We start from the raw sequence: 114,088 nt of genomic DNA, 5'->3' as shown, positions 1-114,088 counted from the left end.
TTGGCTTCCAATCGGTTTGACGGCAAGGGTGAAGCCATTCAATTCGTTAAAAACCTGTACGATTTAGGCGCAACAAACATTTATGTGGCTGGGGCTTATAAAAATATGGGCATCATCATCGCTGATTCATTGAATTTCGAACTGCCAACAAAGGAGCAGAATCGGAAAAAGATACTGGAACTTGTGGAAACTGAAATGAGAAATGAGGGAATCCCTGAAGAGGATTTGGCAAAGTTGAAAGATTACCAAGAAAGCACCATGGGGTTTTGGTGGGATTAAAGTTATTGCGCTGGTCTAGCCACGGCGAGGTGGCAACCGCAACCAAGTACGTCCGGGTTTCCGGTCAAACAATAAATTATTCGGATAATTCGTGCAAATTCGTGTAATTCGTGGCAAAAACTTAAATGAAAAAAGCCGCTCGGTGAGCAGCTTCGTTTCTTTTTGATGGAAAAATAGTTTTGATTATCCACCAGCGACCAATTTAGCCCCTAGTAATGCTGCTTCGCGGGTGATGGCAAACCAGGCACCGGGGAAAAAGCCAAGAATGATAGTGGCAACGGCCGTAATCGCCACAACCAGCCGCACACCGGGCATCGCCACAACCTCGCCATCTCCGTCGTGCATGTACATCAGGTAAACCACCCGCAAGTAATAGTAGCCAGACACCACACTAGTAATCACGCCGATAATCGCCAACCATATCAAATCCGCTTCAATAGCTGCTCGGAAGACAAAGAATTTGCCAGAAAAGCCACCTGTCGGCGGTACACCAGTGAGCGACAACATGAAGTAAGCCATCGCCAGTGCCAGCCACGGGCTGCGCTTGGCCAATCCCTTGTAATCATCTAACATCGTCCCTTCGTTTTGTTTACGCTCCAGAGCAATCACCACGGCAAACGCACCGAGGTTGGTGAACAAATAGGCAAACATATAAAACAGCGCCGAGCTAACGCCATCGCTGCTGTCTATGCCCGCCGCCACCGCAATCATAATGTAACCCGCATGGGCGATGCTGGAATAGGCCAACATCCGCTTAATGTTTGCCTGTGAGATAGCCACAACATTGCCCAAGATGAGGGTCAACGCAGCCACTATGGCAGCAGCCCCCACCCAGGTATCTCCCAAATCTGGCAAGGCAGTTACAAAAATACGCAACATGGCAGCAAATCCGCCCACTTTTGCCCCTACAGACATAAACGCGGTAACGGCCGTTGGCGCACCTTCATACACATCTGGCGTCCACATATGGAAGGGAACGGCCGCAACCTTAAAGGCAAACCCCACTAGCAAAAACGCCGCTCCAGCCAAGCCAAGTGCACCGCCACTACCAATTGTCGCCAATACCTCTGGCAGCGCGGTAGAACCTGTGGCCCCATAAACCAGGGCAATGCCAAACACCAAAATACTGGAGGAAAACGCACCCAGCAAGAAATATTTCATGGCCGACTCTTCAGAATCAGAGCGGGGCCAGGCCATGCCAGACATGATGTATAGGGGGATGGACAGCACTTCCAACGCCAGGAAAATGAGAATAAGATCATTGGCCATGCCCATCAGCATCATGCCGCTGATGGAAAAGAGCATCAGCATATAAAACTCTGGCCGATCTAGCTTATGCTTCCGCAAATAGCCTGCCGAGATGAGGATAGAAAGGAGACCCGTGAGGATGAAGGTGATGTTCAGGAAGGTGGCAAAATTATCCACCACCAGCATCGGATGGCCACCTTCTGGCGTGAACGTGCCGTAGCTATCTCCCCACAACACCCAAGATTGCACCAGCGCAATCACAAGGCCAACTGCCGCCAGCCAGGGTGCCCAACTACGTCTATCTTCCGGGATGAAGAGGTCCAGAATCATCAGCAAGACGCCCCAACCCGCCACAATGAGCACCGGGGCAGCAATTGGAAAATAAATTGTTGGAATTTGAAACTCCATAGCGTGTGAAGACCCTTCCTAAAATATCTGTAATAATTTTCACGATCATACCACATTTACTTGATAAAACTACTGAATCGCAGGCGATCAAATGGCGTTATTTATGGGTGTCTGCTTTTCTGCAAATATCGTTTACAATTCATGAAATTGCCAAATCTACTGAACTTTTGGAGGTCGAAATGGATACATTGTTGGTGAAGAATACGGCCGTTCTCGTAACCATGGACGATGAGCGACGCGAAATTGTTAACGGGGGGCTGTTTGTGCGCGGCAACGTCATAAAACAAGTTGGCCCCACCAGCGAATTGCCAAAAACGGCCGATACTGTCCTCGATTTAAGCGGCCACATTCTGCTGCCCGGCCTCGTCAATACCCATCACCATCTGTACCAAAGCCTCACCCGCGTGCTGGCCCAAGACAATAATTTGTTCGATTGGCTAACGACCCTTTACCCCATTTGGGCCAACCTGACAGACGAAGCAATTTACATCAGCACCATCACTGGACTGGCCGAGCTAGCCCTCTCTGGCTGCACCACCAGCAGCGACCACCTGTACATTTTCCCCAACGACTGCACCTTGGACAGCCAAATTCGTGCCGCGCAGGAGATTGGCGTTCGTTTTCATGCGGCACGCGGCTCCATGTCACTTGGTGAAAGTGATGGTGGTCTCCCCCCGGATCGCGTCACGGAAGATGAAGCATTCATTCTCAAAGACAGCCAACGCCTCATCGAAGCGTATCACGATGCCAGCCGCCACGCTATGATGCGCGTAGTGCTGGCTCCTTGCTCCCCCTTCTCTGTGACGCCTGATCTCATGCGAGAATCAGCCAACATGGCCCGCGCCTACGGTGTGCGTCTGCACACACATCTGGCAGAAACATTGGAAGAAGAAGCGTTTTGTTTGGAGACATTTGGGCAGCGACCCGTCCCTTACGTGGAATCGTTGGGCTGGACGGGGGATGATGTGTGGCACGCCCATTGTGTACACATGAGCCAGCCGGAGATTGATCTGTTTGGCAAGACGCAAACGGGCGTGGCTCACTGCCCCAGCAGCAACATGCGGCTGGCCAGCGGCATCGCGCCAGTTTTGGCCTGGCGGGACGCTGGCGTGCCGGTTGGCCTAGGGGTAGACGGCTCGGCGTCGAACGATGGTGGCCATTTGCTCACTGAGGCGCGGCAAGCGATGCTGCTACAGCGCGTCACCCCAGACCGCTATTTGAGTGAAGTCCCAGGCGGGCGTGGCGGCTTTGGCGGGCGACCGGATGCGATGTCTGCCAGACAGGCGTTGGAAATTGGTACGCGGGGTGGTGCGGCCGTTTTAGGGCGTGATGACATTGGCTATCTGGCACCGGGCATGTCTGCCGATTTCATCGCCCTGAATCTGAACCAGGTGGCTTTTGCTGGCGCATTGCATGATCCGGTAGCGGCCGTTTTGCTATGCCAGCCGCCCACAGTTGATTACTCAGTCATCAATGGGAATGTTGTGGTGAAGGAAGGGCAGCTTACCACCGTGGATCTAATGCCCCACTTGGAAAAGCATAACGCCATCGCTGCCAAAATGATTCGAGATGAGTGAAAATTACGGCTGACGGCTACTATCCTTTACAAACAACGTTGGCGTGTTGGCACATATTTGAGGTGGCTTGACAGATGTACGGCCGTTGCTAGCATCAACCCGTCAAGCACCTCATTCAGTTATTCACCACGATTTGCAAACTGGTCGTGTTATTTTGCTCATCTGTTTCCACAACGTTGTTGTTCGTGTCTACCACCACATACAGTTCATACGATCCTGCCGACACGCCAGGCCACACAACGGAAACGGCCGTATTGTGTCCACACCCTGCCAACGAGACAGGCTGATCTGCCCCAATCTGGGTTCCTCCAGCCTGCGGATCGCCGTCATAAAAACGAACCACAAAATCTTTGGCAAATACATTCGTACCGCTGTTGGCAACCTGAGCCGTCAGAGTAATGGTGGCTGGCGCTGTCAAACTAGCTGGCGCAGATGAAAAATCAGAGGCGTACAAATCAATTTGTGGTACGAGTACTTTAGCATAGTCGGCATAATTTTGGCCCATCGCCGACAACTTCCAGGGATATTGATTTTCTACACCCTCAAACAGATAGCCATTGTACTCATCCCCAACGGCACCTGTACTAAACCAGGACCACGTTTGCACCAGGCGATAATTATCATTTGGATCACCCAGCACAGGGTCGGTTGCCGTCAGCATGTAATCAAACGTCGCATTCATAAAGGTATTTACGCGATCATCGTCAAAACCGAGGAAATCTGGCATCAGAACGCCATACTCCGAAACAGTAAGGGGCAAACCTGCATACCCCCTATCTGCCATCCACTGCCTAAAGTTTTCAATTCTCTGCGTAAACAGCGTCATATTGTCGTTATCGTCAATCGTTAAAATTTCGCCAAAATCGGCGTCAATCCCTGGAGGAATTTCTGCACCCCAACAGTTGCCAGGATCATAATCACAGCTCACTTCGTTAAGAATAAAGTTGTGAATGCTCCACCCGTCCACGGGCATTGCAGCGCCACTGTTTTGTGCAGCATAGCTGTCCAACACAAGATCCAGATACTCTAAACGAAGTGGGGTTGGTTGAACGATGGTTCCAGCAAAAATACGGGCAGTGGGATCGGCCGTTTTGATAATGTCATACAGTTCTGCGTAGGCAGCTGCATACACATGCGGCTCCATATCATCCTGAAACTCGGCCCGATCTGGCTCATTGCCAATAAGCCAATCAGCCCCTGGGTTTTCCGCAATGGCATCCAGCAAGGCCGTTCCACTAGGCGTGTAGCTAAAATCTTCTGCATTTGGTCCGGTTTGGCTCAACCGGATCACCGGAACAAATTGTGTGAAATTTGCTAAAATTGGGCTGCTGTTCGTTCTATAATTTAAATACCAGCCTGCATTTAGCTTCTCAAATTCTACATTGGCTGGGTCTTGAATAACATTCACCCCAAAACGACACTGAGCAGGCACGCCACTACTCACCAATGGCAAAAATGTTGTTTGCGTACTACCAGCAGCAACATAGTTCATCCTGGAGGCATTTACAAAGATGACAATCGCAAAAAACGCAACCAGTAAACTACCTATAAAAACAAACTTTTTTTGCAAGCATACCGACACAACTTTTTTTAACATCGTTATTTTTCTACCTCAATAAAGAGCGGATCTGCTCCCACAGTAATGGTAACATGACCGTCTATCACGCCATCGTTCCCATCACTAACAACAAATTCGTTACCTGTAATACTATTTTTTACATTTGCAGAAGAAGCGGCTATTCGCAAAGAGGATGTCGCCGTTGTATCTACTCGATTAAGCCAGGCAACATAAAGCGTTCGTTGCAGCACATTGTCATTAAACTGATGCACTTCCATTAAGCTGTTCCCCGTTTCGGCCGTTGTCCATGTTCGCGCAAAGTGAGCTGTCAAGAGTTCTGCTACAACATCCTGATACACCTGAAACGCCAGCTTCTCTACAGGTGTGTCGTCATTTGTTACTAAACCAGCATCATAAGGATAACTACCGCCAATATCGTAAAGCAGCCACCAAATGACAACGTCTAGCTCTGCTGCCATCCCCTGGGTCAACAACGCTACAACGTACCTTGCTTGTATTTGTGGAGAGCCAGGGATGATGGGCCCAGGCGCATTGTTGTCATGCCATCCCGTTTCGGTGACTATGAATGGCTTGTCTAATTCATATGATGCCAGAATATCGCGAAGAGCGTTGGCTTTTTCCAGCAGCCCAGGCCCCTGGTTTGTTGTCCATCTAGGGTAAAAAGCCGGATAGGAATGGAAGTTCATCACATCAAAGTAGTCGCCCCCACCTTCCTCTAAAACATCCGTTAAGAAGGAATCAACAAACTTGCCACCGTTTGATTTAAAATAATCATAAGCAATGCCACCAAAGACAACCTGTGCATGTGGATTAGCAGCTTTAACGGCGGGGTAAATTTCTTCTAGCATAAAAGCGTACTCATCACCATGATCTCCCCAGCTAACAGGTGGCAAAAAGTTAGGATCGCTGGTGTCAGAATTGCTGTCTGGCTCGTTATACATTTCCCAATAAAGCACCACTGGTGAACCAGGGGCATCGTCAATGCCATCACCATCGTATCTTTCAACCAGTGCACCCATGAAATTGGCAAAATCTTCATAATTATCTGGGGTTATAGGCCCTGTAGCTTCGGCCGCAGCCCAGGCAGGGGCTCCATTGACGGTGGCAATCACATTTAGCCCGCCCATATCTGGTCGTGCAGCAGATAGGTTGTTATCCAGATTTCCCCATTGATAAACGGGCGGGGTTTCTTGAGTTGGTTCAACAGTGGCCCAAGAAATCTCTACGCGAACCCACGACGCATCGGATTCCAGCAAATAGCTGTGATATTTACTGCTATCTGAGGTGTTGCCGTACATTTGTAAACCGAAAATTGGTATGCCCAATGAGCTGTCGAATTGATTTAGCAGCATGGGCAAATAGGTAGTGTTCGTTTCAGTACCATTTATTTCTGTATTTGGCTGGCTTTGAACCGGTAGCGATTTGGCTAGGAGAAAACTAGTCATGACAACGCAAAACAGGAGCGGCAGGCCGATAATTGGGCGGTTATTTTTTATGTGGTGCATTTTGTGCTCCTCATTATGGCTTTTGAATAAGTGGCAGGTTTACATAAGTGGCATATGGCGGCACCCATTGGCCAATGACGTTGCTGCCTTTGCCGGTTATCCAGGCGATGCCGTTTTCATCTACGGCGATGTCGGTTGGCCGGCTATCTGTACCAGCCAGGGCATGTGCGCTTAACGTCAGCAGGTCATTATCGGAAGAGTTCAGAGTCATACGGCCAACTCGCCCTAAATCTGTCTGCACAAACCAGAGGTATTTGAAGGTGCTGGCAGATGTATAGGCGATGGCTCCCGCGCCAGAATTTTCTGGTAAAATTTCATACCAACGCCAAAAAGTAAGCGTGCCTTCGGCATAGCGCCCGACGCGGTTCATGCTGTTGGCAGTAATCCAGGGGGCCGAACCGTCCAGGGTGAGGCCTGATGGCGGGTACGGGGGGATACCAAAATCCTGAACCGGAATTTTTATGAAGTTGGAACCGGTAGATGGCTTGATTTCGGCCACATGATTGGTAGCAGGGGAAGTGATCCAAATGCTATTGTTGCCTAAAATATCAATGTGAGTGGGATTGCCTCCGGTGGCATCGTAGGGGTAAAGCGTGAAGTTGGTGCTGCCAGGATCGTAACTGAGCAGGTGGTTGGTGGTAGGCGACGTCATGTAGAGAAGGCCATTTGGCGCAATATCCAAGTTTAAAGGAACGTGATTGTCTGGCAAGGGAATTTCTGTGATGTTGCCGTTGGTAGTATCTAGCCGTCCCAGGCTGGCATTGCCTGGTTCTGTAAACCAGATGAGGCTGTTGGCGGCGGCGTACACCAAATCGTGCGGAGCGCTGCTGGTGGTGATGCCGTCCATTGTGCCAAAGGTGGTGAAGGTGAAGTTGAGGGTGTCGGTAACCACCAATCGTCCGATGGCATCAGCATCGGGCATGGTAAACCAGACGGTTGCGGGTGGGCCGCTGGTTTCTACAACGATACTTTGTGGGGCACTGTTGGCAATGGGGATGGGGTATTCGGTGATGAAGCCGCTGGTTGTACTGGGTGCGCCTTGTTCTTCTGCCAGCAGCCAAACGGCCGTTGCCATCATCATCGCCGTAACAATCAGTATTAGGAATATGCGTGTTTTCTTGATCATTACACTTGGTCCCTTATGTAAAATACATTTTATGATTCTGGCTGGAAAGTTCTTTGCTGCCAACGCGCAGGTAGCTGAAGAAGGCCATCCAGCTCATCTGCCGTGCCAGCTTCTACGCGAAAGCTGTACGCTTTTTTATGGTAATCATAACATTGGTGTGTGCGGCTGTCGTGAACGGCCGTTGTTACCAAATAGGTGGCAGGCAACAAGGGCAACTGCTCAATCTCGTACCGCACTACCCCTTCGCCAATCAGCGTACCGAGGTCTACACCGGCCAGCGTACTGTTCGGGCCATTAAGCTGCACACCATCTTGCCGAAAAATGGCCAGCCCAAATTCGGGATTGTCAATTGGTTTGTGCGCCAGATAGCGAATTTCAATGGTCATTGGCTCCCCGGTGGCATAAATCTCTCGCGGCTCATTATGTAAATCTAAAAAGTTGGTGCTGATTATCTCGATTTCGCCAGAACCCGTGCGGGCAAAATCGGTCGCAGCCAACTCACCTGGTTTTTGATACGCATGAGCCACATATTCGGCGGCGATTTCATCTACTGGGCCATATGCTTGGGGGATGCCTTTGTCTATCCACAAAATGTGGGTGCAGAGCGTACGTACCAGGTTGATGTTGTGGCTGACGATAATGATGGTCACGCCACGCTCTTTCATCTGCATGATGGCATCAATACATTTGGATTGGAACGCCTGATCGCCAACGGCCAATATCTCATCCACGATGAGAATGTCTGGCTGCATGTGGATAGCGACGCTAAAGCCGAGGCGCATGTACATGCCAGAGGAGTAATGTTTTACGGGCATATCAATGAACTCTTCCAGCTCGGAAAATTCGACGATGCGGTCGTAGTAGGCGTGGGTGCTAGCCTCCTCGAAGCCAAGCAGCGCGGCGTTGAGGAAAATGTTCTCTCGCCCGGTGAGGTCTGGGTGGAAGCCGGCTCCCAGCTCCAACAAGGCACTGACACGGCCGTTTATGAGGATACGGCCGTTGTTCGGGCGCAAAATCCGGGCAATCAGCTTCAGGATGGTGCTTTTGCCGCTACCATTGCGCCCCACAATGCCAAAACATTGCCCCGGCAGCACGTCGAAGCTCACGCCGCGTACTGCCCAAAGCGATTCGGCAGGCGGCTTGGGCGGCTTGCGCCGCGAGAAGAAGTTTATGAATGTTTCCATCACCGACTGTGGTTTTTCTTTGGTAAAGGCAAACCGCTTGTCTACATTTTGGAAACTGATAACTGGCTCTAAACCCATAAAACGTTACGTATCTCACAAGTGCCTGGCACAGGCCACCCAATCTTAGCCATTGGCACCTTCCTGACCCGTGCCAGGCACTCCTCCACAATCAAATAATCAATTGAGCATTGTAGCGCAATCAGAGAGAGCAACCAAACACGCTTAATCAACGTTTAGCCAACGATAATTTGGGTAGGGGCGAGGCGGTTGGCCTCGATTAAATGCAAACCGGCAAACCATGCTCTCCAACCGCCTCGCCCTTTTACATGGCAAACCATCAGGTCGTTGCAGCATTTTGGCAAGGCAGGTGGAGAGATTATGACGACGCAATTTGGCAGAGCGTCCACCCCCTACGATCCTTCCTGGTAAACAGGTAGGGTAATCGAGAGGCTGTAGGTTGAATTGCTGCCTAACTCAGCATAAACTGCCCCACCATATTTCTCTACTAAATCAATTACAAGGCAGAAAGGTTGTGACCACTGAAAGGCTTCATTGCAGGATATACGGTTTGTTTCGTCGCCCAAATAATCATCCAGCCAAATAGGGCGATGCCTAATGTTTATAAAGTTGAACCTAATCCAATCTCCTTCGTCATAAATTGAGATTTTCAGTTCTTCCTGATAATGAATGTTCAACTCAAAACCAAGTAGATCAAACAACGCTGTGATGACCCCTTCATCTGCAAAAACAGGAGATATCCTGGCTAAATTTGAGAGGCCAAAATCAGTCCAAACTTCCAAGCCTTTAAGCTCTGCAAGAACTACTTTAGTTTTGGACGGTGGCGACTGAACATATTGGTATGCCCGAACTTTGCTGCTCATCAAACGAACCATCTCATGAATACGATCTCCAGCAGATTTCATGGACTCGATGCTTTTTGACTGCTTCTCTGTTAACTTGGGGAAAAATCCACTCTCTTCTTGTAAGATGAGATTAGCATAAGCCTGTATGACTGTTGCAGGCGTTCTAAATTCAAATGAGATTGTCACAAACAAATCATGTAGGAATCTTGATTTGGCTCGTTCAATTTTGAGTAACTGAATTAGTTCATCTTTGGATAGTTCTTTAGGTGACAAGGGGTTTGGGTTTGTCATTTGAGATTTGTCCACCTTTTACGAGGAGTGGCAGTCCTTAATTGCGTTTGTGGGTCAACTTTGTGTGAGGACTGCCAGTTCTGATTACATTTGCAAACTACAGATTCCACGCGCTGCGAACAGTATGCAAAATTTGGATTGCTTTGGCAATAAGGACTTTGTTGGCGGGCTTGTTGGGCCACAGGCTGGCTCCGGAGGGGTGCGGCAGGGGAACGACGAGGCGACCTCTGGTCGGTAATCCGTTTTCAGTAATCGGTACAAGGTCATTGGTTTTCGGTAAACCGATTACGGATAACCGATTACCGTTCACAACCACAGGCAGCGGATCATCAAAATTGAAGTTCACTGGGTCGGTAAGCGTTTCGAGTGGGAAGTAAACGGCCGTTCCCACCACCTCATTCAGCTTCATCTTAGCCGGGTACAGGAGCTTAATCGCCAAACCGCCAACCAGAATCATTAGCTTGGGGCGCACCAGGGCAATTTCACGCTCCAAAAAGGGGCGGCAGAGGGCCTGCTCTGCCTTGCTTGGCACGCGGTCTCCCTTGCCATTTTTGCCTTTGCCGGGATAGCATTTGGTAACGGCCGTCATGTAATGCCGCGCCCTGAATTGAGTCTCATCCCAGCCAGCCTCCCCCAACCATTGAAACAAGCGCGTACCTGAGGTGGCATTGAACGGCCGTTTCGCCTCCACCTCCGTCACCCCAGGGGCTTGTCCAATCAGCAATACCTCCGCCCCTACACTGCCCCGAAACACGGCTCCCGGCACAATTTCATGCCCCGCTGCCAAGCACAGGCGGCAAGCACGCATTTCATGGTGAAGTTGGGTCAAAGAATCCATCTGGGATAATGTAGCAGATTGCTCAGATGAATCAAACAAAAAAGGACAAAGAACTTATTTTCTTTGTCCCTTTTCAATCTTCGTTCCTGCTTATTCAAAATGGCAATTAAGCCCCCGGCATTTCATCTGCCTTCACCAAAAGCTGGCGCAAAGATTCAAGCTCCCGCTTTTTAGGCAGGTACCAATTATTAACCTCCCAGCGTCCTCCAAAATAAGCGACTGGCGCAGCCAGCAAAATCAACCCCAAGCTCCACACAAACCCCGCATTTAACAATACGGTCACAAACACCACCATCAATATTGGCAACAGGTACCAAATCATCATTTCCCGATTTTGCTTGATTAAATAATTGACCTGCCAAAGCGCTTTATCTAAATCACCCAAAATGGTAGGGGCAAATTGGCGTACCTCTTGCTTGTGAGCGTACCGCCGATAGATGCTGTAGGCAAAAAAGAGAAGATATATTGTCGGCAAGACATATTCAAACGCTGCCCCATCATCTGCAAAAACATCCGCCATTAACACAATGCCAACCACCAGATTCATGCCGATCATAAACAGCTCAAATTTGTTCAATGAACTAGCTACGGCCTTTCCTTTATCCTGAATGCGATTGTGCAGGGCTTCCTGGTCAATGGCAAACAAAGGTTCATTATTTTGACTATCCCAAATTAGTTTCATTTCTTCAAACTCCATTTTTTACACCCTCCTGTGATTTTCTGGTCAGGTGTTTCTTGATACGGTTAATTTTGACACCCACATTGCTCACAGAAATCCCCAAAATGGACGCCATCTCTTTGTAGCTGTACCCATCTAACAGCAGCAGCGTCAACGACCGATCGATTTCGTTGAGTTGGGCAATTTGATCGTACAGCCAGATCAAGCGCTCATCCTGCTGGGCTGGAGTGGCAATGAGGGTGTGATCTATGGTGGTTAACGGCCGTTTCCCATCCTCATGCTTTTTTTCCTGCCGTGTCCACGACATCGCCGTGTATAGAGCGACCCGGTAAATCCAGGTGGCCACGCTAGATTCACCACGAAAGCCAGGGACTGAATCCCACACCTGAATGGCAATCTCCTGGAACAAATCTTCTTGATCCTGCGGCGTGAAGGCGTAGGCACGCACGATCTTGAAGAACAGTCCTTTGTGCTCATCCAGCCACGTATCAAAAATTTGCTTTTGCTCACGCTCTTGCATTATTTGCTCAAGATTCCATTCAGTTTGTTTTTGAACCGATTCAATATAAATAGTAGCCAAAACCATCCAATTTATTACAAACCGGCTCAAATTCATCTAAATTGTCTTTTTTGGGGGGATATTTTTTTAGAGGAAGGAAGTAGGAGGAAAGCAAAGATTACGCAGATTAACCAGATTTTTGAATCCTTTTAATCTGCATAATCTTCGATCAAAATCGTGCAATTATTCAGTCGCATCTACCAATGCCGCAAACTTCTCAATGTCCGCCCGCAGCACATCCAGGCTGGCTTCCCAAAAATCTGCGCTGCGGATGTCAATGCCAAAGCGGGCAGCCAAATCAGCCGCGTTGCCCATGCCGGTCATGGAAAGCAGCTCATCGTAGCCTGCCTTAAACGGTTCTGGCTCTGTTTGGTATTGGGCGTATAGCCCCAGGCCAAACAGCAAGCCAAAGGTGTAGGGAAAGTTGTAATAGGTAGAGCCATAGTAATGCGGCACGTATGCCCAGCGGTAGGGATGCAGTGAGCCTTCTTCCAGAGCGTCTCCTAATGAGGCTTTCTGGGTTTCTTCATCGAGGGCGCACAGTTCTTCAACCGATAGCTCCCGCTCTTTGCGCTTTTCGAACAGCTTCTCCTCAAACAAGAAGTTGCTGCTGGCACCCAAAACCACGCGGGCAGCGTATTCCAGCAGGCCATCTAAAATGATGAGTTGATCTTGGGGAACGGCCGTTTGCAAAGCCGCATTCTCCACAATTTTTTGGCAAAACGTGCTGGCTGTCTCTGCTAGCGTCATTGGGGTGTCACGCAGAAGCGGGGTGCGCTCAGCCAGGCACAAATTATGGTAAGCGTGGCCTAGTTCATGCGCCAACGTGCTTACGCCAGAGAAGCCGGGCTCAAAGTTCGTCAGGATGCGGCTCTCGTCGTCGCGTAGCCCCATACAAAACGCGCCACCCCGCTTGCCGTCACGCGGCTCCGCATCAATCCAATTTTCGCTAAAGGCTCGTTCTGCCAAACGACGCATCTTATCTGAATAGGTGCCAAATTGCGTCATCACAAAGTTGGTCGCATCCTGATACGCCCAGCTTTGTTCCCCTTGTCCCAGCGGCACCAGGCGATCGTACCAGGCCATTTTTGGCAACCCCAACGCTTTAGCACGCGCTTTCAAGTACCGTTGGAAATCAGGGAAAGCGTTGCGCGTGGCGGTCATCATGGCGTCCAGCGTGGGCCGATCAATGGCGTTTTGGAAGAGAACCATGTCTAGTGGGTCATCCCAGCCGCGCCGTCGCGTCAGCGCCAATGTTTCACCTTTCAGGCTGTTGAGGCAAGCGGCAATGGGAACGGCCGCTTCTGCCAACGCATCCAACACCGCCTGGTGCGCCTGCGCCCGCACGTCTCTGTCTGGATCAAACGCCAAATTTTGGGCGGCCGTTAGAGGCATTGTTTCTGTTTGGCCATCTCGCTCGATGCTTACCGTAATCTGCGAAGTGTAATTATTAAACAACCGATTCCAACTGCTCGTACCGGTTAAGGCTAGCTCGGCCGCCAAATCTTCTTGCTCTGGCGACATGAGGTGCTGCGCCTGCTGGCGCGCTCTTTGCAGCATGTACTCATGTTCGCGGGCAACGGCCGATTGATCGAGCAACTCCTCCACATCCAGCGAACCAATCCAGGCGGTAAGCCGCGTACCCAGCAGCGAGAGGCGGGAAAGATGAGGCAGCAATTGGCTGTGGCGTGCCTGCGCCTCGGTGTTGCGTGAATCGGTGGTCAGATAACCATACAGATAAACCTGTAAAATATGAATTTGTTCATCAATGGCATTAAAACGATTGATGATGGTATCGAACAGGGATACCAGTTGATCGTCAACAGGAACGGCCGTTTCCAGCCGATTGATCCCATTGTCGTCAAAAAGCTGCACCATGCTGGCAATGGCTTCAATAACTTCCTGAAAGCCTGCTTCAAACTCAGATGATTCTAGCCCAGGAAAAACCGTGCTGAAATCCCAGTGGGGTAGGTCTGATTTAACTTGACTCATGCTGAACGCTCCAATCAATAATTTTTGGTAACTGTGTGGGTTCTTGAAGAGAGATGCGATTTCTCAACTATTCTTGAGTTTGTTTGCTTGTCTGTAAGAATTTACATCTCTGTAGCCAAGCCTTTTTCTGCTTTGGCTGTTTGATTTTATAACATTGAACTGAGAATGAGCAACAATTTATTAGATAATCATCTAGCAACAGTGGCAACGGCCGTTTCTATAAAGGGTGCATGATGCCCTACCCAACAAAATTGTCGGCCGCTCTTCTACAAAAGTCCTAGATTCAAGGCATCCAGAGTTTGATACAATCAGTTTGGGTCAAATTTCTGAGTGCACGGATTAGGTTCGAGCAAAAAGATGAGAGATTCTCAACCAGAAGCTGGCAAGACATCCTTAAGCAGCTTAACAACAACAGAAATGCCGCGTAAGCTGTTAAGGCAAATGTTGGTCACAACGGCCGTTTGCCTGCTACTGGCTAATCTGCTCTTCTTGCTGCGTGGTGATTCTGTTGGCTCAGATTTGCTCGTAACGATTTTGTATACTTTTTTGCTACTGGTTGGCGGATGGCTATGGTATGCAAACAAAATCAAATGGCTGGCACAGGGGCTCATATTCGTTTTCTGGCTCTCGATCACCCTCACGTTAACCATCTATGGCAGCTTCCAGATACCCAGCCCCGGTGCCTACGGCATTTTCATACTCATTACCCTGCTGCTATTGCGTGGGCGTGCCACCATTATCTACTCACTTCTTTCGCTGATCACAACCGTTTTATTGATTATGGGCACCCATCAAGGCCAAATCCCCCTGGCAAACTTCCCAATTCAAGATGCCAACATTCTGATGAAGGGAATGCCGCAAGCGTTTGTAACCTTTGTCTTGCTTGGTGCGTCATATATTTCCCTCCGGATCACGCTAGAAACGCTCCGATTTAATGAAGAGGCGATTCAACAAATTTGGCAAACGCTGGGGCAGCGCACCGAGGCGTTAACCGCCACCAATAAGCAGCTGCGCCGCGAAGTCCAGGAGCGGGAGCAAGCCGAGGCCAGCCTGAAGCAGCAACGTGCGTTTTTGCGTGAAGTTATAGATACCATTCCCAATCTGGTGTCGGTTAAGAATGAAGACGGCCGTTACGTCACCGTCAACAAGGCATTTGCCAGCATCTATCACACCACCCCCGCAGAAATCGAAGATCGTACCCTGGCGGAATTGAATCCACACGAAAGCATGGTTGCCAAATTTGAAGATGGCGATCGTCAAGTGCTAACCACGCAACAAGAAATCTTTTGGCAAGAAATACCCTTTGTTGATGCAAATGGGCATAAAAGGTGGTTGCAAGTTGTAAAACGGCCGTTGTTCGACCCCACCACTGGCATCACCAACGTTCTGGCCATCACCACAGACATCACGCTGGAAAAGACGGCAACAGAAGCTCTCCGGGAAAAAGAAGAAAATTTCCGCGCCCTGGTTCAAGCCTCTTTCGATGGCATCATCATCTGTGTTAATCAAATCATCCAGGAAGCGAATGCTAATTTTGCTACCATGTTTGGGTTTACGACAGTCGCCCAGGTTCTCGGCAAAAAATCGTCAGACTTTCTAACTTACGATGCCGCAGCGCTACAGGCAAAATTGGCACACACCTCCCAACTCACCATGGAAGACATCGGTGTGCGACAAGACGGTAGCACCTTCCCTGTAGAAATTGTTACTCACAACATCATCTATCAGGGACAAGCCGCCCAAATTACCGGCTACCGAGATATTTCTAACCGCAAGCAAGCTGAAGAAGCAGAACAACATGCCACCAAGCTAGAAAGCCTCAGCCTAATGGCCGGTGGGCTGGCACACGACTTCAACAATTTACTCGTCGCCATGATGAGCCAAATTGCCATTGCCAAAGCCAAAATTGAGCCAGACCATGCTAGCCAATCCAACTTAGACAAAGCAGTTCAGGCCACAGAAACGGCCGCACTGCTCACGCGGCAACTCCTGGCTTACACAGGGCAAGGTCATTTTGAAATCACGCCTGTGCATCTCAATCAGCTCATTAAGCAAAATCTGCATCTGTTTCAGGATGCGTTGCCTGCAAACATCATCTTTCACACCGAGCTGCACGATCCCTTGCCCCATATTCAGGCAGACAGCGCACAAATTCAACAAATCATTATGAACCTGCTGCTTAATGCTGCCGAATCGTTGGGAACAAATCTCGGCACTATCACCATCAAAACAAGCCCTTACTATCTATCCAATTCCCAACTTTCACAATGGCAACAGCACAACGACGCAATTACTATTGGCGAGTATGTGATGTTGGAAGTAAGCGATACAGGTCGGGGCATGGATGAAGCGACCCTCAACCGGATTTTTGATCCGTTCTTTTCTACCAAAGGCACGGGGCGGGGATTGGGATTGGCCGCGGTCATGGGCATTGTGCGCGGGCATCAGGGCAGCATTCGTGCCGCTAGCCAAGTTGGCAAAGGCACCACCTTCCAATTTCTGTTCCCCTCTGAAGATGTAATGGTAGATGAGGCAGAAACAACGGCCGTTCCCTCACCACTAGCCCAGCAAAACACCGTCCTCATCATTGATGATGAACGGCAAGTGCGCGAAGCAATTGGCGACATCTTGGACCTGGAGAAAATACCCACCCTGGCGGCCGCTAGTGGCGAAGAGGGGATTGATCAATTCACTACCCACCAAGACGAAATCGGCTTGGTAATTTTGGATTTATCCATGCCTGGCATGAGCGGCATCGAAGCGTTCGATGCCCTGCGCCAGATTGACCCCAACGCTAAAATCATCCTCTCGTCTGGCTACACAGAAGCAGAAATATTGGAAAAAATGGCAGGCACACGCCCTACAGGCTTTTTGCAAAAACCATACCGCCTGGAAACCGTACTACAAGTGACCAAAAAGCACCTCTCCTGACGCGTAGACATGACAGGTTTGGCAAACCTGTCATGTCTTAACCGTATCATCCAATCCCGCCAAATGCTGACTCACACTGCCCCCCTCGGCTCGAATTTGCTGCTGATACTGCGACACCAGCTCCCGCCGCAGCACCTTGCCAATAAAACTACGCGGGAAATCCTTCACAAAAATGACCAGCTTCGGCACCTGGCTAGGTGGCAGACGCCGCTGGCAAAATTGGATGATTGTTTTGGCCGGAATGCGCGTCTTCTCTTTTAGGCTCACAAAGGCCACTGGCTGGTTGGCAATGCCCACCACCACCACCTCGCGCACCTCTGGCAGCTCGTAAATCACCTCTTCCACATCGCGGGGGAAAGCCAGCAATTTATCTTCCCCTTGCCAACTATCCTGGCGGCGGCTGATGATTTGGAAGTAACCATCTTCCGTCATGCGAGCCACGTCGTTGGTGTGTAGCCAGCCATCTTTGTCAATCACGTCCTGCGTGGCGGCTTCGTCTTGCCAGTAGCCGCGCATCACCTGTGGCCCCCGGACGACTAGCTCACCAATTTGCCCGGCAGCCAACGGCCGTCCCGTCTTCAAGTCCACAATTCGCGCTTCTGTGCTGGGGAGAGGTAGACCAATCGAGCCCGCTTTGTGACGGCCGTTTATGGGATTGGCGTGGGTGACTGGGCTGGCTTCGCTCAGGCCGTACCCTTCCACCAGCTTGCCTTTGGTGAGCTTCTCGAACGTCTCTTTTACCTCAATGGGCAGCGGCGCTGCTCCGCTAATGCAGGCACGGATCGAATCAATGCCAAATTTACGCACGCCGGGAAAGTTGTTTAGCGCTACGTACAGCGAAGGCACGCCGGGGAAAAGCGTTGGCTTGGTGCGCCGAATAGCGTGCAGCACCTCCTCCGTGTCGAAGCGAGGCAGCAACACCATGCTCGCGCCCACGCTCACCGCCAGATTCATAGCGGATGTCATGCCGTAGACGTGACTAAAGGGCACCACACACATCATCACCTCGTGGCCATCCCGCACGTCTGTGAGCCAGAGGCGCACCTGCATGGTGTTGGCCACTAAATTGAAATGCGTCAGCATGATCCCTTTGGGTGTGCCCGTCGTGCCGCTGGTGAACTGTAGAACGGCCGTATCCTCTGGCCGCACCGTCACTTTGGGCGGCTCTGGGCGGAAGCGGCGCAGCCAGCGGCTCCAAGCAAAATCTGACTCTACGGCTGGGCTGGGCGCATCAGCGCGGCGTTGGGCGGGCAACAGGCTGGCGGCCAGCTTCTTGGTCAGCGGCAAATAATCGGTAACGCGCGCGTAAATGACGTGGCGCACGCTGCTTTGGGCTTTGATTTGTACGGCCGTTTTGCTAAATCGCCCCAGCGTTACCAACACCTCTGCCCCAGACGCATTTGCCTGACGCACCAGCTCCTCCGGTGAATCCAGCGGATTAGACATGACGGCAATGCCGCCAACCCGCAGCATGCCGTAAAAAGCAATGACCAAGTGGGGCAGATTGGGCAGCAGCAGCATCACCCTTGCCCCCTTTTTCACGCCCAGCGACAGCAGCCCGTTGGCAAAGCGACCCGCCTGGGCGCTCAGCGAGCGGTAGCTGAGGGTACGCCCCATAAAACGAACGGCAGGCCGATTTGGGAACCGCCGCCAGGCGCGGTCCAGCAGCCGCGTCAAGGGCAAGCGGGGGATGTCAATGGTAGGCGGCACGGCCGTTTCATAATTTGCCAGCCAGGGACGTTCTGCCAGCAAGCTGCCACGCCCTGCTGTTTCGGCGTCGCTGCGCCAGCGGGAGTGGGTGGGTACGGCCGTTTCCCCCTCCAAAAAGCGTTCAATCGTCCGGTTCACCGCATCCCGCCGCTCCAACATCACCATGTGCGCCGACACGCCTACGTTGATCACCTCGGAACCTTCCGGCACTAGCTCCCCCACCCGCTCAAAGGCAGATTGGGGCAACACCCGATCTTTGTTGCCCAAAATCACCATCGTTTTGGGCTTTAGCTCCGGGAATTTGTCCCAGCCGCGCCACTGGCGCAGGTTGTGCAGGTACATCTCTTGCAAGGCATACAGCGAGGCGTCCATGATGCGGTTGGCGATGGGCTGGAACAGCCGCAGCAAAGCCTCCGGCAAGCGGAACATTACTTTGTAAGCGGGCAAAATGTTGTACTCACCCGCCCCGGCAATGAGAATAAGATGGCTCACGCGCTCTGGGTAACGCCAGGCAAACTCGGTGGCGATGGCCACGCCGTAGGAATGCCCTGCCAGGACAATAGGCCGGTTCACGTCGCAATGGCGCAGCACAGCCAAAATATCGGCCAAAATGCGATCCATATCGTAGCCGTGCCCTGGCCGTGAAGAACGGCCGTGTCCTCGCAAATCAAGCGCGATTACCTCATTATGGACGGCAAACTGCTCAATCTGGTACCGCCACTGCCGCGCCCGGCCACCGAAGCCATGCACAAAAAGGACAGTGTGCAACGGCCGTTCCGGGGCAATGCGAATGTAGCTAATGCGGACATTGGCCTCAACTTGGGCTTCTTCACGGTACAGTTCCAGGTCAAGCTGCATCATTTACTCCTGGGGGAATAGTGCGTATTGCATAAAAAACGGAATACGCAACACGAAATACGTTTTCCATTTGTGGTACTGAACTTTCGCTCATGCCGTCTCTTGTGTCCATGATTCTGGCAGCAGGTTGTGGTGCAAAATTTCGGTTTGCGGGTGCAGGCTTAACAGCCAGGTAGCCAACTGGCCGATGGCTAGCTGCACACCCCGCGTGGCGCGAGGGAAGCCCAGCTCGTGCAGGTTAATCACATAATTCCCCGGCTGCCGCTGCCGAATAACCAGCCCCAGCCGCTGCGCCACTGGGGCTTCTTTAATGTACGCTTCCACAAAAAGCACATCTTCATCTCGGGCACGGTACAGTTCCATAAAGTTGATGTGGCAGGCATGGTGGGAATGTTGCCAACGGCCGTATCTCACCTCAATCTCATCTAAACTTAGCGGGGATTGCAGCACAGCATGGGGCATAGGAAACTCCTTAGGGATGGGGTAGCTTTGGGGAACGGCCGTATCGCAACGGACAAATTTATAATAATGGCAAATGCGCCCCTCATCCAGGCCAATTTGCTCATATTTAGTACGCAGCCGCTCGGTATCTTCCGTCACAAAAGTCGTGGTCAGGCGGCTCCGAAAGTACGGTGTACTTTCCAGCGCATCGGTGATGGCCAGCGCATAATCGGCGTGATCGGTGGCCACGTCCAGCAGGCCACTCGGCACCATCCGCGTTGCCAGCAGGTGCAAAAAGTCTACGTTAATCAGCCGCCGGTGTAGCTGTTTTGCCTTCGGCCACGGGTCTGGGAAGTTAATATAAACTTCGCTTATGGATTCTGGTTGGCAGAGTGCTTGCAACAGATAGCGGGCATCGCTTTGCAGCAGGCGCACGTTTTGCAAACCGAGGTTTTGCACCTTGCGCTGCGCCTTTTCCAAAGAGGGCAGCGAAATTTCCACGCCGATGACGTTGGTGGACGGCCGTTTCTGAGCCAAATCCACCAAAAAATGGCCGCTGCCAAAGCCAATCTCAATAATCAGCGGAGCCTCGCGGCCAAAAACCTCTGCCCAATTCGCAGGCCAGCGTAACTGATGATTTTGCAACAGCGAAGTTGTCATGGCCAGATTATACCGTAAACAGTTATCAGTAAGCAGCAGTTATCAGTAATCGGTGACCCGTTGTCACGTCCTGAATACTGGCCACTGATTACTGAATACCGTTTACCGACAAGTTGCCCCAACCATTTGGATGAGTAACAATACGCTCACCACTACTTTGCATGAAAGAGAGGCGCACATTGCACAAAAAGAATATTCGCATCATTGGCGTACCTATGGATTTAGGCCAGAGCAGGCGCGGCGTAGACATGGGGCCCAGCGCGGCGCGTTATGCGGGTCTGCAAGCCCGACTGGCGCGGCTGGGGCACACGATTCACGATGAAGGTAATATCCCCGTCCCCAACCCAGAAGAAGACGTGGCGCAATCTGGGGCGCGGCGATTGAAAACGGTAACGGCCGTTTGCCAAAACATCTACGACATTGCCCGAAAATGCGTGCTGGCCGATGAATTTGCTATCTTTCTGGGTGGCGACCACAGCATCAGCATCGGCTCCATTGCGGCCCAATCCCAGGATGAACCGCTGGGCGTCATCTGGATTGATGCTCACGGTGATTTCAACACGCCAGAAAGCTCACCCACCGGCAACATTCACGGGATGCCCGTAGCCGCGTTAATTGGCGAAGGGCCAGAACCATTAGTGAATGTGGGGAAGTCTGGCGCCAAGCTGAAGCCGCGCCAGATTGTGCAAATTGGCATCCGCGACCTGGATGAAATGGAGCGCGTGCGGCTGGCTCGCAGCGGCATCAGCGTCTTTACCATGCGGCATGTGGATGAGATGGGCATGGCCAGCGTGGCTCGGCAGGCAATTGACCGGCTACGCCACTTTCCGCGCATTCACATTAGTTTGGATATGGATAGTCTTGATCCGGATGAAGCACCTGGCGTGGGAACGGCCGTTCCTGGCGGTCTCAGCTATCGGGAAGCACATCTACTCATGGAAATTCTGGGCGACAGTGGCCGCGTACAATCTATGGACATTGTGGAAATAAACCCAATCCTTGATACCATGAACCGAACGGCCGAATTGGCTGTCGAGCTGGTAGCATCCCTGCTGGGTCAACGCATTTTGTAGAGAAATAGGACACAGATAAACACTGATTTTCACTGATTTTTGGCCTCTTATCTGTGTAAATCAGTGTCCAATCTATAAAGGTAAATTATGGCAGCCGTCATGCGCGGTTTGGATGCGGAAGCGTACGACCGCCAATACAGCGACAAAGAACTGGTGCAGCGCATTTTGCACTACTTTCGCCCCCACAAGCGCAAAGTGATCATCATCACTATTTGCATCTTTCTGATGGCACTGGCGGGGGCGGCTCTACCCCTCATCGTCTCCAACGCTGTGGGCGTCATGGCCGATGGTGGCAGTGAGCGGCTTATTCCGCTGCTGATTGGCATTGTCTTTTTTACAGGCATTGGCAACTGGGCGCTCAACTGGATTCGCCGCCAGCTTACCACTGAAATGATTGCCGACGTGATTTTGGCCATGCGGCAAGATGCTTTTGCCGCCGCTGCTCGGCAAGACCTCTCCTTTTTCGACGAGTACAGTTCCGGACGCATTGTGAGCCGCATTACCAGCGACACGCAGGAATTTGGCGAGGTGATTATTCTTAGCACCGATGTCATCAACCAGTTGGCCGTTGCCCTGATTTTGCTGGTTACGCTATTCACCATTGAGTGGCGGCTTACTCTACTTGTTTTGATGATGGCTCCCTTCGTGATGCTGGCCGCGCTGTCATTCCGCAATTTGGCTCGGCGCGTTACCCGGCAAGGGTCACGGGCGCTGGGTGAGGTCAACAAATCAATTCAGGAGGCAGTGACGGGTGTTCGTGTGGCCAAGAATTTCCGCCAAGAGCAGGCGATTTACGATGAATTTTTGGGTGTCAACCAGCAGGCGTATGGCATCAACGTGCGGCGTGGCTTTGTGCTGGCCAATATTTTCCCGGTTCTAAATATTCTGGGTGGCATTGGCACGGCCGTTCTCATCTATTTCGGTGGTCGCAGTGCAATTGCCGGAGCCATTTCTATAGCCGCCTGGTATCTTTTTGTGGCCACTGTTGACCGATTCTGGTTCCCTGTCACCAATCTGTCGGCTTTTTGGAGCCAGTTCCAGGCGGGCTTGTCGGCGTCTGAGCGGGTGTTTGCCTTGATGGATGTGGAAACGGCTGTTAAGCAAACCGGCGGCATCATACCCCAAAATTTACAAGGTGAAATTGTTTTTGAGCACGTCTCCTTCCGCTACTCAGCACAAGAGCAAGTGCTGGATGATTTTTCGCTCCGCATTGCGCCAGGAGAAAATATCGCCCTGGTGGGGCATACCGGCGCGGGCAAGTCAAGCATCATCAAGCTCATCGTCCGCTACTACGAATTTCAGGAAGGTGAAATTCAGGTGGATGGGCACGATTTACGCAACTATGACCTAACCGCCTTCCGGCGGCAAATTGGCATTGTGTCGCAAGTGCCGTTTTTATTTGCGGGCACAGTGGCAGAGAATATACGGTACGGCCGTCCCGAAGCCACCAACGCCGAAATTGAGACAATGGCCCGGCGCATTGGTGAAGGGGAGTGGCTGGAAACCCTGCCCAACGGCCTAGATAGCGAAGTGGGAGAACGTGGCAGTCGCCTCTCGATGGGGCAGCGGCAGCTTGTGGCGCTCACCCGCGTACTGGTGCAATCCCCCCGCATCTTCATTTTGGATGAGGCCACCGCCAGCGTAGATCCCTTCACCGAAAGCCAGATTCAGCAGGCGCTTAACCTCATTATGGCCAACAGCACCGCCATCATCATTGCCCATCGTCTTTCTACGGTGCGCGCCGCAGACCGTATCATCGTCCTGCAAAAAGGGCGCATCATCGAACAGGGTGACCACGATGCGCTCATGCAACAGAGCGGCCATTATGCCGAATTGTATGACACCTACTTCCGGCATCAATCCCCCAAATACAGCAAAACTGTTTCTACCTGGCGACAAGCAGCCACAAAAGCTACATGACAGACAGCTATGGTTCTATGCGAAGTGCGCGCTTGAAGATATGTTGATCTTCCTGTTGCAAAATATCTAAACTATCTGTCATTATAAAACGGCTATTTCCGTTCGTCACCATTCGGTCAACGTGTGCTTGTCCCCAGCCGCACAACATATCTATGATGGGCATCACGGTTTGGCCATAAGCAGTCAAACTATATTCAACGCGTGGCGGCACTTCGGGGAATATCTCACGAGAGACAATCCCATCTTCAACCAACTCTTTTAGGTCTTTCGTCAGCATCCGCTGACTGATACCAGGCAATCTCTGCTTGAGCACACTAGGTCTTGTGGCACCTTCACGCAGCTGCGCCACAATAAACAGCTTCCACTTCCCCCCAAACACATCTTGGAAAATATCGAGCGTTGTTTTGTACTCTACTGTATTCATAAAAGTTACCTTTCTGTCCCTATGTTCTCTTTGCGACCCTACTTGAAAGTGCTGAACGGAAATATTTATACTAGCTTAAATTAAGTGGAGAAGCGAACTTATGGATATCAAAACATTTTTGGGTAATCGGGGGTTTCAACAAATTCAGCTAGAAAAAAATGCTGTAGGTCATTTGATGCTGACAATCAACTACGACAGTAAGGCGTTCAAAGTAATCGTAGATACGGGTGCATCAACGACTGTGTTGGACATTGATCTGGTGCGTTCGTTAGGATTTACGGCCGAAAAGTTAGATTTCTCTGGCGGCGGGTTAGGAACTGCTCAAGCAGATGTCTATCAATTACCGCAACGGCCGTTCCTCATTCAAGACTTACCGCTCGGCGAGAGGCAAGTAATTGCCATGGACATCCAATACGTTAATCAGGCTTTAGAAGGTAGAGATGCAGAAAAAGTGGACGGTGTATTGGGATCTGATATTTTGGTTAGCCACCACGCAATTATTGACTGCAAAGACAACCACCTCTACTTAAAGCTAAAGTAAGCAATGCTACCTGGCAGCTTAGCTTGCAGAAGGGCTTTGTTTACATAACTTATTCGGAGACTAAAATGAAGTCGGCTGCTACCCAACCAATCACGCCCGTCTGAGTTTGTACCTGTTGCCAAAGTAGTCCATCGGCCGTTTCCTGACCGTCTAGCAAAGTGAGAACGGTGCCATCTAGCAGCCACTCCAGTTGCTCCCCAGTGGTGCTAGGGGTAGCCCGCAACCAAACACCAACACCGCTGCTGACGACGGCCGTATCCACTACAGGCTCCGAGGTGACCGTCGGCACTGCTGTTGGTTGATTTGTGGGTGGCGAGGTTGGAACGGCCGTTTCCTCCACCAATTCCACCGTCGGGGTAACCTGCTCTGGCGCTGGTAAATCGGTCGGAGCCATTGTCGCGGCTGGCGTATCGGTAGCTTCCAGCAAAACCGGTTCTGTTGGGGAGATGAGCGGCTCAACTGGGCGGGGCGTGAGGCCAAAGGCTCCCAAAAAGATAAGCGCTATCACAATCGCCACCAATGCCCGAACAAGGTCAACCTGTACTGAACGACGGGCTTCCAATCGCCCCACGTTGTAAGCAGATTCTGTAGACTGCCCACGACGAATGACGGCGCGTCCCCCGTAATACAGCGCACCCAAAATTGCCACACCAGCAATGGCGGCAAAGACAATGTTTAATACGGCCGTCACACTGCCTCCTTCCTGTACAAAATCATCACGACTATCATTTAGCCGAGACTACTTTAACCAACCCAGTACCATTTGGCAAGCTGGCCTATTCTTTTAGCTGCACCTTCACCTCTTGCCAAAGTGCTTCCAAATCATCCAGCTTCATGTCAGAAAGCTGCAAATTGCGCTCTTTAGCTAACGTCTCCAAAGCACGAAAACGGCGGCTAAATTTTAAATTCGCCTCCCGCAAGGCAGATTCGGCATCAATATCTAGCCATTTAGCCAAATTGACGATGACAAAAAGCAAATCCCCCAATTCCTCGGCGCGATGCTCAGGCGTGACGGCTTCGCGCAATTCGGCAATCTCCTCCTCAACCTTTTCATACACACCTTCAATACCCGTCCAATCGAAACCTACTTTTTTCACGCGAGATTGCAGCTTTTGCGACCGTGCCAGCGCGGGCAGCGACTCTGGAATATTATCCACCAGCGAATCAGACCGTCCCACTTTTTCTTTCGCCTTCAGCATCTCCCAATTCTGGATAACCTCTGCGCTATCGCTCACCTGCCAATCTCCCCATACGTGCGGATGGCGATACTTCAGCTTGGCTTCGATCCCGGCAATCACATCCGTCAGGCGGAATTCCTCACTCTCGCTGGCGATCTGCGTTTGCATCACCAGGTGGTACAGCACGTCACCCAGTTCCTCCCGCAGTTCACCCACGTCATTTGCATCCAGGGCAGCCAACACCTCATTTGTTTCTTCCAGGAAGCCGCTGCGAAGGCTTTGCGGCGTCTGCTCCTGATCCCAGGGGCAACCATCCGGGCTACGCAAGATAGCTACGGTCTCGGCTAGCGCATTCAGCGATGAGAGCTGAGGCAATGGCGGCACAAACAGGCTGGTGAGATGGCTCACCGCATCACTGCGGTCAATGGCGTACAGGGGAAGTTGTTCAATCAGTTGCTCATCGTCGCCGGCGTGATGGATGAGGGTGACGGGGTGTTCGTCGGGGTAAACGGCCGTTAATACCAACTTCAACTCACTGGCCAACATCCGGCTGTAAACCTGCCCCAGCAGCAACGGGAAATCAGGGTTCACCGGCGGGTACAGGTATTGGCTCAGCTCAATTGCATCAAAGATTTGCACACCGTCCATGCCGTCTTGGGATACGGCCGTTAAACAAGGCTCTACAAAGCTCAACCCAGCAACGACGTCTACCGTCACCCCCAATTCTTTCGCTTTTGCCACCAGCCGGGTCACGGTAGACTCTCCCACAAACGGATGGCCAGGCACTGCATAAATCACATTGCTCTGCTGCGCCAGCTTTAGCAGTTCAGACACAATTGTTTCATACACAGTCTCAAAGCTGTCGGCACTATCGTAAATGTGGTCAAAGCTGTGCCGCGTCACGCTGGCAGGCAGATCGGCTACAGCGGGATGACGCTCAGTTCGCAAATACAGATCCTGTGCTCGGCTCAATATTTCCCAAGCGGCTTTGGTAAGGAAACGGCCGTTTCCCGGCCCCAAACCAACAATTGTAATACCCATCTGTTCAACCTCTCCAGTAGCCGCGGATTCTTTCCGCGTTTCTGGGACGCAGAAAGAACTTGCGGCTACCCAAAGCAAAAAGGCGAGTACAAGACTCGCCTTAAAAAATTAAATTTGAACTAGCCAACCAAATTTATCGCTTGGTGTAAGTTGGAGCCTTACGAGCGCGCTTCAAACCTGGCTTTTTGCGTTCCTTAATACGTGCATCACGGGTCAAATGCCCACCGGCACGCAGCGCACCGCGCAGATTCTCATCATATTTAACCAATGCCCGTGCCAAGCCTAAACGAACCGCACCGGTTTGACCTGTAATGCCGCCACCGTTGATATGCACATTCACATCTACCTTGCCCATCAAATCGGTGTCATTCAAAGGCCCAGTCAGCGTCAGGTAATCGCCAAAACGCGGAAAAAATTCCTTAACGTCCTTGCCGTTCACCATAAAATTGCCTGTAGCTTCTTCATCCAAAATGATGCGCACCCGTGCGGAAGCACGTTTACGGCGGCCAATCCCTTCGTAATACCGTCTCGATTCTTCTGCCATCTCAATCAATCTCCTACAGTTCCATTGGAACAGGCTGCTGCGCCTGGTGTGGGTGTTCTTCACCCACATAAACTTTCAATTTCTTCAGCATTCTGCGTCCCAATTTATTTTTGGGCAGCATACCCTTTACAGCCAGCTCCACTGGACGTGTTGGGAATTTATCTAACTGCTCGCGCAGTGTAATTTCCGTAAGACCACCAGGATAACCAGAGTGGCGATAATATACCTTCTGATCCAACCGACGGCCCGTTACATGAATTTTTTCCGCATTGATCACGATGACGTAATCGCCGCAGTCTACCGATGGTGAAAACCCTGGTTTATGTTTTCCACGCAAAACTGTTGCAATGCGCGATGCCAAACGACCCAGAGTTTGACCCTGTGCATCCACGATATGCCAATTGCGTTCAACCTCGGCCGGTTTTGTGATGAACGTTTTCATGCCGCTTTCTCCTACATCTGAACCAATCAATCAAACCAGTTCAGGTTTTTATACGTTATAGAAACAAGACAAAGACCTTGCGGGGGCGCAACCGTACCGCATTCATGACGGTTTTCGGCCTTCAAAGCCCGCACAAACTCTTCAACAGTCCAGGTACCTTCGCCAACTAATTTTAAACTGCCCACAATGCTACGAACCATTCGGTATAAAAACGCATTGGCTTCAATCCGAAAGAGCAAATCTGGCCCGTTTCGCTTCCACTCTGCCGCAAAAAGTTCACGCACGAAGTTGTTTCCCTGTGGTGGTTGGCCAAAGGTGGCAAAATTGTGAAGACCCAACAACGCTTTGGCGGCCTGATTCATTTTTTCTTCATCCAGTGTGTGGCGTACGTGCCAGCAAAACGCTCGCTTTAGCGGATGCCGCAACGGGGCATTATAAATCGTATACTCATACGCCCGTCGCTGTGCATCAAACCTGGGATGAAAGGATGATGGTACCTGTTTCAATTGTAAAATTGCAATATCTTCTGGTAAATGGGCATTGAGCGCACGATGTAAATCTTGGCTCTGATGCTGCCACGCCAGAGAAAAAGAAATAACCTGCCCAACTGCATGTACGCCGCTGTCTGTTCTGCCTGAGCCAAGCACCGTAACGGGTTGGCGGGCTAGCCGACTCAGGGCACCTTCAACAGTGCTTTGTACGGTTGGTTGAGATTCAACCTGCCGCTGGAAGCCATGATACTCTGTGCCATCATAAGCAATCAGAGCAGCATAAGTCCGCAAGCATTACTCCTCGTCAACGAGCATAATCATGGCCATGTCGGCATTGTCACCAGAGCGCTTGCCGATTTTTACCATGCGTGTATACCCACCGGGCCGGTCCGCATAGCGAGGGGCAATGTCATCAAACAATTTTTGGATAACGTCTACCTCTCCTACGCTGCCGTCTTCATCTTCTGCCAGACGGAAACGGGCAACGCGAGCGGCTGCCAAACGGCGGGCGTGAACAGCCTGCGCGGGATCATTTTTAGCGAGTCCACGTTTTGCCAGGGTAATTACTTTTTCTGCTGCTGGACGCAGCATTCTTGCTTTTGCTTCTGTAGTCAATATTTCTTCATGGACGAGCAGTTCCGCAATCATATTTTTGCGTAATGCTTTGCGGTGGGCACTGTCTCGACCCAATCTACGACCACTTACTCTGTGTCGCATGTTGTTTACCTCGTTTTTTATTATTCAAGAGACCTGTCAAGTTTAGCCAAATCTAGACAGCGGCCGTTTCGCCTTCTTCATCTTTCAAAAAGCCCTTGGCACGCAATTGATCTTTCAATTCATCCAACGATTTCTCGCCAAAGTTGCGGATGGCCAGCATGGTTTCTTCGCCACGCTCTAGCATATCCAACATTTCGCCAACTTTGGTAATGCCCGTGCGCTTCAAGGAGTTGAAAACACGCACGCTGAGATCAAGCTGCTCAATCGGCGTGTCGTAAATTTCGTTGGGGATGGCCCCTTCTTCCTCTTCTTCCTCTTCAACAGGCAAGAAGGTTTCTTCACTGACACCAGCAATTGGCCGCAAATATTGCATCATAATTTGGGCAGACTGTGCCAGTGATTCTTCGGGTTTAATGGTGCCATCTGTCCAAATTTGCATGACAACGCGGTCATAATCTGCAGCTTGACCTACTCGTGTTTTTTGAACTTCATACCCCACACGCCGGATAGGACTGAAAATGGCGTCTACAGGCAGTTCGCCAATGGGTAAACGGCCGCGCTCTTCTGCTGGAGAGTAACCGCGCCCTGTTTCGGCGGTCATCTCAATTTCCAAAAAGGCATCATCTGAATCAACCGTGAATAAATACAAATCAGGGTTGATAATTTCTACCTCTGGCGGCGTTTGAATATCTGCGGCCGTTACGGTACCTGCACCGTGCACTTCCAGGCGCAAACGTGATGTATCGGTGCCGTGCAATTTCAAGCGCAGTTGTTTGATGTGCAGAATCAACTGCATCATATCTTCGCGCACATGCTCAATAGCTGAAAACTCATGGGGCACATCGGTTACACGAATAGATGTAACGGCAGCCCCTGGTAATGATGCAAGCAAAACGCGGCGTAGAGCGTTGCCCAAGGTTGTGCCGTACCCTCTTTCTAACGGGCCAAGAATGAAACGGCCGTATTCACGCGACATCGCGGTGCTTTCAATTTTGGGCAATATAAGATTACTAATAGCCAACGTACATACCTCCCTATGCTAGTTACAGAAGCAGGTTCGCTCCTGTTTTGCTGTTCCGAACTTTTTCTCTTCCCGGCATTTCATATGCAATGGAACAGCCGGTTTGGGACGGTCAATTACCGCCGGGAGTAATATTCAACAACAAGCTGCTCATTGATGGAAACATCAATATCATCACGAGCAGGTAAGTTCAAAATATTTGCGGATACGTTTCGGGTATCCAAAGATAACCAGCGCGGAACCTGGCGGTCATCTAAATCCTCACGCAAAATCTTGAAGTAATTATTCTTCATGCTTTCATTGCGGACTCCGATTGAGTCACCAGCGGATACCAATGCAGACGGCACGCTTGTTTTACGGCCGTTTAATGTAATATGCCCGTGCTGCACCAACTGTCGTGCCTGAGCACGAGAATCGGCCCAACCAAGACGGTAAACAACGTTGTCCAGGCGCGTTTCCAACAAAACCAACAAGTTTGTACCTGTTAGACCCACACGCTGGGTTGCCCGCCGAAAATAGCGACTGAACTGACGTTCCATAACGCCATAAATACGGCGCGCCTTTTGCTTTTCTCGCAACTGCAGCAAATAGTCAGATGCGCGTCCGCGCCGGAATTGATTGTCACGACCGTGCTCCCCTGGGGGATAAGAACGACGCTCAAAAGAGCATTTGGGCGTCAAACAACGAGACCCCTTCAAAAACAGCTTTTCACCTTCACGGCGACAAAGCTTACATACTGGACCAGTATACCTTGCCAACTTAACCTCCGTAATCAAGCTAAAATGAGAGGTTTACAGGTGTGGCACACCCCTTCATCCCTCTCAGAAAACCAATAAACTGTAAATGTCAATAAATTGACGTCGGAAAAACGACTGCCCATTGACAATAAAGCCAATTGAGCAGAAAAACTTACAAAAATTAAACGCGACGCTTCTTTTTAGGACGACACCCATTATGCGGTACCGGTGTAATGTCACGAATACTCTTTACCTGAATGCCTGAAGCTTGCAAAGAGCGAATAGCTTGCTCGCGGCCTGGGCCAGGCCCCTTCACAATAATATCCATCTCTTGCATACCGCTTTCTTGTGCAGTACGAGCGGCACTTTGCGCTGCCAATCGTGCAGCATAAGGCGTACTTTTGCGCGACCCTTTGAAACCAGAATTACCAGCACTTGACCAAGCAATTGTGTTGCCAGCCATATCGGTAATGGTCACGATGGTGTTGTTAAAAGTGGCAAAAATATGCGCCTGCCCCTGGGGCACCATTCGCTTTGCTTTTTTACGTGTCTGTGACTGCCTTCTACGTCCCATTCCGTCTCCTAAAACCTAACTAGTGAGTTGTAGCCGTTAAGACACGGCCGTATCCAAACCAACTCACCAAAATCAAACTCAATTAACTATTTGCCCTTACGACGACCACGTCCGGCAACCGTCTTCTTGGGACCCTTGCGAGAACGCGCATTCGTTTTTGTACGCTGTCCACGCACGGGCAAATGACGACGATGCCGCAAACCACGATAGCAACCAATTTCTGTCAGTCGCTTGATGTTCATGGCAACCTCACGCCGCAGATCACCTTCAACAACCAAATCATTGTCAATAATCTGGCGCAGCTGCGTTACTTCGCTCTCAGACAAATCCTGAACGCGTGTGTCGGGATCAACCCCCGCTCTTGCCAGAATTTGTCGGCTGGTGGTTTTACCAATGCCATAAATATATGTGAGACTAATTTCTACCCGTTTGTTACGGGGGATGTCCACACCAGCAATACGTGCCATAATTCCTCCAAAAAATCCTTACGAGATCATCTTGCGCCGACTTTAGCCAACGCAACAAATTGTTAGCCTTGGCGCTGTTTGTGATTTGGATCAACACAAATTACGCGCACGACACCTTTACGCTTAATAATTTTGCACTTTGGGCAACGACGTTTTACAGACGCTGATACTTTCATCTTTAGCTCCTCAAACAGCCTCATTTATATTGGACCGTTCAGCATATTCCATTTAAAATTTCTGGTAAAATCTTGAGAAAATGGTTGTCTCAGCTTGCATCCAAAGCAATCTACTATTTTGCCATCAAACTACATTTCTGTCCAGAAATTGCTTACTTACATCACCTTCCGCACAACTTGCGTAAGATCGGCTGTGACTTCGTCAATGGCTTGTTCGCCATTTATCTTGACTAGCAATCCTTTTTCATCATAGTAATCGAGCAGGGGAGCTGTTTCAGAATGATAAACTTGCATCCTCACCCGAATTGTCTCTACATTATCGTCCGCTCGACCTTCAATCTCAGCTCGTTTAACCAAGCGCTCAACCAACACATCTTGGTTTACATCAATAAAGGGCACGACGGCAATTTTGGCCGAAAAGTCGCTTAGAAGCGCATCCAATGCGGCTGCCTGAGCCGTTGTTCGGGGAAATCCATCCAAAATGGCCCCTTGTTCACAATCTGGTTGCGACAAACGATCGCGCACCATAGCCACAGTTACCTCATCGGGTACAAGTTCACCCTTGTCCATGTAGGTGCGTGCCAATTGGCCAAGCTCTGTGTTATTTTTCAAGTTTGCACGGAAGAGATCACCTGTAGCTACCTGAGGCAAATTAAGCGCGGCTTCCAACTTTTTAGCTTGCGTACCCTTGCCTGCGCCGGGCGCTCCCATTAAAACAACAAAGGTTTTCATTAGATGAAGCCCTCATATTGGCGCATGAGCAGTTGAGATTCGAGCTGCCGCATTGTGTCAATGACAACGCCAACAACAATTATAAGACCCGAACCACTAACAACTAACGTACTTTGTTCAATGCCTGGGATGTTCAAGATAACCCCAACCACGCTCATAATGCCAGGCAAGATGGCGATGATTCCAAGAAAGACAGCGCCGGCAAAGGTGATGCGGCGCACAACTTTGGTAATGTAATCTTCCGTTCGTTTGCCTGGGCGAATACCGGGAATGAATCCACCCTGGCGCTGCAACGTTTGCGGAATGTTTTGTTGGCGAACCATTACATCTGTGTAGAAGAATGTGAAGCCAACGACCAAGATAAAGAAGGATAGCCAATAAATGGTAAACCCGACTGGCGCGACAGTGGGGTCTGCGTTGCCAAATTGGCTAACGGCCGTTGCCACCCTATCCACAAACCCACCATTGCCAGTAATAAAAATACCGGCCAGAACGGATGGGAAGATGAGAATGGACTGGGCAAAGATAATCGGGATCATCCCCGCCGTATTCACCTTTAGCGGCACATAGCTACTTTGTCCCTGGTATACTTTTCGGCCACGCACACGACGGCCGTATTGCACAGGTATTCGCCTCTGTCCCTCTTGTACAATAACAATCACAAAAATAGTAAGTACGGTAATGACTAGGAAGGCCGTAATTGTGAAGATACGTGCAGTTGTGTCATCTAACTGGAACAAACCCGCTACACCAGGCAAAATTTGGGCCACAATGCCACCAAAGATGATGAGTGAGATCCCTTGACCAATACCGTCCTCAGTGATGAGCTCGCCCATCCAAATGGCGAACATGGTACCACCCAACATAGCTAGCAAGGTTGTGAATGTCGGCAGCAGTTGTTCCGGAGCAAAACCAAAATTGGGCATGATTTGCGCCAAACCATCGGCTCCGCCTACACCAATGCTAAACCCGATTAGCCGAATTTGACCAATGGCCTGCAATAACGAAAGCGGTACAGTTATGTAGTATGTAATTCGATTCTTGCGATTTCTGCCTGACTCACCCTCTGAATCCATTTCTTGCAATTGCGGAATAATTGGCGTAAGTAGTTGGATGATAATTGAGGCTGTAATATACGGGTACACTCCCATTGCCATGACAGAAAAATTCCGTACAGCACCACCAGACAGTAAGTCTAAAAAGTTAACTAGCTGATTACTAGTAGCGGTAAAATTCAACCACGCAGCTAAATTAACGCCTGGAACGGGGATATTGGCTACCAAACGGTAGATTACCAAAATAAGCACCGTAAATAGAATACGACGGCGTAAATCTGGTAGGGAAAAGGCTGCTCTGACTGATTCGATCATGATTTTCCTCCGAAAAATGGCGTCATGAGAGGGTTGAATACCCTCTTACCAGACGTTATGCCAGGGGGAGCACCTCGATCGTACCTCCAGCTGCCTCAATTTTCTCTTTAGCAGTAGCGGAAAAACGATGGGCCTTTACCGTTAAAGCAACATTCAAATCGCCATCACCTAAAATAACAACTGGATCTGTTGGCTTTTTGATGAGGCCAATAGCGGATATGATTTCCGGGGTTACCTCCACACCATCAAAATCAAACTCTGCCAAGCTTTTCAAGTTAACTGGCTTGTAGTAAACCTTGTTGATGTTGGTAAAACCACGTTTGTAAGGCAAACGGCGAGCTAAAGGAAGCTGACCACCTTCAAAGTAGATGCCTTTTCCACCACCGCTGCGAGCGCCTTGACCCTTGGTACCACGACCGGCTGTTTTACCTTGTCCGGCGGAGATACCACGACCCACTCGCTTGCGCTTTTTCTTTTTGCCTTCATTCGGGCGCAGATCGTGTAATTTCATTTTATTCTACCTCTTCCACAGTCACTAGATGACTGACTTTGTTGACCATACCGCGAATAACGGCCGTATCTTCATGTTCAACCGTTTGATTCAACTTAGTAAACCCAAGTGCGCGGATGGTACCCTTTTGATCTTTTTTATAACCAATTGAACTCTTCGAATACGTAATGCGTAATTTAGCCATTAGTCTCGACTCCAAAACGGGGTAACCTCAGACACCTCTTTACCACGATCTGAAGCAACCTCATGAACGCTTTTTAGGTTACGCAAACCATTCATAGTTGCTTGCAAAACATTCAAAGCATTCGCACTGCCCAATGATTTAGACAAAATATCCTTGTATCCGGCAGCTTCAATAACGGCACGTACCCCACCACCAGCAATAACCCCAGTACCTGGGGAAGCTGGCTTAAGCAAAACGCGAGCTGCACCGTGCACACCAATGATCTCATGCGGAACAGTACTGCCTACAATCGGCACCTCAGTGAGCGATTTACGCGCCGCATCCAATGCTTTGCGAATAGCATCCGGCACGGAACGCGCCTTACCAACGCCCACGCTGACGCGCCCTTTGTTATCACCAACGACAACAGTCACGCGAAAAGCAAACCGACGACCACCCTTCACAACTTTGGCAACGCGGGTAATATCAATAATGCGCTCATCATATTCTTGTTCAAAATTTTGTCGTCTTTGACCCATCTCCGTCTCCATCCTGCCACGTTACAAATAATATGCTTCACCGCAGCAACTACAGTTCAACAGACCAGCAACGGTCTGAGCTTTCTTTAGAAATCGAGGCCACCTTCACGGGCGCCATCAGCCAATGCTTTAATACGGCCGTGATACAGATAACCACCTCGGTCAAACAAAACCGTGGAAATACCAGCGGCTTTGGCACGTTCAGCAACTGCCTTGCCAACCACCGTTGCTTGGTCTTTCTTTGGCTTACCAGCCAAATCGCTACGCAACTCCTTGTCCACGGTTGATGCAGAAACAAGGGTTTCACCCGCAACATCATCAATTACCTGTGCATAAATATGATCCAGGCTGCGAAAAACATTTAAACGCGGCCGTTCAGCAGTGCCTGAAATTCTGTTCCGAATACGGCGATGACGCCGTTTACGTGCAATTTTTGATTTAATAGCCATTGCAACAACCTCTTAATTAGACCTTACCAGCTTTACCAGCTTTGCGGCGAACATATTCACCTCTATAACGAATCCCTTTGCCCTTATAAGGTTCCGGGGGACGCTGCTTGCGAATAACTGCAGAAATTTCACCAACAACCTGCTTGTCAATACCAGAAATGGTGATCGTTTTGCCCCGGTTTTCAACAGCAAAGGACACATCCTGAGGGGGATCGAAACGAACTGGGTGAGAATAACCCACATTCAAAACCAATGTTTTCCCATCCATCTCGGCACGATAGCCAACGCCTTCGATGTCCAGAATTTTGGAAAAGCCATTGCTCACGCCCAACACCATGTTGTTAATGAGTGCACGCGTTAGACCATGCAAAGAACGATGTTGACGGGAGTCAGACGGCCGTTTCACCGTAAATACCCCATCTTCCTGCTCAAATTGCATATCCGGATGCACAATCTGGGTCAACTTGCCTTTCGGCCCCTTCACATTTACAGAGCCGCCTTTCACTTCAATTTGTACCCCACCTGGAATAGTAATGGGGGCTTTGCCAATTCGAGACATAATAATCCCTCCACCTACCAGACCTTGCAGAGCACTTCGCCGCCAACACCCTGACGACGGGCCTGCTGCCCAGTCATAATTCCACGGGAGGTGGTAACAATAGAAATACCCATACCACTCAACACCCACGGAATATCACTTTTACCTACATAAACGCGACGACCAGGACGGCTAACACGCTCCAGCCCGGTAATAACCGAGCGACGGGTGCGCCGGTCGCCAACGTACTTCAAGGTTAATTGCAAAACCGCCTGCGGCTTTTCTGGCAATACCTTGAATTCTTGAATATAACCTTCTTTTACCAATACATCTGCAATCGCTGCCTTCACATTAGAATGCGGCATGGAGACAGTTTTGTGCTCCCGCATCTGGGCATTGCGAATGCGTGTCAACATATCAGCAATAGGATCACTCATTGACATGATTAACCACCTTTACCAGCTAGATTTGACTACGCCAGGGATGTTGCCCTGCAACGCCTGCTCACGAAAACAAATACGGCACAGCCCAAAACGACGAATGTACCCGCGCGGCCGTCCACATAACCTACACCGATTACGAACCCGCACCTTGTATTTCCGGTTAGATTCCCGTGCAACCATAGATTTTTTAGCCATACTAATTCTCCCAGAAGGGCATGCCCATCATTGATAATAAACGCCGCCCTTCTTCATCTTGCTGGGCAGTAGTCACAATGCTTACTTCCATTCCGCGAATCTTGTCGATTCGATCATAATCAATTTCAGGAAAAATCAACTGTTCCCGCAGGCCCAGGGTGTAGTTGCCACGTCCGTCAAAGGAGTCTGGCGAAATTCCCTGGAAGTCCCGTGTACGGGGAAGTGCAATGTGAATCAGGCGTGTCAAAAATGCCCACATCCGTTCACCGCGTAAGGTCACTTTTAACCCAATGACACGGCCTTCTCGCAATTTAAAGCTGGCAATTGAATTTTTCGCTTTGGTCAATACAGGTTTTTGGCCAGTGATTGCAGTGATGTCATTCACAGCAAATTCGATTGCTTTGGCATTATCCAATGCTTCACCTAGACCTACGTTAACCACAACTTTTGTGATTCGTGGTACCTGCATCACGCTTCGATAATTAAATTCCTTCATCAAAGTCGGTACCACTTCGTCTTTATACTGCTCTTTAAGTGGTGTAAACACAATTTACCTCCGAGTTGAGTGGCAGGTCAGCCTACGCATCTTTTTCAAATCGCGTATTTGGGCCACCTGGCTCACCGAACGGTATCGAGTAAATCACAAAAAGAATGTTGATGAAAATTGAGCCATCAAATTGTGATTTACTTAAGTAAAAGCGGGAGAAACGGTTCTATTTATTTCAAATTACTTTCCCGCTTTTACACAATAAAACTTTAGCTAATCGGGTTCCCGCTTTTCTTGGAAAAACGAACCCGGTTTCCATCTTCGTCACGGCGAATACCAACGCGGGTTGGCTCGCCAGTCTCTGGGCAAACCAGCATCACATTAGAAGCACTGATAGGGGCTTCAAACTCAATAATGCCACCCTGTGCCTGGGTACGGCCACCAGTTGGCCGAGGCCGCTGGTGCTTTTTCACCATGTTGACGCCAGCAACCACAACGCGATTTTCTTTAGGCAAAACACGTTGCACGGTGCCTCGTGTGCCTTTGTAGTTGCCAGAAACAACTTCTACTTCATCTCCAACTTTAATACGCATGGCTACCTACCTCTCTATAAGACCTCTGGTGCAAGCGACATGATACGGCCGTAACCGGCCGGGCGAAGTTCACGCGCTACCGGACCAAAAATGCGCGTACCCACCGGATTTCTGCTATCCGGGTCAACAATGACGGCCGCATTGTCATCAAAGCGAATATAGCTGCCATCATCACGCTTGTACTCTTTTTTGGTTCGCACAATCACGGCTTTCACAATGGTTCCTTTTTTTACATTGGAATTAGGAACAGCTTTTTTAACGGTGGCAGTTACCAAGTCACCTACACTGCCATAACGGCGAATGGAACCGCCCATAACCTGAATAACCAGAAGTTCCCGAGCGCCAGAATTGTCTGCGACATTCAAACGACTTTCTTTTTGAATCATGATGCAGTCCTCTTTATTTTGCTCGCTCCAACACGGAGACAACTGACCATCGCTTATGACGGCTGATGGGCTGGGATTCAATAATTTCTACGCGATCTCCCATTCGGCAATCATTTGCCTCATCATGAGCCTTATATTTTTTTACCAGCCGCATGACTTTGCCGTAAATTGGGTGGCGCTTGGTTGTGGTTACAGCAACAACAACGGTTTTGTCCATCTTGTCACTGGTCACAATGCCTTTTAATCGTTTGCGTTGTTCTCTCATGATTCACCTACCCTGCTACCTCAGCGGAAATGACGCGCTGGGGCTGTGCTTTCTTTTTGGCCTGGCGGCGGCTCTTCGGCCGTTTCTTGTTCAGATTCACCAGGGCAGTTGCCAACTCTTTACCACTATCGTCAGCAAAGGTTACCTGCCAGCCGCTATCTTCATAGCTGTAACGCGCAGTGCCTTCCCACTCTTTGCCAGCTAGGGTGGCAGCGATGGCTTCGTCGGCAACGGCCGTTTCTATTGCCAACTGACGCATATTCAACACCGTCTCTAGTTGGGCAATCTCACGGCGCACCGTTCTGATGCGAGAATAATCTTCCAACTGAGCCGACGCCTGCTGAAACCGCAAGTTAAACATCTCCTCACGGCCGTTTTCCAGCAGCTCTTCCAGCTTAGCATCACTCATTTCACGTAATTCAACAATATTTGCCATTACAACCGATCCTCCCGAGAGACAATCTGCGTTTTAATTGGCAGCTTGTAGCTCGCCAGGCGCAATGCTTCTCGTGCCGACTCTTCTGGCACACCAGCAACTTCAAAAATAATCCGTCCCGGTTTCACAACCGCCACGTAATGGTCAACCGACCCCTTACCTTTACCCATGCGGGTTTCGGCCGGTTTCGCAGTTACGGGTTTATCTGGAAAAATCCGAATCCAGTATTTACCGCGCCGCTTGTTGTGCCGCACAACCACACGACGAATAGCTTCGATCTGCCGACTGGTAATCCAACCCGGCTCCAACGCCTGAATACCGAATTCGCCATTCTGCAATTCAGTGCCGCCCTTCGCCATTCCGCGCATACGGCCACGGAATTGCTTGCGGTATTTTGCTCGTTTAGGCATTAACATAGCTCAAACTCCGTCCAAACTCTGGAAAGATATATCTCTCTCCAGATGTTATTTACTCACTAATATAAACATCCGTGGCTTCAAATTCGGTCTTCTGCGGCAGGATTTCCCCTTTGTAGACCCAAACCTTCACGCCAATACGGCCGAATGTGGTCAACGCCTCAGCAAACCCATATTGCAAATCTGCCCGAATGGTGTTGCGCGGCACACGACCGTCCCACAGTTTTTCTTTACGCGCCATTTCAGAACCACCCAAACGGCCGCTCACCTCAATGCGAATACCTTCCACACCTTGGCGCATCGCCTGCTGAATAGCTCGCTTCATTGCACGACTATGAGAAATACGGCGCTCCAGCTGCCCAGCAACATTCTCAGCAATTAACTGAGCATCTGTATCTGGTTGCGAAATCTCTTCCACCTCAACCCGAACAGATTTGTCAGTTAGCTTCCGCAGCTTGCTTCGCAGATCTTTAACCGAAGCACCTTTCCGGCCAATCACAATACCCGGACGTGCTGTATGAATTGTTACCTGAACCTGATTTGGGAACCGTTCAATCTCTAGAAGAGAAATACCGGCCGAAGGCAGCTCCTTCATAATGAGTTTGCGAATAGCAAAATCCTCATGCAGCCGCTCTTCATACTGTTTACCTTCAGCAAACCAGCGCGTGTTCCAATCACGAATAGCTTTTAAACGGAATCCTACAGGATGTACTTTGCGTCCCAAGATTAATCCTCCATACCACTAGCAGCCTTCAAACTGCCAGATATAACAGCAAACTTAATCACCGTACTCAACCACATCCCGTTCAGCAAGAACCACTGTTACATGGGATGACCGCTTAATAATTGGCCGAAAACGGCCGCGTCCAGCAAACCGCCCACCATAAGGAGCCTTACGGTGACGCGGACCATCATCTGCAAAAATCTGGCTAATATAAAGCTCATCAGCTTCCAAACCAAAATTCTGCTCTGCATTGGCCACGGCGGAGGCAACCAACTTATAAACGGGGTCAGCAGCACGTTGGGGCATAAAGCTCAAAATATCCAGAGCCTCTTGCGCCCCCTTGCCCCGTACCGCATCAACCACCAGCCGAACCTTCTGTGGCGTAATCTGCAAATACCGCAACTTTGCCTTAATCTCAAATGCTTCAGCCATAATCGCTAACGCCCCCTCTTCTCAGCCTTGCTGATATGACCACGGAACGTCCGCGTTGGAGCAAACTCACCCAACTTATGCCCCACCATATTTTCCGTAATATAAATTGGAATATGGCGACGGCCGTCATAAACAGCAATCGTATGGCCTACCATCTGCGGGAAAACCGTGCTAGACCGAGACCAGGTACGAATAACCTCACGCTTTCTAGAATCATTAAGCGCTTCAACCTTCTTCAACAACTTCGGACTAATGTACGGACCCTTCTTAAGTGAACGAGACATATCCTAATCTACCTCCTACCGACGTTTCTTGCTGCGACGACGGAAAATGAACTTATCCGTAGCCTTATTACGACGGGTGCGTTTACCTTGCGCCGGTTGCCCCCATGGGGTCTTCGGTGCTGCCATACCAATGGGAGAACGTCCTTCACCACCGCCATGAGGATGGTCATTCGGATTCATTGCCGAACCACGTACACCAGGGCGAATACCCATATGGCGCTTACGCCCAGCTTTACCCAGCTTCACATTGCCATGCTCCACATTCCCAACCTGGCCAATTGTTGCCAGACATTCCTGCGGCACGTAACGCTCTTCACCAGACGGCAAACGCAGCGTAACGTAACGCGGATGGTCTTTTGCCAAAAGCTGGGCAGAAGTACCCGCTGAACGAACCATCTGTCCGCCGCGCCCAACTTGCAGTTCAATATTGTGAACCTGGGTACCAAGTGGAATATTCTGTAAAGGAAGTGCATTCCCTGGCCGAATCTCAGCCCCTGGGCCGCTCATAATCTCATCACCAACACGCAATCCAAGCGGTGCAATGATGTATCGCTTCTCGCCGTCTGCATAAACCAACAAGGCAATACGAGCAGAACGGTTCGGATCATACTCAATTGAACTTACACGTGCCGGGATTCCAAACTTGTCACGCCGTTTAAAATCGATCTGACGATAACGACGCTTATGCCCACCACCCCGATGACGGATGGTGATCTTCCCTCGAAAGTTACGGCCGCCTTGCTTTCTCAAACCTTTGGTTAAGCTACGTTCCGGGCCAATCCGGGTAACCTCTTCAAAAGTTTGCCCACTCATGTCGCGGCGACCCGGCGACGTAGGCTTAAATACTTTAATTGGCATATTTCCTCCAGAGACGGGCTACAGGCATTTTGACCTTCTAGGAACAAACCCTGATAGGCAAATGCCCTCATCCCTGCTCAAAACTTAAACGCTACACGCCCTCAAACAGCGGAATCGTATCCCCAGGGGCAAGCGTAACAACTGCTTTTTTCCAGCCAGATTTGCGCGTTGTTACACGACGAAAGCGGCGTGCCCGCTTGGCCGGCATATTGGCTACCCGAACCTTCTCCACAGAAACTTCGGGGTATGCTAATTCAACAGCCTGCTTAATCTGCATTTTATTAGCCCGCGAGTGCACCACAAACGTATACTGGTTGTTAAAGTCAACCATGTAACTACTTTTCTCGGTCACCACCGGGCGACGAATAATTTCACGCCAATGAATCTGCATGATTATGCTTCCTCCCCAGTTTCTTCAACTTCTTCAAACGGTTCTTCATCGCCAAGATAATTGACAATAACATCCAACGCAGCTACGGGCATCACGATTTTGTCGTGACCCAGCAAATCACGAATGTTCAGGTAATTTGCATTCAACGTCTTTACCTCAGCCAAGTTCCGGGATGACTTTTCTACGTTCTCATTCCGACCTGGCAACAAAACCAATGCTGTTCCCTCATCAACCAATGTGTCTACAATGGCTTTCAGTTCTCGGGTTTTAGGTGCATCCAGCACCAGGTCTTCAATCAAAACAATCTCTTCATTTAAGGCTTTTGCACTCAGTGCGGACCGCAACGCAGCCCGTCGCATTTTCCGAGGCATTTGCTTGGTATATTTTCGTGGCAAAGGGCCATGCGCTACGCCGCCACCTACAAAGATAGGCGCACGTTTACTGCCATGGCGGGCATTACCCGTTCCTTTTTGCCGATACGCCTTGGCACCAGTGCGGCTTACTTCTGAACGCCCTTGCACTTTGTGCGTTCCCAGACGGCCGTTAGCCAACTGGCGCACCAGCGCCTGGTGCATTAAATCACGATTGATGTTTGCTTCAAATATGCTAGCCGGAAGCTCCACGCTGTTGACTTCCTTGCCAGCCATGTTGAAAACTGAAATTTTCATCACAACGCCTCCGCTAGCCTTTCGCAGCTTTCCGAATAACAACGAGCGCACCTTTGGCACCAGGGACAGACCCTTTAATAGCCAACAAATTCCGCTCTGAATCAATACGCATTACTTCTAGATTTTGGGCAGTGAGCATATCGTTACCCATCCGACCTGGCATCTTCTTGCCTTTGAATACGCGAGAATTACCAGAGGTGGCGCCTATGGAGCCGGGGGCACGCCAGCGGTCAGATTGGCCATGTGTTTTGATGCCACCGCCAAAACCATGACGTTTCACAACACCGGCAAACCCTTTACCTTTGGTTTTGCCTGTTACGTCAACACGTTCGCCAATTTCAAATTGCTCTACTGTTAATGGTTGGCCCACGTTATATTCCGAAACATCTTTGGTTCGGAATTCACGCAGATAACGCAAGGCGGGAATGTCTTGGCCTTTTTTGCGACCCCTTCCCTTTTTCAGGCGACCCAAGTGCCCCTGCTGCCCCTTGCTTAACCGTTTGTCTGATATTTCTTCAAAACCAAGCTGAACGGCCGTATACCCATCCGTCTCCTCGGTTTTAATTTGCGTCACAAAGCACGGCCCTGCTTCAACAATGGTAACTGGTGTAACAACACCATTCTCATCAAAAACCTGAGCCATACCTACTTTTCTGCCTAGTAATCCTTTCACCTCAACCTCCCAGGACTGTCAGCAACCAGGCTCGTGCTGCATCATCCTTTATGTAAAAGCGGGAAAGTTCTTTAAACTTAGTTGAACCATTTCTCCCGCTTTTACTTGAGCAAACCACAGAGAAATCACGCTATGGTTTTTAAAAAACTTTCTGTGGTTTGCTAAATCAGAGATCCGTTTTAACTAAATTGAAATCTCAATATCAACCCCGGCGGGCAAATTAAGCCGCATCAAGGTATCAATTGTCTTTGAGTCCGGGTTGATCACATCAATCAGCCGCTTGTGCGTCCGAATCTCAAAATGTTCGTGTGAATCCTTATCAATAAAAGTGCTACGGCGCACGGTAAAACGCTCAATGCGCGTTGGCAACGGCACGGGGCCGACCACACGAGCACCGGTACGTTCGGCCGTACCTACAATGCGCCGCGCAGATTGATCCAACACGCGATGGTCATATGCTTTTAACCGGATACGAATTCTCTGCTTTGCCATACGTTTCCTCGAAAGTAGAGGCGTTGGATTTCATAATTAAATGAATCTCAACGCCTCTGTATCAATCCTTCCTAACTCAGGATTTTGGTAATGACACCAGAACCAACGGTCAAGCCACCTTCACGAATGGCAAACCGACCACCTTCTTCCAACGCCACCGGCTTGCTCAACTTCACATGCAGGTTCACATTGTCCCCCGGCATTACCATCTCCACACCATCCGGCAACGCTATCTCGCCCGTCACGTCCAGCGTGTGGATGTAAAACTGTGGCCGATAGCCTGGGAAGAATGCCTTGTGACGCCCACCTTCATCCTTGCGGAGTACGTACACCTCGCTCATGAACTCAGTGTGGGGGGTGATGCTGCCCGGCTTGGCCAATACCTGACCCCGCTCTATCTCGTCGCGAGCAATACCGCGCAGCAACAGGCCAGCGTTATCACCTGCTTCTACCTTGTCCAGAATCTTGTGGAACATCTCCATGGAGGTGACGGTAACCTTGCGGGTCTTTTCTTGCAGCCCCACAATCTCAACTTCGGTGTTGGCTGTTAGGGTGCCACGGTCTACACGACCGGTGACGACAGTACCGCGTCCCTTGATGGAGAAGACGTCTTCGACAGACATCATGAATGGCTTGTCGGTCTGCCGTTCGGGCGTGGGGATGTACTCGTCCACCACGCGCATTAGTTCCAGGATGGGGGCGTACAGCGGGTCGTTGACGTCTTGGCTGCTGCATTCCAGGGCTTGCAGGGCGCTGCCGCGCACGATGGGGGTTTCATCCCCTGGAAATTCGTAGGTGTCTAGCAGCTCACGCAGCTCTAGCTCGACCAGCTCCAGCAGCTCTTCGTCGTCCATCATGTCTACCTTGTTGAGGAAGATGACGATGGCTGGCACTTCTACCTGTCGTGCCAGCAGGACGTGTTCGCGGGTCTGGGGCATGGGGCCATCGGGGGCGGAGACGACGAGGATAGCACCGTCCATCTGGGCAGCACCGGTGATCATGTTTTTGATGTAGTCGCGGTGGCCGGGGCAGTCTACGTGGGCGTAGTGCCGGTTTTCGGTTTCGTATTCAACATGGGAGATGGCGATCGTGATCCCGCGTGCTTTTTCTTCGGGCGCGTTGTCGATCTGGTCGAAGGCTGAGAAGTCGGCGAACCCTTTGAGGGACAGCGTTTTGGTGATTGCTGCCGTCAGGGTCGTTTTGCCGTGGTCTACGTGACCAATTGTCCCTATGTTCACATGTGGTTTTTCCCGCACAAATTTTTCTTTTGCCATAATTTCCCTTTCCTCTATGCTAAATAATTCGTAAACAAATCCTGTATGTTATTTCTTTGTACAAGTGTTTTAATTAACGGCCGCTTTTCGCCAAGTTTTGTGCAATTTCTTCACTTACTGGTGCGTAATGCTCAAACTCCATCGTAAACGTGCCACGACCTTGCGTCATGGACCGTAAGCGGGTGGCGTAGCCAAACATTTCTGCCAACGGCACTTTTGCCTTAATAGATTGCAGGCCTTCAGACCGCATCTCCATCCCTTCAATCATGCCGCGTCGTGAAGAAATATTACCAATCACGTCGCCGGTGTACTCTTCAGGAGCCACAACTTCAACAGCCATAATTGGCTCCAGCAAAATTGAGCGACCCTGCTGCAAACCTTCTTTCAATCCCATCGAGCCAGCAATCTTAAAGGCCATTTCAGACGAGTCAACCTCGTGGAATGAACCGTCATATAGTGTTGCCTTTATATCCACAACAGGATAGCCAGCCAGCGTTCCGCTCTCCATTGCTTCCACAATACCTGCTTCAACTGGCTTGATATACTCTCTGGGAATTGCACCGCCAACAATGGCGTTATCAAAAACAAACCCAGACCCAGGCTCCAGTGGCTCCAAACGCAAAACAACATGACCAAACTGCCCACGACCACCAGATTGTCGCACAAAACGGCCGACTGCTTTATCTACCGTGCGGGTAATTGTTTCCCGGTAAGCTACACGCGGTTGGCCCACATTTGCCGCCACTTTAAACTCACGCAGCATCCGGTCTACCAAAACTTCCAAATGCAGCTCACCCATGCCAGACAAAATCGTCTGGCCAGTTTGCTCATCTACTTTCACCTGGAACGTTGGATCTTCTTCTGCTAAAGCACGAAGCGCAATACCCATCTTATCCTGGTCAGCATTCGTTTTGGGCTCAATAGCCAAGTTAATCACTGGTTCCGGAAACTTGATAGATTCCAAAATAATCGGATGATTAGGCGCAGACAAGGTTTCACCAGTAAAAGTTATCTTCATGCCTAGAGTGGCTGCAATATCTCCGGCATGAACTTCTTTCAAATCTTCACGCCGATCTGCGTGCATCCGCAAAATACGACCGATTCGCTCTTTCTTGTTTTTCGTGGTGTTTTGAACCGTGCTGCCAGTCTTCAACACACCGGAATAAACACGGAAATATGCCAACTTCCCTACGTAAGGATCCGTAACAATCTTGAACACCAATGCAGAAAGGGGCTCGTCGTCAGAAGCGGAGCGCTGTTCTTCATTTTCTGTAAAGGGATTCACGCCTGTAATTGGCGGCACATCCAGCGGTGACGGCAAGAAGTAGATAACTGCATCCAACACGCGCTGGATACCTTTGTTACGCAAAGCTGTTCCGCACAAAACAGGGGTCACCAAATTTTGGCACGTGGCATTGCGTAAAGCAGCACGCAAATCCTCAGTCGTTGGCTCCTCACCTTCCAGGTAACGCTCCATCAAATCATCATCAGTCTCAACAATGCGCTCGATGATAATCTGACGCGCTTCTTCAGCACGCGCTTGGTACTCTTCAGGAATCTCAACGATTTTAGCTTGTGCGCCCAAATCATCATCATCCCAAACGGCCGCTTCCATTGTGAGCAAATCAATAATGCCCCGAAAATCTGCCTCTGAACCAATCGGTAGCTGAATAGCAATTGGATTTGCGCCCAACCGATCCCGAATCATGCCAATAGTGCGAACAAAGTCAGCACCCGTGCGATCCATCTTGTTCACAAAACAGATGCGCGGCACATTATAATCATCAGCCTGACGCCAAACCGTTTCAGACTGTGGCTCCACCCCAGCAACCGCATCAAACACAACCACGCCACCATCAAGTACACGCAAACTCCGCTGCACTTCGGCCGTAAAGTCAATATGACCTGGCGTATCAATAATATTGATCTGATGATCGAGCCAGAATGTCGTTGTTGCCGCAGACGTAATCGTAATGCCACGCTCCTGCTCCTGTACCATGTGATCCATCGTGGCAGTCCCATCATGGACCTCACCCATGCGATGAATGACACCTGTGTAATACAGAATGCGTTCGGTCGTGGTTGTTTTACCAGCATCAATGTGAGCAATGATGCCAATATTCCGCACGCGGTCTAATTGCAAACGACTCATAATAATCTAATACCTAATTTCCTTAGAAGCGGAAATGCGAAAATGCCCGGTTGGCCTCAGCCATGCGGTGCGTGTCATCACGACGCTTCACTGCAGCACCCTGATTCGTTGATGCGTCCATAAACTCATTAGCCAGCTTTTCAGCCATCGAGCGGCCGCCACGGCTACGAGCTGCCGTCAAAAGCCAGCGCATTGCCAGCGAAAGCTGACGCCGACTATCAATTGGCGTGGGCACTTGATAGGTAGACCCACCTACTCGACGAGGTTTTACCTCAATCTGCGGTGTCACATTTTGAATAGCTTGCTCAAAAACCTCAATGGGTGGTTTCTTGGCACGCTGCTCAATCAAATCGAAACTATCGTATAGCACCCGCTGCGCTGTACTCTTTTTGCCATCATACATAAGACGGTTAACAAACATGGAAACATGGACATTGCCATATTTCAAATCAGGTTCTACCTGTCGTTTTTCAGGACGATCACGTCTTGGCATCTCACAATTCTCCGTAAATTAACAAACCGATTATTTCGGCGTTTTTGCTCCATATTTGGAACGGCCTTGCTTGCGGTTGTCTACACCACCCGCATCCAGCGTACCGCGCACAATGTGGTAACGAACCCCTGGCAAATCTTTCACACGACCACCACGAACCAAAACAACAGAGTGATCCTGCAAGCTGTGGCCTTCACCAGGAATGTACGCCGTCACCTCAATGCCATTCGTCAAACGCACACGAGCAACCTTGCGTAACGCTGAATTTGGTTTTTTAGGTGTCATTGTTTTTACTTGCGTACAAACACCACGTTTTTGTGGCGCACCTTTAGGCTGGCGCGTCCGACGCTGCTTAAAAGAGTTGAATGTCCATTGTAAGGCAGGAGCCGTACTCTTTTTGCCTTTGGCTTTACGCCCCTTGCGTACAAGTTGATTAATCGTAGGCACGCTGATTATCTCCTTACTCTTAAATTCTTCTTCCTAAAGTCAATGAAGGCTTGCATCTCAAATTCAAATGGATACAAACATGCCTTTACCCGACAAATGGAGGCCATCGTAGTTGTAACAACTCGATGGCCTCCACATGGTTTTACCTATTCAATTAGTAACTACGTATTTAGTTACCTGTTTGGGACAGACATACGAAAGGCAATTTTATCACAGTTAGTCTGGTTGTCAAACAGTTTCAATACAAGTTTGCAAAGATTTTGCTGTTAATTCAGGGGCCGAGAACACAGCAAAAACAGCTACATTCCCTGCGAATAATTATCGGCGGCTACGGGCCAAATCCATCAAGCCAGTACCAGCCCATTTCTTATTTTTCTTTTCGTCTTCTTTGCCAAAGCGAACCACATCACCACTATCCGTTACCGCTTCAACAGCCAAACCGAGGCTTTGTAGTTCCTTCACCAACACGCGGAAGGAAGCCGGTACGCCGGGTTCATCTATTGGCTCGTTTTTCACAATGGCTTCGTAGGTTTTTACACGCCCTTGCACGTCATCCGACTTGATTGTGAGCATCTCTTGCAGAGTGTAGGCGGCACCGTATGCTTCCAGAGCCCAAACTTCCATCTCACCAAAACGCTGTCCACCAAACTGGGCTTTACCACCCAAAGGCTGTTGTGTAACCAATGAGTACGGGCCAGTGGAGCGGGCATGGGCTTTATCTTCCACAAGATGCGCCAGTTTAAGCATGTGCAAAATACCAACAGTTACCGGCTGGTCGAACGGCCGTCCCGTTTTACCATCTATTAGCATCTCCTTACCCAAAACAGGCAAGGGTTCATGGGTAATTGTGGTAATTTGGTGAGACAAGGTTCGTAACGTATCTACCTCAGATTTGAGTGGATCAACCTGTACAGCTTCCGGCAACGCGTCGCCAAACTTGTCCAGAATGTACATGTACCATTCACGAACACAAACTTCAATGGCGGCTTCATTGTGTTCTACCCAATCCAGCTTACGCATAGATTCATGATGTTCTGGGAACAGTAAGTCCGCATCCCAATCACGACCACGAACCCATTCACGCGCTACACTCCACTGCGCGTAGCGCAAATCGGTCTCCAGCCGCTCCACATCATACCCTTCTTCACCAAGCCAGCCAGTCACAAAGAGCCGACGCGCTTCATTCTGGTCTTCCAGAGATTCAAGATCATACTCAATTTCGGTGAGCCAATCCCAAGCCCAATCAACTGCCACTTCCCAGGCACGACCCAACAGCCAGGCGCGAGCCAGTTCCGCTGAAATTTCGCGTTCATTGGCACCGTCAAAAACGGGAGTAATGGCCCGGAAGCCCAAGCGATGTGCCGCCCAGCCCAGATGCGTCTCTAAAACCTGACCGATATTCATACGACCGGGCACACCCAGCGGGCTTAAAATAATGTCAATCGGTGTTCCGTCAGCCAGGTACGGCATATCTTCGATAGGAACAATTTTAGAAATAACCCCCTTGTTCCCATGCCGCCCTGCCATCTTGTCACCTTCGGAAATTTTGCGCCGTTGAGCAACGCTCACCCGCACCATGGTTTCTACACCGGCGGGCAGATCCCGATCATGCTGACGGTCAAAGACATGTACATCCACGACTTTACCGCGAGCACCATGCGGCATCCGCAAGCTAGAGTCTTTTACTTCTCGCGCTTTATCGCCAAAAATGGCACGCAGCAATTTTTCTTCCGGGCTGAGTTCTTTTTCACCCTTGGGGGTGATTTTACCTACCAGAATGTCCATCTCATTCACATCTGCACCCACGCGAATGATGCCCCGCTCATCCAAATCTTTGAGGGAATCTTCGCTAACATTAGGAATGTCGTAGGTAATTTCCTCTGGCCCTAGTTTGGTGTCGCGGGCTTCTACTTCGTGCTTCTCTATGTGTACAGAGGTAAAGCGGTCTTGACGTACCAATCGCTCACTAACCAGAATCGCATCCTCATAGTTGCCACCCTCCCAAGAGAGAAAGGCTACAAGAACGTCCTGGCCCAGTGCCAATTCGCCATATTCTGTAGAGGAACTATCAGCTAGAACATCACCTTGCTTCACACGCTGCCCTTTTACGACAATGGGACGTTGGTCAATGCAGGTGCTTTGGTTAGAGCGGTTGTACTTCCGCAGATTGTAGCTGCGTGGGCCATTTTCACTCACGACAACGATAGTGTCGCCTGTTACATTCACAACCTCGCCATCTTCTTTGGCCACCACAATCTGACCAGAGTTAATAGCCGCTTGTTGCTCCATGCCGGTGCTAACAATCGGTACGTCTGGCGTGAGCAAAGGCACTGCCTGCCGCTGCATGTTTGAGCCCATTAGGGCGCGATTGGCATCATCGTGATCCAGGAATGGGATAAGCGCTGCCGAGATGCCTACAATCTGGCGGGGGGCAACATCTATGAAGTCAATGCGCTGCACAGAGGTAAACCGGAACTGCTGGTTACGCCGCGAAGAGACGCGCCGATCAATGAATTGGCCTTTATCGTCAATGCGGGCGTTGGCCTGGGCAATCGAGTAATGATCTTCTTCGTCGGCCGACATGTACACAATCTCATCAATAATAAATGGCTTCACTTGCACTTCTGCAATGCCAGCCTTTTTGATCGCTTTGGCAGCTTTTTCGGTGATGGATTCACCGGCAGCCACAATAATCTCACCAGTTTCCGGGTGTACAATATTATTGAAGGCATCGTGGTCTACTAAATCGCTACTGTCCCCAGCAATGGTGTTGAGCACACGGCGGTAGGGGGTTTCAATAAAACCGTATTTATTCACACGGCCGTAAGTCGCCAAACGACCAATCAAGCCAATGTTGGGGCCTTCAGGGGTTTCGATGGGGCAGATACGGCCGTAATGACTATGATGGACATCCCGAACCTCAAACCCGGCACGCTCGCGCCGCAAACCACCAGGCCCCAACGCGGATAGCGTCCGCTTATGAGTCAATTCAGCCAGCGGATTTGCCTGTTCCATAAATTGGCTGAGCTGTGAGCTGCCAAAAAATTCACGAACGGCCGCAACAACAGGGCGAATGTTAATTAAGGAAACGGGCGTCACCGTGTCGCTATCACGGATAGACATCCGCTCGCGCACCACACGCTCCATGCGGCGCAAACCAACGCGCAACTTTGCCTGCAACAATTCACCAACCGTCTTCACACGACGGTTTCCCAAATGGTCAATATCATCTGGCCCTTCCAGTCCATTGTTAATGTTAACCATCCGGCGTACCAGACGCACAATATCTTGTTGCGTAATCGTGCGATGCGTTAGCGGCACCACATCTTGCAGCGCCAACCGCTTGTTCAGCTTGTAACGACCAACGCGAGCCAGATCATAACGGCGTTGATCGTATAGCTGCTCTTGCAAATATTGGGTGGCGTTATCCAAAGTAGGCGGATCGCCGGGGCGCATCCGCTTGTAGAACTCAATTAGCGCCTGCTGTGCCAGCGATTTGTCTGGATCCCATTGGGGTTCCTGCTCAATGCTGCCCTGAATGTAAAGATGTTCTCCATTGGTATCCACATCTTCAAACAAGGCATAAATCTCTTCGTCCGTCCCCTCTGTAAGCAGCGGATTGTTCAAACCATCATCAATAGCCGCCATTGCTCGCAGGAACAGGGTGATAGGTACCGTGCGTTTGCGGTTAAATTTAACGGTGATGTAGTCCGTCTTGCGCGTCTCGAACTCCATCCAAGCACCGCGATCCGGAATAAGCTTGCCAGTGGCTAACGGCCGTCCCGTCGTGCGTTCTTCCTGCGCTTCAAAGTATGCGCCAGGGGAGCGAATAAGCTGGCTAACAACAACACGCTCGGTGCCATTAATAATGAAAGTACCAGCCGGGGTCATGAGCGGAAAATCACCCATGAAAATATCTTGCACAATGGGCTGATCCTGATCAGGACTATACAGCATCGCCTTCACATACATCGGGGCTGCATAGCTCATATCCCGCTCAACGCACTCTTCCACTGAATATTTAGGTTCCCCAAACCAGTAGCTCAGGTCAAAACCTTCAACTTCTGGACGGTTGCTGGGGAAGTACAGCTTCAGGTCACCATTAAAACTTTCAATTGGTGAAATCTCGTCGAAAAGCTCAGATAAACTCTCCTCGACGAACTGTTTGAAAGAATCCAACTGAACGTCAATGAGCGTTGGTAGCTCAAGCAATTCGGTCATGCGGGCATAATTTTTTGTTGGAAGTTTAGACATTTAAGATTCCTGCTCCCTAAATATTGTTGGTAGCCGGTTAAATTTAACCTCAACCTATCAAGCTTCATTTTCCGGCTACTGGGCAAAAGCGACGACGCGCTTCAGCACAACCACTCTTTCCAAAAAATGCGAAACTGCTCCAGTTCATCACAACAGCCACAAACAAAGGGTGCAACGAATTCCCTCAAATTGTTGCACCCTGATTTCGATTTCAACTGTCCTGCATAGACAGAATAAAGTCGTGGTCTTTTTGCACGTTGTAATGAACGAATAGTAATTCGCGAACGAAAATTATAGTGAAATGGGTCTATTTTGTCAACCGCCGATATAAGGCAACAATACGCTCTCCCGCTTTTTGCCAACTATAAACTTGCAGCGCTCGCTGGCGCAATTGGTGGCCCAGCGCCCGACGCCGTTCTGGCTGGTGCAGCAGCATTGCGATAGCCTCGGTGAAGGCAGTTACATTGCCGCTGGGGGCATAGACGCCCAGGTCTGCCAAATATTCCCGGTGAACGGCCGAATCATAAGCGACAATTGGTTGGCCCAGCGCCATGTAGTTGAGCAGCTTGCCGCTGCCTTCACTGGTGGACATCTTCGGGGCTACGGCAATATCGCCCAACGAGAGGTAGGCTGGCGCGTTCTGGTACATCACTTTACCGGTAAAGGTAATGACGTCGGCCGCATTTTTTTGCCGGGCCATTTGCTGGTAGCGAGCTACATTGGGGTAGCCCATGATGAGGAAATGGCAATTTTCGCCAGCTTGCTTCAGGCGGGCGGCGGCGTCTATTAGATGGGGCACTCCCTGGTAGTCGGTGAGAAGGCCGAGGTAAGCGATGACGGTACGGCCGTCTGGAACACCCAACTTTCGCCGCAGGTTTTGCTTCATCTCCGGGCTGAACTTGTCAGGATCGAAGCGGCGGTGGTTGGCGCAATCTGGCAAGGGAACTAATTTTTGTGGAGGCAGATGAAATTCGCCCTCCAGCAGGCGGGTGGCTTTGATAGAGCTGGTGAGAATGGCATCTGGCAACTTGTTGATCAATTTTTCCAGACGGAAGGCGAGACGGTAGAGACGGCCGTTCTTTCGCAAAAAGTTGTGGTCGGTCATTTCGGCCGTCATGCTGCCCTGGAAGTCAAACACCAGCGGGCGGCGCAGCAGCTTGGCCAGCACGCCACCGATGAGTGCCCCTTCATGCATGTGGCCGTGAATCACATCCGGCTTAAAACGAAGTCCTTCCACCAGCGATTGCCAGGCCAGATAAACATCGAAGGCGATTTTGTGGCGGGAGGAACCAACCTCGTATTCAGGTCGCCAGGGGAGCGGTGCGGTGCGACGAATGTCGAGGTTGGGCATATTGCTTCCTTTATAATAGGTAACAATGGCTACCTCATGCCCCATTCCTTGCAGCGTATATGCTTCTTCTAAAATGCGGATGTGGCCACCGTAATCGCTAAAAAAGGAGGTGGGGGCGATCATGAGGATACGCAAAGGCCGTTCCACAGCCACGGCGTTTGCTTCTGTTTTTGCTGACATCTCTGTTTCGCTCACCGCCGATTGTGTGCTACGCATCTTTTTTGTCTCCACGACGAACCAGCCCGCCAAACAGATGTTCCGCTATGCTGCGCCGTTCAACGGGGGGCGACTGACGTTCATCCCAACTGTTTTCCTCGCGCGCATTTAGCCATTTACTGCGCTCGGAGGCCATCTGCTCTGTGAGTGCGGTTAAAATCTCCTCTTCCTCCTCATCAACCAGGCGACGCACTGCCATTAGCTCCTCCATCAGGGCATCCAGCCAGCGCAAGGTGGCTTGCTTGTTTTGCAGCGCGTGGAGGGGAATATTCCTGCTATTTTCCAAAGAAAGAGTGCTAAGGGCAAAGGGTTGTCCGGCAAAGCGAAGCATATCTCGCCAGCCAGCGGCTTGCTGCACAGTGTTGAGCATCGCCAGGGAAACAAGCGCGGGTAACGTTTCGGTGCCTTGCACTAAACTGTCATATTCATCTGGGTCTAAAAAGTAGGGCAGTGTGCCTAACAAAATGCCGAATTTTACGGCCGTTTCAACCGCTTGCGGGTCTGCATGAGGAGACGGCATCAGGCAAAAGGTGCTGTTTTTGAATAAGTCTGGCGTTGCGTTGTGGGTTTGGGAACGGCCGTCTGCCAGATGTGCCTCTGCCAAAACCGGCACAGCCCCCACATAATGCCCCTGCTGCAAATACTGGTTGGCCAAATCCAAGCCACGCCGCTTTAAGTTAGAAAAGTCAATGACCAACGTGTGCGACTGTACCTCCGCGCCAATGACCCGCAAAATGCTCTCAATGTCGGCGCTTGAGACAGTGATGGCCACAATGTCTGCCTTCCGTGCCGCATTCACCAAGTTCGTTTCAAATTTATCTATGGCCTGCACTGTTTTTAGAGCCGCCTGCCCTTTTGCATCATCAGGATCATACCCAATGAGCGTCACATCCAGTGGCGACTGTTTGATAGCTAATCCAACTGAAGCACCTACACGATTCAGGCCGATAATAGTAATGGTTTGGGTTTTCACAATTTGCCCTAGTAAGAAGTTCAGCTTCTGAGAGAAGTTGAACTTCTTGACTTAGTTTTGGTCATCTGCCCATTGCAGCAGGCGGAGCAGTTTGGCTTCTTCGCTGCTGTCATCTGGGGGGACGGTATCCTGGTGCCGCCGTATGAGTTCGATGGCTTGCGGCAGGCTGCCAGCAGCAGCGGCCATTTCTGCGCTCCAGATCGGATGCTGAACTTTGACGACAAACGGCCGTTTCCACCCCACCGCTTCACCTTGCCCCCAAACGGCCGTTTGCCGGGGCAGCAAAATAGAAGCCAACACAATGAGCGACCGCTCCCAAATAGTTAGATGAAGCTTCGTTTTGCCCACATCGTGTAAAAGTGCAGCCACGAGCAAAGCTGGCTGGCTGTGGCCTGCGTCCTGTAACATTTTCATGACGCGGTAGCTGTGCCGTTGGTCGTTGGGCGAAAATTGGTCGAACAAGGACAACTCGCTGGCAGACAAGATGGCGGCGACTTCTTCACGGGCAGCAGGTTCCAGAGGAACGGCCGTTACAACCTGCCAAAATTGCCACAGACGATACCGAACCATCGTGCCTATAGAATCAATGGGGCAAACGGCCCCAAAAATAGCGGGAAGAAAAAGCTAATGACTGGCCCAATAATTTCAAAAGCAATGTTAATGCCCACAACCGGCAGCAAAAAGAAAACCGCCAAAAAGATCATCTGACTGTACCGGTACAAACCTTGCAAACGATACGCCAAATCTGGCGGCAAGATGCCCAGTAAAATGGTAAAGCCATCCAGCGGCGGAATAGGTATCATGTTGAAGGCAAACAGCAGCAGGTTAAAGTAAACGCCAAAAGCCAAAAAAGAGTAGAGCGATGGTAAAAATTGGCTTGGCTCCTGAATAGAAACCAGCCCCAACCGCACGGGTAGCCCCATAGCAAAGGCGATGAGTAAATTCATCACCGGACCCGCAATGGAGACGATGGCGTGTGACGTACGGGGATTGCCGCGAAAGTAACGCGGGTTGATGGGCGTAAAGGCATAGCCAAAGCCAATAATCATGAGCATAATCAGCCCGGTGCGATCCAGGTGGGGGATGGGGTTGAGAGTGATACGGCCGTGCTGGCGCGGTGTAGGGTCACCCAAGCGGTCAGCCACAATAGCGTGGGCAAATTCATGGTAAGCAAACGCGATCACCGCAATTAAAACGAAGCTGATGGCGGTGGGAACTAGATAATTGGCACCTTGTAAAAATAGAAGCATAAGATTTTTTCACCACGAATGACACAAATCAACGAATACTACGAATCCCTAGAAAAATTCGTGCAATTCGACCATTCGTCCTATTCGTGATTTGTAAAGGTATTTTTGTGTTTTGAATCATCACAAAGATGGGGGCAAGTATACCGTGTGGGCAAAGTGGGGGCGAATGCTCGGTGTGCAGCAGCAGAAGAGTTCATTGGTTGTTTAGGTTGCGTGGGGCAAACGGCCGTCCTACGTATTGGCAAACGGCCGTTCCCCCACCTATAATCCCGCACTATGTATGTAGAAATTCATCTGGGCGATATTGTGCGTCTGCGAAAGCCGCACCCGTGCGGCAGCTATGAGTGGGAAGTGGTGCGCGTGGGCACCGACGTGGGGCTGGTGTGCCAAACGTGCGGCCGTCGCATCATGCTGCAACGGGGCGTGTTCAACAAGCGACTCAAAACCATCGTTAAATCTGCCGCCGACGGTGGGGATTCGGCCGAAGCAGCCCCGGAATGAGCCAGCTTGTCTTCACATTGTACTTTGTTGCCCTGGGCGGATTGTCTCTGTACGGCCTGTTTGGGCTGCTGACGTTTGGGCTGTATTGGCGGCATCGTCGCGCCAGCTTCCCTACGCCGCCCATGCCGAGCGAGCCGCCAAGCGTGACAGTGCAGCTCCCCCTGTTTAATGAGCCTTTTGTGGTGGAGCGGCTGATTCATACGGCCGTTTCCCTCAACTATCCCGCCCACAAACTGCAAATCCAGGTAATTGACGACTCCACAGACAGCACCACAGAGCGTGCTGCGCGCTGGGTGGCTTATTATAAGGAAAGGGGTGTCAACATTTCCCTGCTACACCGCAATCAGCGGGATGGGTATAAGGCGGGAGCCTTAGCACACGCACTGCCCCACGCTACCGGAGAATTCATTGCCATTTTTGATGCAGATTTCCAGCCGCAGCCCGACTTTTTGCTACAAACGATTCCGCACTTTGCCATCAACCCGGCTTTGGGGATGGTGCAAACACGCTGGGGGCATTTGAATGACGGCCGTTCCCCCCTCACCAGTGCCCAAGCCATCGCCCTGGACAAACATTTTGCCATGGAGCAAACCGTGCGCCACCGTGCCAACCTATTTCCCAAGTTTAACGGTGCCGGCGGCGTTTGGCGGCACACCTGCTTGGAAGAGGCGGGCGGCTGGCACACCGACACCGTGTGCGAAGATATGTGCCTAAGCACCCGCGCCGTCCTGCACCAGTGGGAATGCCTCTTTTTGAATGAGGTGCAATCCCCGGCCGAGCTGCCCACCACCATTTCTGCCTACAAAAGCCAGCAGGCACGGTGGTCCAAGGGATCGTCGCAATGTTTGCTGAAATACGGCCGTGCCATCGCCACCACCCCGCACCACACGCCCCTAGCGCGATTTTATGCCCTCATCTCTATGTCGGCTTACAGCACCAACCTGCTGGTCATTTTGCTGCTGCTGCTGCAAATTCCCCTGCTGCTGCTCGATTTTCAATTTTCATCGTGGATGTTGCTGTTTTCAGTGGCAGGCGTTGGGCAGCCGCTGCTGTTTGTGATGAGCCAACGAGTTTTGTACCAGGATTGGCTGTGGCGGCTGCGCCACTTCCCCACGATGGTGCTTATTGCCATTGGGCTAGCCCCCAGCAACAGTCGCGCCATCTTACAGGCACTGTTTGGCCGCCAGCAAGCACACGAATTTGTCCGCACGCCCAAGCAAGGCAGCCAGGCAGATTCGCCGCTGCAAGAGCTTCGTTTCGACTGGCTGCTGCTGGTGGAATTGGGTTTGGCCCTCTATGCTTGGCTTGGCGTGGCGTTGGCAATGCAGCAACAAAATTACGGTCCACTATTCTTTTTAGCGAGCTGCGCCCTGGCCTACAGCGGCATGATCGCCCTGAACATGCGCGAATGGCGCTGGCATAGCAAGCAAGTTCGTCGGGAAACGGCCGTTACTCCCCTCCCTTAACCGATTATCTAAAAAATTCTTCACAGTTTGTCATTAGTATGATAAAGCAAAGACGAAAGGCCGACTGTCATTAGGTGCAAGAAACCGTGCGGGAGATGTGGCCCATCGTGAAAAAGATAAAACAAGCAGCCAAAAAAGCGACCATTTGTTAGGATTGCTCCAGCTTGGTAGGCCGATGTCATTGGCAACCAGCCGCGCAGGAGCGCAGGTCACCGAGCCAAGAGATTCAGCGAGAACCCGAACAGTTGTTGGGACATTGCAGTCCGTATCATTGCTAGTGCGGGTCACAAAGGAGTACCTGATGGCAAAGCAAACCGAAGAAACCTTTTTTGGCATTGACGTTTCCAAAAACCACCTGGATTTAGCCCAGTGGGGAATCGAAGAAGTGTTGCGACACGATAATGACGCAACCGGTATCGCCACCCTGGTGGAAATAATGTCAACGAAAACGGCTGTCACCTTGATAGTGGTTGAGGCCAGCGGTGGATTCGAGCAAGTTATGGTTACAGAACTGGCCGCTGCCTCTCTGCCCATTGTCGTCGTCAACCCGACACGAGTGCGTAACTTTGCTCGTGCCAAAGGGCAAGTAGCTAAGACAGACAAGATCGATGCCCAGATGATTGCCAGCTTTGCCCAGGCGGTCCGTCCAGAGGTACGTACTTTGAAGACGCAAGACCAGCAGCTCATCAAAGCATTGGTCACGCGTCGTCGCCAACTGATCGATATGCAAACAGCCGAGAAGAATCGGCACACCACGGTCAATCCAGAATTGCGGCCTCGTTTGGAGAAGCACCTGGATTGGTTAGCTACTGAATTAGCTGAAATTGAGGAAGACCTCAATGATTGGATCAACAAAAATGCCCAATGGCGCGAAAAACGAACCAGTTTAGAAAGCGTGCCCGGCGTGGGCCAGGTCACCTCCTTTACGTTGCTGGCTGAATTGCCCGAATTGGGTACATTGTCTCGACAAAAAATCGCCGCCTTAGTTGGCCTGGCTCCCTTCAATCGGGACAGCGGCTGTTCTCGCGGACGACGCCATATTTTTGGCGGACGTTCAGATGTTCGTTCTGTTTTGTACATGGCTGCTCTTTCAGGCATTCGTTATAACCCGGTTCTCAAAGCCTTTTATGACCGTTTGATTGCGAAAGGAAAACTCCCCAAAGTCGCTCTCACGGCCTGTATGCGTAAATTGTTAACCATTTTGAATGCCATCGTCCGTGATGGCTCTGCTTGGATATCAGCTTAACGAAATGCGCTTTTTGCTCTTGACTTTTATCACAGTTGCTCCCGCGCAGGCGGGAATCCAGGCGACCGAGATCAATGGATACCCGCCTTCGCGGGTATGACATCATGATATTCGTAAAAAATCACTCAATTATTGAGAATATCTATAAGATTATCTAAATTATCAATAGGTTTTCTCATTATTCATAAATTTCTCTTGACACCGCTCAATAAATCAACTATTATTTGCCCAACTGTTAATTTTATTTATATGCTACTTAATTTTCATAATATAGAGCAAAGAAAATGAGTAAGCGATCAGGTGACAGTCACTTTTTTCCAAAGGTAATGGCAAAATCCAAGCCTTTTAAGTGACTGTCACCTCTGGGACTGAACAGTTAAGAAAATGAAAACAGTACATTTTACAGAAGCAGTTGAGGCCAAAACAAAGCTGGATGTGCAGGTAGAGATCGGATTGGTTGAGATACGGCCGTCCACAGATAACAATCTCCACATAGAAGCCACCTTTCGCCACATGGACGTTTGGGTAGAGCAGCAAGGCGACACCATCCAGGTGCGCGCAGAAAAAGAAGCCGATTTTATTTTGAAGCTCACCCGCCTCTTCCACAAAGACCGTCCCAAATCAAAACTCATCATCGCTGTGCCTGCTCATTGCCCTGTTCAGGCCAAAATTATCGCTGGCTCGATGGAGATTGAAGGCATCGCAGCTCCAGTTTCGGCGCGCGTTCTTACCGGGCGGCTGCGCTTGTGGGAGATTGACGGCCCAATTTATGCCAAAACCGCCACCGGGCAGCTAACCTACACGGGCAACCTCACCGATGAAAACCATCGGTTTGAAACCGCCACCGGTGAAATTGTGCTGACAGTGCCAGAAACGGTAAATGCTCAGCTATCCGCAAAAACAGGGGTGGGAAACCTCAACTGCGGCCTGTCACTTGCCGAAAAACGTGAAAATCGCCACTTGGTAGGCGGCACTTTGCGGGGCGTTTTGGGCAGCGGTGAAGGTCGAATCAAAGCACAGATTGGCACGGGGAATTTAGAAATACGGCCGTTGCACCCTAAACAAAAAGAACAATTAATCAAACCAGAGCTTGTTTAATCAATTCTGGACGAATTCTTGAACTGTCTAGTATCATGGGCAGCAACACATCTTGACAGTTTAAGGAGACCAAATTTATGAATTCAGTGATTGGCCAATGCCCAATTTGCAGCGATACCCTCCACGTAACCCGGCTGCATTGCCGCAACTGCGACACCAGCATCGAAGGGCATTTTTCGCTGGGGCGGCTGTACCAGCTCACGCCAGAACAGCTCAGCTTCATCGAAACCTTCATCAAATGCGAGGGCAAAATCAACCGCGTTGAGCAAGAGATGGGTATGTCTTACCCCGCCGTCCGTAGCCGCCTTACAGAGGTGATCGAGGCGATGGGCTACGAGGTTGGCCCGCCAGAGCCAGAGGTTTCGGAAGAGACCCGACAGGCAGTTTTGGGCGATTTGGGCAGCGGCAAGCTGTCGGCTGAAGAGGCGTTGGCAATTTTACGGGGCGATGGTTAGTTCGGTAGTCAGTAAGCAGTAATCGGTAACGGATTACTGGAGATGCCGTTGTCAACAACCCAATCGCCCCTAAAACATTTACAAGTCATCAGAATATTCAATTAGGAGCATATCATGAGTAAACCAAGCCGCATGGAAATTTTGGAACTGTTGAGCAATGGCAAAATTACGGCCGCAGAAGCGGCCAATTTATTAAGCAATGTGGATGAACCAGCCAAAGCTGCTGCACCCCCTCCACCCCCACCTGCTGAAAAAGCACCGGCCCCTGAACCCGTGGTTGCCACAAAAGGCGAGAACGGCAACGAACCAAGCTGGTTCCGCGTGCGCGTGGCCAATCTAGAAACGGGCAAAAACCGGGTTACGGTCAACATTCCTGTAAAAATGATGAAGTTTGGTCTGAAAATTGGCAGCCGCTTCAGCCCGGAAATTAACAATTTAGATTGGAACGAGCTAACGGGCATGATGCAGGACATGAAAACCGGCATGTTGGTGGACGTACAGGATGCAGACAGCAACGAGCATGTACAGGTTTATCTTGACTAGCACTCCATTGTCATTTCTCGCTTCACTGGGAATGATACGATAAAGCGAAGGTAACCATATGAACCAAGAAAAGATTTTTACGGGCAAAGCACCCCACATTAGCATTGCCGACTGCAACGGGGAGTTGGTGGTACGGACTTGGGCAGAAACGGCCGTTTCCATCAAAGGTGAAAGCTTCGACATAACCGAGGGCGAAGAAAAGCTCTCTATCAGCAGCCAGCGTGCCCTCAAGCTCACCGTGCCCATCCAAAGCAGCCTTTCAGTTAGTTATGTCAATGGCGACGTGGCTCTGAAGCTGCTGGAAGGGGATGTGAGTTTGGTTGAAGTGAATGGCGACGTCATTTTGCGGGGCGGCAGCAATGTCCATATCCAAACGCTTAATGCCGACCTCTCCGCCAAAAACCTGGACGGCGACCTGACCGTTGATCTCATTAACGGTGACGCCTCCCTGCGAAACATTGGCGGGTTAACCGTCCAGACTATTCAGGGCGATCTCTCTGTGCGTAACGCCAACGGCGACGTGCAGCTACACCAGGCTCACGGCGATGTGGGTTTACGAACCGTCAATGGCAATGTCACCATTGAAAACGGTCAGCGAGACGTCAATTTACGCAATCTGGGCGGCATCGCTTCGGTTCAGGGCATTCAGGGCGACATTCGGCTGTACGGTGGCTTGAGCCAGGGCGACCATGCCCTTGCCGCCGAGCGGGACATCATTGTGCGCTGGCCCATTACCTCGCCAATGAACCTAACGGCGACAGCCCCAACCATCAAAAACCGGCTGCCATTAGAGAAAGAAACCGAGATGGAAAACACGCTCATCGGCCGTTTGGGCGATGGGGAGACGAACGTGAGCTTGACGGCAAACGGCCGTATCATCCTAAAGGAAGGTGACATTGTGAACCCCAAATGGCACGACGCCACAACCTTTGAAGCAGACCTCGATTTTGACTTTGCCAACTTTGGTAGCCAAATTACCCAGCAGCTTAACGAGCAAGTTGCCCAAATTAGCCAGAAGCTAGAAACTACCCTGGGACCAGAATTTACCCAGCGCATGGCCGAAAAAATAACCAAAAAAGTGGAAATGGCAACGGCCAGAGCCGAAAAAGCCGCCGAGCGTGCCCGTCAACGGGCAGAACGACAGCAGCGACACCGCGGCGTGCGCGTTACCCGTACAGTTTCACAAGCGCAAGAACCGAAGGAAAAGGCCAGTAGCGAAGAGCAGCTCAAAATTTTGAAGATGGTTGAACAAGGCATCATTTCCCCGGCCGAAGCCGCCACGCTGTTGGAAGCACTAGAGAAATAGTGAAAAAGGGTAAACCATGACCATACCCGTCCGAATTGAAAATCTACAAAAGACATACAAAACGAAGAAGCGGCAGGGGCTGTTTAAATCGTCTGTGCGCGAGGTAGAGGCGCTCAAGGGCGTTTCGTTAGACATTGAGCAGGGCGAGATTTTTGGCTTGCTGGGGCCAAACGGTGCGGGCAAAACCACGCTAATCAAATGCCTCACCACCCTGTTGCTGCCCACAAACGGCCGTGCCTGGATCAACGGCTTTGAGCTAACCAAGCAAGACGACGCCATCCGCGCCACCGTGGGCTGCATGTTGATGGGCGAGCGTGGCCTCTACTGGAAGCTAACCGGGCGAGAAAACCTGGTTTTCTTCGGCGCACTGTACCATCTGCCCCCCGCTGAACGCACTCGCCGGGCAAATGCCGTCATCGAGCGGCTCAACCTGGGCGAATTTGCCGACAGACCCGTAGAAACCTACTCCTCCGGCCAAAAGATGAAGCTCGCCTTTGCCAAAGCACTCATCAATGATGCGCCGCTGCTCATTTTGGACGAACCAACCAACACGCTCGATTTGCCCTCGGCGCGTGAGCTACGGGCCATTGTGCGCGACCTGAACGTGCAGGGCAAAACGGTCATCTACACCACTCACATCATGGCCGAAGCAGAAACGTTGTGCGACCGCGTGGCCATTATTGACCGGGGCGAGGTCATTGCCCTGGGCACGGTGCCTGAGCTTAAAGAGTCTATTGGACAAGAGACGGTGATCAAGCTGGAAGGAGTCATTCCAACGCAGGCAACTGCGGCCGTTTCCAACCTCAAGGGCATTTCGCGTTCGGCCATGAGTTCCGTGAACGGTCATAATCAGCTAACTGTGGTCACGCCGAATCAGACGGCCGTCCTGCCCCAACTCATCCAAACGCTCAGTGGACACGGCGCCATCCTGCAAAAAATCACGCCAGAAGAGGTCACGCTGGAGGATGTGTTCATTGCCCACACCGGCCGCACCCTGGCAGAAGACACGACCCAGTAATCAGTGATCAGTAATCGGTTTTTCCTGGCTCACTGGTTACTGATTCACTGACTACTGGCTACTGATAAATAAAAATGACGACTATCAACTACACGCCCCCCACCTTTCGCCACAAGCTGTCGGCCGCACTGGCCGAGACGCGGCTACGGCTGATCAACATCTCCCGCTACCCTGGGCAGTTGGTGATGGAGTTCATCATTCCCATTATTTTTGCCGCCATGCCAATGTTGCTGGGGCAGGCCACAGCAGGCGATGATGCAGCAGCCAACTTTGCCGCCAACACCGGCACGGCCAACTACGTGGCGTATCTGCTCATCGGTGCCAACGTGTTTACGATTGTGTCCGGCGCGTTTTGGCACATTGCCTACTGGGTGCGCTTTGAGCAGGAGACGGGCACGCTGGAAGCAGTGTACGTGACGCCCACCTCCAGCCCGGTGCTCATTGCAGGGGTGGCTATGTATAGCGCCATTCGGAGTACGGGAACGGCCGTTGTCGCCTTTTTGATCGGTTGCCTTGTGTTTCGGGTTAATCCATTCCAGGGGGACATCATGCTGGCGCTGCTGTTCCTCTTCATTGGGCTCATTCCACTGTATGGCATTGCCTTCATTTTTGGTGCAGTGGTGCTCAAAATTAAAGAGTCGCAATCGGTGCTGAATTTGATGCAGTGGCTGGTGAGCTTTTTGATGGGCATTTTCTTTCCGGTAACGGTACTGCCCCCCTTTATGCGGCTGGTGGCACAGCTTTTCCCCCCAACGTGGATGGTCAACGGGGTGCGTTCGGCGCTGCTGGGCGTGGGCTTCTTTTTAGAAAATTGGTATTTGGACATGGCGGTGCTGTGGGCATTTTTGCTGTTTGCGCCGCTGTTTGGCATTTGGGTGTTCAACCGCACCGAAGGCAATTTGCGGGGCAATCAGGGTATTGGGCAGTTTTAATGTGTGTGACCAGGACTGGCAGTCCTAAGCTGGGTCTACACACCTTCTTTCAATGAGGACTGCCAGTCCTCTCAAGGCGAGGAAGTTATGAGCGAAGCATACAAATCGGTAGAAAAGCAGGTAACGGTTTTGCCGCAGGAAAAAGAAGTTTGGCAGCCAACAAACGACAGCAAAGAGATGATAACCCAGGTGGAAACGGTTCGTTCGTTGGCTAAGGCGGCTCCGGTGAAGATCGGCCGTCGGGCACTGTTTTCCTGGCTGCGAATTTTTGTCCATCATCCTGGCGATGGTGAGCGCGTCAACTTGCGTATCCCGATTCCCATTCCGCTAGTCGGGCTGCTTTTGCCTTCACAACCGCCTGTCAACCAGGCTTTGCGCCTACGCAACATGATGGCCGAGAGTGATAACCCGGCCAAAACGTTGGAAACGTACATGGATTCGCTGATGGCGGTGGAGTTTGTCCGCGTAGAAGATGATGATGAGCTGGTGATTATTGGTTTGGATTGATTTTTTGCCACAGGCTTGTGCTGAGCGCAGCCGAAGTAGGGCACAGAGGTTTTGAGAAACTTAGCCTCTGTCTTCTCTTTTTCTCTGTGGCTTGTTAGAGGATATTTTGATGACGGCCGTTTCTCCCAAAAAAGAACCGTATGAGCGACTTTCGGAACCAATGGCAACGCTGAGCGCGTTTGCAGCGATGGTGAAGAAGGAGTTTATCATTCAGCTGCGCTACCCGGTGGAGTTTGTGGCCAGCTTTGCCCAAATCTTTCTCATCGTTCTGGTGCTGACGCTGGCGGGGCTGATGTTTGCCCCGGATGGCGTACAGAGCGAAGCCAACAGTGATGTAACTGGCGTGGTAGTTTATGGTTTTGTCTTATTCATTTATCTGTCAGACACGTTATGGAGCGTGGGTTTTAACGTGCGTCGGGAGCAAAAGCAAGGGACACTGGAGCAACTTTATCTGAGCCCCGCCTCTAAATTTGCGGCTTTGGCCTCGCGGGTGGCGCTGACGCTGCTGTGGACGGGGTTGCTTTCGATAGCAGCGGCCGTTCTCATGAGTTCATTATTGGGCGAGCTGCCAATTAACAATGGGCCGCTGGCTCTGTACATCTTGATCATGACGTTATCTGGCACCTTTGGCACAGGGTTTGCCTTTGCTGCCCTCACGTTACGAATTAAAGAAGCGGCGCAAACGGCCGTCAACCTATTGCAATTTGGCTTTATGGTATTTTGCGCCCCGTTCTTTCCATTTGCCGCCCTGCCAGAGCCAATGCTGTGGATTGCCAAAGCCATTCCGCTTTCTTATGGCGTGGACGCATTTCGCTCTACGTTGATGGGATATCCAAATGGATTCCCCGAACTGGCCCCGATTGGTGTAGAATTAGGCATCGTGACGCTGTTTGGCGTTGCCATGCCTCTGTTGGGCTTCTGGCTGTATCGCAAAGCAGAAAACCAGGCCCGGCACAGAGGGAGTTTGTCGGAATATTGAGTTTGCAAGTAAGCAGGTGGCAGCTTTGCAAGTGCCTCACTCATTGCTTGCAAACTTGCCTACTTGCACACTCGCAAACTGTATGATTGTTACCGCGCCCTCACAAGACCAATCGCATAACGGGCTTCGGCCTATCAATTTGAATACCGACGTTCCGGGCATTTTGCGTCTTCTGGAGCAGGTATTTGGCAAATCTTTGCGGGCCGAGGGACGGCCAATGCTCTCTGGCAATGAGTTAGCGGCGCAATCGCCCGCCATTTTGTGGCGATTAAGCCCAGCAGCGGCCAAGCTGGCATTGGGATTTGTGTGGGAAGCAGACGGCCGTATCGTGGGCAACGTAACGGTGCTAACCACAGAACGGCCGGGGCGGTATTTGGTGGTCAACGTGGCTGTTCATCCAGATCATCGGCGGCAGGGCGTTGCCCGGCTTATGATGAAGCAGGTAGAAAACCTGGTGCAACAGCGTGGCGGCAACCAAATTTTGCTGCAGGTGGTTAAGCAAAACAACGCCGCCATCGAACTTTACAAATCGCTCAAATATACAACCGTTGGCAGCATCACCCAGTGGGGCACATCTGTTTCCCGGCTGCGGCGGCTGGAGCTGAATCTGGAAAATGGCAGGCCTCCCATCCGCGAGCTAAAGCGGCAGGAGTGGCAGGCGGCATATGCGCTGGATCGCCAGGCACTGCACGACGATTTGCACTGGCCGGAACACCTAAAGCCAGACGCGTACAAAACTGGCTTGTGGATATCTGTGAAGAATTTGTTGAACGGCCGTCAGGCAGAAACGTGGGTGATGAGCAACGCACAAAACCAGCTAGTGGGCTTGGCACAAATCCAGTCCGAATGGGGTCGCTCACATGAACTGACGCTACGGGTGCATCCATCGTGGCGGGGTCGGTTGGAACGGCCGTTACTGGCAAAACTGATTCGTCGCCTACAAAATATGTCTCGCCGTGGCGTCAGAATTGAGCACCCAGATGATGATGAACTGGCTAATGCGTTGTTACAAGAGGCCAACTTTCAGCCGCGCCGCACGCTCACGCACATGCGGTTGGATTTGGATTAGGGAATAGTGGCTAGTTGCCTGTACCAGCACCTAACAAACTAACCACTAAAACTAGCAAACTAAAATCATAGAGGACAATCATGGCATCCGCAGAAGAACGTATGCAAATCTTAAAAATGATAGAAGAAGGCAAAATTAGCGCCGCCGACGGTGCAGAACTGCTGCGCGCTCTGGGCAAAGATAAGGGCAGCAATCCGTCCATGCCGCTAAAGGGGGGCACCAGTAATCCCCGCTGGTTCCGCGTGCGCGTGACGGACACGGTGAGCGGTCGTAACAAGGTGAACGTCAACATCCCCTTTGGTTTGGTCAACGTCGGTCTGAAAATGGGTGCGCGCTTTGTGCCAGACATGGAAGATGGCAAGCTGCAAGAGATGATGGCCGCCATCCGCAGTGGGCAGCAAGGCAAAGTGATTGACGTGACCGACGAGGAATCGGGCGAGCGCGTCGAAATTTTTGTTGAGTAACCGCCAACATGCACGGCGTCGTTTCAGTTTTAGAGGAGCCACATTTCAGTCAGGTCAGCCCAAAGCTGGCTGACCTGAAGCGGAAGTTTGGGGTGGGTAGCCCGCAGGCAACGGCCGTTCCCCACTTTAGCTACCACGTCGCCCCTGAATATGATATTGAGAAGTTGAAGGCAGTTTTGGTAGAAACGGCCGTAACCACCCCACCCTTTACCGTAAAAACCACGGGCATTGGCATTTTCCCCGGTAAGCTGCCCGTTCTGTACATCCCCGTTGCCCGCACCCCAGAATTGCAAACGTTGCACACCGCTCTCTGGTCTAGATTGCGAGCCGTGACGAGAGCACCACTCGATTATTACTCTCCCCCAAATTGGTTCCCCCACATCACCCTCGGCCACAGCGACATCACGCCAGAAAATCTGGGGGTGATTGTTATCTGGCTCAACCGCCAATCCCTCGCTTGGGATGTCCAGGTCACCAACCTCACCCTCCTCCACGACAATGGCAAACAACATGTGCCCCTACACCGAGCAGCACTGCAAGGCTAACCTAAATCCAAAAATCAAGTAGAATACGTAGCATGGACGATATTTCTCACCCATTTGACGCGGAAACTTGGGAACAGCTCCCCGCGCTTTTTGAAAAGCTGCCGGAGCCGGTACACATTATCATGTGGGGTGACCCGATGGAGAGTGTGGCTGAGAAGGAAACGGCCGTTCTCCTGCAAAGCCTCGCCGAACGATTTAGCCAGATCACCACCCAAACCCTGCCCCGCCGCATCAACTATGATTTCTACCCCGTGCTTGGTGTGATGGGTGGCTCGGCCGACAAGTGGCACGATTTTGGCGTACGGCTGATTGGCTTGCCCAATGGGTATGCGATGACGTCGTTTGTAACGGCTGTTCAGGCCGTCTCGTTTCAGGGGATGACGCTAGAGGCGATGACCCGCATCAAGCTGAAGCAGCTCAACAAGCCAGTCACCGTCGAGCTGTTTAGCGCGGCAAACAACGAAGCTGGGGCGCTCATGGCACAGCCGCTGTTTAACATGGCTGTGGTGAACGAACATATCCGCACCTTTTTCATCATGGCAGATCAGTTCCCTACGGCCGTAAACCGCTACTCACTCAACTATTTGCCTCACATGGTGCTAAACGGCCGTGTTCATATGGAAGGCGTGGTGGACGAGGAAGAAATTTTGAAGCAAATTGCAACGGCCGTAAAGAGTAGCTAATCTACTCCAGCCATTTGTACATCACCAGCGCATCTATAAACCCTTCGGTTGGATGATTAAACGCTTTCGGCAGCCGCCCCACCGTCTCGAAGCCCAGCTTTTGCCATAGCCGCACCGCACCCTCGTTGGTTGAAGCTACAAAGTTAAACTGCATCGCCTTGTACCCCAATGCCACCGCCACTTTTTGCGAATGCTCACACATTGCTGTCGCCAGACCGCGCCCCCGCGCCTGGGAAGAAACCATGTAACCGCAGTTGCAAACGTGGCTCCCCGGCCCCGCTTGATTGGTTTTGATGAAATAGGTGCCGAGGATACGGCCGTCTTCCTCCACTACAAACGTTTGGCGAGGTGTATGCAGCCAAATGTTCAATGCTTCACTGTAGCTGGTATCGCGACGGTAAGCATACGTCTCTCCCGCCGCCACAATTTCCTGAAAGATGGGCCAAATGCCCTCAAAATCTTGTTCAGTTGCTTCCCGAATAATCATAGAAAAACCAAATCAGGCCGCGGATGAACGCCGATGAACGCGGATAAAATTCGCGTTTTTCCGCGCTTGTCTGCGTCCTATTTATTTGACTTACTCTTGAGCAAAGAAAAATTAATTCGCCTCAAAAATCAAGATGTTTTACGGAGTAGCCAGACAAACCAGGCAGCCAGCCCCACAAACAGTGCGGTTGCCAGTAAAAACGTAAACTGAATCGGTGTTGCGTCTGAATTGGCAATGGGATTGGGGGGATGCAGCACCAGTTCCGCCCGCAAATTGAACCAGAGGAGAATGAAAATAATGCTGGCCGCAAGCGCACCGCGCACGCGCAGCCACGGCTGCCAACTCCCCACAATCAACAAAATAATGGCCACCGCTAAACCATTCAAAGATGCCGCCATGCGCGGTTCCTGCAAAAAAACCGCGCCCCAATTATCTGCCGAGGCAACCATGCTCATGAAGATACCCGCTGCATAAAAGCCCAGTGCCACCCAGCCCGCAGGCGATAGCCAGCGCAGCCAGGACACTTTTGCGGTGATAAGCAGCCCCAGGCCTAGCACGGCCGTACCACCAAACCCGACCAAGCCAGCCCAAATTAACCCCACGTGCAGGTAAACCGAGCGAATACCGCCGCCCAGCGTCCGCTCCTCTGGCCCCAAAGCCACGAGCAGCGCCACCCCCAGTAACAAAGCAAGCGGAATGCCCCAAAACCAGGTGGGAAACGGCCGTTTCCGGGTTTGGCTACTTTCTATCTGCATCACGCATCCTGGCGTGGGGAGTGGGGGAACCTGCCACGCGATCAATGAGCTTGCGCCGCCATTTCTTCAGCTTGGAACGGCCGCGGGCCGCAATGTAACGCGCCCGCCGCCACTCTCGGCGCGGCAGCGAAACTTCTGGCGGCGTGACGTTCCACTTCACAACTGAGGATGCCCAGGTAAGCCCCCCGCCAAAGCCCACAAACACCACGTTGTCGTCTGGGCGCAAACGGCCGTCGTGAACCGCATCACACAGCGCAATGGGAATGGAAGCTGCCGACGTGTTGCCCACCGCATGAACGTTCATGTAAAAACGCTCCGCCGGGATTTTGAGTCGTTTTGCGGCTGTTTCGATGATGCGCGTGTTTGCCTGGTGCGGCACAATCAGGGCAATATCGTCAATCGTCAAATCAGCTTTGGCAATGGTTTCCTCAATAGAAGAGGCTATCACCTGCGTGGCAAACCGGAACACCTGACGGCCGTTCATCTCCACCGTGTTCTTTTTATGCCCATTGTGCAAATATTCTGGCCCCAGCATTGGCATTGGGTTGTGGTAGACGGCAGGCAAGCTCAGCAAATTCCCGCCAGAGCCATCGGAGCGAAGCGTGTTGGCCATTACCCCGCCTGGAATTGAGGAACCTTTTAGCACAACCGCCCCAGCGCCATCCCCAAACAAAATGCACGTACCGCGATCCTGCCAATCTAGCACCCGCGACATCGTTTCTGCACCGATTACCACCGCATTCCGCACTGATTCCGTCTGAATCGCCTGGGAGGCCATGCTGAGACCATACACAAAGCCAGAACATGCCGCGCTCAAATCAAACGCGCCTGCTCTGGTAGCTCCCAAATAATCCTGCACCCGGCACGCCGTAGAGGGAAAAATGTATTCTGGCGTAGAGGTTGCCACAATAATTAGCTCCACCTGTGATGGATGCAAATCGGCGCGTTCCAAAGCCCGAGCGGCCGCTTCAAACGCCAGCGTAGCAGTCGTCTCCTTTTCGCTGGCAATGCGCCGCTCCCGGATGCCCGTACGTGTGTAAATCCATTCGTCAGATGTATCAACCATCCGCGATAAATCGTTGTTGGTTAAAATTTTATCGGGGCGAAAGCTACCCCATCCCACAATATGTGCGTATTTCATATCATTCCTCAGGGCAAAGCAAACTGCTGCTCTTCCACAGTACAAAACCCAGGTAAGCTGGTTCCGTTGCGTTAGAATTCCAGAGCCAGCACCCCCCGATTATCCATCCTAAACCAAAGCTGCCTACTGTAAACTAGTTGCTAGACGATACGGCTCACAGCCCTCTAAACTGGCAAAATGTGTAAATTTGCACTCTTTTGGAGTCAAAAGCGTATAGGCAAAAACCACAAAAAGTATGTTCATATGACAGTCACTTTGGAAGTAACTGTCACATCTAAAAATGAGAATCCACAAGGAGAGTGGTTTTTTCCTATGGACATTATGATTTAGACCGCTATCCTACAAACAAACCAACAGCCACTTTTTTAATAAATGAACGATTACGATTACCAACCCTACACACCTTCTGCTACACCTGAACCTAACAACAACCGCCAGCTTTGGTACGTGCTGGGGGGGTGCCTGCTTATCTTTTTGTGCCTGGGCTGCCTAACGCTTGGCGGTGGGTATTATCTCTGGATCACCTATAGCGACGAGATTTTGTCTGAATTTGGAACTGCCACGCCAGAAGGGCGAGACAATGAAGCTGACGAAGAAGAGCCAGAACCCACTCGAAATTCCGATAGCGGACGCGAGGGTGAGATTACGCCCACGGCCGCCGTCGCCGAGCTACCTAGCCCCACACCAGAAAACTCAGTCGCTCCCACAGCTACCCCTTCTGCCGAAAACACGGCCGTTCCCCAACCCATCACCGCCGACATCCCCACAGAAATTGACCAACGCCCTGTGCCCGCCCGCGCCGAAAGTGACCTCACCTTGCTGTACAGCACCAACTACCCTTCCCATGATTATTTTGAAACGGCCGTTCGCTTGGGCGGCGAAAACCTGGGCGCGCGTACCTTCTCTACCACGTCACACGCTGTGGGAGACGTTGAAGAATTCTACAACGATTCAGACCGCATCGAAGCCCGGCTGGCCGTAGCCACAGAGCATGTCTATTTTTGGGTAGAAGAAGGACTAGAATTAGATCAAAGTGAGCTGGAAACGGCCGCAAACCGACTCGAAAATGAATATTATCCACAGCTCGTCTATCTTTTTGGCGAAGTGTGGACACCGGGCATAGACGGCGACCCTCATTTCTCCATCTTACATGCCCAAAATGGCTCCAGCGATGAGCTAGGCCGCTTCAACAGCGAAGACCAATTCCCACGTTCGCTATACCGCTTCTCAAATGAGCAAGAGCTTGTTTACATGAACATGGGCGAGCTGACGCTGGGAAGCGACCTGTATTACGGCACGCTGGTTCATGAAGTGCAGCATCTCATCCAATGGTACGTAGATTCCAGCGAAACGGTCTGGCTAAACGAGGGTCTGTCTCAACTAGCAGAAATTTACCTGGGCTACGACGACACAGCACCGAGCATTGATTATTTGGAACAGCCGGAAATTCAGCTCAACACCTGGAATTATGAAGATGATACGGTGTATGCTCATTACGCAGGCGCGTATCTGTTTTCGGTTTATTTGTGGGAACAGTTGGGGGATGCCGCCATTCAGGAGCTAGCCCGACACCCTGCCAACGGCATGGCCAGCGTTTGGGCGGTGCTGCAAGGCTATCTGCCAGATGTCTCGCTAGAAGAATTTATGGCTCGCTGGGCGGCCGCCAACTACCTGGATGACGAAAATGCGGAACGGCCGTACTATTACCAATCCCTCAATCTGCGCCAACCATACATCGCCGCCAAGCTGGACCAAGACGAACCCACATTGGATCGGTTGGAAGAGATGGCACAGTTTGGCGTTCATTACATTGACCTGAGTGATTTACGCGGAGACACGACGATTACCTTTGCCGGAGATACGGCCGTTGATCTTATTGGCGCACCACCCCGCAGCGGTGAACAAATGTGGTATGCGCCCGGTGTTGATGACATGGATGCCCAGCTCACCGCCACCTTTGATCTAACCGGGGTAGAGCAAGCAACCCTCAGGTACGCCGTCTGGTACGAACTGGAAGAAGATTATGACTACGCCTACGTTTCCGCTTCGGTAGATGGCGGACAAACGTGGGATATTTTGCTGCCGACGCATTACACCAGTGGCGAATTTGGCCCCGCTTACAACGGCCGTTCCGCCGACCGAGATGACGCCGTAGACGGCTGGCTCAAGCAAAGCGTTAGCCTCAACAGCTACGTTGGGCAAACCATCCAAATACGCTTTGAGGTGCTCACCGACGGCGGCATCACCGAACGTGGCTTCGCCATTGATGACATTGCCATTCCTGAACTGGGCTATGAATCCAATGTAGAAGCAGAACCAGACGGCTGGCAAGCCGATGGCTTCATACAAATTGGCTGGCAAATCCCCCAAAAGTGGAGCGTTTTGCTGATCGAAGAAGGCCCCAACCCCGTCGTCACCGCCCTCGACCTAAACCCACAAAATCAAGGACAGTGGACATTGCCAATAGGCAAATCTGGCGGCGTTTTGGTCATCATGCCCCAAACCACCTTCACTAGCGAAACAGCAACCTACTGGCTCTCTATTGAACAGTAAACGGTTATCCGTTATGGGAGTGACTAAACACAAAGGCATGGTATAAAAGGCACATGAACCAATGTCCGCACTGTCACCGAACAGATTCTCAAGTTAGAAATGGCAAAACTGTGGCTGGTAGCCAAGTATTCAAATGCAAAGCCTGCAATCGTAAATATGTACCCCAGCCTCAGCCAAATGGCCATCCAATTGCCATCCGCCAACAAGCCATTCGCTTGGTCTTGGATGGCAATAGCCAACGTCAGGCAGCACGACATCTAGGTGTTGCGCCACAGTCGGTCGCTAATTGGCTTAAAGCATACGCTGATAAGTTGCCATCAACCTTGCCCGGCCCTAATGAACCAGTGGAAGTAGCTGAACAGGATGAGCTCTTCACCTTTATCGGTGAGAAAAAAACGAAATCTACATCATGACCGTTGTAGACCGGCAAACCCGCTGTTTTCTAGGGATTGAGCCCGTTTTGCAACGCACGCAGGCAGTGGCACAAAAAATGATTGATGAGGCGCCTGCCGAGCAGTATTACAGTGACAAGTTCCCTCTGTACGACAGTTTGATTTATCGTCGCGGCTACCATTTATCGCTAAGAGATAAGAGCGAAACGTACTCAGTTGAAGGAGGCAATGCGGAACTGCGACACTATCTCACTCGACTAGTCAGAAAGAGCCGTTGCTTCTCACGCAGCTTGGTTTGGTTAAATCGTCATGTGAAAGCGTTTGCTCATGCCTGGAACCGACGTCAGTTGCACAATCGGATGCGGCCGTTTGACAAGAAACATGTGATTGAGTTCGTATGCCTACAGAATTAGCCACTCCCTCCGTTATCAGTTATCAGTAATCCGTCATACCGTTTACCGATAACTGATTACTGAACCCCGGTCTTCATCTGCTCAAATTCCGTTTCCAACTGTTGGCGAGTTTGCGCCCGTGCTTCTTCCGCCTGTTGCCTGGCAGCTTCCCAACGGGCAACCGCCTGTTCACGCAAATCATTACCAGAAGAAGGGGTCAGCAGCAGTGCCGTCACCCCACCAACCAGCGCCCCACAAATTGCCCCCGCCATAAAGCTAAATACCTTGTTCATCCCAAGCTCCTTTTGTTCCGTAAACGGTTATCCGTAATCAGTAATCGGTCTACGGATTACCGAATTATACTTTACCAGCCAAACATCTGCCCATCACGGTCATCATTGTTATAATCCAAATCATGTCTGAGTATATTGAGATTGAAACCGAAATCAGCGATGATGACAGCACCCTCACTGTCTACACGAACTTACGCCTCAACGAGGGCGAGGTTGAGCAATATCATTCCAACAACGAGTTGGAAGAAGGTTCCCCTGTGGCTCAAGCGTTGGCCGTCATCGAGGGCATTACGTATCTACAAATTGAAGATGGCGACCTCACTGTGCAGCGTGACCTAGACACGCCCTGGCACATCATCATCAGCGATATTTCTGCTGCGTTAAAGGATTTTTTTCTCTAGATGCCAGACACAACGACACAATTATTCATCCAAATGTCAGGCGCGCCAGGATCTGGGAAAACCACCCTTGCCAGAGTCATTGCTCCCGAAATTGGGGCGATAATCATTGACCACGATATCACCAAAACTGCCTTGCTACAGGCAAATGTTGATCCATTGCTGGCAGGCAAAGCATCCTATTCGGTCTTGGCTTCTTTAGCTAATGATTTGCTGCAACAGGGTCACAGCGTCATTTTTGACAGCCCTTGTTTCTATGAGGAACTGCTAAAAAATGGCCAGCAGATGGCTAAACATGCAGGGGCGGCTTATGGGTACATCGAATGCGTGGTGGGTGATTTGGCGGTTCTAGACGGCCGTTTATGCAATCGCACACCTTTACCCAGCCAGGTAACGGCCGTTTTCCAAACTATCACCGACGGCAACGGCAAGCAGCACGCTGGCGAAGCATTGTTCCAAAATTGGATAGCAAATATGAAACGGCCGCAAAATAACTATCTCATCCTCGACACCAATCAACCCATCGAGAATTGCCTGGACAACGCAATGGCCTATCTTCAAACCATACAAACCTCGTGACAAAACAACGATCCAAATTTATGCAAGCCAACACCATTCGCAGAAACCCATCCCCCCGAACCATTTTGTTTGTTGTTGCCTTTGGCGTCTTTGTGGCTGCCGACGATTTGACCGTGGTCTCTACCATGCTGCGCCAAATCATCTTCGATTTGGAGATTCCGCTACCGGATGGGCTAGATCAGGCCGCTTGGATTGTGAATGCGTACCTGATTGCCTACGTGGTGGTGATGCCATTTATCGGCCGTTTGAGCGATATTTGGGGACGGCGAAATGTGTATGTGGCCTCGCTGGTGCTCTTTCTAGCGGGGTCGATCTGGGTGCCGTTTGCTCCAGACTTGAACAGCTTCATTGTGGGACGGGTGCTCACGGCTTTGGGCGGTGGGGCAATGGTTCCCGTAGCAATGGCGGTCATTGGGGACGTGTATCCGCGCGAAAAGCGAGCTTCCGCGCTGGGCGCGTTAGGCGCAATTGATACGGCAGGTTGGGTGTGGGGGCCACTTTATGGTGCCCTGTTGATTCGCTTTTTGAGCTGGCAGTGGCAATTTTACCTAAACATCCCCCTGAGCCTGTTTGGCATTGCCGCCGCCTGGTGGGCCTTGAGCGACCTGCCAGAGCCAAAAACGCGCGAACGAATTGATTGGGTGGGTACGGCCGTTCTCACCATCTCCCTCATCAGCCTCAACATTGCCCTGCTCAACAGCGGCGACGTGCAGGCCGCAGGTGGCTTCGCCCAGCTACAAAGCAACGAACCCGCCACCAACACCACTCTCCTCTACACCATCGCCGCCATCGCCTTCGCCCTCTTCCTCACCATCCAACATTATTTAGGTAAAAAAGCAAAGCAGCCACATTCAGAAACTGTCACCCGTTCACTCCCGCCGCCCCTCATTGACCTCACCCTCTTCCGCCGCCGCAACTTCTCCCCCGCCATCCTCATCAACTTTCTAGTTGGGGGTGTCTTGATCATTGCCATGGTGAACGTGCCGCTGCTGGTGAATGTGCTGGAGTTTGATGTGGAAACGGCCGCTCTCACCAGCGGCTATCTGCTCAGCGGCATGACGGGAGCAATGGCCGTCATGGCCTGGGTGGGTGGCCAATTAACTGAACGCTGGAGCTACCGACCTGTGACCGTCATGGGATTGGCGTTTTGCGCGGCGGGCATGGGCTTGATGGGTTGGCTTTGGCTGGTAGACACGCCGTACCTCAACATGGCCTCCCATCTGGTGGTGCTGGGGATTGGCTTTGGGTTGGTGATTGCGCCAATTGGAGCGGCCGTCATCAACGCCGCCCCAGAGCACCAGCGCGGCGTTGCCAGCAGCTTGGTGATTGTCTTGCGACTCATGGGGATGAGCGTAGGGCTGTCTGGCCTCACTGCCTGGGGGCTATATCGCTTCGAGATTTTGCGGAAGCTCATCGAGCTGCCCGACCTGCCGCTGAACGACCCTGCCTACCAGCAAGCCCTGGCGGATGGCCTGACGGAAGTCACCGTCTCTGTCCTCACAGAAACATTCCTCATCTCAGCAGGCGTCGCCCTGTTAGCCTTTTTGGTTGCACTTTGGCTAAAACGAGATTAAGCCAACCTGAAAGCTCCTTGCGTTCATGTGACAGTCACTTCGGAAGTGACTGTCACATCCAGGGTTGAGCCGAGGTTTTAGGAGAGTTATTAAATATGTCTAGATTACTCAAAATTGTTGTCTTTTTTGCTGCTTGTAGCGTCGTCGCCTTTCTCATTTTGCGGACGTTGGTGGAGCCAAATAGCCCGATGCCGGATAATTTAGGAGTGGTAAACGGCCGTCTTGCCCCCTGCCCCGAAAGCCCCAACTGTGTTTCTACCCAGGCTACCACCGAATTGCATGGCATTGAGCCAATATCATTTGTTGGCGACAGAGAGGCCGCCCACCAAAAAATCCTGGCAATCTTAGAAGCAGATAACAGCTTCACCATCATCAGCCAAACGCCCACCTACATCCACGCCGAAGCGCGTTCCAACCTGTGGCGCTTCATTGATGATGTAGAATTCTATTTCGACGAAGCCGCAAGCGTCATCCATTTTCGCTCGGCTTCTCGGCTAGGCTATGGCGACATGGGAGCTAATCGCCAACGCATGGAAGCCATTCGCGCCGAATTTGCAGCCGCACACTAATCTTGACTCATTTGACATAGCTTGCTCCCAAAGATTACAATCTTCTCACGATGTTCGCCGCTGTTGTGGAGGTAAATGATGTTAACCCAGGAAAAATTGATGACAATTGAAGAACTGGCCAAACTGCCCCCAGACCAAAGCCGTGGTGAGCTAATCCAGGGAGAATTTTTTAGCATGTCACCAGCAGGACACAGTCATGGCATCATTGCCTTAAATATTTCCAGTCAATTGTGGCTCTTTGTGAAGCAAAACAAACTCGGTAATGTGTACGCCGCTGAAACCGGGTTCATTTTGGCGCGAAACCCAGACACGGTACGTGCACCAGATGCTGCTTTTGTTCAGCAAGAGCGGCTGAGTCATCAACCTGAAACTGGCTTTTTTGAAGGCGCACCAGATTTAGCAGTGGAGGTCATTTCTCCCAGTGAGACGGTTGATGATGTTGAGAGCAAGGTGATTGATTATTTGAATGCTGGCACGCAACTTGTTTGGCTCATTTACCCTCGCACGCGCACGGTCACGGTTTATCGCTCCCTTACCGACATCCACATTTTGACCACTGACGATGTGCTTGAGGGCGGCACGCTTTTGCCCGGATTTTCTGTGTTGGTTAAAGAAATTTTTGAGTAAACAATCCCCAATTAGCAGACAAATTACGCTGGCCGACCTGGCAGGTAGCCAGCGATATGCGCTATTGCACCAGCTGCGCCAGAGCGAGCCGGTGGCTTGGCTGCCTGTGCTTGACGCTTGGCTGGTAACAGATTGGCATACGGCCGTAACCATCATGCGGGATGCCAAAAGGTTCACGGTGGATCATCCCGGCTTTTCCACGGTGCAGGTGGTGGGACGCAGCATGTTGTCGCTGGATGGCGCGGCTCACCAGCAGCACCGAACGCCATTTGAACGGCCGTTTCGCAAACCCACCGTCCACAACCGATTCACCCACCCCGTTCGCCAACAAATTGAGCAACACTTGAGCAAGCTGACGCCTCAGGGAGAAGCCGAACTGCGCCGCGATTATGCTGGCCCCATTGCCGTCCAAACGATGATCACCGCGCTGGGGCTGGAAGCCGTGCCTATTGCGAAGGTGTTATGTTGGTACGATACGATTGTTGAGGCGGTCACGCGCGTTTCGGCGGGGGAACCGGTGAGTGAAGTAGGAAAAGCTGCTTTTGCCGCCCTGCGTCAGCACCTGCTGCCTTCACTGCGGCAGCCCCCAGAGGCCAATTTGCTAGCCCAGGCCAGTGGGGCTGCCAATAATCTTAGTGACGACGAGATAATTTCTAATGCGGCCGTTCTGCTATTTGGTGGCATCGAAACAACTGAGGGGATGATTACCAACGCCTTTTTCCATTTGCTCACCAATCCAACTGTGTTGCAGACGGTGCGTGAGGAGCTGGGGATGATGACAGCCGTTATCGAAGAATCGCTCCGGCTGGAACCAGCAGCGGCCGTAGTAGACCGGTACGCCGTCGCGGACGTCACGCTTGGTTCGGCGCAGATCAAGGCGGGGGATTTGGTGCGTGTGTCGCTGCTGGCGGCCAACCGCGACCCAGACATCTTCCCCCAGCCAGACCGATTTGATCCCACCCGCAACAACCTGCAAAGCCACGTGGCCTTTGCCCAAGGGCCGCACGTCTGCCTGGGGCTACACCTGGCGCGGCTAGAAACCGAGCTAGCACTGAGCCAAACCATCACCCGCCTGCCCAATTTGCAGCTAAAATCGGATGAATCTGCCCAAGCCGACGCCCAGCCGCGCGGCCTCATCTTCCGCAAGCCAAAAGCCCTGCATGTATTTTGGTAAATCTCTAAACAACCCCCGTGTCCAGCAGAGCTTTCACCGTGATGCCAATGCCCGCGATGGTAATGAACAAGGCACTGGCAGCGGGCAGCAATCGCATCAGTCCGGCCTGATTGGCAGGTAGGCGGGCGAACAGTTTGCTAGCGTACACCATCGCCAAGCCAATGCCAGTGAGGACGCTGGCCAAGCCAATGCTAAAAGCGACAATCAAAATGAGGCCAAAGCCCACTTTTTGCAAAGCAATGGCACTCAACATCAAAATTAGGGCAGATGGACAAGGCAGCAGCCCGCCAGAAACGCCCAACGCTAGCAGGCTACGCCAGCCCATCTCCGGTTTGGGTGTGTGGGTGTGGCCGATGCCGAAATGGGTGTGATACCCTTCTTCATGCTGGGTGGGCTGGTAGCGATGCAGCCAACTGCTGAAATGTCCACGAAAGAGTGAAAAACCGATGCCCACCACCAGCAAGCCAGACAGCACGCCTAGCCACGGGTACAGCGTCTCTGGCAAGATGTATTGGGAAGCAAATAGCACCAGCAGCCCAAAGGCAAAAACGCCAGCCGTGTGGGTAACGGTTGTGGTCAGGCCGAGGAAAAGCGCATGTTTGGGCGTGCCGCGTGAGCCAACCAAGTACGCGCCCACAATTGTTTTGCCGTGGCCAGGGGTAAGTGCGTGCGCCGCGCCCAAACCAAAAGCTACAACGAGCGCAATGGCAATCGCACCGGGCTGGTCTAGCGCAGTCGTGAGCAGATTGGCAAATTCATCCCGGCTGAAGCGGTTGGCTTCGGGGGCGACGGCCGTTTCCCCCACCACATTCTCCATCTCCGCAGCCGACACGGCTGCCCCCGCTAGAGCAAACTGCACTTGGGCTGAACTCACCGCCAGCGGTGCTTGCAGCAAATCTTCCGGGTAATTTCTGAGCTGATTGCTCACGTCTTGGGTGGGGACGCTGCTTTGCACAATTTGCAGGTCAGGCACGGTCGTAACCACCGTTTCTTGCCAGCCCAGGCGATCCGGAAAGTTGTTGTCCGTGTAATTTAGCTGCCACAGTTCATCTGTTTGGGGGAGGACGGCCGTTGCCGTCAGTTCCAGGCGCAGGGTAGGTAACTCCCCCTGCCCAGGCGGAAACGCAATCGTCCACGATTGGGGCGTGACAACAACAGTTTGCCCGTTAACCGTCAGCGATAAGTTTTGCGCCAGTTGGGCTGCTTGCTGGCTGGCGTAGGCTTCGCCTTCGGCGGTGTCTATTGTGCCATCATCATTTTGGTCAATGGACGGCCGTTCCTGAAACGTGGGAATCTCCGCCATGTCAATAATGTACAGCAACTCCACCGCTTCTGGCTGCAAGGTCAGGTGCGTGTAGCGGCTAATGGTGAAGTTCCCCAGCGGATGCGCCCAGGCAGCGGGTACCAAGACAAATAAGGTCAGCAGCGCGACCAAGATAGAAATAGTTCGTTTACGGTTAAAGTTAAAGTTAACTTTCATGATAACTCCAATGTGTAGCCGCGGATTCTTTCCGCGGCTACGTTTTAGGGCAGGCTGTCTAAAGTTTCTTGGGCAATTTGCGCCTGGTGGAAGTCAAAATGGGGGTTGAGTTCCAACGCTTGCATCAGGTGCTGTTTGGCTAGCTCCTCATTACCCTGGGCAGCAGCAATCATCCCGGCGTGGTAGTAAAAAATGGCTTCGGGCGTGCCAAACTGGAGGGCTTGCTCACTGGCAACGGCGGCTTCTGCCAGACGGCCATTTTTAAACAGCACCCACGCCAGCACATCATAGCCGTACACATCTGGGCGGCTTTCCAACTCCGCTTCGGCGGCAGCCAAGGCCACATCCAAATTGATGTTCTGGTTGGCGTAGAAAAGTGCCAGTTGACGACCCAGGAGCGCTGCCTCTTCGCCTTCCAAATCGGCGATGAATTGAACCGTGTTGTACTGCTGCTGTGCGGCCGTTTCATCTCCGGCAAGCGCATAAAAGTCACCCAGTGCCGCCACAAACTCCGGCTGCGGCAGGCGCGTAACCAACTGCTGGTAGAGGGCGATGGCTTGCTCATAATCGCCGTTGGCGGCAGCAATTTTGCCTTCACCCACCAACACCAGGTAATACGCTGGCCATGTTTGCTTGGCAGCAGTGTACTGTGCCTGCGCCGCTTCAATATCGCCTGTTTTGAAAAACAGTTCGCCCAATTGAAACTGGTACCAAGCCAATCGTTCGCCTATAAGCCCGCTCTCATCGGCATCATCTACCGCCATTGTCATCCAATCAATAGCAGCGGCAGGATCGCCCTGAACCCAGGCTAACCGGGCAGCGCGGCTGAATACGGCCGCTCCCGGAGCCAGTTCTAGCAACTGTTGATAAGCAGCTTCCGCTTCCGCGTAACGACCTAGCTCTAAACTGGCATCGCCGATGGTAGCCAACGCTTGCAGCGCACCAGAATCAAAGTCGTAAACGCGCTGGGCGGTAGCCAACGCGCCCGCAAAATCGTGCTGGGCAATTTGGGTCACGCCCAGGTAGGAAAGTGTCAGTTCGTAGTTGGAGTTGATAGTCAGTGCCTGCTCTAGTGCCGCCTGCGCCCGGCTGTACGCTGCTGCATCCCCCGTTTCGCGCCCGCGTTGCAAATATGCCTGCCCTAGATAGGTGAGGCTAATGTAGTCGCGGTCATCCCGCTGCACTTTTTGCTGCCAAAAGGCGATTTGCTCGTCGCTGTTTTTCATGCCGCTGCTGGGCGGTACGCTTTCAACAGGAATAGTGATCCGCTCTGGCTTGGCATTGGCGGTGAAGAGATTGGTTGAATTAAAAAGATAAGAGCCGAGGATGAAAACGGCCGTTGCCAGCACCAAAATGATTGTTTTGCGAGTGGTCATTAGGTAAATCCTTGGTAGCCGCAGTTTCTTACTGCGCGGTAAGAAACCGCGGCTACAAGTAGATTATTCTTAGTGCGCCGGAGCCAGGTACGGGAAGCTGGTCAGGAAGGGCACATCATTGGCGTCCACACAGTCGCTGGTGAGGACGGGGGAACCATTTGCCCCCAAACCGCCCGTGACGACGAACAGTTCAAAGTCAATCACGTCTTCGGCTAGCTGACGGCCGTTCAGCGGCGCAGTTGTGAAACCAGCAGTGGAAGTGGTGTCCAGCGTCAGCACGTCGGGCAGCAGCAGGCTGGTGACAAATTCCGCTTCGGCTTCGGTGTAGCCAGAGCCATCTAAACCGCTGAGGAAGAGCAGATTGGCTTCAAATTCGTCAGACCACGCCGCCACATCGCCAGCAGGATTGGTGGCGTTGTAGGCATCTTTGTTGCCAGAGCCGATGAGAACCGTGTTCAGCGCGGGTTTGCCCATGCGGTCAATCATGCCGTTGCGGTCAGCGGTGCGTGCCCAGATGTTAATGCTGTCGGAAGCGGCCGTTAGGTGGCTGCTGGGAACTTCTAGCACGATGGCAGTAACGTTGGCGCCAGCAAAGAAGTCGTTCTCATTGCCGTCGCAGAAGGTGCGGCTGCCGCCTGCGCCCAAAACCTGATCCTGGAAAGCAACTAGGTCAAAGAAGAAGGGATCGTCACGCAAGCCCACAAACAGGGAGCCACCCCCAGAAACCGGGATTGTAGACTCAGCCGAGCCGCGCGCAATGCGGGGAACCAAAGCACCGACGTCGTAAAGGTTGATGGTTTGGCTGCCGCTGCCGCTAGCCTGAACGCGGTAAACGATGTCTTCGACAAAGTCGCCATCGTTATCAATGAGGAATTCATACGGGCTGTTTGGCCGCAAATCGGTGCCGTTCAGCACGCCAGCCAGGGGGTTGACGGTCATCACCATAACGGTGTTGTCGCCGTTGATGAAGGCGTAGATGTCGTTGATGTCGGTACGGCCGTCTGCCTGAATCAGCGGCGCATCCAAATGGTCAGCCGCGCCAATGGTGGTGGCCGAAAGCCCTACAATCATGGCAGCAGCCACCAACAGTAAAAGTGCGATATTACGAATCTTTTTCATCTTGTTTTGCTCCTTAAATCATGTGAATTAGTAAAAATTTACAGCCTGAACAAAGGTGGGTAGGTCTAGATCATTTGCAACCTCCTCAACTTGGGATTTGATGCTAAGTACACATCAGATTTGTTTTTGCATTCATCGCCGGGAATCTGCGTTGGGGAAATTTGGCGATTCATTGGGGAGTACGCAGCGGGGCTAGTTTTGCATTCAATTTGCTTTTGCCAAGCTGCGCGACGCAAAAAAAGCCCCTCGAACGAGGAGCTTGCTGACAACTGATTCGTTTCTGCCAGCTCAAAAGTTTTCTGTCTCCCTCCCCATCAGCAACTGCAATACAGTTACCAATGTTTCATCCTACAACCGTGTCTTGTCACCCTGCCTAATCTAGAGTAAAACCTACTGACGATAATTTCAAAAATTATTTTCTACTTACTATAGTGCTGTAGTGGAGACAACGTCCGACTATAGTAGCGCGGTATAATTAATAGTTATGCCGCTATTAACACCACAATTGATGTATAGTCTTAACAATGGTAATATAGAGCATAAGTTCTACTATAAGAAGCGATTAATGTTTGCGTCTGGATTTTAGTTCAATGAATTATGTAGCCGAAATAAATGATAAGCTTAAACCTACTAAGAATTCTATTGCTATCGCTCTGGATTTGTTTGCTGGAGCAGGTGGTCTTGGATTAGGGTTTGAGGCAAATGGATTTAGGACGACTGGATTCGAGCAAGAATCCGACTATTGTCTGACCTACAAGCACAATCTGAATGCGAATTGCTTACAGGTCAGACTCAACGTGCAAACCAACTATCCCGACGCTTCGATTATAATTGGTGGTCCCCCATGCCAACCATTTAGTGTTGGTGGAAAACAGAAAGGATTAAGAGATTCACGTGATGGGTTTCCTGCATTCATAAGCGCGGTTCAGCAAGTCAAACCGGAATTGTTTTTGTTTGAAAATGTCCGCGGGATGATGTACCAGAACAAGTGGTATCTTGACGAGATCGTTAATGAGCTAGGTTCATTAGGATATATTGTTGAATACAAGCTATTCAACATGGTTAACTACGGAATTCCGCAGAACCGAAAGAGGATTATAGTAGTTGGTCACAAGGGGGGATTTGAATTTCCCCGACCTAAAAATCGAAAAGTCACATCAGGTGAGGCTCTAGGGGAACTAGCGATGCAAATACCTCATGATGCAAAATTCCTAACCAAAAGTATGGATGAATACGTAGCAAGATACGAGAAGGCCTCAAAATGCGTTCGACCACGTGATCTGCATCTTGATAAACCGTCCCGAACTCTAACCTGTAGAAATTTGGCTGGTGCCACTGGCGACATGATGCGTATTCGACTTGTAGATGGAAGAAGAAGACGCCTAACCGTTCGAGAAGCAGCAAGGTTGCAGAGTTTCCCAGATTGGTTTGAGTTCACTGGAAGTGAAACCAGCCAATTTAATCAGATCGGAAATGCAGTTCCCCCTTTATTTGCTTATTATCTTGCGGCTTCAGTGCGAGATTACATTTCGAATTCCAAAAGTCGCAAGTCGGGTGCTGAGATTGAACGCCTTAACGCTTCGAAGCTCCGACCAAAACAATTGTCCTTATTCGGAGTTCCATAGTTGTGAAAAAGCCATACCTCGTCACAAAAGCCGAAGCTCTCGTTTTGGGGAAAAGGCGTCCCGCTTACCATACGTTTGAATCCAAACCACAATACATTCAGTCATTAATTAACCAAGCAATCCACTTGCTAGACAGTTTCGGGATACCAGTTAATGATAAATCTCCCAGAAACCTAGAACGAATGGCTTTGGCATTTTTGGCACTTTGTGATGTGAGGAGGAGTGATGAGTGGCAAAATGCGAAATCGCTTCGAGATTCGTACTTTCTCAAAACCCGTGATGTGATTGATTTTGTTAACAAACATTTCGGCGAAAGTATCTCACGTGGTTCATATGATGATATTCGCCGAAAGGACTTGAAACATCCGATCCTTGCAAGCATCGTTGTGCCAGCATTTCCAGAGTCAGCGAAGAATGATCCCAAACGCGCTTGGGCAATTAACGAGGAATACATTGAGCTTATTCGCTCCTATAATTCTACTGATTGGGCAAGTAGATTAGAAACGTTCCTTGTCGGAAGACAAACCTTGCGAGATCAGCTAATGGGGAACAGGTCAATACCCAAAATACCTATAGCATTGCCATCGGGGGTAAAGCTGGAGTTTGGTGTAGGTGAACACAATCTTCTTCAGAAAGCAATCATTGAAGAGTTTCTGCCGCGTTATGGGTATGGTGCGCGTGTGATTTATATAGGCGATGCGGAAGATAAGTTTCTTCATTATGATCAGACTACGGCAAGTGGTCTTGGTCTCTCAAAATTAGCTCATGCTGAGTTACCTGATGTGGTCGCGTTTTCCAGGCAAAAGAATTGGTTGTTCTTGATTGAAGCAGTGCATTCGTCCGGTCCCATCAGTCCAGAGAGAATAATTGTTCTTCAATCGTTTGTTAAGAATTGTCCAGCACCAATTGTTTATGTGACAGCATTTTTGGATCGTGCCACATTTAGGAAATTTCTACCTGACATTGCTTGGGAAACGGAAGTGTGGATTGCTTCTGAGCCAGATCACATGATCCATTTTGATGGTGACAAGTTCCTCGGCCCATACTAACCATCAACGGGACGGCATAACATGGCTTCCAGCCGACGCGGGGCGCGGCTGAAGCTAGCGTTAGAATAGTTTATAGGTTTTATGAAGATGGGGATCCAAGCAGGATGATTTGGTCGGGGGTGGGCTGGTCGCTGCCGCCTGCTGGCTCAATGGAGACACCGATGGCATCAAAGGAAGCGGCTAATGCGCCATCAATTTGATGAACGATACGGCCGTCTTCATCCACATTGAAAATCCCTGCGCTCATTGGCAGATCCCCCTGAATAATCCACAACTGGTAAACCTGATCTGCACCTAGCTGGGGCAAATTTGCGGTAACAAAGGTAGCGGTGGTTGCCTCTGGCGCAACCGTCAGCGTGGCGTGGGCGGTGGGATGCTCACCCGTAATGTCGCCAATGGCAATGGTGCTGGTGCCGGGCTGTTGGTAAGCGGCCAAAATCTCTTCCTGGGCTTGTAGCTGCTGCTGGAGCAGGTCATTTTGTATTTGCAGTTGGTTGTTATCTAACTGCAAGGTTCCCAGTTCTGTTTGCAAGCTGTCTGTCTCCAAAGTGAGGTCGGCAACTTGATTTTGGAGCTGGTTAAGCTGCTGGCTTAAGCTGATTGCCCAAACGAACAGGAGGACGGCAGCGAGGGCGGCCGTTCCAGCCAGCGCGGGCATGGCAAAACTTTGGCGGAATTTGTCCCACCAGGAAAGTTGTGGCGGGGACGGCCGTTTCACAACTGGTTTGGGCGTAGGGACAGTAGCTGCACGGGGATCGGCCTGCACCCGCGCCATCAAATTGGCTTTGATGTTGGGTGAAGGCGCTACAGGTTCGACGGCGTTTGGGAGGGAAGCGGCCGTTTCTTGTAGGGCAGCCAGCCGTGCTTTGGCCTCTGGATCGGCAGCAATGTACGCCTCAACCTCTGCTTTTTCCTCGTCGGTTAACGCGCCCAGGGCATAAAATGGGAATAGTTCTTCTTCGATTTGTCTGTTCATGATTCCATACCTGCCGCTGCCAATGCCGAGCGTAGCTTCTGCAAACCTAGTCTGGCTCTGGTGTGAACCGTCCCCAGCGGTTTATCAATTGCCTGGGCAATCTCCTTGCGAGTTAAGCCCTTGAAGTAGGCCAGTTCAATCACCTGATACTGTTCTGGCGTCAACGCAGCCAGTGCCGAGCGCACCCGCGCCTGTTCAATCCGCAAATCGGCCGTTGCTACCACATCGGCATCGTCTGGCTCCCGCAACATTTTTTCCTCTTCGGCTTCGCTGCTTGCCGCTTCTGGGCGCACCTTTTGCCGCCGCGTGTGATCAATGGCCAGTCGGCGGCCAATGCTGTACATCCAGGTACTGAATTTTCCCTGCGCGGAATCAAACGTGGCGGCCTTGTCCCAAACGCGCCAAAAGGTTTCCTGCACAATTTCCTCGGCAACGGCCCGCTGCTGCACAATGCGTAAAACCACCCCCAGCAAAATGGGAGCGTATCGATCATACAGGGTTTCCAGGGCGTGGCTGTCCCCAGCCGCCGCCTGCGCCATCAGCGTTTCATCAGCGACATTCATTTTTATTTTGACCTCACCGACGGCGAATTGAAGCTGTGAGCATGGGTCAAGTTTCCTTTGTTTTGGTAATACGCAGGCAAATGCGTTTTGAATCTATGCGATGACAATGAATGCAAGACGGCCGTTCCTACGTACACCAAATAAATCACACCTTTTCACAAGGAGCGCAGCTATGGTACTCAACTTATCCAAAACCCACAAAAACGGTAGCGAGGCCGCAAACCGTGCCGCCTCCATGCCCGCTGGCCCAATAATCTATCGTGAAGACGGAGCCATTGATTGGGGCAATATGTGGGATTCATTCTGCGTCCTGGCGCTAGATGGCGGGCCGCCGCACCGGGGCGACTTTTTGCGTGCGCCACAAAACCCAGACGTGAACAGCGAGGCGTACCAGTTTGCCGTGAGCGAAATTGCACGGGGTATTTGGGAGGTAGCAGCGATGACTGCCGTTCCAGCCGAACCGGGCTGGCTACAAATTGACTGCGCCTCGGCAGGGCAAGCCCGCTGGCTGGCAGAGGCCATCGTAGAAGAAAATGTGCAGGCACGGCATGAAGGCAGCCTTCTCTACGTACCTGTTGGGGATGCGTTTCGTCTGAAGAAAGAGATCAAGAATGTGATTACGGCCGTTGCCAAAACCACTCATTACTGGCAAGAGCATTTAGCCATAGAAGTTAAGCAAGCACTGGCTTTCCAGGACAAACTTGGGAGCATCTGGCGAACAATCCAGAGATGGCACAAATAAAAAAGGGCGGCTGTGGAGCCGCCCCTTCTGGTTCGTTTACGCCTTTTTCTCTTTTTCTTTGATCGCCAATGTGATGTGCAGCTCATCCAGTTGGCGTTGCACCACAGGAGACGGCGCGCTAGCCATCAGATCAGTTGCCTGAGCCGTCTTGGGGAAAGCCATCACCTCACGGATGTTGGGTTCGCCCGCCATCAGCGCCACCAGACGGTCAATGCCGGGGGCGATGCCGCCGTGCGGGGGAGCCCCATACTCAAACGCTTCTAGCATATGACCAAACTGCTCTTTGGCCTCCTCAATTGAGAAGCCGATGAGTTCCATGATTTTGCGCTGGAGCGGCCGTTCGTGAATACGAATACTGCCGCCAGCCACCTCAAAGCCGTTGCACACCAGATCATACTGTTCACTGAGAACCTGACCAGGGTCGCTATCCAGTAGCGGAATGTGCTCCCGTTTGGGCGCGGTGAACATATGGTGGCTCGGTGCGTAATGCCCCTCCTCCATCTCTTCCTCAAACAACGGGAAATCAACCACCCAGGCAAACGCCAGCGTATTTGTATCCGTCAGTCCCAGCCGATTGGCCATTTCGGTACGCATGGTGTGCAGCACCTCATGAACCACCGCTTTCTTATCGCTGGAAATCAAAATCAGGTCGCCAGGGCCTGCTTCCATTTTTTCCGTAATGGCAATAAGCTGCTCTACCGTGAAGAATTTGGCGATGGGGCCGCGCACTTCTTCTGTCTCTGGATGGATGGCCAACCAAGCCAATCCTTTGGCACCTGCCTCTCTGGCAATATTTTCCAGATCTGAAAGCTGCTTGCGACTGTAGCTGCCGCAGCCCGGCACGCAAATCGCCTTTACCGGGTTGCCAGCCGCTACGTTTTGAGCAAAGACGCGGAAGGAACTGCTGCCCACAATCTCAGAAATATCTACCAGTTCCAGGCCAAAGCGCAGGTCGGGGCGGTCTGTGCCGTAACGGTTCACCACGTCGGCGTAGCTCAAGCGGGGAAACTGTTCGTAAGCCAGCGGCACCAAGCTAGCGTGCTTCACCATTCCAACCATCAAATCTTCAATCAGGTTCAGGATGTCGTCGCGCTCGACAAAGCTCATTTCCATATCTAGCTGGGTAAATTCTGGCTGCCGATCGGCGCGTAAATCTTCATCGCGGAAGCAGCGGGCAATCTGGAAATACCGTTCGTAGCCCGCCACCATGAGGAGTTGCTTAAGCTGCTGCGGGCTTTGCGGCAAAGCGTAAAATTGACCAGGATGCACGCGGCTTGGCACTAAATAATCCCGCGCACCCTCTGGCGTGCTTTTGAACAAAATGGGGGTTTCCACTTCCAGAAAACCGCGCCGGTCTAAAAAGTCGCGGATAAATTTGATGGCTTTGTGGCGAATGACCAAATTGCGCTGCATTCGCTCACGGCGCAAATCCAGGTAGCGGTATTTCAGGCGCAAACTTTCGTCCACCACCTCATCTCGGTCAATGAGGAAGGGCGGCGTTTTGGCTGGGTTTAAAACCACAACGGAATCTGCCAGCAGCTCAATAGCACCTGTGGCTAAATTCTCATTTTCCTGACCAGACGGCCGTCTCCCCACCTCGCCCGTCACCTGAACCACATATTCACTGCGGATTTGCTCCGCCACGGCAAAGCCTTCGGCCGTGCGGCCCGAATTAACCACAACCTGCGTCTTCCCATCACGATCCCGCAAATCAATAAACACCACGCCGCCCATGTCCCGACGGCGGTTTACCCAACCAGCCAATGTAACTGTTTCACCAACGTGTTCAAGCCGCAATTCACCGCAGCTATGTGTTTTTAGCATCTTGTTTTCCTTACTTTTCTCAGAGCAGATTCCAGGCTGCTTGCCCAGCAATTTTGTATTGTGAACCGTCTCCTTGTGATTGTGAAAATTGTATCATGCCCCCAACCTGCCGACAAAGCGCATATACGAGACTTTTGAAATCTACGCTGCGTAACATGCGTGTGTAAGTTAGAATTGGAAGCCGTCACCAGTTAAGATACAGGACGTTATTTGTGGATATTTCAACAGGCAGCACAACATCTTTACGCAAAACCCAAACGGATTGGATCATCCTTGTTCTTACTGGACTGGCCATTTTGGTGCGGCTGTGGGGCATTGGCCAGCACAGCTTCTGGTTCGATGAAGCGCGCGAAGTGCTGCGGTCTCTTACGCCCTGGCCCGATGTGCTGTTCGTGACAGATGGGGCAGACCCGCCCATTTACCGCTTGCTGCTGTTTCCCATTGCCCAACTCACAGTAAATGAATTTTGGCTGCGACTTCCCTCGGCACTGTTTAGTGGGGGCGCAGTTTACTTGTCGTACATTTGGTTGGCTAAGCAAAAATTACCAACGATTGGGTTGCTCACAGCCCTGTTCATGGCCGTTTCCTCTGTGCAAATTTATTATGCTCAGGAGGTGAGCCAGTACAGCTTTGTCGTCTTTTTGGCACTGCTGCTGCTCATTTCGTTTGCTCAGGTTCGCCGTCGCGGCGCCGTGGCCGACTGGGTCATGTTGACTGTTGCCATCATTGTTTCATTGTACTCATATTACGGATTGGCCTGGCTGTTGCCCATCCTAGATTTGCATTTAATGTGGCAGCTTTGGCAGCGCAAGGATCGGGGACAGTACGGCCGTTTCTTCACAGCGCACCTCATCATTGGCCTCAGCATCGTGGTGCTTTATTTCACCCAGCTAAACATTCACATAAACCGGTTCTCCACAAACAAAGGGTTAGAACCGCTGTTTGTTGACCCCGGCTGGCTGGCCAGCGTGCGGCAATTCGACAACTACTTGCTGGATGGCTTCATCTCCTTTTTCACGGTTCCCTTTAGCAGTGTGCCAGGACAATGGATGCCGCTCATTTTTTTAGTGGTAACGGCCGTTGGCTCCATTTACCTGTGCCGCAATAACAAAAAAACGTGCCACCTCACGCTTTATTTTTGGGCCACCGTTGCTATCTTGTTCTTCGTTCGGTTTATTGGCATTTACCCCATTGGCCAACGGTACGCTCTGGCTGTGCTCCCCTTGTTTTTCATGCTGTTGGCCGCAGCGGTGATTTCCCTCAAAAGATGGCCTGTCGCGGCGTACGCTTTGGGGATTTTTCTGGTTAGCGTTCAGCTCTTTTTCTGGCCCCAAATGGCTCAGGTTAACCCCTGGCTGGCATTGCCGCGCGAGTCGCTGCGCCCGGCTGTGGCTTACTTGAACGAGCAAGCGCAGCCAGACGACCTTGTATACGTCTATTACGGGGCTGAACCCGCCTACCGGGTCTACCAAAATGACTCTCCGCTAGAGACCACATACGGCACCTGGTTTCGCCAGCTCCCCACGCCGGAGAAGCTGGCCGAAATTCAGCAGGCGATTAACAGTGCGCCTCGTTTTTGGATGGCGATGTCGCACATTCACCAGCAGGAGGATGCGGAGCTTATTCAGGCATTAGCGACGGGCACGCCCAGCTATCTTGTTGTTGATCAGTTTGAGGCGGAAAATGCGGCCGTCTTCCTTTTCGTTCGCGCGCCATGAGCTGGAAAACCTGAGCCGCTTCAAACAAATATGAATCGTTGTTTGTAGCCGCAGTTTCTTACTGCGCTCCGGTGACGCGGAAAAAATCCGCGGCTACGCACCCGACAATATTTGCTGGTTTTTACTTAGTTTGTCACAGTTCTCACGCCTGTTTAACCGGCATTGTACCTGTCACGCACAGCCGGATGGACATCTCTGCCATTTCACGGGGTGTATACGGCATATTGTTCGTCAGCCACCAAGTTACCAGTGCAAAAAGCGACCCTGCCACATGCCGCGCCATAATCTCTATGGGCAGTTGCAGTTCAATATTACCTAAACCTGCCCTGAGCTGAAGCTCGCTAAACTGGGCAATGTAATCAATTACCCGGTTGATCACGTACCCCATGCCATTTTCCCCCAGCAGTACCCTGTATAAATCTGCATGTTCTGCTACGTGAGCAAACACCATCTCATCCGCTTCTGGGTTCTCCCAGATTGGTTTATTCATTGTTTTGGCAGCAATCTGCTTCACCAGTTCATCAAAGTATCCTTCTAGGCTATCTGCCAGCAGCTTCTCTTTGCTACTGTAATGCAAATAAAAGGTGGCTCGGTTTATATCTGCCCGATCGGTAATGTCCTGAATCGTTATTTGATCCCACTTTTTTTCTTGCACCAGTTCTAGTAATGCTTCTCCCAGCAATCTGCGGGTGCGCCTTTTTCGTCTATCCATCAATGCCTTCTATGTTGTTTATGCAACGGCCGTTGATAAAACAACAGTCCATCGTAATTGGTTCTTGACAATCGCTGAATCCGATTTATGATTTTGACAACACTATATCAACTAAACAACAATTTGTCAATTATCTCAATACCGAGGAGCAATGATTATGACAATTAAACGGCCGTCTGGCCCCAAAGGCAACCTGTTGCTGGGCAACTTACCCCAGTTTAGCGAGGATGAGCCCACATTTTTGCTAGAAAATGTAAAAAAGTACGGCGACATCGTCTACTTTCGGTTGGCACATGTGCATACGTATCTGCTGGGGCATCCTGATCTCATTCGGGAAGTGCTAGTAACCCAACGCCACAAATTTGAAAAAGCACCACTGGACAAGCAAATCTTGGGCAAATTTTTGGGCAATGGCTTGCTCACCAGCGATGGTGATTTTCATCGGCGGCAGCGGCGGCTGGCGCAGCCCGCTTTTCACAGTAAGCGCATCCACAATTATGCAGAAGTGATGGTTGACTATGCGAATCAACTTATGGACGGCTGGGAAGGTAAGGCAACGGTAGATATTACCGAAGAGATGATGCACCTGACGATGCTTATCGTTTCCAAAACGTTATTCGATGCTGATGGAATTACAGGATCGGGCGATACGGCCGCAGCCATCAGCAACGCCATGCACAACCTTCAGGCCGTCTCCAACCGTGACTACCAACGCGGCTTTTCATTGCCAAACTGGGTTCCCACGGCCGACAACCGCCTACGCAACAAAGCTGCTGCCCAATTTAACCAGGTGATGGACCAGATTATTGCCGAGCGGCGCAAAACGGCCGTCAACGGGCAAGTTGCCGACACGGGAGATTTACTCTCCATGCTGATGCTTTCCGTGGACGAAGATGGCGAATTTATGGACGACAAGCAGCTACGCGACGAGGTCGCCACCCTGTTTGCCGCTGGGCACGAAACCACCTCCAATGCCCTGAGCTGGACTTGGTATTTGCTCTCGCAGCATCCTGAGGTGGAAGCCAAACTCCACGCAGAGCTAGACAGCGTGCTGGCCGGCCGTCAGCCAACGCTGGCCGATTTGCCCAACCTGCCCTACAGCTTACAAATCATCAAAGAGTCCATGCGGCTTTACCCACCGGCCTGGATTTTGAACGGCCGTCTCGCCCTGGAAGATGCAGAAATTGGCGGTTACACCATCCCCAAAGGCAGCACTGTCTTTGTGTCGCCATACGTCATGCACCATTTGCCACAATATTTCGACGATCCTGAGGCGTTCAAACCTGAGCGGTTCACGCCTCAGTTTGAAAAATCGCTGCCCAAGTTTGCCTACATGCCGTTTGGCGGCGGGGTGCGAATCTGTATCGGCAACGCCTTTGCCATGATGGAGGCGCAACTTATCCTGGCCACCATCGCCCAAAAATACCAATTGGCCCTGGCTCAAACTGACCCGGTGCGCTACAACGCGCAAATTACGCTCACCCCGGAAAATGGAATTCAGATGCAGATGACGGAACGGGAAACGGCCGTAACGCCCACCCCAGAGCGCGCCTTTGCTTGAAATATCTCGTCACGCACATTCAATTTGCGGCTATCAAACAAAAAGAGCGACATTTAATGAAAAATGCCGCTCTTTCTTTTCTAGATTTCCCGGACGGCCGCATACTCTGATATATGCTACGTTTTCTCCGGCTTGGCAACATCGTCAAAGAAGTTAGAAGATTAAAGCTAGGAAGATACTGACTAAAACCAGCGCCCCATAAAACCCCATAACCTCAGCATAACTGAGCGCTTTCCTCATAGAAACATAATTGGCGTAATCCGGGTCTTTTTTCGCGTCGTACTGGCTGCCGATGGGATCGTAGACGGTGAAGTTGGTTAGTTTGCCCATTTGGAAAGAGTCTGTCAAACGGCCGTCATTCAAAAACTGGCTAATTTTCCGTGCACGAAAACTGGAACGACGCTGTAGATAACGCCACCGACCGTCAATATACCAAAAGAGCAGCGGCAACAAAGCGGTGAAAAATAGATAGTCTCGTAAAACCGGATCGCCCAAAGCCAATAAGACGCTGCCGCCCCAAACCAAAATTGCCCAATTCTTGGTCGTTTGCGTAATTTCATCCATTCGAGCAATCGTATTTTGAATATGTTCCAGTTCGTCTTTTAAGATGGCTAATTGAAAGCTGAGGCTTTCGGTTTCGGCCTTTGTTGGTTTTGGGGCCCTCTCAAATTGTTCAGTTTCCATCAGGCGCTCTCCTGGCTTCCTCTGCCGGTACACCCCCGCTTTGGCTTGCACTGATACTATTTGTCTGGTTGCAGGTGGTGTTAATCTAATGGGGACGGGCATATCGTCAATTCAATCCCCTGCGTTAAACAGGTATCAAAGATTGTCTGAGTGAGCTTGGGTTGTCGATCCATGCGCATCACGGCCAATCCCAATCCCCTGACTGTTGCTGATGCCGCCTTCAATGTGAATATAATCGCCGCCCACGTACATTCCCTTATCTAAAGCCTGCTTCTGGGCACCCACGTCATCAATCAGGCTCCACACGTCTACCGTTTCGTAGCTGTCGTCGCATTCGGCCGTTGTTTTGCCTACCGCCAGCCGCTTTTTCAGCCGCCCAAAATCAAAGAAATAAGGGTTACCGCTCCCCTTGCACTGAGAACAGTTGCAAGGAATCAACTGCTTGATTTGCAGACGGTCAGGAAAATCACTGTGGATATTCTCAAATTCATAGCCGATTTTGGTGAGCAAATCTCGCTTTTGCCCGCCCTGAACGCGGATGGTGATTTCCCGCCGTTGGTAATGCTCGATGATTTCGGCGCGGGCATCTGCATCTTTCAGAATGACGCCCGTTTTCCACACCCAATCCTGGTTGGCGATGAGCCGATGGATGGTCACAATAAAGCGGGTCAAAATCCCTTTGGGCATGAACGCCGGATACTGGAAACGTAGCTGGAGGTTGTCATCCTCGTTCCAGGGGTAGTTGGGCTTGTTTTCGCTCAACAACTGCGGGGCGATGTAGTCGCCATCCCCTGGTAGCTGGTAGCAAAGCTGGAAGCGAATCATCAACTGCAGCAGTTCATCCCGCCAGGGCGCGTATTTTTCTTCTTGCCAGATAGTGGCCAGGTCGGCACGGCTAAACCGCCCCCGTTTGGCTTTGACAACACTGCTTTCCAGAACGGCGTAGACGGCCGCCGTGCCCCATTCCGGCTTCAAAATGAGCGTTTTGTTGAGCAATGGATCATCTTGATAATGGAGGCAAACGCCCAAATCATGCAAATAATCGCTCAGTTGCAGCTTGTCGTCGTGGCGGCGGAAGCCGTGCTGCTGGCATAAATCGAGGTACTCAGGCAGCGGCATCGTGTTGCGCGGATCCTCTTCCAGTGCGGCCCGCACCCGCACCCACGTTTTGGGCAGCGTTTGCCCCACGTGGGGCAGTTGGACAATATGATATTTGATCGCATCAATGATTTTATTTAGGCGAAGACTGTTCTCATCAGCCAGATTGACGGGGAAGACATCTTTGAGGCTGCCAAACTCGCCGCGCAGTTGATTTTCGTTGAATGGCCAGGCGCGGTTTTGCTTTTCGTTGGAGATAATGAGCGCAGGGCTATTGTCGCTGAGAAGTTCGACAACGTTGAGCCAGTAGTAAAAATCCGTTTTTTGCTCACGAGCGTCGGCAACGAGGGCGTAGAGAGAGCGGCGGGTGAGAAAGAATTTGTGGGTGGCGTGGTAAATTTCCTGCCCGCCAAAATCCCAGATGTTGACGCGGAAGTTGTTGGCAGCGGAGACATCCGATTTTTTGGAAAAATCAGATGTCTGCGGCAGTGGAAACGACCACTCGGCCACATCAATCCCTTCGGTGGAGGGTTCGGTTGGATTGACGGTATAAGCGGGGTCTTGCAATTTTTTGACCAGCGTTGTTTTGCCCGCCCCCGCTTCGCCGATGATGATCAGCTTTGCCTCGTACAGCGTGTCGTCTCCTTCTTCTGCCAACTGCTCAAAGTAAGCCCGCACTCTGTTTAAATCAACGGGTCTTTTACGGTCTAACTCTTGTAACTCCAAAACTTCTGGCGGCGGCGTTTGAATCGGGTTGTTGTGCAGGTAAAGTCGTTCAAGTTTGGGAAGGCTAAACAACCAGTCAGGAACAGCCATTAGCTTATTGTGATCCAAATACAGTGTTGTCAGGTTTTGCAGCTGGGCGATTTCTGGAGGAACGGCCGTTAACTTGTTGGTATCTAAATGCAATGTCGTCAGATTTTGTAGTTTGAAAATTTCGGGGGGAACGGCCAGCTGGTTGCGGTTCCAATCCAACGTTGTAAGGTTTTGCAATTGGCCGATTTCGGCGGGAACCGCCGTTAGCTCGGTGAAGCCTAAATACAACTCTGTCAGGTTTTGCAGCTTGCCGATTTCGGCGGGAACGGCCGTTAGCGGATTCTCGCCCAAATCCAACGCTGTCAGGTTCTGCAGTTGGCTGATTTCGGTGGGCACTATCTTCAGGTAGTTACCGAACAAATCCAAATTCCTGAGATTTTGCAGTTGGCAAATTTCTGAGGGAAAGTTTGTTAGCTCGGTTAAACTCAAATCCAACGTTGTCAGGTTCTGCAGCTTGGCTATTTCAGCAGGAACGGTCGCTAGTTGATTGCCGGACAAAATCAATGATTCCAGCCATTCCATATCAAACACAGCGCTTGGAATATCTACCAAGTAGTCTTTGTCTATTCTTAGCAAAGGAGAACTCAAATCCAACGAACGCGTGCGGCTGCGCCTGGCCTCATCAATTTTCGCACGCGCCCAAGCTGGAGTTGGGTTACCTTTATCGTCAAACTGTTGCTGAGTAACGTTTGCCATCTGTTTCCTCCTGCTGCTGCTTTGCCTCCTTTGCCCATTTTAGGCGATCCCGCCCAAATAATCGAAAATGGGCAGAAAGATGACAGTCACCTTAAAGGTGACTGTCATCTGAAATCGCACGGGGGCGGGATGACCGGAAGACAACACCTTACACCTGGCGAAGATAAACCCCGGTCATCCCACCCTTCGCATCGCCAACCAATTGGCCTCACAAGTTGGTAAGCTGTTAAAATCGGGGCAGGTTTCTATTTTCCGCGAACGAAAGATGACAGTCACCTTAAAGGTGACTGTCATCTAAATTGTACAGGAGCACACATGCCTCACGCCAGAAAAGACGAGATTAGTTGGGTTCCTGGCCATTATTACCATTTGTATAATCGAGGCACACATAAAATAACAATTTTCCCCGAAGAGAAGAATTACCTTTATGTGCTAGGCAAAATCAAAAAATATCTCCTTGAGCTACAGTTGACACTCATTGCCTACTGCCTCATGCCCAACCATTACCACTTTTTAGTCCGGCAAGACGGTGATTTCGATGCAGGACTGTTGCCGCAGCGCGTATTCAACAGCTACTCCAAAGCATACAATAAGGCTTACGCCCACAGCGGCACGCTTTTTAAAGGGCGTTATCAAGCAAAACTCGTCTCTTCTAACAACTATTTGCTGCATTTGTGTCGCTACATTCACGCCAATCCCGTAAAAGATGGCCTGGTTCAGAATCTGGAAGAGTGGCAATTCTCTAATTACCTAGAGTGGATTGGAGAAAGGAATGGCAAATTAGTTGACAAGCAGTTTGTTGATGACAATTTTCCCAAACGATCTGATTACCTTGAATTTGTACAAGATTATTTACTCATGCGGCAACTGCCGGATGAGTTGAGCTACCTGGCAAAGTAGGTGACAGTCACCTTTATGGAGGCACTTCATGAAGTTCAAAACCATTATCGAACCATTTCGCATTAAAACCGTCGAACCGATCCGCCAAACCACCCGTGTGGAGCGGGAACGGCTTTTGGCAGAGGCACACTACAACTTGTTTCTGCTCAAAGCCGAAGACGTGCTCATTGACCTGCTCACCGACTCCGGTACAGGGGCGATGTCGTCCGGCCAATGGGCGGGCATGATGTTGGGGGACGAGTCGTATGCAGGCGCCAAGTCGTTTTACAAATTTGAAACGGCCGTTCGCACCATCACCGGCCTCAAACACGTCATCCCCACCCACCAGGGGCGCGCCGCTGAACGCATTCTGTTCGGCTCCGTGCTCAAACCGGGCGACATTGTGCCCAACAACACCCACTTCGACACCACCCGCGCCAACACGGAATACCGTAAAGCCATCGCGCTAGACATCCCCATCCCCGAAGCACATGATCCCGCCGCCATTTTGCCCTTCAAAGGCAACATTGATCTGGAAAAGCTGGAACGCACCATCGTCGAAAATCCGGGTAACGTGCCGCTGGCGATGATTACCGTCACCAACAACTCTGGCGGTGGGCAGCCTGTGAGCATGGCAAACATTCGCGCCGCCAGCCAGATTTGCCGCCAGCACGGCATCCCTCTCTTCCTAGACTGCTGCCGCTTTGCCGAGAACGCCTGGTTTATCAAAACCCGCGAAGAAGGGTACGCTGACAAAACGCCTCTGGAAATCGCGCAGGAAATGTTCAGCTACGTAGATGGTGCCACCATGAGCGCCAAAAAAGATGGCATGGGCAACATTGGCGGCTTCCTAGCCCTCAATGACGATACGCTGGCAGAAAAATGCAAGAATTTGCTCATCCTTACCGAAGGCTTCCCCACCTACGGCGGCCTGGCTGGGTATGATTTGGAAGCCCTGGCCGTGGGGCTAAAAGAGGTGCTGCACGAAGATTATTTGCGTTACCGCATCCGCTCGGTGGCTTACCTAGGCGATATTCTCACCGAGAATGGCATTCCGATTGTGCAGCCGCCGGGCGGCCATGCCATCTACATTGACGCCAAAACGATGTTGCCCCACATTCCCCAAAGTGAATATCCTGCCTGGGCACTGTCGCTAGCACTCTATCTGGAAGGCGGCATTCGCTCGGTGGAAATTGGCTCGGTGATGTTTGGTCAGCAGCCGGACGGCAGCGAAAAGCCAGCGGCGATGGAGCTAGTGCGCCTGGCCTTCCCGCGCCGCGTTTATACGCAAAGCCACGTAGATTATCTGGCCGAAGTGCTACTTTATGTCAACAGAATCAAAGGAAGCATTCGTGGCGTTCGCATCATGGATGCGCCGTCTGTGCTGCGGCACTTCTCGGCAAAAATGGCACTTATTTGACGTTAATCGGTAATCAGTATTCAGTGTGTCAGTAATCAGTGGCCCTGACCCGATACTGATTGCTGGTTACTGATTACCGACTACCGACCTACTGACTGATGGAGGTTCTTATGCAGCTAGATGGTAAAATTGCCCTGATCACGGGCGGCGGTTCTGGCATTGGCCGGGCAACGGCCGTTCTCTTTGCAAATCACGGTGCCAAATTAGCCATTGCCGACATAAATCCCGCTGGTGGACAGGAAACGGTGGAGATGGTCGCTGAGCAAGGTGGCGAGGCGTTTTTTGTCCAGACGGATGTATCGCAGGCAACCCAGGTGGAAAATATGGTGAATGAGGTGGTGGAGCGATACGGCCGTCTCGATATCGCCTTCAATAACGCAGGCATTGAAGGTCACCCCGTCCGCACCGTTGATGTCAGCGAAACCGACTTCGACCAGATCATGGCCGTCAATGTAAAAGGGGTCTGGCTCTGCATGAAATATCAAATTCCGCAGATGGTAGCCCTGGGAGGTGGCACAATCGTCAACGCATCGTCGGTGGCTGGGCTGGTGGGAACCCACTCTATGCCCGTTTATGGGGCTAGCAAACACGCCGTCATTGGCCTAACCAAATCGGCCGCTTTAGAATATGCACGCAAAGGCATTCGCATCAACGCCATTTGCCCTTCGGTTATTCGTACAAAGATGGTGGAGCGCGGCTTTGCCGAATTCCCGCAATTTGTGGAAGCCACCAAGCGCATCAATCCCATGCGCCGTCTGGGTGAACCGCACGAAGTAGCCGAAGCCGTGCTGTGGCTCTGCTCAGACGCGGCCTCGTTTGTCAATGGCACGGCGCTGGCGGTGGACGGTGGGTTTACATCTCAGTAATCGGTAAACGGTAATCCGTAATAGTGTCAACTATTGATTACCGATGACTGATTACTGAGACATCGGAGAATGAATGGAAATCCAATCAATTGACCAGCTACAGGCAGCCTTGCGTAATAAGAATTACGTGGCGGATCGGGGGTTGGCAACGGCCGTTTACCTCACATTAAAGCTGCAAAGACCTCTCTTTTTGGAAGGCGAACCCGGCGTGGGCAAGACAGAAATCGCCAAAGTGCTGGCCGATCTGCTAGACACGAAACTGATTCGCCTGCAATGCTACGAAGGGCTAGACGTGAACCAGGCGGTGTATGAATGGAACTACACTCGCCAGATGCTGCACATTCGCCTGCTGGAGGCCCGCGATGAGCGAGCCACCGAGGCCGAGTTATTTGGCCGGGAGTTTTTGTTGGAAAGGCCGCTTCTCCAAGCCATCCAACACAGCAAACCGCAACCACCCGTCCTGCTCATTGATGAAATTGACCGCAGCGATGAGGAGTTTGAAGCATTTTTGCTAGAAATTCTCTCCGACTTTCAAATCACCATCCCCGAAATTGGTACGATTAAAGCCAAGCAACCGCCTGTAGTCATACTCACCTCCAACCGCACCCGCGAACTCCACGATGCCCTCAAGCGGCGCTGCCTTTACCACTGGATTGATTACCCCAGCTTTGCCAAAGAGTTAGAAATCGTGCGCGCCAAGCTGCCCCACGCCGCCCAGCGGCTAGCAGAACAGGTTACTGCCTTCATCCAGGAGCTGCGCCAGCAGGATTTGTACAAGCTGCCCGGCGTGGCCGAAACGCTGGACTGGACGGCCGCACTGGTGGCACTGGACGCCCAAGCCCTTACGCTAGAAATTGTAGAAAGCACCCTCGGCGTCATCCTCAAATACCAGGACGACATCGAGAAGGTTAGCGGGGAAACGACGAGGCATATTTTTGATCGTGTGCGAACAAATGCGTAATTTACCCCTCCCTTGCCCTCTTCCTGGCAGGGAGAGGGCTGGGGTGAGGGTCTGATAACCCATGACTAACAACTACCTACTTCAGAACCTCATCTTGTTCGGCCGTTTGCTCCGCGCCCTGGGCGTAGACGTGAATCCGGGCCGGATGGTAGATTTGGTGCAAGCTCTGGAGCATGTGAATCTAGCCAGTAAGCCAGACTTTTTCTACACGGCTCGCTGCCTGCTGGTACATAACCGCGAAGATTTGCCCCTGTTTGAACAAGCGTTTACGCTATTTTGGCGTTCCCCGCGTGAAAAGATCAGCTTCAACAATTTTCTAAAAAGCCAGCCCGATGCGCCCGACGAACCAATGATGATCCCACCAGCACTGCAAGCGGAGCCAAACGGCCGTAACCTAGCCAAAGGTGAGGATGAAGCATCACAGCAAATCATCGAGGTAACGCAAACCTACAGCGTCCGTGAACGGCTGCGCCACAAAGATTTTGGCGACTTAACCCAGGCAGAGATACGAGACGTAAAGCATTTCATGGCCCAAATGGTGTGGCAACTGGGGCTGCGGCGCACGCGACGGCAGCAGCCGGGGCGCGGGCAGCAGCTAGATTTGCGGCGCAGCTTACGCCGCAACCTGCGCTACGGTGGCGAACTGATCGAGTGGCCCAGTCGCCAGCCAAAATTCAAGCCGCGCCCGCTCATCGTCATCGCCGACATCAGCGGCTCGATGGAGCGTTACACGCGACTGCTGCTGCACTTTATTTACAGTCTAGCCAAAGGATTGCAGCAGGCGGTGGAGGCGTTTGTTTTTAGCAGCCACCTCACTCGCATCACGCAGCAGCTGCGCGGCAAAGAGATTGATCGCGCCCTGGCCGAAGTCTCCCGCGAGGTGACGGATTGGTCAGGCGGCACACGCATTGGCGAATCGCTGAAAACGTTCAATTTTGCATGGGGTCGGCGGGTGCTGGGGCGCGGCGCGGTGGTGCTGCTCATCAGCGATGGCTGGGATAAGGGCGATCCGGTGCTGCTGAAGCAGGAAATCGGCCGTTTGCAGCGAAGCTGTCACCGGCTGGTCTGGCTGAATCCGCTGCTTGGCTTGGCAAAATACGAGCCGCTAACACGCGGAATGCAAGCCGCACTGCCGCACATTGACGATTTCTTACCGGTACACAATCTGGCTAGCCTGGAACAGTTGGTGACCCATTTGCAGGACTTGACGGTGCAGAAACGGCCGTCTCGCCGCCAGCAAATCACGCTTTCAGGAGCCGCCTTCATTCGATACAGGTGAATGGGACGCAGATGAATGCGGAAAACGCGGAAAGAAAAATCAGCGTTTATCGGCGTTAATCCGCGTCCAAAAAAGTTATGGAAAAAGAACTGTTTGACATTAATTGGGTGATGGAACAAGTGGCGGAAGCGGTACGGCCGTTTCCTAAAGCAGCCATGTTTGAACTGGCACAAAAAGGGCACGACAGCCCGTTCGAGCAGCTTGTGGGCTGCATCTTGTCCATTCGCACCTACGATGAGGTCTCCCTGCCCGTCTCGCTGAACTTGTTTGCCCGCGCTCGCACGCCAGCCCAAATAGCCGCATTGGACATCGCCGAACTCACTAAAATCATTCGCCGCAGCTCGTTCTCTGAACGCAAAGCAGCGCAAATCAAAGCAATTGCCCAGCAGCTGGTAGATGAATTTGAGGGCAAACTGCCCTGTGACCGTGACCTCATCTTGTCATTCAAAGGCGTGGGGCCAAAGTGTGCCAATCTAGCGCTGGGCATTGCCTGTGGCCAAAAATTCATAAGCGTAGATATTCATGTGCATCGCATCACCAACCGCTGGGGCTATGTAGCCGCAAAAACGCCGGAAAAGACAATGGCAGCCCTGCAAAACAAGCTCCCAGAAAAGTATTGGATTGACATCAATCGGCTGCTGGTTCCCTTTGGCAAGCATATTTGCACCGCCAGTCGCCCCCGCTGTACAAGCTGCCCGTTGGCACAAATGTGTTCGCGCATAGGAGTAGCGTCCTATCGCTAAGATTGAATCTTGCTGCCTGAACCGTTATTCTGCAAAGAAAATTTGGAATGGAGCAGAATAATGAAAAATAGAATCACTTTGGGCGTTGCTGTCTGGCTCATCCTGGCAGCAATGCTGTCTTGGTACCAACCCTCCTGGGCAGATGAACCTGTTATTTTGGGCGAACCCGCGCAGGGAACGGCCGTAGCCACAGCCACATCGCCCCCTGCACCAACAAATAGCGAACGGCCGTCCGGCAGCAATCTCCTCTACTTGCCCCTTATTAGCAACCAAAAACTGGGCCCCGAAGCCCAGGTGGTGGTTGATTTGATCAATGATGAGCGGGAGAAGGCAGGCTGTGCGCCCTTACAAGTTAATAGTAAACTGGTGGCAGCAGCACAAGGGCACAGTGAAGATATGGCCTTTAATGATTTCTTTTCACATACAGGGTCAAACGGCTCTTCACCCGGCCAGCGCATTGCCGCACAAGGGTACAGCTACTCCACTTGGGGAGAAAACATTGCTGCTGGGTACAGTACGGCCGCCAGCGCAGTTAATGGCTGGATGAACAGCTCTGGCCACCGCGCCAACATTCTGAATTGCAATTATCAGGAAACAGGCGTCGGTTACTACTACCTGGCAAATGATACTGGCAATGAAAACTGGAACCGCTATTGGACACAGGTTTTTGCGTCTCCCTAAGGGAAGTGAATAATGTTATCAACCTGTCTCACTCAGGTTATTCCTATCATTTTAAGCAAACAAGAATTGGCCATTCCCATAAAACAAAGAGCCAAATTTGAAGGCTGGTTTAAACTAGAGTTAGCCGCTTCTCTTCAAACGGCTGGTTTCAAAGTAACCTTAGAAGAATCTTATCAGGTTTCAGAACGGCTACATTTTGCCGATATTGCTGTTGCTGAAAATCATGCAACTAGTTTCATCATGTTAAAAACAGTTAATACAAATTTTCGCTTTGCAGGTGTTGAAAATCGTTCACGACCAATCACTAACAATATCACAGGAGTCATTAAAGATATTCATAAACTGAAGGGCTTGCCATCAAACAAAATTGGCTATGTTCTGTTTCCAATATTTCCAGTATCTGCACACAGTCAAGTTAGGGATCATCAATTGAAGAGGCATTTAGCTCGAATCCAAAATGAAGCTGTTGACCTTCTTTTCTCCAATTTTGTTCAACGCAAGTCAGAATATGGTATTGGATACTTTTTGTATAGGGTTCGAGAAGTGTTTGACCCTCAGATAAGCTAAAAATGAAAGAGGTGCTTACAGACATCATTCAATGGTTGGAAACTGAGAAACCTGTGGCTCTGGCGACGGTGATTCAAACTTGGGGCTCTGCGCCGCGCAAGGTGGGTGCCAAGATGGCGATGACGCCAGACGGCCGTATTGCTGGATCAGTCAGTGGGGGCTGTGTGGAAGGAGCGGTGTTTGAGGAAGGTACGGCCGTTCTGCAAACCAACCACCCTAAATTACTGCATTACGGCGTTGCCGATGAGACTGCCTGGGGCGTAGGGCTGGCCTGTGGCGGCACGATTGAAATTTTTGTGGAACCATTGGATACGGCCGTTATCCAATTCATCCACAACCTCGTCCAAAACGACGAAGCGGGGGCAGCTATCACCGTTATTCGCGGGCCAGAAGCATTGCTGGGGCGCAAGCTGGCCGTTAGCCATGTTGGGGAGCAGCTTGGCACGCTGGGGGATGCCGCATTGGATGCACAAGCGATTGCCGCTGAGGGAACGGCCGTTCACCCACAGCGCGTTCAGCTTAATGACGATGTTGAAATTTTCATAGACACCGTGCGCCCCGCCCCGACGTTGATCGTGGTGGGTGGCGTTCATATCGCCATTGCCCTTACTAACTTTGCCAAGACACTAGGCTACCGCACTCTGGTCATAGATCCACGCCGCGCTTTTGGCAGCAAGGAGCGGTTTCCGCACGTTGACAAACTGATTCAAGCCTGGCCTGACAAAGCGTTTGAGCAGGTGGAGATTACGGAGGAAACGGCCGTTGCCCTACTCACCCACGACCCCAAAATTGACGACCCGGCTCTGAAAATCATCCTCAAAACCAAGCCATTCTACATTGGTGCTCTCGGCAGCAAGAAAACTCACGCCAAGCGCGTGGAGCGGCTGCGCGGCTATGGCTTTAGCGAGGTGGAAATCGGCCGTATTCACGCCCCCATCGGGCTAGACATTGCTGCCCAAACGCCAGAAGAAATCGCCCTCGCTATCATGGCCGAGATCATACAGGCACGGAGTGGAAATTGATGAAAATGACGCCCAAACTGCTGAAATGGTTGCTCAACATCTACCCGCCCTATCTTGGAGCTGGCGTTAAAATCAGCCACATCAGCGAGGATTGGAAAGAGCTAAACGTTTCTATGTCTCTGCGTTGGTACAATCGGAACTTTGTGGGTACACAGTTTGGCGGCAGCCTTTATTCGATGGTTGACCCCCACCTGATGCTGCTTTTGATGCAGCTACTAGGCAGAGAGTACATAGTTTGGGACAAAGCAGCCGAGATAGATTTTATTAAGCCCGGTAAAAGCAAAGTCCATTCTGTCATCAGCATTTCAGATGAGGTTTTGGCAGAAATAAGGCAAAATACGGCAAATGGTGAAAAATATTTTCCCAACTTCATCGTTGAGATTAAAGATGAACAAGATGTGCTTGTGGCCAGCGTAAAGAAAACGATCTACGTGCGAAAAAAACAATCTGAGCCAAGATAACCAACATGACCTTGTTTAAACAAAACGACGGCTCCCCATCTAACTTATTGGCGTTTTTTAACACGCTCACAAATTTTATTTTATTCAACATGCTGTGGCTGGGTGGCTCACTGCTTATTGTCACCATTCCGGCCGTAACGGCCGCACTATTTGCTTCCGTTGCGCCATGGGCGCGGGGGCAATCGGCGGATGCACCACTGGTTACATTTTGGACGGCCGTTCGCCGCTACTGGCGTAAAGCAACAGTTCTGGGCGTTATTGATTTGCTTCTTGGCGGATTGATTGGCCTTAATTTGTTTTTCATTTGGCAAAATGGCTTTGACTCATCTATCGCTTTGCCTGCCTTCATTATCACATCCCTGTTTGGCTTGTTTCTCATTGTGGCAAATGTGTATCTGTGGCCGCTGTTGGTCACGCTAGACCCGCCTTTGAGAAGCTGGTTGAAGAATGGTTTGCGGCTCTCCGTGGCGCATTTATTTTGGGGGATTTGGGTAGCTATGATGGCAATGACACCATTGGCAGTCAGCGTGTTTTTGCCGCGCGTCACCTTTCTCATCCTCACCTTTGCAGCGGCTGCGCTCCTCACCTACTGGGGGGCTTGGCGCGTCATGAAGCGGTATTTGGATGCTGAAGATTTTCAGGCGTTGGGGCTAGAATTGAAAGCAGGGGAAATCTAGCTAACCAACAATTGGAAACTTAGAAGCATTTGCTCCTATCAAACCAAGCTATAATGCCAGAATTGATAATATATCATCCCGGCCATTATAGCCGAGAGTTTGTACCAACGTTCAATGTGCCAAATGGTTCCAAGTCTATTTGTGGAAAAATTCATCCAAATTCATCCAAATAGTTACTGTTTATTTGAAAGATTATCACTATACTTTTTTAAAAAGGCAAATAACGAAAAGGAATGCTCAGAGAGCTAAAAACCTTCCTGAGATGCCTTGGAATGTGCCTTAGAAACTTTACTTTAATCAAAAGGACAGGGGCATCTATATATTTTTGATTACGGGGATTATTGCATTTTCGCAAGGAGAAAATCATGGCTAATCTAGGGCAACAACATTGGGATGATCGTTATGAAGCTCTTGGAGTTTCTCAACAATCTGTGGCAAATTCTGTTAATGATGATCAAGGCAATTTGCAAATCGAAAAAGCATGGTATCAACGATTGGTGAATATTCTTCACAATTTCACTACTAAGCGATTTAACTTCTTTTCTGGTCTTTTCTACGATGAACAAGCACAAAAATCACTGGCTCTCGTTTATACTCCTCAGGGACTAAACATCAATCTGCTACCCTGGCTACACAATAACAAATTATCTGATTTACATACACTTTTTCCTTATTCTCGTCTTTTATATTCTCCTGATGATGATCCTCAGCGAATCATTTTACCGACAGAACTTATTGAAATTTTTTTTCCAAGATTTCGGACTGCTCCAACTTTACTGGCTTCACCACGCCATCCAGTAAGTTACGTTATACGTACACTTCTTGACCAATCCTACTTTGACCTTTCGGTAATTCAACGAGCTTTCCAACAAAGAGAGCAGGGAAGTGATGAGGAAAAAAGCACTTTACAAATTGCTGATTGGTTTGCTAAGGATGCTCTTCAATTTGCTGAGGGAAAATTAATAGACCCCACTGTTCCTATAACCTATTTTCAAAAGTCTGCATCTGTTCGGGTGATTCCTTATGCAAATGCGGCATTAATTGGCATTCCGTTTTCATGCACTACTTGGGATGCAGATTATTTAGCAATTGCTCACGAAGTCGGCCATCATGTTTATTGGCACGGTAGAATTGACGGAGTGCCAATACCAAATTACTTAGCCCTTGAGTTTAGAGGATATCCCAAATGGTTGCTGAAATGGATGGAAGAGATATTTTCAGATGTTTATGGAACAATTATAGCTGGGCCTGTTATTGCTTTAAGATTCCAAGACATGCTTCTCAGCCAGTTGCCAACTCACTTTGTCTACGATGATGGTGCTCATCCAATACCATTGTTGCGCTCCTGGATTTACATATATGCATTGGAACAACTCGACAATCTAATCCCAGATGCTGTTATTAAAGGATTAAAAAACCACTGGGAATATCATGAGAAAACAAGAGCATTAGAGAGGAGTTCCTTTTTATCTAATACTGACTGGGGATTAACGGATTCGCAACCACATTTTGAAAATGTGTCTATTGATCAGGCTAAAGATTACTTGAAAGAAATTGTCAAAAAAATTATTGAGATTCTTGGCAAGCCTGAGGAAGATAAGTTATGGTCAAAGTCGGTTAACGAACCTATTAATTATTACGCTCCAGAAAATATGGCGCAGCTCAAGTTTCAATTAGATCAACTTTACAAGGAATTTCCTGAGGAGGAAAACTCAATTAATTATCCTAACGAGACTGAAATTCAAGCAATAACAGATTCATTGGAAGATCAACTGATTGATTTTATTCAAGGTCTGCGCGGTAATGAAAATATTCCACCACATATTTGGTTACCCGTTTTTGCAGCGGGCGGCTGGACACTCAAAGGACCAGAAACTGAACCTGTTGTTGGATAATCAATCTAACTACACGTTTAACAAAACCTGTCATTCAATTCATTCAATCTTGTTTCTAACAAGTTACTTTTGATTGTCCTGGCAATTGTCAAGGCAGCTTCCCATTCTTGGCAAGCTGCCTCCACATTATCTTGCCGCCTATAAATGCGGCCTAATGTCAATCTAGCATTAGCAATACCAAATTGAAAATCAAGCTGTTTGCTGATCTCTTGGCTTTGGCGGGCATGTTCATAAGCCAGGTGGTATTTTGCCTGTGCCAAATCGGCCTTACCCCAATCCAATTCAATCAATGCCGCCACATTAAGCGCATTCGCCTCTGAAGACCGATCGCCCATTTGCTGGAAGAGATCAAGACTTCTTTCAATATAATCCCTCGCCATTTCAAACTCGCTCTGCTGTCTGCATAGATTGGCAAATGTGTAATAAGTACGAGCTGTTTCGGCCTGATCATCTAATGCCTCACTCAATAAAAGGGCATCAGCACAGTAGCTTTGTGCCTCATCAACATACTCTTGTGCTAGCGCAATCATCGTTAAGCGCAACAATACTTTTAGAATCCCTAACTGGTTGCTTAGCTCTCTTTGCAGTTTAAGGGCATCGTGGCAAAGTTTAGTCGCCTCTTCATATTCAGCCCGATGGTATGCAATATTCCCCATACGGTACAGCGAGTTTGCCATACCACTCACATCCTCAACAATCTGGTAGTGATGCCACGCTTCTTGTAAAGCCTGTTCTGCTTCATCATAACTATCTTGTTCAAGCTGAACCCGCGCCGAATGATAATGCGCGTTTGCTATTCCCTGGGCATCTTCTACGCTTTGAAACAAATCCAAACTCTTCTTAAGCTTTTGAGCTGCTTCCAAATAATCAGATTGCTCTAGGCAAGCAATACCCCAGTGCAGTTGGATATCAGCCAACTGTTTTTCATTACTTGCGGCTAAAGCGGCCTCATCTGCCCAACCATAACCCTGTCTTGCGCTGCTATATTGTGCCTGGGTAAACCAAACAGGCTGTAATGTTCCGACATAATCGAGCACCAGTTCCCAGCTTTGTTGTGTGTAAGCATGCCGCATTCCAGCCATGATATTTTGCCAATCTTCCCGCAATACTTCGTAATTTGGGGTATGTTCTTCAGCATACGTTTGATAATAGGCTGACACTTGAAGATAAAGTTCAGGTGGATTGTTCGCTTTCTCATGGGCAAAGCTAGCAAGTAAGGGGTGCTGTTTATAGCGGCGGGGCTCCTCTGACACAATCTCTAGTAAAAACAGTGCATATAATTCACCTAGTGTCGTCGTTGCCATTAGCAAATCTATATTTGCAATATGGGCAAAAGCTTCTAACGAAAATGAACGTCCAGAAAAAAGTGCTAATAACCGAAAGGCTTGTTGAAGCGTACCTTCCAATAATTCCCAACTTTGCTCAAACGCAGTTCGGACAGCTTCATCACCTACTTGAAGTCGGTTTAATCGCGTACGAATGCTGCGAAGTTGTTCTAACAACATGGGCAAAGGTGCCATCAACAATCTCGCTCGACGAGCGAAAATATTAACTGCCAATGGCAAATACCCCAACAATTCACAAATTTCCTGCTTAACAAACTGGGGAGCTTCTGCAAAGCTAAAACCCAATGAATCTTGCAGGAGTTGTAAGCTGTTTTGTTCCCGCATTGGCTGCAAGGACACAATTGCCTCATCAACAGGTGTCAAACCGTGTGCTATTGTTTTTTGTCTCGTTGTGACGAGTATGGAGCAATCGGCTAGTTGCGAAGGAATAAGTTGTTTCACACGTTGCAAACTGGTTGCATCATCCAAAATGATGAGTGTGTTTTTACCCGTTAGCACGCCCCACATATATGAAGCGCGACCTTCTACATTTGAAAGTGCGCTTATATCAACGTCGTAAGCTAGAGCCCAATTTTCCAATATTTGGTCATTTTCCAAGTTTCGCATGTCTGCCCAAAGAATGCCATCCCGAAATTGGGGTGCTAATGATTGAGCTATATGCACTGCCAATGATGTTTTTCCTATCCCGCCCATTCCTTGAATGGCACAGAGCCGCTCATTTTTGAGCAATCTTTCAGTTACTATCTGTTGTTCCTCTAATCTGCCAATAAACTCGTGAATATGGAGGCGTGGTAGTTGAATAGGAGGGGCTTTCTCCTGCCAGCCACTCAGCAATTTTTGTCCTTTTTCATCGGCAACGCCTAATAAAGTATCAATTGGAGAATGTCCAGCCGTTTGCAAAAGTTCGTCAACTTCAGCCTTTGTCAACCCCAACACTTTAGCAGATGAAACTAAATCTCTCCAATGCCTAGGACGCTTGACAAAACCATTAGCCCAGCTTGTGATGGTTTTTGCAGGCACACCAGATTTTTGCGAAATCTGACTGAAGCTCAATCCAGAGCGTTCTTTATATTTGCTTACCAAATCTGCTAAAGAAACTGTCATCACTTCCTCGTTTCATCCGATTTAATCAACTATGGCTTAGTAATCACCCGGCAAACAGATTATGATGGTCATGAAATGCCAATACATCATTCCACAAATTCCAACAACCCTGGTAATCCATAAGTGAATATTCTGAGAAACTCGATGTTCGGCAACGTTCTGAATTGTACAACACTGAAAAGGCGAAAAGGGTTTCGCAGGCTAGTTAATTGAGGAGGTGGTTTATCTGTGTTTGATTAAGCGTTATCTCTAATTTCTGTCCTAAAGAATGAGTAGTCGTTTTTATTTTACAAGGAGTAAAAAATGTCTGACAATGAATTAGTATTTGAAGTAGAAAATGATGAGAATGTATCCGTGAGCAACGTTAACAATGGAGACTCTCTACCAGAACCTGCAAACAGTCTTGAGTCTACGATGGATGGTATTTTACCTCCCTGGGTTCAGCGGTATCCAGGTGTCTTCCAAACGCCATTCCCTCCAAAATCCCCGCATTTGTACGGACACATTGAAGCCAGTGTTCTGGATAGCGGCGTAGCCCCGAACACCGTTATCAAAGTCGGAGATGATTGGTATGTGGATATCTACTGGTCATTAAAAGGTACTTTAATGCCCTTGATTTATGGAAAGTGGTGTATTCGCTTACATCTGGAATCAATGGGGCGCGGGAAAGAGTTCAATTATCCGCGTAAGGGACGTGAGATTTACGTTCGTGCTAACCCGTGCGGCAATGGCTACTATCGTTACCGTGTCAAAGTACCCGCCGGCACTGTTACGGCCAAACATCATGGAATCCCGTACAAGCTAGTGGTTTCGGTCACTTTCTACGACTATTGTGGAGAGCCTGGCCGTATCACTGGCGTTGTAGAAGGGCCGATCCTGTACTTCTCTTAGGCATGCCATAATGGATATCCTTACCTGCCCTACCACATAGAACGCACTGACGACACAGCAGGTGATACATCGTAAGCAATCTCTGTTGTGCCAGGGAGGAAGCGGCTGTTCTCAGCAATCTGTTGAGAACAGCCGTTTTTCACTTCTTTCTCTAGAAAAACTCGCTATTTCACCATGATTATTAGCAAATGCGCGGTAGTTGCTCCCCAATTTGCATAGAGATGACCCGCGTGCCGCCGATGCCGGTTCGAGCCACCAACATGCCGGGATGCTCTGAGACGACTTTGCCGATAACGGCCGTTTCCCGCCCCAACGCATGATTCCGCATCACCGCAACCACTTTGTCCGCCTCATTTTCTGGCACAATCGCCAGCAATTTCCCCTCATTCGCCACAAAGATTGGATCCATCCCCAGCAGTTCACAGGCTGCCTTCACCGCCGGATTCACCGGAATCTTGTTTTCGTTTAGCACGATGCCCACCTGGGAGCTTTGGGCAATCTCGTTGAGCGAGGAGGCCACGCCACCCCGCGTTGGGTCACGCAGCACGTGAATGTTGGGGCAAACGTCCAGCATTTGGGCAATGAGGCCGTTGAGAGCGGCCGTATCGCTCACAATGGGTGCTTCAAAGGCCAGTCCCTCGCGCACGCTCATGATCGCCATGCCGTGGTCGCCAATGGTGCCGCTGACAATGACCACATCCCCCGGCTTGGCCTGGTTTGGTGCAATCGCCAGGCCATCTGGCACGATACCAACGCCGCTGGTATTAATGAACACGCCATCGCCATGACCCTTGTCCACCACCTTCGTGTCCCCGGTGATGATAGCCACGTCCGCTTTGGCCGCTGCCGCCGCCATGCTGTCTACAATCTGGCCCAGCGCACTTAGCGGCAACCCTTCCTCGATGATGAAGCCGACGGTGAGGTAGAGGGGCTTGGCTCCGCTCATGCTGATGTCGTTGATGGTGCCGTTGATGGCTAGCTC

The 114,088-nt window shown here is 50.9% G+C and carries 118 protein-coding genes and 1 pseudogene (1 of these 119 cut by a window edge); 48 read left to right on the top strand and 71 right to left on the bottom strand.

Going from position 1 to position 114,088, the window contains the following annotated elements:
- Positions 1-279: the 3' portion of a hypothetical protein gene (locus ACOQPM_RS00685; RefSeq protein ID WP_420627297.1), read on the top strand. It extends 975 nt beyond the left edge of the window; only the last 279 of its 1,254 coding nucleotides appear in the window; its start codon lies beyond the left edge, outside the window; it ends in the stop codon at positions 277-279.
- 183 nt (positions 280-462) lie between these two features.
- Here ACOQPM_RS00685 and ACOQPM_RS00680 read toward each other — a convergent pair whose 3' ends face one another.
- Positions 463-1,935, bottom strand: a complete 1,473-nt coding sequence (locus ACOQPM_RS00680) for an NADH-quinone oxidoreductase subunit N (protein WP_420627296.1) — start codon at positions 1,933-1,935, stop codon at positions 463-465.
- A gap of 179 nt (positions 1,936-2,114) precedes the next feature.
- Here ACOQPM_RS00680 and ACOQPM_RS00675 point away from each other — a divergent pair, with 179 nt between their 5' ends.
- A complete protein-coding gene (locus ACOQPM_RS00675) occupies positions 2,115-3,512 on the top strand; it encodes an 8-oxoguanine deaminase (RefSeq protein ID WP_420627295.1) in 1,398 nt (465 codons plus the stop codon).
- 115 nt (positions 3,513-3,627) lie between these two features.
- On the opposite strand, the gene ACOQPM_RS00670 is transcribed toward ACOQPM_RS00675, so the two are convergent.
- From ACOQPM_RS00670 to ACOQPM_RS00630, 9 genes are all read right to left on the bottom strand, one after another.
- Positions 3,628-5,004 carry a CARDB domain-containing protein gene (locus ACOQPM_RS00670; protein ID WP_420627294.1) on the bottom strand — a complete coding sequence of 459 codons (1,377 nt, stop codon included), beginning with the start codon at positions 5,002-5,004 and terminating at the stop codon, positions 3,628-3,630.
- Between the two features lie 107 nt (positions 5,005-5,111).
- A complete protein-coding gene (locus tag ACOQPM_RS00665; protein ID WP_420627293.1) occupies positions 5,112-6,596 on the bottom strand; it encodes a hypothetical protein in 1,485 nt (494 codons plus the stop codon).
- Positions 6,597-6,609: 13 nt separating this feature from the next.
- Positions 6,610-7,722 (bottom strand): virginiamycin B lyase family protein, encoded by a 1,113-nt coding sequence (locus ACOQPM_RS00660; RefSeq protein WP_420627292.1) that lies wholly within the window; start codon positions 7,720-7,722, stop codon positions 6,610-6,612.
- 29 nt (positions 7,723-7,751) lie between these two features.
- Positions 7,752-8,984, bottom strand: a complete 1,233-nt coding sequence (locus ACOQPM_RS00655) for an ABC transporter ATP-binding protein (protein ID WP_420627291.1) — start codon at positions 8,982-8,984, stop codon at positions 7,752-7,754.
- A gap of 332 nt (positions 8,985-9,316) precedes the next feature.
- The gene (locus ACOQPM_RS00650; protein ID WP_420627290.1) at positions 9,317-10,060 is read right to left on the bottom strand and encodes a sensor histidine kinase; all 744 of its coding nucleotides are present in this window, start codon (positions 10,058-10,060) and stop codon (positions 9,317-9,319) included.
- A 97-nt stretch (positions 10,061-10,157) separates the two neighbouring features.
- Positions 10,158-10,889, bottom strand: a complete 732-nt coding sequence (locus ACOQPM_RS00645; protein WP_420627289.1) for a uracil-DNA glycosylase family protein — start codon at positions 10,887-10,889, stop codon at positions 10,158-10,160.
- 115 nt (positions 10,890-11,004) lie between these two features.
- Complete coding sequence (locus ACOQPM_RS00640; protein ID WP_420627288.1) at positions 11,005-11,580, bottom strand: hypothetical protein; 576 nt, start codon at positions 11,578-11,580, stop codon at positions 11,005-11,007.
- Positions 11,581-11,584: 4 nt separating this feature from the next.
- Positions 11,585-12,097 (bottom strand): RNA polymerase sigma factor, encoded by a 513-nt coding sequence (locus tag ACOQPM_RS00635; protein WP_420627287.1) that lies wholly within the window; start codon positions 12,095-12,097, stop codon positions 11,585-11,587.
- Positions 12,098-12,319: 222 nt separating this feature from the next.
- Entirely contained in the window at positions 12,320-14,128 is a 1,809-nt protein-coding gene (locus ACOQPM_RS00630; protein ID WP_420627286.1) for a M3 family oligoendopeptidase, read from the bottom strand.
- 357 nt (positions 14,129-14,485) lie between these two features.
- Between ACOQPM_RS00630 and ACOQPM_RS00625 the strand changes: the two genes are divergently transcribed.
- Entirely contained in the window at positions 14,486-17,059 is a 2,574-nt protein-coding gene (locus ACOQPM_RS00625) for a PAS domain-containing hybrid sensor histidine kinase/response regulator (RefSeq protein WP_420627285.1), read from the top strand.
- Between the two features lie 30 nt (positions 17,060-17,089).
- Here the strand turns inward: ACOQPM_RS00625 and ACOQPM_RS00620 are convergent, their stop codons facing one another.
- A complete protein-coding gene (locus tag ACOQPM_RS00620; RefSeq protein WP_420627284.1) occupies positions 17,090-19,630 on the bottom strand; it encodes an alpha/beta fold hydrolase in 2,541 nt (846 codons plus the stop codon).
- Positions 19,631-19,717: 87 nt separating this feature from the next.
- Positions 19,718-20,728 (bottom strand): tRNA (guanosine(46)-N7)-methyltransferase TrmB, encoded by a 1,011-nt coding sequence (gene trmB / locus ACOQPM_RS00615; RefSeq protein ID WP_420627283.1) that lies wholly within the window; start codon positions 20,726-20,728, stop codon positions 19,718-19,720.
- A 179-nt stretch (positions 20,729-20,907) separates the two neighbouring features.
- Here trmB and rocF point away from each other — a divergent pair, with 179 nt between their 5' ends.
- Both rocF and ACOQPM_RS00605 read left to right on the top strand, forming a co-directional pair.
- Positions 20,908-21,801 carry an arginase gene (rocF, locus tag ACOQPM_RS00610; protein WP_420627282.1) on the top strand — a complete coding sequence of 298 codons (894 nt, stop codon included), beginning with the start codon at positions 20,908-20,910 and terminating at the stop codon, positions 21,799-21,801.
- Positions 21,802-21,888: 87 nt separating this feature from the next.
- Positions 21,889-23,721, top strand: coding sequence for an ABC transporter ATP-binding protein (locus tag ACOQPM_RS00605; protein WP_420627281.1), 1,833 nt, complete (start codon positions 21,889-21,891; stop codon positions 23,719-23,721).
- A 7-nt stretch (positions 23,722-23,728) separates the two neighbouring features.
- Here the strand turns inward: ACOQPM_RS00605 and ACOQPM_RS00600 are convergent, their stop codons facing one another.
- On the bottom strand, positions 23,729-24,145 hold the full coding sequence (locus tag ACOQPM_RS00600; protein ID WP_420627280.1) for a winged helix-turn-helix transcriptional regulator: 417 nt from the start codon (positions 24,143-24,145) through the stop codon (positions 23,729-23,731).
- Between the two features lie 100 nt (positions 24,146-24,245).
- Here ACOQPM_RS00600 and ACOQPM_RS00595 point away from each other — a divergent pair, with 100 nt between their 5' ends.
- Positions 24,246-24,686, top strand: a complete 441-nt coding sequence (locus ACOQPM_RS00595) for an aspartyl protease family protein (RefSeq protein ID WP_420627279.1) — start codon at positions 24,246-24,248, stop codon at positions 24,684-24,686.
- 49 nt (positions 24,687-24,735) lie between these two features.
- Here ACOQPM_RS00595 and ACOQPM_RS00590 read toward each other — a convergent pair whose 3' ends face one another.
- From ACOQPM_RS00590 to ACOQPM_RS00380, 43 genes and pseudogenes are all read right to left on the bottom strand, one after another.
- Positions 24,736-25,377 carry an SH3 domain-containing protein gene (locus ACOQPM_RS00590; RefSeq protein WP_420627278.1) on the bottom strand — a complete coding sequence of 214 codons (642 nt, stop codon included), beginning with the start codon at positions 25,375-25,377 and terminating at the stop codon, positions 24,736-24,738.
- Positions 25,378-25,462: 85 nt separating this feature from the next.
- Positions 25,463-26,905 (bottom strand): nucleoside triphosphate pyrophosphohydrolase, encoded by a 1,443-nt coding sequence (gene mazG / locus ACOQPM_RS00585; protein WP_420627277.1) that lies wholly within the window; start codon positions 26,903-26,905, stop codon positions 25,463-25,465.
- Positions 26,906-27,038: 133 nt separating this feature from the next.
- On the bottom strand, positions 27,039-27,449 hold the full coding sequence (gene rpsI / locus ACOQPM_RS00580) for a 30S ribosomal protein S9 (RefSeq protein WP_420627276.1): 411 nt from the start codon (positions 27,447-27,449) through the stop codon (positions 27,039-27,041).
- A 13-nt stretch (positions 27,450-27,462) separates the two neighbouring features.
- Positions 27,463-27,891 carry a 50S ribosomal protein L13 gene (rplM, locus tag ACOQPM_RS00575; RefSeq protein WP_420627275.1) on the bottom strand — a complete coding sequence of 143 codons (429 nt, stop codon included), beginning with the start codon at positions 27,889-27,891 and terminating at the stop codon, positions 27,463-27,465.
- Between the two features lie 26 nt (positions 27,892-27,917).
- On the bottom strand, positions 27,918-28,673 hold the full coding sequence (gene truA / locus ACOQPM_RS00570; RefSeq protein WP_420627274.1) for a tRNA pseudouridine(38-40) synthase TruA: 756 nt from the start codon (positions 28,671-28,673) through the stop codon (positions 27,918-27,920).
- Positions 28,674-28,676: 3 nt separating this feature from the next.
- Positions 28,677-29,099: a 50S ribosomal protein L17 gene (gene rplQ, locus ACOQPM_RS00565; RefSeq protein WP_420627273.1), complete on the bottom strand. Its 423-nt coding sequence runs from the start codon at positions 29,097-29,099 to the stop codon at positions 28,677-28,679.
- Positions 29,100-29,151: 52 nt separating this feature from the next.
- On the bottom strand, positions 29,152-30,120 hold the full coding sequence (locus tag ACOQPM_RS00560) for a DNA-directed RNA polymerase subunit alpha (protein ID WP_420627272.1): 969 nt from the start codon (positions 30,118-30,120) through the stop codon (positions 29,152-29,154).
- Positions 30,121-30,236: 116 nt separating this feature from the next.
- Positions 30,237-30,878 carry a 30S ribosomal protein S4 gene (gene rpsD / locus ACOQPM_RS00555; protein WP_420627271.1) on the bottom strand — a complete coding sequence of 214 codons (642 nt, stop codon included), beginning with the start codon at positions 30,876-30,878 and terminating at the stop codon, positions 30,237-30,239.
- 160 nt (positions 30,879-31,038) lie between these two features.
- Complete coding sequence (gene rpsK / locus ACOQPM_RS00550; RefSeq protein ID WP_420627270.1) at positions 31,039-31,431, bottom strand: 30S ribosomal protein S11; 393 nt, start codon at positions 31,429-31,431, stop codon at positions 31,039-31,041.
- 86 nt (positions 31,432-31,517) lie between these two features.
- Entirely contained in the window at positions 31,518-31,898 is a 381-nt protein-coding gene (rpsM, locus tag ACOQPM_RS00545; RefSeq protein WP_420627269.1) for a 30S ribosomal protein S13, read from the bottom strand.
- A 62-nt stretch (positions 31,899-31,960) separates the two neighbouring features.
- Entirely contained in the window at positions 31,961-32,074 is a 114-nt protein-coding gene (rpmJ, locus tag ACOQPM_RS00540) for a 50S ribosomal protein L36 (protein ID WP_420627268.1), read from the bottom strand.
- A 156-nt stretch (positions 32,075-32,230) separates the two neighbouring features.
- Complete coding sequence (locus tag ACOQPM_RS00535) at positions 32,231-32,806, bottom strand: adenylate kinase (protein ID WP_420627267.1); 576 nt, start codon at positions 32,804-32,806, stop codon at positions 32,231-32,233.
- On the bottom strand, positions 32,806-34,176 hold the full coding sequence (gene secY / locus ACOQPM_RS00530; RefSeq protein ID WP_420627266.1) for a preprotein translocase subunit SecY: 1,371 nt from the start codon (positions 34,174-34,176) through the stop codon (positions 32,806-32,808). The genes ACOQPM_RS00535 and secY overlap by 1 nt, the downstream gene beginning before the upstream one ends.
- 55 nt (positions 34,177-34,231) lie before the next feature.
- Positions 34,232-34,687: a 50S ribosomal protein L15 gene (gene rplO, locus ACOQPM_RS00525; protein WP_420627265.1), complete on the bottom strand. Its 456-nt coding sequence runs from the start codon at positions 34,685-34,687 to the stop codon at positions 34,232-34,234.
- A 1-nt stretch (position 34,688) separates the two neighbouring features.
- Positions 34,689-34,871, bottom strand: coding sequence for a 50S ribosomal protein L30 (gene rpmD, locus ACOQPM_RS00520; RefSeq protein ID WP_420627264.1), 183 nt, complete (start codon positions 34,869-34,871; stop codon positions 34,689-34,691).
- Positions 34,871-35,389: a 30S ribosomal protein S5 gene (gene rpsE, locus ACOQPM_RS00515; RefSeq protein ID WP_420627263.1), complete on the bottom strand. Its 519-nt coding sequence runs from the start codon at positions 35,387-35,389 to the stop codon at positions 34,871-34,873. The genes rpmD and rpsE overlap by 1 nt, the downstream gene beginning before the upstream one ends.
- 86 nt (positions 35,390-35,475) lie before the next feature.
- Complete coding sequence (gene rplR / locus ACOQPM_RS00510; RefSeq protein ID WP_420627262.1) at positions 35,476-35,838, bottom strand: 50S ribosomal protein L18; 363 nt, start codon at positions 35,836-35,838, stop codon at positions 35,476-35,478.
- A 16-nt stretch (positions 35,839-35,854) separates the two neighbouring features.
- The gene (rplF, locus tag ACOQPM_RS00505) at positions 35,855-36,397 is read right to left on the bottom strand and encodes a 50S ribosomal protein L6 (RefSeq protein WP_420627261.1); all 543 of its coding nucleotides are present in this window, start codon (positions 36,395-36,397) and stop codon (positions 35,855-35,857) included.
- Positions 36,398-36,411: 14 nt separating this feature from the next.
- A complete protein-coding gene (gene rpsH, locus ACOQPM_RS00500) occupies positions 36,412-36,819 on the bottom strand; it encodes a 30S ribosomal protein S8 (RefSeq protein ID WP_420627260.1) in 408 nt (135 codons plus the stop codon).
- A gap of 12 nt (positions 36,820-36,831) precedes the next feature.
- Positions 36,832-37,014, bottom strand: a complete 183-nt coding sequence (locus ACOQPM_RS00495; protein WP_420627259.1) for a type Z 30S ribosomal protein S14 — start codon at positions 37,012-37,014, stop codon at positions 36,832-36,834.
- A 1-nt stretch (position 37,015) separates the two neighbouring features.
- Positions 37,016-37,561: a 50S ribosomal protein L5 gene (gene rplE / locus ACOQPM_RS00490; protein ID WP_420627258.1), complete on the bottom strand. Its 546-nt coding sequence runs from the start codon at positions 37,559-37,561 to the stop codon at positions 37,016-37,018.
- Positions 37,562-37,770: 209 nt separating this feature from the next.
- Positions 37,771-38,094 (bottom strand): 50S ribosomal protein L24, encoded by a 324-nt coding sequence (gene rplX / locus ACOQPM_RS00485; protein WP_420627257.1) that lies wholly within the window; start codon positions 38,092-38,094, stop codon positions 37,771-37,773.
- A 14-nt stretch (positions 38,095-38,108) separates the two neighbouring features.
- A complete protein-coding gene (gene rplN, locus ACOQPM_RS00480) occupies positions 38,109-38,480 on the bottom strand; it encodes a 50S ribosomal protein L14 (RefSeq protein ID WP_420627256.1) in 372 nt (123 codons plus the stop codon).
- 13 nt (positions 38,481-38,493) lie between these two features.
- Positions 38,494-38,745 (bottom strand): 30S ribosomal protein S17, encoded by a 252-nt coding sequence (gene rpsQ, locus ACOQPM_RS00475; protein ID WP_420627255.1) that lies wholly within the window; start codon positions 38,743-38,745, stop codon positions 38,494-38,496.
- Between the two features lie 235 nt (positions 38,746-38,980).
- A pseudogene (rpmC, locus tag ACOQPM_RS00470) lies at positions 38,981-39,181 on the bottom strand (50S ribosomal protein L29); the annotation flags it as partial.
- A complete protein-coding gene (rplP, locus tag ACOQPM_RS00465) occupies positions 39,181-39,597 on the bottom strand; it encodes a 50S ribosomal protein L16 (RefSeq protein WP_420627254.1) in 417 nt (138 codons plus the stop codon). The gene rplP and the pseudogene rpmC, both read right to left, overlap by 1 nt.
- Positions 39,598-39,649: 52 nt before the next feature.
- Complete coding sequence (gene rpsC / locus ACOQPM_RS00460; protein WP_420627253.1) at positions 39,650-40,321, bottom strand: 30S ribosomal protein S3; 672 nt, start codon at positions 40,319-40,321, stop codon at positions 39,650-39,652.
- Positions 40,322-40,375: 54 nt separating this feature from the next.
- Positions 40,376-40,753: a 50S ribosomal protein L22 gene (gene rplV, locus ACOQPM_RS00455; RefSeq protein ID WP_420627252.1), complete on the bottom strand. Its 378-nt coding sequence runs from the start codon at positions 40,751-40,753 to the stop codon at positions 40,376-40,378.
- 5 nt (positions 40,754-40,758) lie between these two features.
- Complete coding sequence (gene rpsS / locus ACOQPM_RS00450; RefSeq protein ID WP_420627251.1) at positions 40,759-41,037, bottom strand: 30S ribosomal protein S19; 279 nt, start codon at positions 41,035-41,037, stop codon at positions 40,759-40,761.
- Between the two features lie 15 nt (positions 41,038-41,052).
- Positions 41,053-41,895 carry a 50S ribosomal protein L2 gene (gene rplB / locus ACOQPM_RS00445; protein WP_420627250.1) on the bottom strand — a complete coding sequence of 281 codons (843 nt, stop codon included), beginning with the start codon at positions 41,893-41,895 and terminating at the stop codon, positions 41,053-41,055.
- A gap of 91 nt (positions 41,896-41,986) precedes the next feature.
- Positions 41,987-42,286, bottom strand: a complete 300-nt coding sequence (rplW, locus tag ACOQPM_RS00440; protein ID WP_420627249.1) for a 50S ribosomal protein L23 — start codon at positions 42,284-42,286, stop codon at positions 41,987-41,989.
- 2 nt (positions 42,287-42,288) lie between these two features.
- On the bottom strand, positions 42,289-42,954 hold the full coding sequence (gene rplD / locus ACOQPM_RS00435; RefSeq protein WP_420627248.1) for a 50S ribosomal protein L4: 666 nt from the start codon (positions 42,952-42,954) through the stop codon (positions 42,289-42,291).
- 13 nt (positions 42,955-42,967) lie between these two features.
- Positions 42,968-43,627, bottom strand: a complete 660-nt coding sequence (gene rplC, locus ACOQPM_RS00430; RefSeq protein WP_420627247.1) for a 50S ribosomal protein L3 — start codon at positions 43,625-43,627, stop codon at positions 42,968-42,970.
- A gap of 183 nt (positions 43,628-43,810) precedes the next feature.
- Complete coding sequence (gene rpsJ / locus ACOQPM_RS00425) at positions 43,811-44,119, bottom strand: 30S ribosomal protein S10 (RefSeq protein WP_420627246.1); 309 nt, start codon at positions 44,117-44,119, stop codon at positions 43,811-43,813.
- 71 nt (positions 44,120-44,190) lie between these two features.
- Positions 44,191-45,393, bottom strand: coding sequence for an elongation factor Tu (tuf, locus tag ACOQPM_RS00420; protein ID WP_420627245.1), 1,203 nt, complete (start codon positions 45,391-45,393; stop codon positions 44,191-44,193).
- 73 nt (positions 45,394-45,466) lie between these two features.
- On the bottom strand, positions 45,467-47,545 hold the full coding sequence (fusA, locus tag ACOQPM_RS00415; RefSeq protein ID WP_420627244.1) for an elongation factor G: 2,079 nt from the start codon (positions 47,543-47,545) through the stop codon (positions 45,467-45,469).
- Positions 47,546-47,567: 22 nt separating this feature from the next.
- On the bottom strand, positions 47,568-48,038 hold the full coding sequence (rpsG, locus tag ACOQPM_RS00410; RefSeq protein WP_420627243.1) for a 30S ribosomal protein S7: 471 nt from the start codon (positions 48,036-48,038) through the stop codon (positions 47,568-47,570).
- Positions 48,039-48,068: 30 nt separating this feature from the next.
- Positions 48,069-48,485 carry a 30S ribosomal protein S12 gene (gene rpsL, locus ACOQPM_RS00405; RefSeq protein WP_420627242.1) on the bottom strand — a complete coding sequence of 139 codons (417 nt, stop codon included), beginning with the start codon at positions 48,483-48,485 and terminating at the stop codon, positions 48,069-48,071.
- Positions 48,486-48,803: 318 nt separating this feature from the next.
- Complete coding sequence (locus ACOQPM_RS00400) at positions 48,804-52,739, bottom strand: DNA-directed RNA polymerase subunit beta (RefSeq protein ID WP_420627241.1); 3,936 nt, start codon at positions 52,737-52,739, stop codon at positions 48,804-48,806.
- Positions 52,740-53,046: 307 nt separating this feature from the next.
- Positions 53,047-54,306, bottom strand: a complete 1,260-nt coding sequence (locus ACOQPM_RS00395; RefSeq protein WP_420627240.1) for a glycosyltransferase family 4 protein — start codon at positions 54,304-54,306, stop codon at positions 53,047-53,049.
- A complete protein-coding gene (locus ACOQPM_RS00390) occupies positions 54,299-55,279 on the bottom strand; it encodes a prephenate dehydrogenase (protein ID WP_420627239.1) in 981 nt (326 codons plus the stop codon). The genes ACOQPM_RS00395 and ACOQPM_RS00390 overlap by 8 nt, the downstream gene beginning before the upstream one ends.
- Positions 55,280-55,330: 51 nt before the next feature.
- Positions 55,331-55,849, bottom strand: a complete 519-nt coding sequence (locus tag ACOQPM_RS00385) for an HD domain-containing protein (RefSeq protein ID WP_420627238.1) — start codon at positions 55,847-55,849, stop codon at positions 55,331-55,333.
- Between the two features lie 5 nt (positions 55,850-55,854).
- Positions 55,855-56,529 (bottom strand): site-2 protease family protein, encoded by a 675-nt coding sequence (locus tag ACOQPM_RS00380; RefSeq protein ID WP_420627237.1) that lies wholly within the window; start codon positions 56,527-56,529, stop codon positions 55,855-55,857.
- A gap of 276 nt (positions 56,530-56,805) precedes the next feature.
- Between ACOQPM_RS00380 and ACOQPM_RS00375 the strand changes: the two genes are divergently transcribed.
- The 15 genes from ACOQPM_RS00375 to ACOQPM_RS00305 all read left to right on the top strand — a co-directional run bounded on the left by ACOQPM_RS00375 (position 56,806) and on the right by ACOQPM_RS00305 (position 69,341).
- On the top strand, positions 56,806-57,030 hold the full coding sequence (locus tag ACOQPM_RS00375; protein WP_420627236.1) for a DUF951 domain-containing protein: 225 nt from the start codon (positions 56,806-56,808) through the stop codon (positions 57,028-57,030).
- Positions 57,027-58,496, top strand: coding sequence for a glycosyltransferase (locus ACOQPM_RS00370; RefSeq protein ID WP_420627235.1), 1,470 nt, complete (start codon positions 57,027-57,029; stop codon positions 58,494-58,496). Before ACOQPM_RS00375 ends, ACOQPM_RS00370 begins: the two co-directional genes overlap by 4 nt.
- A gap of 301 nt (positions 58,497-58,797) precedes the next feature.
- The gene (locus ACOQPM_RS00365; RefSeq protein WP_420627234.1) at positions 58,798-59,742 is read left to right on the top strand and encodes an IS110 family transposase; all 945 of its coding nucleotides are present in this window, start codon (positions 58,798-58,800) and stop codon (positions 59,740-59,742) included.
- Between the two features lie 384 nt (positions 59,743-60,126).
- Positions 60,127-60,840: a hypothetical protein gene (locus ACOQPM_RS00360; protein WP_420627233.1), complete on the top strand. Its 714-nt coding sequence runs from the start codon at positions 60,127-60,129 to the stop codon at positions 60,838-60,840.
- A 77-nt stretch (positions 60,841-60,917) separates the two neighbouring features.
- The gene (locus ACOQPM_RS00355; protein WP_420627232.1) at positions 60,918-61,295 is read left to right on the top strand and encodes a DUF2089 domain-containing protein; all 378 of its coding nucleotides are present in this window, start codon (positions 60,918-60,920) and stop codon (positions 61,293-61,295) included.
- A 114-nt stretch (positions 61,296-61,409) separates the two neighbouring features.
- Positions 61,410-61,838 (top strand): SHOCT-like domain-containing protein, encoded by a 429-nt coding sequence (locus ACOQPM_RS00350; RefSeq protein WP_420627231.1) that lies wholly within the window; start codon positions 61,410-61,412, stop codon positions 61,836-61,838.
- Between the two features lie 58 nt (positions 61,839-61,896).
- Positions 61,897-63,144, top strand: a complete 1,248-nt coding sequence (locus ACOQPM_RS00345) for a DUF4097 family beta strand repeat-containing protein (RefSeq protein ID WP_420627230.1) — start codon at positions 61,897-61,899, stop codon at positions 63,142-63,144.
- 16 nt (positions 63,145-63,160) lie between these two features.
- Entirely contained in the window at positions 63,161-64,162 is a 1,002-nt protein-coding gene (locus ACOQPM_RS00340; RefSeq protein ID WP_420627229.1) for an ATP-binding cassette domain-containing protein, read from the top strand.
- Between the two features lie 74 nt (positions 64,163-64,236).
- Positions 64,237-65,094 carry an ABC transporter permease gene (locus tag ACOQPM_RS00335; RefSeq protein ID WP_420627228.1) on the top strand — a complete coding sequence of 286 codons (858 nt, stop codon included), beginning with the start codon at positions 64,237-64,239 and terminating at the stop codon, positions 65,092-65,094.
- Between the two features lie 87 nt (positions 65,095-65,181).
- Positions 65,182-65,601 carry a hypothetical protein gene (locus tag ACOQPM_RS00330; RefSeq protein WP_420627227.1) on the top strand — a complete coding sequence of 140 codons (420 nt, stop codon included), beginning with the start codon at positions 65,182-65,184 and terminating at the stop codon, positions 65,599-65,601.
- A gap of 109 nt (positions 65,602-65,710) precedes the next feature.
- Complete coding sequence (locus ACOQPM_RS00325) at positions 65,711-66,580, top strand: ABC transporter permease (protein ID WP_420627226.1); 870 nt, start codon at positions 65,711-65,713, stop codon at positions 66,578-66,580.
- Positions 66,581-66,662: 82 nt separating this feature from the next.
- A complete protein-coding gene (locus ACOQPM_RS00320; RefSeq protein WP_420627225.1) occupies positions 66,663-67,649 on the top strand; it encodes a GNAT family N-acetyltransferase in 987 nt (328 codons plus the stop codon).
- A gap of 101 nt (positions 67,650-67,750) precedes the next feature.
- Positions 67,751-68,113: an SHOCT-like domain-containing protein gene (locus tag ACOQPM_RS00315; protein ID WP_420627224.1), complete on the top strand. Its 363-nt coding sequence runs from the start codon at positions 67,751-67,753 to the stop codon at positions 68,111-68,113.
- An 8-nt stretch (positions 68,114-68,121) separates the two neighbouring features.
- Entirely contained in the window at positions 68,122-68,658 is a 537-nt protein-coding gene (locus ACOQPM_RS00310) for a 2'-5' RNA ligase family protein (protein ID WP_420627223.1), read from the top strand.
- Positions 68,659-68,690: 32 nt separating this feature from the next.
- Positions 68,691-69,341: a hypothetical protein gene (locus ACOQPM_RS00305; protein WP_420627222.1), complete on the top strand. Its 651-nt coding sequence runs from the start codon at positions 68,691-68,693 to the stop codon at positions 69,339-69,341.
- Between the two features lies 1 nt (position 69,342).
- Here ACOQPM_RS00305 and ACOQPM_RS00300 read toward each other — a convergent pair whose 3' ends face one another.
- From ACOQPM_RS00300 to ACOQPM_RS00290, 3 genes are all read right to left on the bottom strand, one after another.
- Positions 69,343-69,828, bottom strand: coding sequence for a GNAT family N-acetyltransferase (locus ACOQPM_RS00300; protein ID WP_420627221.1), 486 nt, complete (start codon positions 69,826-69,828; stop codon positions 69,343-69,345).
- Positions 69,829-69,956: 128 nt separating this feature from the next.
- Positions 69,957-70,583 (bottom strand): hypothetical protein, encoded by a 627-nt coding sequence (locus ACOQPM_RS00295; RefSeq protein WP_420627220.1) that lies wholly within the window; start codon positions 70,581-70,583, stop codon positions 69,957-69,959.
- Positions 70,567-71,724: a beta-ketoacyl-ACP synthase III gene (locus tag ACOQPM_RS00290; protein ID WP_420627219.1), complete on the bottom strand. Its 1,158-nt coding sequence runs from the start codon at positions 71,722-71,724 to the stop codon at positions 70,567-70,569. Before ACOQPM_RS00290 ends, ACOQPM_RS00295 begins: the two co-directional genes overlap by 17 nt.
- A gap of 372 nt (positions 71,725-72,096) precedes the next feature.
- On the opposite strand from ACOQPM_RS00290, the gene ACOQPM_RS00285 reads away from it, so the two are divergent.
- From ACOQPM_RS00285 to ACOQPM_RS00275, 3 genes are read left to right on the top strand one after another with little or no spacing between them, the layout of a single operon-like run.
- Positions 72,097-74,277, top strand: a complete 2,181-nt coding sequence (locus tag ACOQPM_RS00285) for a hypothetical protein (protein ID WP_420627218.1) — start codon at positions 72,097-72,099, stop codon at positions 74,275-74,277.
- 53 nt (positions 74,278-74,330) lie between these two features.
- Entirely contained in the window at positions 74,331-74,690 is a 360-nt protein-coding gene (locus ACOQPM_RS00280; protein ID WP_420627217.1) for a helix-turn-helix domain-containing protein, read from the top strand.
- Positions 74,687-75,082: an IS1 family transposase gene (locus ACOQPM_RS00275; RefSeq protein WP_420627216.1), complete on the top strand. Its 396-nt coding sequence runs from the start codon at positions 74,687-74,689 to the stop codon at positions 75,080-75,082. The genes ACOQPM_RS00280 and ACOQPM_RS00275 overlap by 4 nt, the downstream gene beginning before the upstream one ends.
- Positions 75,083-75,138: 56 nt before the next feature.
- Here the strand turns inward: ACOQPM_RS00275 and ACOQPM_RS00270 are convergent, their stop codons facing one another.
- Positions 75,139-75,354 carry a YtxH domain-containing protein gene (locus ACOQPM_RS00270; protein WP_420627215.1) on the bottom strand — a complete coding sequence of 72 codons (216 nt, stop codon included), beginning with the start codon at positions 75,352-75,354 and terminating at the stop codon, positions 75,139-75,141.
- 122 nt (positions 75,355-75,476) lie between these two features.
- On the opposite strand from ACOQPM_RS00270, the gene ACOQPM_RS00265 reads away from it, so the two are divergent.
- The 6 genes from ACOQPM_RS00265 (at position 75,477) to ACOQPM_RS00240 (ending at position 80,275) form a co-directional block, all read left to right on the top strand.
- A complete protein-coding gene (locus ACOQPM_RS00265) occupies positions 75,477-75,755 on the top strand; it encodes a NifU N-terminal domain-containing protein (RefSeq protein WP_420627214.1) in 279 nt (92 codons plus the stop codon).
- Positions 75,756-76,331 (top strand): AAA family ATPase, encoded by a 576-nt coding sequence (locus ACOQPM_RS00260; RefSeq protein WP_420627213.1) that lies wholly within the window; start codon positions 75,756-75,758, stop codon positions 76,329-76,331. It begins immediately after the preceding gene.
- A complete protein-coding gene (locus ACOQPM_RS00255; RefSeq protein ID WP_420627212.1) occupies positions 76,328-77,905 on the top strand; it encodes an MFS transporter in 1,578 nt (525 codons plus the stop codon). The genes ACOQPM_RS00260 and ACOQPM_RS00255 overlap by 4 nt, the downstream gene beginning before the upstream one ends.
- A gap of 95 nt (positions 77,906-78,000) precedes the next feature.
- A complete protein-coding gene (locus ACOQPM_RS00250) occupies positions 78,001-78,474 on the top strand; it encodes a DUF1499 domain-containing protein (RefSeq protein ID WP_420627211.1) in 474 nt (157 codons plus the stop codon).
- A gap of 99 nt (positions 78,475-78,573) precedes the next feature.
- Positions 78,574-79,101, top strand: coding sequence for a Uma2 family endonuclease (locus ACOQPM_RS00245; protein WP_420627210.1), 528 nt, complete (start codon positions 78,574-78,576; stop codon positions 79,099-79,101).
- On the top strand, positions 79,094-80,275 hold the full coding sequence (locus tag ACOQPM_RS00240; protein ID WP_420627209.1) for a cytochrome P450: 1,182 nt from the start codon (positions 79,094-79,096) through the stop codon (positions 80,273-80,275). Before ACOQPM_RS00245 ends, ACOQPM_RS00240 begins: the two co-directional genes overlap by 8 nt.
- 4 nt (positions 80,276-80,279) lie before the next feature.
- On the opposite strand, the gene ACOQPM_RS00235 is transcribed toward ACOQPM_RS00240, so the two are convergent.
- The 3 genes from ACOQPM_RS00235 to ACOQPM_RS00225 form a co-directional block, all read right to left on the bottom strand.
- Entirely contained in the window at positions 80,280-81,755 is a 1,476-nt protein-coding gene (locus ACOQPM_RS00235; protein WP_420627208.1) for a nickel/cobalt transporter, read from the bottom strand.
- Positions 81,756-81,799: 44 nt separating this feature from the next.
- Positions 81,800-83,131, bottom strand: a complete 1,332-nt coding sequence (locus ACOQPM_RS00230; RefSeq protein ID WP_420627207.1) for a tetratricopeptide repeat protein — start codon at positions 83,129-83,131, stop codon at positions 81,800-81,802.
- 69 nt (positions 83,132-83,200) lie between these two features.
- Complete coding sequence (locus tag ACOQPM_RS00225) at positions 83,201-84,250, bottom strand: DUF4331 family protein (protein ID WP_420627206.1); 1,050 nt, start codon at positions 84,248-84,250, stop codon at positions 83,201-83,203.
- A 590-nt stretch (positions 84,251-84,840) separates the two neighbouring features.
- Between ACOQPM_RS00225 and ACOQPM_RS00220 the strand changes: the two genes are divergently transcribed.
- Both ACOQPM_RS00220 and ACOQPM_RS00215 read left to right on the top strand, forming a co-directional pair.
- Positions 84,841-85,875, top strand: a complete 1,035-nt coding sequence (locus ACOQPM_RS00220) for a DNA cytosine methyltransferase (protein WP_420627205.1) — start codon at positions 84,841-84,843, stop codon at positions 85,873-85,875.
- Between the two features lie 2 nt (positions 85,876-85,877).
- Complete coding sequence (locus ACOQPM_RS00215; RefSeq protein WP_420627204.1) at positions 85,878-86,924, top strand: BsuBI/PstI family type II restriction endonuclease; 1,047 nt, start codon at positions 85,878-85,880, stop codon at positions 86,922-86,924.
- 79 nt (positions 86,925-87,003) lie between these two features.
- Here ACOQPM_RS00215 and ACOQPM_RS00210 read toward each other — a convergent pair whose 3' ends face one another.
- Both ACOQPM_RS00210 and ACOQPM_RS00205 read right to left on the bottom strand, forming a co-directional pair.
- Complete coding sequence (locus ACOQPM_RS00210) at positions 87,004-87,900, bottom strand: anti-sigma factor (RefSeq protein WP_420627203.1); 897 nt, start codon at positions 87,898-87,900, stop codon at positions 87,004-87,006.
- Positions 87,897-88,463 (bottom strand): RNA polymerase sigma factor, encoded by a 567-nt coding sequence (locus tag ACOQPM_RS00205; RefSeq protein ID WP_420627202.1) that lies wholly within the window; start codon positions 88,461-88,463, stop codon positions 87,897-87,899. Before ACOQPM_RS00205 ends, ACOQPM_RS00210 begins: the two co-directional genes overlap by 4 nt.
- 172 nt (positions 88,464-88,635) lie before the next feature.
- Between ACOQPM_RS00205 and ACOQPM_RS00200 the strand changes: the two genes are divergently transcribed.
- Positions 88,636-89,205 carry a hypothetical protein gene (locus tag ACOQPM_RS00200; protein WP_420627201.1) on the top strand — a complete coding sequence of 190 codons (570 nt, stop codon included), beginning with the start codon at positions 88,636-88,638 and terminating at the stop codon, positions 89,203-89,205.
- Between the two features lie 36 nt (positions 89,206-89,241).
- Here the strand turns inward: ACOQPM_RS00200 and aspS are convergent, their stop codons facing one another.
- Positions 89,242-91,029 carry an aspartate--tRNA ligase gene (aspS, locus tag ACOQPM_RS00195; protein ID WP_420627200.1) on the bottom strand — a complete coding sequence of 596 codons (1,788 nt, stop codon included), beginning with the start codon at positions 91,027-91,029 and terminating at the stop codon, positions 89,242-89,244.
- Positions 91,030-91,241: 212 nt separating this feature from the next.
- On the opposite strand from aspS, the gene ACOQPM_RS00190 reads away from it, so the two are divergent.
- Complete coding sequence (locus tag ACOQPM_RS00190; protein ID WP_420627199.1) at positions 91,242-92,747, top strand: glycosyltransferase family 39 protein; 1,506 nt, start codon at positions 91,242-91,244, stop codon at positions 92,745-92,747.
- A 142-nt stretch (positions 92,748-92,889) separates the two neighbouring features.
- Here the strand turns inward: ACOQPM_RS00190 and ACOQPM_RS00185 are convergent, their stop codons facing one another.
- Positions 92,890-93,459 carry a TetR/AcrR family transcriptional regulator gene (locus ACOQPM_RS00185; protein WP_420627198.1) on the bottom strand — a complete coding sequence of 190 codons (570 nt, stop codon included), beginning with the start codon at positions 93,457-93,459 and terminating at the stop codon, positions 92,890-92,892.
- A gap of 151 nt (positions 93,460-93,610) precedes the next feature.
- Here ACOQPM_RS00185 and ACOQPM_RS00180 point away from each other — a divergent pair, with 151 nt between their 5' ends.
- A complete protein-coding gene (locus ACOQPM_RS00180; RefSeq protein WP_420627197.1) occupies positions 93,611-95,020 on the top strand; it encodes a cytochrome P450 in 1,410 nt (469 codons plus the stop codon).
- 153 nt (positions 95,021-95,173) lie between these two features.
- On the opposite strand, the gene ACOQPM_RS00175 is transcribed toward ACOQPM_RS00180, so the two are convergent.
- Together ACOQPM_RS00175 and ACOQPM_RS00170 are read right to left on the bottom strand one after the other, a co-directional pair.
- The gene (locus ACOQPM_RS00175; protein ID WP_420627196.1) at positions 95,174-95,704 is read right to left on the bottom strand and encodes a hypothetical protein; all 531 of its coding nucleotides are present in this window, start codon (positions 95,702-95,704) and stop codon (positions 95,174-95,176) included.
- Positions 95,705-95,839: 135 nt separating this feature from the next.
- Positions 95,840-98,314 (bottom strand): COR domain-containing protein, encoded by a 2,475-nt coding sequence (locus ACOQPM_RS00170; protein WP_420627195.1) that lies wholly within the window; start codon positions 98,312-98,314, stop codon positions 95,840-95,842.
- Between the two features lie 315 nt (positions 98,315-98,629).
- On the opposite strand from ACOQPM_RS00170, the gene ACOQPM_RS00165 reads away from it, so the two are divergent.
- The 12 genes from ACOQPM_RS00165 to ACOQPM_RS00110 all read left to right on the top strand — a co-directional run bounded on the left by ACOQPM_RS00165 (position 98,630) and on the right by ACOQPM_RS00110 (position 109,765).
- Complete coding sequence (locus tag ACOQPM_RS00165; RefSeq protein ID WP_420627194.1) at positions 98,630-99,214, top strand: transposase; 585 nt, start codon at positions 98,630-98,632, stop codon at positions 99,212-99,214.
- Positions 99,215-99,242: 28 nt separating this feature from the next.
- Positions 99,243-100,613: a tryptophanase gene (locus ACOQPM_RS00160; RefSeq protein ID WP_420627193.1), complete on the top strand. Its 1,371-nt coding sequence runs from the start codon at positions 99,243-99,245 to the stop codon at positions 100,611-100,613.
- 110 nt (positions 100,614-100,723) lie between these two features.
- Entirely contained in the window at positions 100,724-101,479 is a 756-nt protein-coding gene (locus tag ACOQPM_RS00155; RefSeq protein WP_420627192.1) for an SDR family oxidoreductase, read from the top strand.
- 73 nt (positions 101,480-101,552) lie between these two features.
- Complete coding sequence (locus ACOQPM_RS00150; RefSeq protein WP_420627191.1) at positions 101,553-102,440, top strand: AAA family ATPase; 888 nt, start codon at positions 101,553-101,555, stop codon at positions 102,438-102,440.
- Positions 102,441-102,501: 61 nt separating this feature from the next.
- Positions 102,502-103,719: a vWA domain-containing protein gene (locus tag ACOQPM_RS00145; protein ID WP_420627190.1), complete on the top strand. Its 1,218-nt coding sequence runs from the start codon at positions 102,502-102,504 to the stop codon at positions 103,717-103,719.
- A 77-nt stretch (positions 103,720-103,796) separates the two neighbouring features.
- The gene (locus tag ACOQPM_RS00140) at positions 103,797-104,462 is read left to right on the top strand and encodes an endonuclease III domain-containing protein (protein ID WP_420627189.1); all 666 of its coding nucleotides are present in this window, start codon (positions 103,797-103,799) and stop codon (positions 104,460-104,462) included.
- A gap of 60 nt (positions 104,463-104,522) precedes the next feature.
- Positions 104,523-105,143 (top strand): CAP domain-containing protein, encoded by a 621-nt coding sequence (locus ACOQPM_RS00135; protein WP_420627188.1) that lies wholly within the window; start codon positions 104,523-104,525, stop codon positions 105,141-105,143.
- 12 nt (positions 105,144-105,155) lie between these two features.
- Positions 105,156-105,710 (top strand): hypothetical protein, encoded by a 555-nt coding sequence (locus tag ACOQPM_RS00130; protein ID WP_420627187.1) that lies wholly within the window; start codon positions 105,156-105,158, stop codon positions 105,708-105,710.
- Between the two features lie 2 nt (positions 105,711-105,712).
- Entirely contained in the window at positions 105,713-106,732 is a 1,020-nt protein-coding gene (locus ACOQPM_RS00125; RefSeq protein WP_420627186.1) for an XdhC family protein, read from the top strand.
- On the top strand, positions 106,732-107,193 hold the full coding sequence (locus ACOQPM_RS00120; protein WP_420628241.1) for a DUF4442 domain-containing protein: 462 nt from the start codon (positions 106,732-106,734) through the stop codon (positions 107,191-107,193). Before ACOQPM_RS00125 ends, ACOQPM_RS00120 begins: the two co-directional genes overlap by 1 nt.
- Before the next feature lie 5 nt (positions 107,194-107,198).
- On the top strand, positions 107,199-107,870 hold the full coding sequence (locus ACOQPM_RS00115) for a DUF624 domain-containing protein (protein ID WP_420627185.1): 672 nt from the start codon (positions 107,199-107,201) through the stop codon (positions 107,868-107,870).
- Between the two features lie 365 nt (positions 107,871-108,235).
- Positions 108,236-109,765, top strand: a complete 1,530-nt coding sequence (locus ACOQPM_RS00110) for a hypothetical protein (RefSeq protein ID WP_420627184.1) — start codon at positions 108,236-108,238, stop codon at positions 109,763-109,765.
- 17 nt (positions 109,766-109,782) lie between these two features.
- On the opposite strand, the gene ACOQPM_RS00105 is transcribed toward ACOQPM_RS00110, so the two are convergent.
- The gene (locus tag ACOQPM_RS00105; protein WP_420627183.1) at positions 109,783-112,215 is read right to left on the bottom strand and encodes a tetratricopeptide repeat protein; all 2,433 of its coding nucleotides are present in this window, start codon (positions 112,213-112,215) and stop codon (positions 109,783-109,785) included.
- Positions 112,216-112,518: 303 nt separating this feature from the next.
- On the opposite strand from ACOQPM_RS00105, the gene ACOQPM_RS00100 reads away from it, so the two are divergent.
- The gene (locus tag ACOQPM_RS00100; RefSeq protein WP_420627182.1) at positions 112,519-113,106 is read left to right on the top strand and encodes a hypothetical protein; all 588 of its coding nucleotides are present in this window, start codon (positions 112,519-112,521) and stop codon (positions 113,104-113,106) included.
- A 181-nt stretch (positions 113,107-113,287) separates the two neighbouring features.
- Here the strand turns inward: ACOQPM_RS00100 and hypE are convergent.
- A partial coding sequence (hypE, locus tag ACOQPM_RS00095; RefSeq protein WP_420627181.1) for a hydrogenase expression/formation protein HypE occupies positions 113,288-114,088 on the bottom strand: 801 nt, incomplete at its 5' end.

It is taken from the genome of Candidatus Leptofilum sp. (assembly GCF_965223525.1).
Classification (GTDB): domain Bacteria; phylum Chloroflexota; class Anaerolineae; order Promineifilales; family Promineifilaceae; genus Leptofilum.
This window is presented reverse-complemented; position numbering and strand designations above follow the sequence as displayed.

Bases quoted from the DNA above. Each gene is read 5' to 3' on its own strand.
- rplW (WP_420627249.1), bottom strand. From the start codon at position 42,286: ATGCAGATTCATTGGCGTGAAATTATTCGTCGCCCGGTGGTGACCGAG.
- ACOQPM_RS00660 (WP_420627292.1), bottom strand. From the start codon at position 7,722: ATGATCAAGAAAACACGCATATTCCTAATACTGATTGTTACGGCGATG.
- ACOQPM_RS00265 (WP_420627214.1), top strand. From the start codon at position 75,477: ATGTCTGAGTATATTGAGATTGAAACCGAAATCAGCGATGATGACAGC.
- ACOQPM_RS00495 (WP_420627259.1), bottom strand. From the start codon at position 37,014: ATGGCTAAAAAATCTATGGTTGCACGGGAATCTAACCGGAAATACAAG.
- ACOQPM_RS00340 (WP_420627229.1), top strand. From the start codon at position 63,161: ATGACCATACCCGTCCGAATTGAAAATCTACAAAAGACATACAAAACG.
- ACOQPM_RS00210 (WP_420627203.1), bottom strand. From the start codon at position 87,900: ATGAACAGACAAATCGAAGAAGAACTATTCCCATTTTATGCCCTGGGC.
- ACOQPM_RS00380 (WP_420627237.1), bottom strand. From the start codon at position 56,529: ATGCTTCTATTTTTACAAGGTGCCAATTATCTAGTTCCCACCGCCATC.
- ACOQPM_RS00600 (WP_420627280.1), bottom strand. From the start codon at position 24,145: ATGAATACAGTAGAGTACAAAACAACGCTCGATATTTTCCAAGATGTG.
- rplR (WP_420627262.1), bottom strand. From the start codon at position 35,838: ATGGCTATTAAATCAAAAATTGCACGTAAACGGCGTCATCGCCGTATT.
- aspS (WP_420627200.1), bottom strand. From the start codon at position 91,029: ATGCTAAAAACACATAGCTGCGGTGAATTGCGGCTTGAACACGTTGGT.
- fusA (WP_420627244.1), bottom strand. From the start codon at position 47,545: ATGAGTCGTTTGCAATTAGACCGCGTGCGGAATATTGGCATCATTGCT.
- ACOQPM_RS00605 (WP_420627281.1), top strand. From the start codon at position 21,889: ATGGCAGCCGTCATGCGCGGTTTGGATGCGGAAGCGTACGACCGCCAA.
- ACOQPM_RS00170 (WP_420627195.1), bottom strand. From the start codon at position 98,314: ATGGCAAACGTTACTCAGCAACAGTTTGACGATAAAGGTAACCCAACT.
- ACOQPM_RS00365 (WP_420627234.1), top strand. From the start codon at position 58,798: ATGGCAAAGCAAACCGAAGAAACCTTTTTTGGCATTGACGTTTCCAAA.
- ACOQPM_RS00135 (WP_420627188.1), top strand. From the start codon at position 104,523: ATGAAAAATAGAATCACTTTGGGCGTTGCTGTCTGGCTCATCCTGGCA.
- ACOQPM_RS00360 (WP_420627233.1), top strand. From the start codon at position 60,127: ATGAAAACAGTACATTTTACAGAAGCAGTTGAGGCCAAAACAAAGCTG.
- ACOQPM_RS00680 (WP_420627296.1), bottom strand. From the start codon at position 1,935: ATGGAGTTTCAAATTCCAACAATTTATTTTCCAATTGCTGCCCCGGTG.
- rpmD (WP_420627264.1), bottom strand. From the start codon at position 34,871: ATGGCTAAATTACGCATTACGTATTCGAAGAGTTCAATTGGTTATAAA.
- rplP (WP_420627254.1), bottom strand. From the start codon at position 39,597: ATGTTAATGCCTAAACGAGCAAAATACCGCAAGCAATTCCGTGGCCGT.
- rpsG (WP_420627243.1), bottom strand. From the start codon at position 48,038: ATGCCAAGACGTGATCGTCCTGAAAAACGACAGGTAGAACCTGATTTG.
- ACOQPM_RS00395 (WP_420627240.1), bottom strand. From the start codon at position 54,306: ATGCGTAGCACACAATCGGCGGTGAGCGAAACAGAGATGTCAGCAAAA.
- ACOQPM_RS00260 (WP_420627213.1), top strand. From the start codon at position 75,756: ATGCCAGACACAACGACACAATTATTCATCCAAATGTCAGGCGCGCCA.
- ACOQPM_RS00220 (WP_420627205.1), top strand. From the start codon at position 84,841: ATGAATTATGTAGCCGAAATAAATGATAAGCTTAAACCTACTAAGAAT.
- rplM (WP_420627275.1), bottom strand. From the start codon at position 27,891: ATGAAAACGTTCATCACAAAACCGGCCGAGGTTGAACGCAATTGGCAT.
- rpsE (WP_420627263.1), bottom strand. From the start codon at position 35,389: ATGGGTCAAAGACGACAAAATTTTGAACAAGAATATGATGAGCGCATT.
- ACOQPM_RS00110 (WP_420627184.1), top strand. From the start codon at position 108,236: ATGGCTAATCTAGGGCAACAACATTGGGATGATCGTTATGAAGCTCTT.
- ACOQPM_RS00100 (WP_420627182.1), top strand. From the start codon at position 112,519: ATGTCTGACAATGAATTAGTATTTGAAGTAGAAAATGATGAGAATGTA.
- ACOQPM_RS00225 (WP_420627206.1), bottom strand. From the start codon at position 84,250: ATGAAAAAGATTCGTAATATCGCACTTTTACTGTTGGTGGCTGCTGCC.
- ACOQPM_RS00315 (WP_420627224.1), top strand. From the start codon at position 67,751: ATGCAAATCTTAAAAATGATAGAAGAAGGCAAAATTAGCGCCGCCGAC.
- ACOQPM_RS00345 (WP_420627230.1), top strand. From the start codon at position 61,897: ATGAACCAAGAAAAGATTTTTACGGGCAAAGCACCCCACATTAGCATT.
- rpsH (WP_420627260.1), bottom strand. From the start codon at position 36,819: ATGTCAATGAGTGATCCTATTGCTGATATGTTGACACGCATTCGCAAT.
- rpsI (WP_420627276.1), bottom strand. From the start codon at position 27,449: ATGGCAGAAGAATCGAGACGGTATTACGAAGGGATTGGCCGCCGTAAA.
- ACOQPM_RS00535 (WP_420627267.1), bottom strand. From the start codon at position 32,806: ATGAAAACCTTTGTTGTTTTAATGGGAGCGCCCGGCGCAGGCAAGGGT.
- ACOQPM_RS00635 (WP_420627287.1), bottom strand. From the start codon at position 12,097: ATGCAAGAGCGTGAGCAAAAGCAAATTTTTGATACGTGGCTGGATGAG.
- rplO (WP_420627265.1), bottom strand. From the start codon at position 34,687: ATGAAATTACACGATCTGCGCCCGAATGAAGGCAAAAAGAAAAAGCGC.
- tuf (WP_420627245.1), bottom strand. From the start codon at position 45,393: ATGGCAAAAGAAAAATTTGTGCGGGAAAAACCACATGTGAACATAGGG.
- ACOQPM_RS00285 (WP_420627218.1), top strand. From the start codon at position 72,097: ATGAACGATTACGATTACCAACCCTACACACCTTCTGCTACACCTGAA.
- rpsS (WP_420627251.1), bottom strand. From the start codon at position 41,037: ATGTCTCGTTCACTTAAGAAGGGTCCGTACATTAGTCCGAAGTTGTTG.
- ACOQPM_RS00335 (WP_420627228.1), top strand. From the start codon at position 64,237: ATGACGACTATCAACTACACGCCCCCCACCTTTCGCCACAAGCTGTCG.
- ACOQPM_RS00145 (WP_420627190.1), top strand. From the start codon at position 102,502: ATGACTAACAACTACCTACTTCAGAACCTCATCTTGTTCGGCCGTTTG.
- ACOQPM_RS00305 (WP_420627222.1), top strand. From the start codon at position 68,691: ATGGACGATATTTCTCACCCATTTGACGCGGAAACTTGGGAACAGCTC.
- ACOQPM_RS00130 (WP_420627187.1), top strand. From the start codon at position 105,156: ATGTTATCAACCTGTCTCACTCAGGTTATTCCTATCATTTTAAGCAAA.
- rplF (WP_420627261.1), bottom strand. From the start codon at position 36,397: ATGTCTCGAATTGGCAAAGCCCCCATTACTATTCCAGGTGGGGTACAA.
- ACOQPM_RS00235 (WP_420627208.1), bottom strand. From the start codon at position 81,755: ATGAAAGTTAACTTTAACTTTAACCGTAAACGAACTATTTCTATCTTG.
- ACOQPM_RS00370 (WP_420627235.1), top strand. From the start codon at position 57,027: ATGAGCCAGCTTGTCTTCACATTGTACTTTGTTGCCCTGGGCGGATTG.
- ACOQPM_RS00330 (WP_420627227.1), top strand. From the start codon at position 65,182: ATGAGCGAAGCATACAAATCGGTAGAAAAGCAGGTAACGGTTTTGCCG.
- rplQ (WP_420627273.1), bottom strand. From the start codon at position 29,099: ATGCGACACAGAGTAAGTGGTCGTAGATTGGGTCGAGACAGTGCCCAC.
- ACOQPM_RS00300 (WP_420627221.1), bottom strand. From the start codon at position 69,828: ATGATTATTCGGGAAGCAACTGAACAAGATTTTGAGGGCATTTGGCCC.
- mazG (WP_420627277.1), bottom strand. From the start codon at position 26,905: ATGGGTATTACAATTGTTGGTTTGGGGCCGGGAAACGGCCGTTTCCTT.
- rplD (WP_420627248.1), bottom strand. From the start codon at position 42,954: ATGAAAATTTCAGTTTTCAACATGGCTGGCAAGGAAGTCAACAGCGTG.
- ACOQPM_RS00620 (WP_420627284.1), bottom strand. From the start codon at position 19,630: ATGATGCAGCTTGACCTGGAACTGTACCGTGAAGAAGCCCAAGTTGAG.
- rpsK (WP_420627270.1), bottom strand. From the start codon at position 31,431: ATGGGACGTAGAAGGCAGTCACAGACACGTAAAAAAGCAAAGCGAATG.
- ACOQPM_RS00160 (WP_420627193.1), top strand. From the start codon at position 99,243: ATGAAGTTCAAAACCATTATCGAACCATTTCGCATTAAAACCGTCGAA.
- ACOQPM_RS00320 (WP_420627225.1), top strand. From the start codon at position 66,663: ATGATTGTTACCGCGCCCTCACAAGACCAATCGCATAACGGGCTTCGG.
- ACOQPM_RS00200 (WP_420627201.1), top strand. From the start codon at position 88,636: ATGGTACTCAACTTATCCAAAACCCACAAAAACGGTAGCGAGGCCGCA.
- rplB (WP_420627250.1), bottom strand. From the start codon at position 41,895: ATGCCAATTAAAGTATTTAAGCCTACGTCGCCGGGTCGCCGCGACATG.
- ACOQPM_RS00230 (WP_420627207.1), bottom strand. From the start codon at position 83,131: ATGACCACTCGCAAAACAATCATTTTGGTGCTGGCAACGGCCGTTTTC.
- ACOQPM_RS00180 (WP_420627197.1), top strand. From the start codon at position 93,611: ATGATTATGACAATTAAACGGCCGTCTGGCCCCAAAGGCAACCTGTTG.
- ACOQPM_RS00280 (WP_420627217.1), top strand. From the start codon at position 74,331: ATGAACCAATGTCCGCACTGTCACCGAACAGATTCTCAAGTTAGAAAT.
- ACOQPM_RS00350 (WP_420627231.1), top strand. From the start codon at position 61,410: ATGAGTAAACCAAGCCGCATGGAAATTTTGGAACTGTTGAGCAATGGC.
- ACOQPM_RS00140 (WP_420627189.1), top strand. From the start codon at position 103,797: ATGGAAAAAGAACTGTTTGACATTAATTGGGTGATGGAACAAGTGGCG.
- ACOQPM_RS00325 (WP_420627226.1), top strand. From the start codon at position 65,711: ATGACGGCCGTTTCTCCCAAAAAAGAACCGTATGAGCGACTTTCGGAA.
- rpsM (WP_420627269.1), bottom strand. From the start codon at position 31,898: ATGGCACGTATTGCTGGTGTGGACATCCCCCGTAACAAACGGGTAGAA.
- ACOQPM_RS00245 (WP_420627210.1), top strand. From the start codon at position 78,574: ATGACAATTGAAGAACTGGCCAAACTGCCCCCAGACCAAAGCCGTGGT.
- rplN (WP_420627256.1), bottom strand. From the start codon at position 38,480: ATGATTCAAAAAGAAAGTCGTTTGAATGTCGCAGACAATTCTGGCGCT.
- ACOQPM_RS00670 (WP_420627294.1), bottom strand. From the start codon at position 5,004: ATGAACTATGTTGCTGCTGGTAGTACGCAAACAACATTTTTGCCATTG.
- ACOQPM_RS00400 (WP_420627241.1), bottom strand. From the start codon at position 52,739: ATGTCTAAACTTCCAACAAAAAATTATGCCCGCATGACCGAATTGCTT.
- ACOQPM_RS00165 (WP_420627194.1), top strand. From the start codon at position 98,630: ATGCCTCACGCCAGAAAAGACGAGATTAGTTGGGTTCCTGGCCATTAT.
- trmB (WP_420627283.1), bottom strand. From the start codon at position 20,728: ATGACAACTTCGCTGTTGCAAAATCATCAGTTACGCTGGCCTGCGAAT.
- rplV (WP_420627252.1), bottom strand. From the start codon at position 40,753: ATGGCTGAAGCATTTGAGATTAAGGCAAAGTTGCGGTATTTGCAGATT.
- ACOQPM_RS00120 (WP_420628241.1), top strand. From the start codon at position 106,732: ATGAAAATGACGCCCAAACTGCTGAAATGGTTGCTCAACATCTACCCG.
- ACOQPM_RS00640 (WP_420627288.1), bottom strand. From the start codon at position 11,580: ATGAAACTAATTTGGGATAGTCAAAATAATGAACCTTTGTTTGCCATT.
- ACOQPM_RS00290 (WP_420627219.1), bottom strand. From the start codon at position 71,724: ATGAAATACGCACATATTGTGGGATGGGGTAGCTTTCGCCCCGATAAA.
- ACOQPM_RS00250 (WP_420627211.1), top strand. From the start codon at position 78,001: ATGTCTAGATTACTCAAAATTGTTGTCTTTTTTGCTGCTTGTAGCGTC.
- ACOQPM_RS00295 (WP_420627220.1), bottom strand. From the start codon at position 70,583: ATGCAGATAGAAAGTAGCCAAACCCGGAAACGGCCGTTTCCCACCTGG.
- ACOQPM_RS00205 (WP_420627202.1), bottom strand. From the start codon at position 88,463: ATGAATGTCGCTGATGAAACGCTGATGGCGCAGGCGGCGGCTGGGGAC.
- ACOQPM_RS00650 (WP_420627290.1), bottom strand. From the start codon at position 10,060: ATGACAAACCCAAACCCCTTGTCACCTAAAGAACTATCCAAAGATGAA.
- ACOQPM_RS00125 (WP_420627186.1), top strand. From the start codon at position 105,713: ATGAAAGAGGTGCTTACAGACATCATTCAATGGTTGGAAACTGAGAAA.
- ACOQPM_RS00155 (WP_420627192.1), top strand. From the start codon at position 100,724: ATGCAGCTAGATGGTAAAATTGCCCTGATCACGGGCGGCGGTTCTGGC.
- ACOQPM_RS00375 (WP_420627236.1), top strand. From the start codon at position 56,806: ATGTATGTAGAAATTCATCTGGGCGATATTGTGCGTCTGCGAAAGCCG.
- rpmJ (WP_420627268.1), bottom strand. From the start codon at position 32,074: ATGAAAGTATCAGCGTCTGTAAAACGTCGTTGCCCAAAGTGCAAAATT.
- rpsJ (WP_420627246.1), bottom strand. From the start codon at position 44,119: ATGGCAAAGCAGAGAATTCGTATCCGGTTAAAAGCATATGACCATCGC.
- ACOQPM_RS00270 (WP_420627215.1), bottom strand. From the start codon at position 75,354: ATGAACAAGGTATTTAGCTTTATGGCGGGGGCAATTTGTGGGGCGCTG.
- ACOQPM_RS00630 (WP_420627286.1), bottom strand. From the start codon at position 14,128: ATGAGTCAAGTTAAATCAGACCTACCCCACTGGGATTTCAGCACGGTT.
- ACOQPM_RS00105 (WP_420627183.1), bottom strand. From the start codon at position 112,215: ATGACAGTTTCTTTAGCAGATTTGGTAAGCAAATATAAAGAACGCTCT.
- ACOQPM_RS00625 (WP_420627285.1), top strand. From the start codon at position 14,486: ATGAGAGATTCTCAACCAGAAGCTGGCAAGACATCCTTAAGCAGCTTA.
- rplX (WP_420627257.1), bottom strand. From the start codon at position 38,094: ATGCGTATTAAAGTTGGAGATGAAGTAGAAGTTGTTTCTGGCAACTAC.
- secY (WP_420627266.1), bottom strand. From the start codon at position 34,176: ATGATCGAATCAGTCAGAGCAGCCTTTTCCCTACCAGATTTACGCCGT.
- ACOQPM_RS00185 (WP_420627198.1), bottom strand. From the start codon at position 93,459: ATGGATAGACGAAAAAGGCGCACCCGCAGATTGCTGGGAGAAGCATTA.
- ACOQPM_RS00665 (WP_420627293.1), bottom strand. From the start codon at position 6,596: ATGCACCACATAAAAAATAACCGCCCAATTATCGGCCTGCCGCTCCTG.
- ACOQPM_RS00150 (WP_420627191.1), top strand. From the start codon at position 101,553: ATGGAAATCCAATCAATTGACCAGCTACAGGCAGCCTTGCGTAATAAG.
- ACOQPM_RS00275 (WP_420627216.1), top strand. From the start codon at position 74,687: ATGACCGTTGTAGACCGGCAAACCCGCTGTTTTCTAGGGATTGAGCCC.
- ACOQPM_RS00655 (WP_420627291.1), bottom strand. From the start codon at position 8,984: ATGGGTTTAGAGCCAGTTATCAGTTTCCAAAATGTAGACAAGCGGTTT.
- ACOQPM_RS00385 (WP_420627238.1), bottom strand. From the start codon at position 55,849: ATGGTTCGGTATCGTCTGTGGCAATTTTGGCAGGTTGTAACGGCCGTT.
- ACOQPM_RS00355 (WP_420627232.1), top strand. From the start codon at position 60,918: ATGAATTCAGTGATTGGCCAATGCCCAATTTGCAGCGATACCCTCCAC.
- ACOQPM_RS00675 (WP_420627295.1), top strand. From the start codon at position 2,115: ATGGATACATTGTTGGTGAAGAATACGGCCGTTCTCGTAACCATGGAC.
- ACOQPM_RS00115 (WP_420627185.1), top strand. From the start codon at position 107,199: ATGACCTTGTTTAAACAAAACGACGGCTCCCCATCTAACTTATTGGCG.
- ACOQPM_RS00595 (WP_420627279.1), top strand. From the start codon at position 24,246: ATGGATATCAAAACATTTTTGGGTAATCGGGGGTTTCAACAAATTCAG.
- ACOQPM_RS00175 (WP_420627196.1), bottom strand. From the start codon at position 95,704: ATGGAAACTGAACAATTTGAGAGGGCCCCAAAACCAACAAAGGCCGAA.
- rpsQ (WP_420627255.1), bottom strand. From the start codon at position 38,745: ATGAGAGAACAACGCAAACGATTAAAAGGCATTGTGACCAGTGACAAG.
- ACOQPM_RS00310 (WP_420627223.1), top strand. From the start codon at position 68,122: ATGCACGGCGTCGTTTCAGTTTTAGAGGAGCCACATTTCAGTCAGGTC.